General features: G+C 32.6%; 105 protein-coding genes (1 of these 105 only partly in view). 46 read left to right on the forward strand and 59 right to left on the reverse strand.

What is annotated here, in order from left to right; genetic code table 11:
* Positions 1 to 348 precede the first annotated feature (348 nt).
* The 3 genes from IMCC3317_RS07270 (at position 349) to IMCC3317_RS07280 (ending at position 3,102) form a co-directional block, all read left to right on the forward strand.
* Positions 349 to 1,662 (forward strand): tyrosine-type recombinase/integrase, encoded by a 1,314-nt coding sequence (locus IMCC3317_RS07270; RefSeq protein WP_160128865.1) that lies wholly within the window; start codon positions 349 to 351, stop codon positions 1,660 to 1,662.
* A 353-nt stretch (positions 1,663 to 2,015) separates the two neighbouring features.
* Positions 2,016 to 2,315 (forward strand): hypothetical protein, encoded by a 300-nt coding sequence (locus IMCC3317_RS07275; RefSeq protein WP_160128866.1) that lies wholly within the window; start codon positions 2,016 to 2,018, stop codon positions 2,313 to 2,315.
* A 4-nt stretch (positions 2,316 to 2,319) separates the two neighbouring features.
* The gene (locus IMCC3317_RS07280) at positions 2,320 to 3,102 is read left to right on the forward strand and encodes an ATP-binding cassette domain-containing protein (RefSeq protein ID WP_160128867.1); all 783 of its coding nucleotides are present in this window, start codon (positions 2,320 to 2,322) and stop codon (positions 3,100 to 3,102) included.
* Positions 3,103 to 3,860: 758 nt separating this feature from the next.
* On the opposite strand, the gene IMCC3317_RS07285 is transcribed toward IMCC3317_RS07280, so the two are convergent.
* From IMCC3317_RS07285 to IMCC3317_RS07300, 4 genes are all read right to left on the reverse strand, one after another.
* Positions 3,861 to 6,680, reverse strand: a complete 2,820-nt coding sequence (locus IMCC3317_RS07285) for a metalloprotease (protein ID WP_160128868.1) — start codon at positions 6,678 to 6,680, stop codon at positions 3,861 to 3,863.
* Between the two features lie 36 nt (positions 6,681 to 6,716).
* On the reverse strand, positions 6,717 to 7,319 hold the full coding sequence (locus IMCC3317_RS07290) for an HD domain-containing protein (protein ID WP_160128869.1): 603 nt from the start codon (positions 7,317 to 7,319) through the stop codon (positions 6,717 to 6,719).
* Between the two features lie 27 nt (positions 7,320 to 7,346).
* Positions 7,347 to 7,916 (reverse strand): phosphatase PAP2 family protein, encoded by a 570-nt coding sequence (locus tag IMCC3317_RS07295; RefSeq protein WP_160128870.1) that lies wholly within the window; start codon positions 7,914 to 7,916, stop codon positions 7,347 to 7,349.
* 135 nt (positions 7,917 to 8,051) lie between these two features.
* Positions 8,052 to 8,936, reverse strand: a complete 885-nt coding sequence (locus IMCC3317_RS07300; protein WP_160128871.1) for a diacylglycerol/lipid kinase family protein — start codon at positions 8,934 to 8,936, stop codon at positions 8,052 to 8,054.
* Positions 8,937 to 9,627: 691 nt separating this feature from the next.
* On the opposite strand from IMCC3317_RS07300, the gene IMCC3317_RS07305 reads away from it, so the two are divergent.
* From IMCC3317_RS07305 to IMCC3317_RS07325, 5 genes are all read left to right on the forward strand, one after another.
* Positions 9,628 to 10,473 carry a phosphatase PAP2 family protein gene (locus tag IMCC3317_RS07305; RefSeq protein WP_160128872.1) on the forward strand — a complete coding sequence of 282 codons (846 nt, stop codon included), beginning with the start codon at positions 9,628 to 9,630 and terminating at the stop codon, positions 10,471 to 10,473.
* Positions 10,457 to 11,974 (forward strand): phosphoethanolamine--lipid A transferase EptA, encoded by a 1,518-nt coding sequence (gene eptA / locus IMCC3317_RS07310; protein WP_160128873.1) that lies wholly within the window; start codon positions 10,457 to 10,459, stop codon positions 11,972 to 11,974. Before IMCC3317_RS07305 ends, eptA begins: the two co-directional genes overlap by 17 nt.
* Complete coding sequence (locus tag IMCC3317_RS07315; RefSeq protein ID WP_160128874.1) at positions 11,974 to 12,138, forward strand: hypothetical protein; 165 nt, start codon at positions 11,974 to 11,976, stop codon at positions 12,136 to 12,138. The genes eptA and IMCC3317_RS07315 overlap by 1 nt, the downstream gene beginning before the upstream one ends.
* Before the next feature lie 162 nt (positions 12,139 to 12,300).
* Positions 12,301 to 13,068 carry a PepSY-like domain-containing protein gene (locus IMCC3317_RS07320; protein ID WP_160128875.1) on the forward strand — a complete coding sequence of 256 codons (768 nt, stop codon included), beginning with the start codon at positions 12,301 to 12,303 and terminating at the stop codon, positions 13,066 to 13,068.
* 83 nt (positions 13,069 to 13,151) lie between these two features.
* Complete coding sequence (locus IMCC3317_RS07325) at positions 13,152 to 13,745, forward strand: DUF6134 family protein (protein WP_160128876.1); 594 nt, start codon at positions 13,152 to 13,154, stop codon at positions 13,743 to 13,745.
* 9 nt (positions 13,746 to 13,754) lie between these two features.
* Here the strand turns inward: IMCC3317_RS07325 and IMCC3317_RS07330 are convergent, their stop codons facing one another.
* From IMCC3317_RS07330 to IMCC3317_RS07370, 9 genes are all read right to left on the reverse strand, one after another.
* Positions 13,755 to 16,265: a DUF5686 family protein gene (locus tag IMCC3317_RS07330; RefSeq protein WP_160128877.1), complete on the reverse strand. Its 2,511-nt coding sequence runs from the start codon at positions 16,263 to 16,265 to the stop codon at positions 13,755 to 13,757.
* The gene (locus IMCC3317_RS07335) at positions 16,265 to 17,104 is read right to left on the reverse strand and encodes a sterol desaturase family protein (RefSeq protein WP_160128878.1); all 840 of its coding nucleotides are present in this window, start codon (positions 17,102 to 17,104) and stop codon (positions 16,265 to 16,267) included. Before IMCC3317_RS07335 ends, IMCC3317_RS07330 begins: the two co-directional genes overlap by 1 nt.
* Positions 17,105 to 17,121: 17 nt before the next feature.
* Positions 17,122 to 17,592 carry a hypothetical protein gene (locus IMCC3317_RS07340; RefSeq protein WP_160128879.1) on the reverse strand — a complete coding sequence of 157 codons (471 nt, stop codon included), beginning with the start codon at positions 17,590 to 17,592 and terminating at the stop codon, positions 17,122 to 17,124.
* Between the two features lie 176 nt (positions 17,593 to 17,768).
* On the reverse strand, positions 17,769 to 18,221 hold the full coding sequence (locus tag IMCC3317_RS07345) for a PepSY-like domain-containing protein (protein WP_160128880.1): 453 nt from the start codon (positions 18,219 to 18,221) through the stop codon (positions 17,769 to 17,771).
* A gap of 167 nt (positions 18,222 to 18,388) precedes the next feature.
* Positions 18,389 to 18,853, reverse strand: a complete 465-nt coding sequence (locus tag IMCC3317_RS07350; protein ID WP_160128881.1) for a PepSY-like domain-containing protein — start codon at positions 18,851 to 18,853, stop codon at positions 18,389 to 18,391.
* Between the two features lie 79 nt (positions 18,854 to 18,932).
* Positions 18,933 to 21,350, reverse strand: coding sequence for a TonB-dependent receptor domain-containing protein (locus IMCC3317_RS07355; protein ID WP_160128882.1), 2,418 nt, complete (start codon positions 21,348 to 21,350; stop codon positions 18,933 to 18,935).
* A 90-nt stretch (positions 21,351 to 21,440) separates the two neighbouring features.
* The gene (locus tag IMCC3317_RS07360) at positions 21,441 to 22,691 is read right to left on the reverse strand and encodes a sensor histidine kinase (protein ID WP_160128883.1); all 1,251 of its coding nucleotides are present in this window, start codon (positions 22,689 to 22,691) and stop codon (positions 21,441 to 21,443) included.
* Between the two features lie 3 nt (positions 22,692 to 22,694).
* Positions 22,695 to 23,369 carry a response regulator transcription factor gene (locus IMCC3317_RS07365; protein WP_160128884.1) on the reverse strand — a complete coding sequence of 225 codons (675 nt, stop codon included), beginning with the start codon at positions 23,367 to 23,369 and terminating at the stop codon, positions 22,695 to 22,697.
* Between the two features lie 67 nt (positions 23,370 to 23,436).
* On the reverse strand, positions 23,437 to 23,793 hold the full coding sequence (locus IMCC3317_RS07370; RefSeq protein WP_160128885.1) for a hypothetical protein: 357 nt from the start codon (positions 23,791 to 23,793) through the stop codon (positions 23,437 to 23,439).
* Positions 23,794 to 24,030: 237 nt separating this feature from the next.
* Here IMCC3317_RS07370 and IMCC3317_RS07375 point away from each other — a divergent pair, with 237 nt between their 5' ends.
* The 4 genes from IMCC3317_RS07375 to IMCC3317_RS07390 all read left to right on the forward strand — a co-directional run bounded on the left by IMCC3317_RS07375 (position 24,031) and on the right by IMCC3317_RS07390 (position 27,343).
* Entirely contained in the window at positions 24,031 to 24,405 is a 375-nt protein-coding gene (locus IMCC3317_RS07375) for a hypothetical protein (RefSeq protein WP_160128886.1), read from the forward strand.
* 93 nt (positions 24,406 to 24,498) lie between these two features.
* A complete protein-coding gene (locus IMCC3317_RS07380; RefSeq protein WP_160128887.1) occupies positions 24,499 to 25,035 on the forward strand; it encodes a hypothetical protein in 537 nt (178 codons plus the stop codon).
* A 170-nt stretch (positions 25,036 to 25,205) separates the two neighbouring features.
* Positions 25,206 to 26,936 (forward strand): APC family permease, encoded by a 1,731-nt coding sequence (locus IMCC3317_RS07385; RefSeq protein ID WP_160128888.1) that lies wholly within the window; start codon positions 25,206 to 25,208, stop codon positions 26,934 to 26,936.
* A gap of 14 nt (positions 26,937 to 26,950) precedes the next feature.
* Entirely contained in the window at positions 26,951 to 27,343 is a 393-nt protein-coding gene (locus tag IMCC3317_RS07390; protein WP_160128889.1) for a DUF1003 domain-containing protein, read from the forward strand.
* 6 nt (positions 27,344 to 27,349) lie between these two features.
* Here IMCC3317_RS07390 and IMCC3317_RS07395 read toward each other — a convergent pair whose 3' ends face one another.
* The 10 genes from IMCC3317_RS07395 to IMCC3317_RS07440 all read right to left on the reverse strand — a co-directional run bounded on the left by IMCC3317_RS07395 (position 27,350) and on the right by IMCC3317_RS07440 (position 39,730).
* Positions 27,350 to 27,937 carry a DUF6134 family protein gene (locus tag IMCC3317_RS07395; RefSeq protein WP_160128890.1) on the reverse strand — a complete coding sequence of 196 codons (588 nt, stop codon included), beginning with the start codon at positions 27,935 to 27,937 and terminating at the stop codon, positions 27,350 to 27,352.
* Between the two features lie 11 nt (positions 27,938 to 27,948).
* Positions 27,949 to 28,713 (reverse strand): patatin-like phospholipase family protein, encoded by a 765-nt coding sequence (locus IMCC3317_RS07400; RefSeq protein ID WP_160128891.1) that lies wholly within the window; start codon positions 28,711 to 28,713, stop codon positions 27,949 to 27,951.
* Positions 28,714 to 28,779: 66 nt separating this feature from the next.
* Complete coding sequence (locus IMCC3317_RS07405; RefSeq protein WP_228054982.1) at positions 28,780 to 29,097, reverse strand: phosphoribosylpyrophosphate synthetase; 318 nt, start codon at positions 29,095 to 29,097, stop codon at positions 28,780 to 28,782.
* Between the two features lie 82 nt (positions 29,098 to 29,179).
* Positions 29,180 to 30,037 carry a mechanosensitive ion channel family protein gene (locus IMCC3317_RS07410; protein ID WP_160128893.1) on the reverse strand — a complete coding sequence of 286 codons (858 nt, stop codon included), beginning with the start codon at positions 30,035 to 30,037 and terminating at the stop codon, positions 29,180 to 29,182.
* Positions 30,030 to 31,310: an NAD(P)/FAD-dependent oxidoreductase gene (locus IMCC3317_RS07415; RefSeq protein WP_160128894.1), complete on the reverse strand. Its 1,281-nt coding sequence runs from the start codon at positions 31,308 to 31,310 to the stop codon at positions 30,030 to 30,032. Before IMCC3317_RS07415 ends, IMCC3317_RS07410 begins: the two co-directional genes overlap by 8 nt.
* A 7-nt stretch (positions 31,311 to 31,317) precedes the next feature.
* Complete coding sequence (locus IMCC3317_RS07420) at positions 31,318 to 34,317, reverse strand: efflux RND transporter permease subunit (protein WP_160128895.1); 3,000 nt, start codon at positions 34,315 to 34,317, stop codon at positions 31,318 to 31,320.
* Between the two features lie 58 nt (positions 34,318 to 34,375).
* Positions 34,376 to 36,613: a multicopper oxidase family protein gene (locus IMCC3317_RS07425; RefSeq protein ID WP_160128896.1), complete on the reverse strand. Its 2,238-nt coding sequence runs from the start codon at positions 36,611 to 36,613 to the stop codon at positions 34,376 to 34,378.
* Positions 36,614 to 36,618: 5 nt separating this feature from the next.
* Positions 36,619 to 37,467, reverse strand: coding sequence for a DUF3347 domain-containing protein (locus tag IMCC3317_RS07430; RefSeq protein ID WP_160128897.1), 849 nt, complete (start codon positions 37,465 to 37,467; stop codon positions 36,619 to 36,621).
* 9 nt (positions 37,468 to 37,476) lie between these two features.
* Positions 37,477 to 38,391, reverse strand: coding sequence for an efflux RND transporter periplasmic adaptor subunit (locus tag IMCC3317_RS07435; protein WP_160128898.1), 915 nt, complete (start codon positions 38,389 to 38,391; stop codon positions 37,477 to 37,479).
* 94 nt (positions 38,392 to 38,485) lie between these two features.
* Positions 38,486 to 39,730, reverse strand: coding sequence for a TolC family protein (locus IMCC3317_RS07440; RefSeq protein ID WP_160128899.1), 1,245 nt, complete (start codon positions 39,728 to 39,730; stop codon positions 38,486 to 38,488).
* Between the two features lie 341 nt (positions 39,731 to 40,071).
* Here IMCC3317_RS07440 and IMCC3317_RS07445 point away from each other — a divergent pair, with 341 nt between their 5' ends.
* Complete coding sequence (locus IMCC3317_RS07445; protein WP_228054984.1) at positions 40,072 to 40,656, forward strand: phosphatase PAP2 family protein; 585 nt, start codon at positions 40,072 to 40,074, stop codon at positions 40,654 to 40,656.
* Positions 40,657 to 41,300: 644 nt separating this feature from the next.
* Here the strand turns inward: IMCC3317_RS07445 and IMCC3317_RS07450 are convergent.
* On the reverse strand, positions 41,301 to 41,978 hold the full coding sequence (locus IMCC3317_RS07450; protein ID WP_160128901.1) for a DUF4294 domain-containing protein: 678 nt from the start codon (positions 41,976 to 41,978) through the stop codon (positions 41,301 to 41,303).
* A 110-nt stretch (positions 41,979 to 42,088) separates the two neighbouring features.
* On the opposite strand from IMCC3317_RS07450, the gene IMCC3317_RS07455 reads away from it, so the two are divergent.
* The gene (locus IMCC3317_RS07455; RefSeq protein ID WP_160128902.1) at positions 42,089 to 43,177 is read left to right on the forward strand and encodes a M42 family metallopeptidase; all 1,089 of its coding nucleotides are present in this window, start codon (positions 42,089 to 42,091) and stop codon (positions 43,175 to 43,177) included.
* Between the two features lie 129 nt (positions 43,178 to 43,306).
* Here IMCC3317_RS07455 and IMCC3317_RS07460 read toward each other — a convergent pair whose 3' ends face one another.
* Together IMCC3317_RS07460 and IMCC3317_RS07465 are read right to left on the reverse strand one after the other, a co-directional pair.
* A complete protein-coding gene (locus IMCC3317_RS07460) occupies positions 43,307 to 44,698 on the reverse strand; it encodes a M20/M25/M40 family metallo-hydrolase (RefSeq protein ID WP_160128903.1) in 1,392 nt (463 codons plus the stop codon).
* An 18-nt stretch (positions 44,699 to 44,716) separates the two neighbouring features.
* Positions 44,717 to 45,595: a PPK2 family polyphosphate kinase gene (locus IMCC3317_RS07465; RefSeq protein ID WP_160128904.1), complete on the reverse strand. Its 879-nt coding sequence runs from the start codon at positions 45,593 to 45,595 to the stop codon at positions 44,717 to 44,719.
* Positions 45,596 to 45,707: 112 nt separating this feature from the next.
* Here IMCC3317_RS07465 and IMCC3317_RS07470 point away from each other — a divergent pair, with 112 nt between their 5' ends.
* Positions 45,708 to 46,919: a hypothetical protein gene (locus IMCC3317_RS07470; RefSeq protein WP_160128905.1), complete on the forward strand. Its 1,212-nt coding sequence runs from the start codon at positions 45,708 to 45,710 to the stop codon at positions 46,917 to 46,919.
* A gap of 554 nt (positions 46,920 to 47,473) precedes the next feature.
* Here the strand turns inward: IMCC3317_RS07470 and IMCC3317_RS07475 are convergent.
* The 6 genes from IMCC3317_RS07475 to IMCC3317_RS07500 all read right to left on the reverse strand — a co-directional run bounded on the left by IMCC3317_RS07475 (position 47,474) and on the right by IMCC3317_RS07500 (position 53,662).
* Positions 47,474 to 48,637 (reverse strand): sigma-54-dependent transcriptional regulator, encoded by a 1,164-nt coding sequence (locus tag IMCC3317_RS07475; RefSeq protein WP_160128906.1) that lies wholly within the window; start codon positions 48,635 to 48,637, stop codon positions 47,474 to 47,476.
* 2 nt (positions 48,638 to 48,639) lie between these two features.
* A complete protein-coding gene (locus IMCC3317_RS07480; RefSeq protein ID WP_160128907.1) occupies positions 48,640 to 49,470 on the reverse strand; it encodes a mechanosensitive ion channel family protein in 831 nt (276 codons plus the stop codon).
* Positions 49,471 to 50,787, reverse strand: a complete 1,317-nt coding sequence (locus tag IMCC3317_RS07485; protein ID WP_160128908.1) for an ABC transporter permease — start codon at positions 50,785 to 50,787, stop codon at positions 49,471 to 49,473.
* Between the two features lie 3 nt (positions 50,788 to 50,790).
* Positions 50,791 to 51,720: an ABC transporter ATP-binding protein gene (locus tag IMCC3317_RS07490; protein WP_160128909.1), complete on the reverse strand. Its 930-nt coding sequence runs from the start codon at positions 51,718 to 51,720 to the stop codon at positions 50,791 to 50,793.
* 183 nt (positions 51,721 to 51,903) lie between these two features.
* Positions 51,904 to 53,046: a molecular chaperone DnaJ gene (dnaJ, locus tag IMCC3317_RS07495; RefSeq protein ID WP_160128910.1), complete on the reverse strand. Its 1,143-nt coding sequence runs from the start codon at positions 53,044 to 53,046 to the stop codon at positions 51,904 to 51,906.
* A 64-nt stretch (positions 53,047 to 53,110) separates the two neighbouring features.
* Positions 53,111 to 53,662: a nucleotide exchange factor GrpE gene (locus IMCC3317_RS07500; RefSeq protein WP_160128911.1), complete on the reverse strand. Its 552-nt coding sequence runs from the start codon at positions 53,660 to 53,662 to the stop codon at positions 53,111 to 53,113.
* Positions 53,663 to 53,833: 171 nt separating this feature from the next.
* Between IMCC3317_RS07500 and IMCC3317_RS07505 the strand changes: the two genes are divergently transcribed.
* Positions 53,834 to 54,496: a YceI family protein gene (locus tag IMCC3317_RS07505; protein WP_160128912.1), complete on the forward strand. Its 663-nt coding sequence runs from the start codon at positions 53,834 to 53,836 to the stop codon at positions 54,494 to 54,496.
* A gap of 204 nt (positions 54,497 to 54,700) precedes the next feature.
* On the opposite strand, the gene IMCC3317_RS07510 is transcribed toward IMCC3317_RS07505, so the two are convergent.
* From IMCC3317_RS07510 to IMCC3317_RS07520, 3 genes are all read right to left on the reverse strand, one after another.
* Entirely contained in the window at positions 54,701 to 55,612 is a 912-nt protein-coding gene (locus IMCC3317_RS07510; RefSeq protein WP_160128913.1) for a TIGR01777 family oxidoreductase, read from the reverse strand.
* A gap of 84 nt (positions 55,613 to 55,696) precedes the next feature.
* Positions 55,697 to 56,371: a tRNA (5-methylaminomethyl-2-thiouridine)(34)-methyltransferase MnmD gene (gene mnmD, locus IMCC3317_RS07515; RefSeq protein WP_160128914.1), complete on the reverse strand. Its 675-nt coding sequence runs from the start codon at positions 56,369 to 56,371 to the stop codon at positions 55,697 to 55,699.
* Between the two features lie 269 nt (positions 56,372 to 56,640).
* The gene (locus tag IMCC3317_RS07520) at positions 56,641 to 57,153 is read right to left on the reverse strand and encodes a DUF4920 domain-containing protein (protein ID WP_160128915.1); all 513 of its coding nucleotides are present in this window, start codon (positions 57,151 to 57,153) and stop codon (positions 56,641 to 56,643) included.
* Between the two features lie 135 nt (positions 57,154 to 57,288).
* Here IMCC3317_RS07520 and IMCC3317_RS07525 point away from each other — a divergent pair, with 135 nt between their 5' ends.
* Positions 57,289 to 58,353: a branched-chain amino acid aminotransferase gene (locus tag IMCC3317_RS07525; RefSeq protein ID WP_160128916.1), complete on the forward strand. Its 1,065-nt coding sequence runs from the start codon at positions 57,289 to 57,291 to the stop codon at positions 58,351 to 58,353.
* 461 nt (positions 58,354 to 58,814) lie between these two features.
* Here the strand turns inward: IMCC3317_RS07525 and IMCC3317_RS07530 are convergent, their stop codons facing one another.
* Positions 58,815 to 59,204 carry a pyrophosphohydrolase domain-containing protein gene (locus tag IMCC3317_RS07530; RefSeq protein WP_160128917.1) on the reverse strand — a complete coding sequence of 130 codons (390 nt, stop codon included), beginning with the start codon at positions 59,202 to 59,204 and terminating at the stop codon, positions 58,815 to 58,817.
* Positions 59,205 to 59,359: 155 nt separating this feature from the next.
* Between IMCC3317_RS07530 and IMCC3317_RS07535 the strand changes: the two genes are divergently transcribed.
* From IMCC3317_RS07535 to IMCC3317_RS07555, 5 genes are all read left to right on the forward strand, one after another.
* Positions 59,360 to 59,548: a hypothetical protein gene (locus IMCC3317_RS07535; RefSeq protein WP_160128918.1), complete on the forward strand. Its 189-nt coding sequence runs from the start codon at positions 59,360 to 59,362 to the stop codon at positions 59,546 to 59,548.
* A gap of 164 nt (positions 59,549 to 59,712) precedes the next feature.
* Positions 59,713 to 60,327 carry a response regulator gene (locus tag IMCC3317_RS07540; protein ID WP_160128919.1) on the forward strand — a complete coding sequence of 205 codons (615 nt, stop codon included), beginning with the start codon at positions 59,713 to 59,715 and terminating at the stop codon, positions 60,325 to 60,327.
* 102 nt (positions 60,328 to 60,429) lie between these two features.
* Positions 60,430 to 60,915, forward strand: coding sequence for a hypothetical protein (locus IMCC3317_RS07545; RefSeq protein WP_160128920.1), 486 nt, complete (start codon positions 60,430 to 60,432; stop codon positions 60,913 to 60,915).
* On the forward strand, positions 60,916 to 62,796 hold the full coding sequence (locus IMCC3317_RS07550; RefSeq protein WP_160128921.1) for a sensor histidine kinase: 1,881 nt from the start codon (positions 60,916 to 60,918) through the stop codon (positions 62,794 to 62,796).
* A 96-nt stretch (positions 62,797 to 62,892) separates the two neighbouring features.
* The gene (locus IMCC3317_RS07555) at positions 62,893 to 64,815 is read left to right on the forward strand and encodes a hypothetical protein (protein ID WP_160128922.1); all 1,923 of its coding nucleotides are present in this window, start codon (positions 62,893 to 62,895) and stop codon (positions 64,813 to 64,815) included.
* A 272-nt stretch (positions 64,816 to 65,087) separates the two neighbouring features.
* Here IMCC3317_RS07555 and ade read toward each other — a convergent pair whose 3' ends face one another.
* On the reverse strand, positions 65,088 to 66,707 hold the full coding sequence (gene ade, locus IMCC3317_RS07560) for an adenine deaminase (RefSeq protein ID WP_160128923.1): 1,620 nt from the start codon (positions 66,705 to 66,707) through the stop codon (positions 65,088 to 65,090).
* A 95-nt stretch (positions 66,708 to 66,802) separates the two neighbouring features.
* On the opposite strand from ade, the gene IMCC3317_RS07565 reads away from it, so the two are divergent.
* A complete protein-coding gene (locus IMCC3317_RS07565; protein WP_160128924.1) occupies positions 66,803 to 67,048 on the forward strand; it encodes a hypothetical protein in 246 nt (81 codons plus the stop codon).
* A 56-nt stretch (positions 67,049 to 67,104) separates the two neighbouring features.
* Here the strand turns inward: IMCC3317_RS07565 and IMCC3317_RS07570 are convergent, their stop codons facing one another.
* Positions 67,105 to 69,162, reverse strand: coding sequence for a dipeptidyl-peptidase 3 family protein (locus tag IMCC3317_RS07570; protein WP_160128925.1), 2,058 nt, complete (start codon positions 69,160 to 69,162; stop codon positions 67,105 to 67,107).
* 158 nt (positions 69,163 to 69,320) lie between these two features.
* Between IMCC3317_RS07570 and IMCC3317_RS07575 the strand changes: the two genes are divergently transcribed.
* Positions 69,321 to 70,358, forward strand: coding sequence for an SRPBCC family protein (locus tag IMCC3317_RS07575; protein WP_160128926.1), 1,038 nt, complete (start codon positions 69,321 to 69,323; stop codon positions 70,356 to 70,358).
* 157 nt (positions 70,359 to 70,515) lie between these two features.
* Positions 70,516 to 70,887: a fluoride efflux transporter CrcB gene (gene crcB, locus IMCC3317_RS07580; RefSeq protein WP_160128927.1), complete on the forward strand. Its 372-nt coding sequence runs from the start codon at positions 70,516 to 70,518 to the stop codon at positions 70,885 to 70,887.
* 216 nt (positions 70,888 to 71,103) lie between these two features.
* Here crcB and IMCC3317_RS07585 read toward each other — a convergent pair whose 3' ends face one another.
* Positions 71,104 to 71,709 carry a DUF1684 domain-containing protein gene (locus IMCC3317_RS07585; protein WP_160128928.1) on the reverse strand — a complete coding sequence of 202 codons (606 nt, stop codon included), beginning with the start codon at positions 71,707 to 71,709 and terminating at the stop codon, positions 71,104 to 71,106.
* Positions 71,710 to 72,163: 454 nt separating this feature from the next.
* On the opposite strand from IMCC3317_RS07585, the gene IMCC3317_RS07590 reads away from it, so the two are divergent.
* Both IMCC3317_RS07590 and IMCC3317_RS07595 read left to right on the forward strand, forming a co-directional pair.
* Entirely contained in the window at positions 72,164 to 73,375 is a 1,212-nt protein-coding gene (locus tag IMCC3317_RS07590; RefSeq protein WP_160128929.1) for an MDR family MFS transporter, read from the forward strand.
* 22 nt (positions 73,376 to 73,397) lie between these two features.
* Positions 73,398 to 73,775, forward strand: a complete 378-nt coding sequence (locus tag IMCC3317_RS07595; RefSeq protein WP_160128930.1) for a VOC family protein — start codon at positions 73,398 to 73,400, stop codon at positions 73,773 to 73,775.
* Positions 73,776 to 74,174: 399 nt separating this feature from the next.
* Here IMCC3317_RS07595 and IMCC3317_RS07600 read toward each other — a convergent pair whose 3' ends face one another.
* On the reverse strand, positions 74,175 to 76,106 hold the full coding sequence (locus IMCC3317_RS07600) for a CocE/NonD family hydrolase (protein ID WP_160128931.1): 1,932 nt from the start codon (positions 76,104 to 76,106) through the stop codon (positions 74,175 to 74,177).
* A 59-nt stretch (positions 76,107 to 76,165) separates the two neighbouring features.
* Here IMCC3317_RS07600 and IMCC3317_RS07605 point away from each other — a divergent pair, with 59 nt between their 5' ends.
* Both IMCC3317_RS07605 and IMCC3317_RS07610 read left to right on the forward strand, forming a co-directional pair.
* A complete protein-coding gene (locus IMCC3317_RS07605; RefSeq protein WP_160128932.1) occupies positions 76,166 to 76,912 on the forward strand; it encodes a DJ-1/PfpI family protein in 747 nt (248 codons plus the stop codon).
* Positions 76,913 to 76,962: 50 nt separating this feature from the next.
* Positions 76,963 to 77,610 (forward strand): DUF4328 domain-containing protein, encoded by a 648-nt coding sequence (locus IMCC3317_RS07610; protein WP_160128933.1) that lies wholly within the window; start codon positions 76,963 to 76,965, stop codon positions 77,608 to 77,610.
* Here the strand turns inward: IMCC3317_RS07610 and IMCC3317_RS07615 are convergent.
* Together IMCC3317_RS07615 and IMCC3317_RS07620 are read right to left on the reverse strand one after the other, a co-directional pair.
* Positions 77,576 to 78,193 carry a methyltransferase family protein gene (locus tag IMCC3317_RS07615; RefSeq protein ID WP_160128934.1) on the reverse strand — a complete coding sequence of 206 codons (618 nt, stop codon included), beginning with the start codon at positions 78,191 to 78,193 and terminating at the stop codon, positions 77,576 to 77,578. The genes IMCC3317_RS07610 and IMCC3317_RS07615 overlap by 35 nt on opposite strands.
* Before the next feature lie 69 nt (positions 78,194 to 78,262).
* Positions 78,263 to 78,802 carry a sigma-70 family RNA polymerase sigma factor gene (locus tag IMCC3317_RS07620; RefSeq protein ID WP_160128935.1) on the reverse strand — a complete coding sequence of 180 codons (540 nt, stop codon included), beginning with the start codon at positions 78,800 to 78,802 and terminating at the stop codon, positions 78,263 to 78,265.
* Between the two features lie 498 nt (positions 78,803 to 79,300).
* Between IMCC3317_RS07620 and IMCC3317_RS07625 the strand changes: the two genes are divergently transcribed.
* From IMCC3317_RS07625 to IMCC3317_RS07635, 3 genes are all read left to right on the forward strand, one after another.
* Positions 79,301 to 80,929: a vitamin K epoxide reductase family protein gene (locus IMCC3317_RS07625; RefSeq protein ID WP_160128936.1), complete on the forward strand. Its 1,629-nt coding sequence runs from the start codon at positions 79,301 to 79,303 to the stop codon at positions 80,927 to 80,929.
* A 10-nt stretch (positions 80,930 to 80,939) separates the two neighbouring features.
* A complete protein-coding gene (locus tag IMCC3317_RS07630) occupies positions 80,940 to 81,155 on the forward strand; it encodes a hypothetical protein (protein WP_160128937.1) in 216 nt (71 codons plus the stop codon).
* Positions 81,156 to 81,498: 343 nt separating this feature from the next.
* Positions 81,499 to 83,130, forward strand: coding sequence for a TlpA family protein disulfide reductase (locus IMCC3317_RS07635; protein ID WP_160128938.1), 1,632 nt, complete (start codon positions 81,499 to 81,501; stop codon positions 83,128 to 83,130).
* Here the strand turns inward: IMCC3317_RS07635 and IMCC3317_RS07640 are convergent.
* Entirely contained in the window at positions 83,120 to 84,724 is a 1,605-nt protein-coding gene (locus IMCC3317_RS07640; RefSeq protein ID WP_160128939.1) for an alanine/glycine:cation symporter family protein, read from the reverse strand. The two genes, IMCC3317_RS07635 and IMCC3317_RS07640, sit on opposite strands and share 11 nt — an antisense overlap.
* Positions 84,725 to 84,995: 271 nt before the next feature.
* Here IMCC3317_RS07640 and IMCC3317_RS07645 point away from each other — a divergent pair, with 271 nt between their 5' ends.
* Positions 84,996 to 85,220: a hypothetical protein gene (locus tag IMCC3317_RS07645; protein WP_160128940.1), complete on the forward strand. Its 225-nt coding sequence runs from the start codon at positions 84,996 to 84,998 to the stop codon at positions 85,218 to 85,220.
* A 46-nt stretch (positions 85,221 to 85,266) separates the two neighbouring features.
* Here the strand turns inward: IMCC3317_RS07645 and IMCC3317_RS07650 are convergent, their stop codons facing one another.
* Positions 85,267 to 86,400, reverse strand: coding sequence for a helix-turn-helix domain-containing protein (locus IMCC3317_RS07650; protein ID WP_160128941.1), 1,134 nt, complete (start codon positions 86,398 to 86,400; stop codon positions 85,267 to 85,269).
* Positions 86,401 to 86,506: 106 nt separating this feature from the next.
* On the opposite strand from IMCC3317_RS07650, the gene IMCC3317_RS07655 reads away from it, so the two are divergent.
* The 3 genes from IMCC3317_RS07655 (at position 86,507) to IMCC3317_RS07665 (ending at position 88,778) form a co-directional block, all read left to right on the forward strand.
* On the forward strand, positions 86,507 to 87,226 hold the full coding sequence (locus IMCC3317_RS07655; protein WP_160128942.1) for a hypothetical protein: 720 nt from the start codon (positions 86,507 to 86,509) through the stop codon (positions 87,224 to 87,226).
* Between the two features lie 103 nt (positions 87,227 to 87,329).
* Positions 87,330 to 87,521 (forward strand): hypothetical protein, encoded by a 192-nt coding sequence (locus IMCC3317_RS07660; protein ID WP_160128943.1) that lies wholly within the window; start codon positions 87,330 to 87,332, stop codon positions 87,519 to 87,521.
* A gap of 144 nt (positions 87,522 to 87,665) precedes the next feature.
* Positions 87,666 to 88,778, forward strand: coding sequence for an ISAs1 family transposase (locus IMCC3317_RS07665; RefSeq protein WP_160128944.1), 1,113 nt, complete (start codon positions 87,666 to 87,668; stop codon positions 88,776 to 88,778).
* A gap of 77 nt (positions 88,779 to 88,855) precedes the next feature.
* Here IMCC3317_RS07665 and IMCC3317_RS07670 read toward each other — a convergent pair whose 3' ends face one another.
* The 3 genes from IMCC3317_RS07670 to IMCC3317_RS07680 all read right to left on the reverse strand — a co-directional run bounded on the left by IMCC3317_RS07670 (position 88,856) and on the right by IMCC3317_RS07680 (position 90,909).
* Positions 88,856 to 89,008 (reverse strand): hypothetical protein, encoded by a 153-nt coding sequence (locus IMCC3317_RS07670; protein WP_160128945.1) that lies wholly within the window; start codon positions 89,006 to 89,008, stop codon positions 88,856 to 88,858.
* Positions 89,009 to 89,162: 154 nt separating this feature from the next.
* Positions 89,163 to 89,351, reverse strand: coding sequence for a hypothetical protein (locus IMCC3317_RS07675; RefSeq protein WP_160128946.1), 189 nt, complete (start codon positions 89,349 to 89,351; stop codon positions 89,163 to 89,165).
* A 118-nt stretch (positions 89,352 to 89,469) separates the two neighbouring features.
* On the reverse strand, positions 89,470 to 90,909 hold the full coding sequence (locus IMCC3317_RS07680) for an acetylxylan esterase (protein WP_160128947.1): 1,440 nt from the start codon (positions 90,907 to 90,909) through the stop codon (positions 89,470 to 89,472).
* A gap of 60 nt (positions 90,910 to 90,969) precedes the next feature.
* Here IMCC3317_RS07680 and IMCC3317_RS07685 point away from each other — a divergent pair, with 60 nt between their 5' ends.
* Positions 90,970 to 91,599: a chromophore lyase CpcT/CpeT gene (locus IMCC3317_RS07685; RefSeq protein ID WP_160128948.1), complete on the forward strand. Its 630-nt coding sequence runs from the start codon at positions 90,970 to 90,972 to the stop codon at positions 91,597 to 91,599.
* A gap of 65 nt (positions 91,600 to 91,664) precedes the next feature.
* Here IMCC3317_RS07685 and IMCC3317_RS07690 read toward each other — a convergent pair whose 3' ends face one another.
* The 3 genes from IMCC3317_RS07690 to IMCC3317_RS07700 form a co-directional block, all read right to left on the reverse strand.
* Positions 91,665 to 94,727: a T9SS type A sorting domain-containing protein gene (locus tag IMCC3317_RS07690; protein ID WP_160128949.1), complete on the reverse strand. Its 3,063-nt coding sequence runs from the start codon at positions 94,725 to 94,727 to the stop codon at positions 91,665 to 91,667.
* A gap of 333 nt (positions 94,728 to 95,060) precedes the next feature.
* Positions 95,061 to 95,579, reverse strand: a complete 519-nt coding sequence (locus IMCC3317_RS07695) for a hypothetical protein (protein WP_160128950.1) — start codon at positions 95,577 to 95,579, stop codon at positions 95,061 to 95,063.
* A 96-nt stretch (positions 95,580 to 95,675) separates the two neighbouring features.
* Positions 95,676 to 96,578 carry an IS1595 family transposase gene (locus IMCC3317_RS07700; protein ID WP_160128951.1) on the reverse strand — a complete coding sequence of 301 codons (903 nt, stop codon included), beginning with the start codon at positions 96,576 to 96,578 and terminating at the stop codon, positions 95,676 to 95,678.
* A gap of 356 nt (positions 96,579 to 96,934) precedes the next feature.
* Between IMCC3317_RS07700 and IMCC3317_RS07705 the strand changes: the two genes are divergently transcribed.
* Positions 96,935 to 98,497, forward strand: coding sequence for an IS1182 family transposase (locus IMCC3317_RS07705; RefSeq protein WP_160128952.1), 1,563 nt, complete (start codon positions 96,935 to 96,937; stop codon positions 98,495 to 98,497).
* 92 nt (positions 98,498 to 98,589) lie between these two features.
* Here the strand turns inward: IMCC3317_RS07705 and nfsB are convergent, their stop codons facing one another.
* The 5 genes from nfsB to IMCC3317_RS07730 all read right to left on the reverse strand — a co-directional run bounded on the left by nfsB (position 98,590) and on the right by IMCC3317_RS07730 (position 105,938).
* On the reverse strand, positions 98,590 to 99,249 hold the full coding sequence (gene nfsB / locus IMCC3317_RS07710) for an oxygen-insensitive NAD(P)H nitroreductase (protein ID WP_160128953.1): 660 nt from the start codon (positions 99,247 to 99,249) through the stop codon (positions 98,590 to 98,592).
* Positions 99,250 to 99,264: 15 nt separating this feature from the next.
* Positions 99,265 to 100,131 carry a nuclear transport factor 2 family protein gene (locus IMCC3317_RS07715; protein WP_160128954.1) on the reverse strand — a complete coding sequence of 289 codons (867 nt, stop codon included), beginning with the start codon at positions 100,129 to 100,131 and terminating at the stop codon, positions 99,265 to 99,267.
* An 84-nt stretch (positions 100,132 to 100,215) separates the two neighbouring features.
* Positions 100,216 to 101,088 (reverse strand): AraC family transcriptional regulator, encoded by an 873-nt coding sequence (locus tag IMCC3317_RS07720; protein ID WP_228054986.1) that lies wholly within the window; start codon positions 101,086 to 101,088, stop codon positions 100,216 to 100,218.
* A 159-nt stretch (positions 101,089 to 101,247) separates the two neighbouring features.
* Positions 101,248 to 102,279 (reverse strand): hypothetical protein, encoded by a 1,032-nt coding sequence (locus IMCC3317_RS07725; RefSeq protein ID WP_160128955.1) that lies wholly within the window; start codon positions 102,277 to 102,279, stop codon positions 101,248 to 101,250.
* A 209-nt stretch (positions 102,280 to 102,488) separates the two neighbouring features.
* Positions 102,489 to 105,938 carry a methylmalonyl-CoA mutase family protein gene (locus IMCC3317_RS07730; RefSeq protein WP_160128956.1) on the reverse strand — a complete coding sequence of 1,150 codons (3,450 nt, stop codon included), beginning with the start codon at positions 105,936 to 105,938 and terminating at the stop codon, positions 102,489 to 102,491.
* Between the two features lie 179 nt (positions 105,939 to 106,117).
* Between IMCC3317_RS07730 and IMCC3317_RS07735 the strand changes: the two genes are divergently transcribed.
* The 6 genes from IMCC3317_RS07735 to IMCC3317_RS07760 all read left to right on the forward strand — a co-directional run bounded on the left by IMCC3317_RS07735 (position 106,118) and on the right by IMCC3317_RS07760 (position 111,099).
* Complete coding sequence (locus tag IMCC3317_RS07735) at positions 106,118 to 106,819, forward strand: DUF4197 domain-containing protein (RefSeq protein ID WP_160128957.1); 702 nt, start codon at positions 106,118 to 106,120, stop codon at positions 106,817 to 106,819.
* A 174-nt stretch (positions 106,820 to 106,993) separates the two neighbouring features.
* On the forward strand, positions 106,994 to 107,485 hold the full coding sequence (locus IMCC3317_RS07740; RefSeq protein ID WP_160128958.1) for a DUF5763 domain-containing protein: 492 nt from the start codon (positions 106,994 to 106,996) through the stop codon (positions 107,483 to 107,485).
* 383 nt (positions 107,486 to 107,868) lie between these two features.
* Complete coding sequence (locus tag IMCC3317_RS07745; RefSeq protein WP_160128959.1) at positions 107,869 to 108,072, forward strand: putative signal transducing protein; 204 nt, start codon at positions 107,869 to 107,871, stop codon at positions 108,070 to 108,072.
* 8 nt (positions 108,073 to 108,080) lie between these two features.
* Complete coding sequence (locus IMCC3317_RS07750; RefSeq protein ID WP_160128960.1) at positions 108,081 to 108,500, forward strand: hypothetical protein; 420 nt, start codon at positions 108,081 to 108,083, stop codon at positions 108,498 to 108,500.
* 144 nt (positions 108,501 to 108,644) lie between these two features.
* Positions 108,645 to 109,853, forward strand: coding sequence for an eCIS core domain-containing protein (locus tag IMCC3317_RS07755; protein WP_160128961.1), 1,209 nt, complete (start codon positions 108,645 to 108,647; stop codon positions 109,851 to 109,853).
* Between the two features lie 163 nt (positions 109,854 to 110,016).
* On the forward strand, positions 110,017 to 111,099 hold the full coding sequence (locus IMCC3317_RS07760) for a peptidoglycan-binding protein (protein ID WP_160128962.1): 1,083 nt from the start codon (positions 110,017 to 110,019) through the stop codon (positions 111,097 to 111,099).
* A gap of 107 nt (positions 111,100 to 111,206) precedes the next feature.
* Here IMCC3317_RS07760 and IMCC3317_RS07765 read toward each other — a convergent pair whose 3' ends face one another.
* The 3 genes from IMCC3317_RS07765 to prfA form a co-directional block, all read right to left on the reverse strand.
* A complete protein-coding gene (locus IMCC3317_RS07765) occupies positions 111,207 to 111,998 on the reverse strand; it encodes an ABC transporter substrate-binding protein (protein ID WP_160128963.1) in 792 nt (263 codons plus the stop codon).
* A gap of 37 nt (positions 111,999 to 112,035) precedes the next feature.
* Complete coding sequence (gene pyrF / locus IMCC3317_RS07770; RefSeq protein WP_160128964.1) at positions 112,036 to 112,851, reverse strand: orotidine-5'-phosphate decarboxylase; 816 nt, start codon at positions 112,849 to 112,851, stop codon at positions 112,036 to 112,038.
* A gap of 155 nt (positions 112,852 to 113,006) precedes the next feature.
* On the reverse strand, positions 113,007 to 114,083 hold the full coding sequence (prfA, locus tag IMCC3317_RS07775) for a peptide chain release factor 1 (protein WP_160128965.1): 1,077 nt from the start codon (positions 114,081 to 114,083) through the stop codon (positions 113,007 to 113,009).
* Positions 114,084 to 114,263: 180 nt separating this feature from the next.
* On the opposite strand from prfA, the gene IMCC3317_RS07780 reads away from it, so the two are divergent.
* Positions 114,264 to 114,425 carry a hypothetical protein gene (locus IMCC3317_RS07780; RefSeq protein WP_160128966.1) on the forward strand — a complete coding sequence of 54 codons (162 nt, stop codon included), beginning with the start codon at positions 114,264 to 114,266 and terminating at the stop codon, positions 114,423 to 114,425.
* A gap of 160 nt (positions 114,426 to 114,585) precedes the next feature.
* Positions 114,586 to 114,855, forward strand: coding sequence for a hypothetical protein (locus tag IMCC3317_RS07785; protein ID WP_160128967.1), 270 nt, complete (start codon positions 114,586 to 114,588; stop codon positions 114,853 to 114,855).
* A 94-nt stretch (positions 114,856 to 114,949) separates the two neighbouring features.
* On the opposite strand, the gene IMCC3317_RS07790 is transcribed toward IMCC3317_RS07785, so the two are convergent.
* Positions 114,950 to 115,343 carry the 3' portion of a DUF5777 family beta-barrel protein gene (locus tag IMCC3317_RS07790; protein ID WP_160128968.1) on the reverse strand. It continues 458 nt past the right edge of the window, so 394 of the gene's 852 nt are visible here — the last part of the coding sequence; its start codon lies off the right edge, out of view — the gene reads right to left on this strand; its stop codon occupies positions 114,950 to 114,952.

Here is a 115,343-nt window from a genome sequence, read left to right on the forward strand (position 1 = left end):
TATTGTGTCGCACTTTACATCTGAAAAGTTTTTTGTTTTTTGTTGATTCGTTGTTTGTTGATTTGTTAATTTGGTTGTCTGTTGATTTGTTACTTCGCTGCTTGCCTGTTCTAAACTCGGGTTAACGATGGAGCCGTTGTTGGAACTCTTGGGAGATCGTTGCTTTTTCTAAAGGGTTTTGCATTCCTATATATATAGTGTTACCTTAATTTGGTTTTGAAACTCCAAACTTATCTCCCAAAGCGACTGGCGAGAGCTGTCCCCTTGTATGAAAAGTCAAAACGACTGATAAATGACATCAAAACCAGTATTCATGCGTGTTTTCTCTATTTTGAAAACCAATTTTTTATGTCTACATTTAATGAAATTTTACAAAACGAATACGTTATCGAATACAATTTGAAAGCAAAGAAAGATTATTCACAGCCAAAGGTTTATGATGCAAACGGCGATTTAAGCAAACGTTGGTACGTGTATTACTCCTACCGAGAGCCTAAAACTGATAAATTAAAAAGACAGCCACCTATATATAAAGGAGCAAATCGGTTTGATACAAAAGCAGAGCGCCTTGAAATTTTAATGGCATATAAACTTGCATTGAAGAAGCTGTTATCACAAGGATATAGTCCTTATGAGAATTATAAGGTCACTGAAGCTAAGATAGAAAAAATTGAAAAGGAAGCGATAAAAGACAAAAGTTTACTGCCAAAGACAAATGAATATAACGTTAGAGAAGCCTTGATTTTTGCCCTTGAACAGAAACTCCCCTATTTGTCAAGACGCGGTAAAATAAATATTAAAGGAAATTTAAAACGCTTTTTAACTTGGTTGAAAGATCAAAAATTAGATATCATTACTATAAAGGAACTAAAACGCCGAGAAGTTTCGATTTTTTTAAATACTATTAAGAAGTATGACAAGCATCGTAATTTAACCGATGAACCCGTGAATGCAAAAACACGTAATGGGTACAGAACTTCTCTGTCTTCACTTTTTAGTCAATTGGTAAGTGATGATATTGTAGCCTACAATATTATTACAGCTATTAAGAAGCTAAAAGAAAATCCTAAGAAACATAAATCATATACAGACTCGCAGATTAGAGTAATGCGTGAGTATATGGATGACAATGATCCATATCTTAGAAAGTTTACACAGTTTATTGCGTATGCATTTTTGAGAAATGTAGAAGTATGTCGACTTAAAGTTGGCGACATTGATTTAGAAAATAGAAGATTGTATGTTCAAACCAAAACCGAAGCACAGGAAGTCGTTCCTATTATTGAGAGTTTAGCAAAGGTAATTGAGCAAATGGAACTCCATAAATACAAATCAACTGATTTTATTTTTTCTGATAGCGAAACTTGTGGAGAGTGGAATGTTTCTGAAAAGACTAAAACCAATCATTTTTATGATCGTTTTGCAATAATGAAAAAGGAATTACAACTTGACACCGATCAAACTTTATATTCTTTTAAGCATACTGCCGCATCCAATTTGTATAATTCTTTAGCTTCTGAGGGAAAAGCAGATGAACAAGTACTTACTGAACTGATGAGTTTTACAAGACATAAGACTAAATCGCAACTTCGTAAGTATTTGAGAGGTATTGGCGCTTCACTAGCAAAAGATTATTCAAATAAATATACCATTGATTTTTAAATTCAAAAAAAGCACTCATCTCTAAGCAATAAGTTGTTCCAATATGAACTTATTGCTTAGCGATGCCTTTTTTTAGTGCATCAAACGTACTTTAAAAAAACGTTCAGTTTTACAACCTAATTTCCCAAAACTCGCATTTCGCTCTTTTCTTTTATCTTAATTTACGACCAAAAACATAAGAAAAGGATTTCTATTCACTCTATTTGACTTTATTTTTATCAAAAATTTCAAATAAAGAGAAAAATTTTTCAAAGATTCTCCTCTTTTTGAAGGCTACTATTTTATGAATCATCTTTCCCAAACTAAAAAAGTTCCTCCTGATTCTTGAATTTAACTTTTTTAATCATAAAAGCATGATTTTAAGACACTTATATATTTTAGAGAAATCGAATTTAAAAAAAGGTAAAAAGTACACCAAAAGTACCGAAAACTTTATCCCAACTATACGCATGGCTTTTTTTAACCTACAAAATACAATGGAAACAAAAAATCAAGAATTTAGTTTGAGCATGTTTGCAGTACAAACCATCTTAGTTGTAGTCAGTATACTAGTGGTTTTTATCATTGCAAAACTGTGCTATGACAAGTATAAAAATACACGATTTGATGAAGCTGATTCACAAACTAAACTCACATTAAAACATCAACAATAGCAGTATGCTACAATTTGAATCGCTACATATTGAAAATTTATCGATCCAATTAGTTGGACAGAAGCAATTGCTGAAAAGCATTAACATTCAGCTTATCAAAAATCAATGTAATGCTATTGTTTGTAAAAATGAAGTTGAACAAAATACATTTAGTCAAATTTTACAAAAAAAGGGTGCCTATGAAAACGGAACAGTAACCATTAATAATCATATTTCACTCAATGAAGTTAATATAAAAGATTGGCATCAAATGATTGGTGTAATTCAAGGAAGTGTTAAGATATTTCCAACATATGCACTTGAAAATATTGTAATGGAAGACTATACGCTTTCTAATAAAATACACCGCTTTGAAGATATTCACGAATTTATACAAGAATATGGTTTTGACGATTTTATACAAAGCTTGCCACAAGGATATGCAACTATATTGGGCGAAAGTGGCGTAAACTTATCGGGCGGACAAAAACAAATACTAGCACTGATTCGTGTATTATACAAAAAACCACAATTATTAATTCTGGACGAGTTTACTTCTGCAATGGATAGAAACACCGAACACTTTGTGTTGCAATTGTTAAAACGCTTAAAATATAAAATCAGCATCATATTTATATCACACCGACTGCATTCATTAAAACAAATAGCAGATCACATTTACGTGATTGAAAACGGAGAAACAATTGTAAATGGAAGCCACAAAGAACTGCTAAGAACCGCTAATTTTTATAGTGATTTTTGGACGGATATTTTAAATAAAAAAGAAGCCTTGAAGTTGATTTTATAAACAAATTTAAAAAACCCCATCAAAACTATTTAAGTGTTGTTAATAGCCATTAATATTCATAAAAATAGGTGTGGAAGATATACATGTAAATTTCCTTATTGTAGTACTTGTAATGGAGATTCTAATCATTGTCTTTATCGTTTTATACTATAAAGGAAAGCTAACATTTAAGAAGAAACTGAAAAAGAGAAATAACGTTGATGATGAAATTGAGAATGAATTGAAAAATAATAATTAGCATTTTAGAAAAATGTAGAAAAGTAACATACTGTACATTATTTTCTTTGAAAATTTTGGAGAAACAATACGTTTGTTTATTTGGTCAAAACGTGTTGTTAGGTGTGTTAAAGTGGGTCTTAGGGTTGACCTTGCAAAGCGATGGTTCGCTGTCGCTTTGCTTTTTAGATTCCGAATATTAATAGAAAATAAACATTTTCGTTTTCACGAGAACTAGATGTTATGATTGGGTTGGAGTAACAGATTCCCACTTTCGTGAGAATAAAATATCTAATTCTTTGTTATTTTTAGACAGGCAAAGCGGTACTAGGTTTGATCTTGGTTGGTTGTACCTAGTCGCTTTGTTATCATAAATAATGAGAAGTAAAAAGAGATTCCCGTTTTCACGGGAAATGAATATGAACGAAACAAGATTACAATTCTTAAAAGGTTTCATCACAGGTTTTTTGACTGCAATTGTATTTATAGTCCTTTTTGTAGCGGTAGCTTTATATGTGACGTACACCTAATTTATCATTTATTCAATACCATCGCCTAGTAAATAGTTTTATGAGTGTGGAAATACTTAATGTTACTCTAAATCTAATTTTTTCTCCGTATTCATCTTGCGCTAATTCAAATCCATTATTTGAAGCTACAGGAAAATATAATTCAAAATAATCTGCTACCAAGCTTAACTTTACTCCTGAATCGTAAGCAAAATTTGGACTTAATCCTCTATTTTTTAAGAGTCCGATGTCTCCATATGCATGAATCCAGTTCCAAATACTCACTTCTCCATTTAATGTTGTTATCCATTGGTTTGCAAATCTGGTGTCTAAAACTGACTTGAAGCCACCTTCGGCAGTTATAAATTCTTGTGATACCAAACCTTCATCTTCAGATCTTCCTAGATAGCCATAATCAAATAAATAATCTGATGGTCTGTCTAATGCAAAATCAAAATAACCATTATTTACTTGATTGTTATTATTTAAAAATGTTCCTGCAAATAATCTTAAACTAATTTGTCTGTTATTTAAAAATAATTTTCTATAAAATGCAGTTATATATAGTTTGCTGAAATTTTTTGACAATTCATAATCTCCTTTAAAATAAATGATGTCCGAAAAATTAGAGTTAGAATATAAATACCTAGCATTAAGCACACTATAATCTGGAGTTTCCAAAGGCACTTCTACATCAACGTCTCTTGAAATATTTACACTTCTCAATGTTATTCTTTGAAGCAAATTACTTCTTAAATCTTTACTCCTATAATTGAAATCAATATATGGTGTAAAACTATTGGCAAACAACTCTGGTGCATAACTGGTTCTATTAACTGAAATTCCTATTTTATATGAATACCAACCATACTCTTTAAATTGTTGATTTAGCTTAAACGAAGCCGATCCAATTAACGCATTGGACTTAAAACCGTAAGTTGGTATAATCTTGTAACTAAATGGCTTTGAAATTATGGTAGTGTTATAAATATTTCCTCCAAGCGTTAATCCATCATAGATGTTATCAAATTCTATGATTGGCATAAAAAAAGTTTGGTTTTTACTAGGGTCTTCGGAATCTAATAATAACCTTACTTGTAATGGTTTGTTTAAAAACCCTTTTAAGTTCTTATAATTGTTGGAACGCTTTACTTCTGGAATATTTTTATCATAATCAATAACCAATTTATCCGCATCGTCATTTTTTATAGTGACTTGCTTTTTGTCCAAAAAACCATCAACCCAAATTTTATGAATCACTTTATCATCTTTAATAGATGAAATGGAGACTGGCATAGTGTTTTGTCTTTTATTTTTTAAAGTGATAATTAGAGAATCGCCTTTTTTTTCCACATTTTTAAACTTGAAATCAAGCTTGGTATTTTCAGCAATGAATTCATAGAAGAACCAATTGGTGTTTTTCTTTGCTGAAGCTTCAATAATAGTCTGAAATTGTTGAGCAGAGGTTAGTTTTAGCTTATAATTTGAATAAAATTGTTTTATACTTTTACGAACTGTTCCATCTTCTAAATAATCTTCAAGATACTTTAATCCAAGTCCAGCTTTGTAAGTATTCGCTATATTATAATTGAATTTTAAAAGGGAATCACTTCGTGTTTCTAAAGATTGATCTATAAAGCGTCTTGCCATATTTTTATAGCCTAAATAATATTGGGCGTTAAATTTTAAATCTGCTGCGTGAAACCATCGCAAACCTATTACTTTAGAAAGTTTACCTCCTAACTTTTCTTCAGGATAATAGGTGTTAATATAATCCATCATTAAATACACTAAAATTCCATCTGTAACCCATTTTTCTTCTCTTGGATTAATGACTAAACTACTTTCTAAAACAGCATCAATCATACTTTTCAAAAGTTGCATTTCAAACTGAAACTCATTTGAAAAAGGGCTGAATTTTTCTGGAAACTGATTAAATCCATAAATGGGATTTTTTCGTTGATCGATATTTGAAATAATGAGTTTTTCTAAAGAATAAGCTCCTAAATTCTCTTTTAGATAAGCAACTATTTTATTAGCGGTTTCTAACTTTATTGAATCTTCAACTTTATATGCATTGATATTAGTGACCAATTCAAATTCTTCTGTTTTAAGGCTATAAAAGTTTGATGAATTCTGAATGTACACCTTGACTTCTCTTTGGTTTTTTCCAGAAAGGAAAATCAATTTTTCGCCATTAGTAGTCTGTTCTGATTGTTCGAGACCAGAAGTTAAAGTGTAGTTGTCTGGCATAGTGAATTCAATGTCATAAGAAGACAAGGGCGCATAAAAATCACTTAAATCCTTATTGCTGTATACTTCCCATTTTGTATCATAAACCGCAGGCACTATATACCAATATCTTAAATTATAATTCTTTCCCTTTGTATATCCGTTACCTGTGAACTTATCATCTGGAAGTTTAACATCATAGGAAAAACTGATGTGAGTACTTTCGTTTGGTGCAAGAGGTTCACTTAAATTGATTTCTAAAATATCTTGAACATTGTTGTAGCGTTTCCAAACCAAAGGTTGTTGTGATTTATTTTTAATAGTATGTATTTTAGTGAAACCACGCTCAAAATCGCTCGCAAAATGAAAATTTCGTTTGTAATCTTCTGCAAAGCGTTTTGCCAGCGGTGTTTCTTTATCGGAATAACTGTTTGCCCAATCGTGAAGTAAAATTTTGGTTAAGGTATCCTTTGAGGTATTAAAATAAACGATTTCTTGATCTATTTTAATGATATGATGAACCGTGTCGAGTTTTGCTTCAATTTTTATGTTATGTTGTGCAAAACCAATTATCGTGGTTAAAAAAAAGACAGTACTGGTTAAAAGTTTCGTTATTTTCATTAAAATGCTAGTCGTAAGCTTAATTTTTTTTTACTATTATTTATTCTTTTCTGAAATAGCTTTGTACTTAGCTTCTGCTTTCAGTTTTTCCATTAACTTAATGTTCTTTTCTTTTTTTTCTTCAAGAATGTTTTTACCATATTCTGTATGGTATTTGTGACCTGTTAAAAAATTAAGATTCAAATTAAGCCAATCTTCATCGGTAAAAATTAAATCCATATGGGTTTTCCATTCCATCCTTAACAATTCATTTTTTAGCATATAATTTTTGCTTGACAAATGTAACAAATCGGCATCACAAATTATACGTTCCAATTTGGTTATAGGTTGTTGTGGCATTTTAGTTGCGTTAATACAATTCATCACTTGAGCAATGTTTTTATCAGGATATTCTATATAGCTCAAAAATATTTGCGCATTTTTAGAACTAATAGCTTCGTGACCTTTATAAATTATTGAAATACCAGTATCGTGGAAGAGAGCTGCTATTTTTAAAATTTCTAATTCCTCGGTATTCAGATTTTCATTCTTTCCTATAGTCTGTACATTTTTATACACTTCTAAAGTATGTTGCATACTATGAAATGGCAACACTTTACATCTGCTATGTGTCAGCAGATCAAAGCAGTGTTTTTTCACTTTATGTATTATTTGGTACATCTATACTTAAAATTTGTATTTAAACCCAACTAAATAGTCTCCTTTTCCGCTATTAAACGTAAGTTCAAAATGTTCTTTTTCATAAGGTGTTGTAAACAAATATGTACTTCCAATACCTACTAATGCTCCTCCTAAAATGTCCCATCCATCATGTCTATCGTGTATGCCTTCAACTCTAGTATATGCTACATAAGTGGCTAGCAAATATGCTGGTACTCCAAATTTCCATCCATATCTTCTATGTAAAAAAGAAGCTCCGCTAAAAGCTACAGCAGTATGTCCTGACGGGAAAGCATGACCATCAGTTCTACCATCGGGTCTTGGTTTATTAATCGTAACTTTTAATACATAGGTTAAAGCTAAAGTAGTTCCGTACGATTTAGAGAATTGCCAAAATCCTTTTTTGTCTTTTTTTATAATAATCGTTACTAAAGAAGCCAACGCTGGAACATGCTGTGCATAATCTCCAAAATCCTGTATAAATTGTTCTCTACGAATTTCACTGGGAGAATCCATTTCTTGGGCATACATTAAAGATGTAAAGAAAATAGCAAGTACTAGAAAGCAATTTTTCATTTTTATTTAGGGGTTTTTAAAATTTAAACTAATATTTTATCTTTAGTAGAATTGAATGTCAATTCTAAATGTTCATTTTTGATATTCAGTAATGAATACAAGCATCAGCGAGTGCAAATAAGCCATTATGTTTTTTTAACTAATAACATGCAATGCTTTTTCTTTAATGGTTATAAAAATTGTTTTTTCTTCAATAATGTACGCTTCTCCATCAATTTGAAACTGAAATAAGTCTCCATTGTGTCTTGTTAACTTTATTAACTTTGTTTGGAAATGATTGGCTTCTTTTAGATACTGTTGTTTTTTAATAAGTATGAGGAAACCCAGCAGTAAAACTTTGAATTTTGATATTTTAGAAACAATAAGCATATCTAATAATCCATCATGAAGTGATGCTTTTGGTGTGAGACTAATATTGTAGCCCATTTCATTAGAATTGGACACAAAAATCATAAAAGGATTGGTTATAATTTTTGTGTTGTTTAGTTCTATTTCTATTTTTCGATCATAGCGCAGTTCTTTAAAAGATTTTAAAGCAGCTTTGATGTAACTTTTAAATTTTCTTCTTTTAGAAGACTCATAATTTTTAACCACACAGGCATCAAAACCTACTCCTGCATTGCTAAAAAAGTACTTGTCGTGAATAATTCCAACATCTATTTGTCTTACATTTTCATTTTTAATGATTTGAATTGCCTTTGAAATATGCTTTGAAATTTTCAAATTTGAGGCAAGTCCATTTCCTGATCCCGTAGGTATGATTCCAAGTTTAATGGTTGAACCCACTATGCACGAAGCCACTTCATTTATGGTTCCATCGCCACCACAAGCAACGATGATGTCTGCACTTTCTTCCATAGCCTTTTTAGCTAAAACGGCTGCATGTTTTTTATAGTTTGAGTATTCTATGTGAATTACATACTTCTCTTTCTCAAAAAAAGTAGCCAAGTAGTCCTTGCTCAACTTATGAGTCTTTCCTGAGCCTGCTATTGGATTTATGATGAAATGAATCTGTTTCAATTATTCTGTTACTTTAAGTCCTTCATTACGATATAAATAATCTGCCATTTGATAAAATGAAATTGTTTCATTTAGTAATTCTTTCTGTTATACAAGTAAAACAAAGAGCTTAAAGCCTCCTATTTTTTGGGTTGTACCTACTTAATACAATAATGCATGAAAGCTTTTAAATTATTGATTTTCATAAACTTGCACTTGTTGATTAAAGTAATCTTAATCTGTATACATTTTATTAAATGTAAAGTTACTTTAGAAACCTAAAGTAAATCTAAAGTCTATTTTTAGTAACATTTTAAGGATTTCTTATTTAATGAGATTGAAAGTATTCAGCATTAATTTTCCTTCAATTTTCGATTCAAAAAAAGCGTTTTGTTTTCGTGATAATTTCAATTTACTTGTTTGATGATACTCTTGATTTTTATAAATCAACAATCATAACATTAAATTCAGCATCAAATTTTCGCTTTGTCATAATTCAAGTATAAAAGTTATAGACTTATAAAATTCGTCCCACCAACGGTATACACTCCAAATTTTCATTTCTCAATAAATTATAAATCGCATATCGTTTAACATCTTCAGATTCTCTTAAGAATCGAGTTATAATTTTAAAAATTATTAAAAATCCCCAGCATACTTTAAACTCTCAATCTTGTAAGAAAGTTTAAAGTATTCAAATAAATAATTGCAGATGGCGAATATTTTTGAGTTAAACAATGTAGTAGTAAATAATTTTAAGAGTATAAGATTATGGTTCTTGATTCCCCCTTTTTTAGTGTTGATTTCATTCTGTTTGTATTTCACACTTTCTAAAGAGACTAATTTTGTAGATGAATATGTTGCTTGTCAAAAAGATGTGTTTTTCTTTCTCAATAATAAATTAGTCCAATTTCCAAATTTACAGTTTAACCTGACTCAATTAGGTGATGTAATCATAGGTTTTGCGCTGCTTACGGTCTTTCTTATTTATGCTCCTAAACTTTGGGAAGCGCTACTGCTATCAGCAATCATTTCATTGATAGTTTCGACTACATTGAAACAAATATTTGCTATTCCAAGACCTCCTAAAATGTACAATCATGATAGTTTTGTAATTATTGGGAGAGCTATTGCAGCACCAACGTCGTTACCTTCAGGGCATTCCATAACAACCTTTATTGTAATAACTATAGTGTTATTCGCTTTTATGCCGAAAAGAAATGTATATAAGATATTGTGGTATACTTTTATGTTTTTATTGGGCTTAATTATTGCTTTTTCAAGAGTTGGTGTAGGTGCACATTACCCGCTTGATGTCATAATTGGTGGTATTCTTGGTTTTATAGTTGCAATTATAGGTATAAAAATAAGTGAAAGATTAAATTTGTTCGGTTGGGTAAAAAATAAAAGACTTTGCCTTATTTTAGTTTTAACAATTTGGGGGATTTTTATTATTACAAAAATGATAAAAATAAATTTGCCAATATTTTATTTGTCATTGATGTCATTGGTCTTAACAGTATTCATAACTATAAAAACGTATGTCAAAAAAAATTAAATTAACTTATTTTGCGTTGCTATTTAGCTTTATAAATTTAGTTTTATATCACTACCCTTTCTATAAATTTGTGTTTAGTAATATAGATACAAAAAGTTTTAACGGCATTTTACTCCTGGTTAGTTTAACCATTGCAACAATACTAGCTAATGCAGTGTTTTTTTATATAGTATTATTTCTATTGCGATCTTTCGGAAAATGGCTATTGGCAGCGTTTTTCATTATCAATTCTATTGCTGTATATTTTATAAATACGTATGGTGTAATAATAGACGAAACTATGATTGGTAATATTCTTAACACCAATTATGAAGAATCTAGTAGTTTTTTGTCTTTTGGTTTATTTGCTTATATAGTTTTATTAGGTGTACTACCAAGTGTTTTACTTTTCAAAATTAAGTTCGTTCGCACAAAATTAAAAAGGTTTTTATTGCATGTTTTTTTAACACTAGTATTTCTGTTATCGCTCGCTTTTTTCAACTCATCAAATTGGTTGTGGGTTGATAAAAACTCCAAAACTTTAGGAGGCTTGGTAATGCCTTGGTCGTATACTGTTAATATCTCTTTGTTTTACAAACATAAGAATAAGCAAAAACCGATTTTATTGCCAAACGCTACAATAAACAATACTGAAAAATCTGTAGCTGTTCTTGTAATTGGAGAATCTGCCAGAAGTAACAATTTTTCTTTATACGGATATGAAAAAAACACAAATCCACTGCTTTCCAAGATAGATAACGTTTATCATTATGAAGCTGAATCCTGTGCGACATACACCACAGCAGGTCTTAAATGTATTTTAGAACATAAATATACTAATGATCTTTATGAAACTTTACCTAATTACCTGTATAGAAACGATGTCGAGGTTATTTGGCGAACTACAAACTGGGGAGAACCAACAGTAAACACCAAAAACTTTCAGAATAAGCAAGCCTTACAAGAACGATGCGCAGGAGAACAACGTTGTGGGTATGACGAAGTTTTACTCAACGGTTTAAGAGAACAGATATTGGCAAGTAACAAAAATAAAATATTGGTTGTTTTACATACAAATACTAGCCACGGACCAACGTATTATAAAAAATATCCTGAGCAATTTGAGAAGTTTAGTCCAGTTTGTAAAAGTGTTGAGTTGGCAAATTGTACTCAAGAAGAATTGATAAACGCATACGATAACACTATTGTTTACACAGATTATATACTAGCTACCTTAATTCAAGAATTAAAACAGTTAGATGAGTATAATTCCTCTATGATTTTTATTTCTGACCATGGAGAATCTTTAGGAGAAAAAAATCTATACATGCACGGTATACCTGCTAGTATAGCACCAAAAGAGCAGTTAGATATTCCATTTATTGTCTGGCTATCTGATGATTCAAAAAAGCTTAAGCAGAACCAACAACATTCGCAACACAATGTCTTTCATAGCGTCTTAGATTTTTTAAAAATAGAGAGTCCAATCTATGATCCTACGATGAGTATTTATGAAAACTAATGGTTAATTTGAAACCAAATGAATTAGAATATTTTAGTTACACTTTCTTAGCAATTGTGTTTTTAGTAGGTCTATACATTTCCTACACAAATGAGGTTTATTTTGATACTCGTTTTGCTGCGGAAGATGGTTTTATTGAATGGCTAACAACGTTGATGCTTTAGATTCGCTATAACTTTTCTTTAGAATTCATTACTACATTTGTAAAATAAACTTAAAATATATTTCTATTTATTGAACAACTCTACACTCTAATTTTAATTATCTATACATGAAGCAAAACTAAAGCTTGATTAAAAAATAAATGTTCAATAAAAACAAATAATATGAAAACAACAAAAACAGTATTACTTATATTAATTATTACTACAAGTATATTTTCCTGTAGCAAAGATAGTACGAATGTCATACCAAATGAACCAGCAAGCACAAACTTAGTAGCTGCAAAATCAGATAATTCCATTAACGTAGCAACACTTCCTCAAGTAGTTTTGGATTATATAGCAACAAATTATCCAAATGAGACAATAGCTACTTCAGAAATTGAAGATAATGGTAGTTTTGAAGTGGAATTAAGTAGTGGAATAGAGCTTATATTTAATAGTAGTGGAACTTTTATAGGTATAGACGACGATAGCGGTGACGATTACGGAGATACAGATATTAATCCGACAGACTTACCTCAAGTGATCTTAGATTATATCTTGGCAAATTACCCAAGTATTACAATTCATGAAGCTGAACTAGAAAATAACGGAAACTATGAAATCGAGTTAACTAATGATGTTGTATTGATCTTTGACGGTAGTGGAACATTTTTGGGAGTTGGAGTAGACCAAGATGATATGAATGATGATGGCGATGAAACCAATGACGATAATGACCAAGTAATAGATGCTGCAATGTTACCGCAAACAGTACTAGACTATGTGAGTACAAATTATCCAAACGACACTATTCTACAAGCACAAATTGAAAGTGATGGCAGTTACGAAGTAACTCTTAGCACTGGTATTGAGTTACATTTTGATGCTAATGGCGTTTTCCTAAATACAGGAAATGGTGACGATGATGGAGATGGAAATGGCGATTAATAATTAGCTTTAGATAATCTCCTAATATCAAATTAATCAAAAGGTCTTCTGTTTTAGAAGGCCTTTTTAATACATAAAAAACAATGAAAAGTTATATTTTTTTAATAGGCATTTACCTTTCAAGCTATTATATTACTAATGCACAAACAACAACCTTAATTTATGATTTAATAGTTTCTAACAAAACTATAGGTACTGTAAAAACCACTAAAACTTTAGAAGGTAATCAAACTACGTACACCTCTGATACTGATGCTACCATTAGTTTTATTATTAAAACCAAAATTACAACCAGAATGACTGTAGTTTACAAAAATGACAGTTTACTATCTAGTGATTACAAATTTTACAAGAATGATAATTTAAAAGAATATGCAACAGTAATAATTAAGGAGGGAAAATATATTTTAAATCACGATGGAAAAAAGACAGAATTTAAAGAAGGAATTAAATTAAGTACAATACTATTGCCTTTTGAAAAGCCAAAAAATAATGTTTCATATTTTGAAGAGGTAGAAGGTTGTTTCAAGGTCATTAAATATGAAAACGAAACATTATTCAAATTGATTAATCCAAAGAACAACCGAAATGATGATTATTCATACAAAGATGGTATTATGCAGAAATGTGTCATTAGAAATTCCATCGTTGATTTTACGATGGAATTAAAAAAATAGTGCTATCTGTTAAAATACTGTTTTTATACCTACCCGAATTCCAAATTTTGGGTTTACCGAACCATTAAAATTCTGAAAATCATTACGCCAAATAAAATCTACCCTGAATGGTCTTATATTACCAATACCAATATTTTCAAACCCGAAACCATATTCGTAATAAGGTTTTGCAGAAGGTGCAGTGTAGATTATTGATGATCTATTGATATCTTTACTTTGGTCAGAAATAGTACCATAAACACCTCTAAAAGTCAATAAACTACGTAATTTTAATTCTTTAAGCAGAGGTATTCTATTTAACAATAGTCCATTAAAATGGTGTTCAAAATGTCCTTCAAAATACGTGTCTGCTACAAAATCGTAATAATCTAATAATGCAAAGGTATTTGGTACTAAAAAATAGGTTTGATTAGAAGAAACCGCAGTCAAAAGAGAGAGTGGCACTGCCTCAAAAGTTTTTCCTGCACCTAGAGTAGCATCAAATATACCAAATTTACCTAAAGATATTGGATGGTTATATATTAGCTGAATTCGATTATAATTAAAATCGCCTCCTAGTAAATTTTTATAGCCCCGTCTGTAATTTAATAAAAGTGATGGATGCGATTTAATGCCTACTTTTTCATCAACACCATAACCAGAAACTTCCCTTCCTGGTGTAAAACTCAAATACAAATCGGTAGTGACATCTGTAGTTTTAGATTGTATGGTATTAGATATTTTGTCTAAATATTCTAAAGAGAATAGATCTGGTGCAGCAGATTCTATTTTATTGTGCGAAGTTGTTATTCCAAAGTGCAAATTTTTCTTCGCTTCCCAATCAAAACGAAGCATACTTTTTTGTATACGTGACAAAAAGAAATTACTACCTCTGCCAAACAGCGCTTTAGAACCCTTGTCTGCTTCTGGTATTAAGTGTGTACCATTAAAGGTTATTAATCCCATTTGCTCATTATCATTCAAATACGCTGCACTTAATGTTGTTCGTGGATTATTAGATAATAAATATCTTGCTTCTAAACCATACTTGAGTTTTTTATCGGTAAAGCCATATGCAAGAAAACCTTCTAACCTTAAACGATCATTATAAGTTTTGAAGGTTCTAAAACCCATTCTAGCTCTGTAGCCTTCAACATCGTTTCTAGCGGTTGTAGCCCAAATACTTCCTATTTGTAAACCATCTGTAATATTTATATAACCATCAGAAAGTATATAGATTTTATTAGTTACTCCATTGACTTTTTTACTGTCTTTAACTTTATCAACAACCGCATAGACTTCAGCAATATCTTCAGTTTGATTTTTTTTCCAATACCTATCATTTTTTTTAAATTGGTCAACCTTTGTTTGTTCAATTACTTCATCATAAAAAGAAGGTTCTTTAATAGTATCAAATTCATAATTGCTGAACGTTTCGTTTTTATTTACAAAAATTCCTTTTTCTTCTTCACCTTTAGTAAGTAATGTGAAGTCACCTTTATATTCATTTTTCTGCGGAATGTATATGCTATCATTTTTGATACTAAAAGTTTTTTTAAATTCAAAACTCCTAACAAAATTTAAGTTCATTTGTTTTAAAGTTTTCATCTCAATATCCACTATAGAAAAATTTTCATCAGCAATAGTCATACTGCCTTGAAATGCAAAATCACCGTCTTGTCTTGGAAAAAAATAGATGGTGTAATACTTCTTATTCTCTACGGTAGTGCTATCAGACAATACGTAATCGTATGTCCCAAATCCTTCAGTAGAAATAGGGCTTACAAAATTTTTATTCAAGATTGCTATATCATTTTCATAAATATTTATTTCCTTAAAAACACCAGCCACTCTTTCCAAGATTTTACCTTGTTGTTCAATACCAACTTTGCGTTGTCCCACAATATCTATCCGCTCTTTTTTTAATCTATTATCTCCATACACTTTTTCTGTAGTTTCCGTGAGTTGAATAGGTAAATAATAAGTGCCATTATCGGTGTTTATTTTCATTTTTGAAGCAATTGCATTATAATCTTCTTTGAGCGATTTTTTCACGAAAGTGCTATCCATATTATCAAAACCAAGTTCAACTGTTGTATATTTATCGTACTGATATGAGTTGGCTAACTTTACTCCATTTCTCTTTTTATTCTCCCATATTTTCTTCAATATTCGATAGGCAGGATTCTCTTTTTTAGAAAGTCTTTTCTTTGGCTTTCCAACAATATATACTTCATCTAAAGAAGTAGGTTCTTCTTTCAAAACTATTTGTATTCCCATAGTTTTTTTTTCTAAAAGTGAGATTACTCGACTTTCATATCCAATAAAACTTATGGTAAGTTCAGGATAATCATTTTCTGATTCCAACGTAAAATTACCATCCATATCTGATGTTGTTCCTACAGATGAATTCGTAAAGTATACATCTGCAAAAGGAATAGGCTGATTGTTTTCATCTTTTAAAGCACCTTGAACTTTTGTTTGAGCAAAAGTATATGTAGTACTTATTAGCAGACTTATAAATAGAATGTACGTTTTCATTAATCTTTAGTTGGGTTTAATTGAATGACTTTGGTATCTTTAATAGTAGTTGTATCAAAAGGGCGTGTGATCAAATTTTTGAAATCTTTATTTTGTAATTCGTCCATATGTGTATCTACACCATACACAATTTCCGTCTGTTTCATTTTTGAAAAGGTTGAAAACAAACGATCCCAAATAGTGAGTACGTCCCCATAATTACTATCGGTATACGGAAGTTGATAATGATGATGAATATGGTGTGTGTTTGGAGTTACAAGTAACAATGAGACAATATTGTTCAGTTTTTCTGGAAGTTTTAAATTGGTATGAGAAGCTAGATTTGAAACGCTTTGGATAAACTGTTTGACAATTAGTACCCAAGGTGACGCACCTACAATTGCAATTACTATAATGGAATAACTTACTCTTATAAACGTTTCTCCAGGATGTTCTCTAATTGTAGTTGTAATATCTACCTCCATATCACTATGATGTACTTGATGAAACTTCCAAAACAATGGTGTTTTATGCATCATAAAATGATAACCGTAGTCGAAGAAGTCTAAGATTAGAAAAGCCACAACAAAAAATAGAATAGAGTTTGCTTCAATAGGAAATAAATACATTAATCCCCAATTTGAGGTTTCCGTCCAGCTTGCTACAAAGAATACTACGAGCGATAAGATTATTTGAACTGGAAGAACAAAAACTAAAAACTTGGCATTTAAAGCAGTATGCAGCGCTTTCAAATTCCATTTTTGAGTCGAGATAAAAAGTTCAATAATCCAAAATAAAAGTAATGTACCTCCATAAAAAGAGAGTTGCCATAATGCATCATTGTTTGATAAAAAATCCATATTGTTTAGTTAGTTTATTAATCGTTTTCAATTATAAATTCGTTTCTTAATTTGTAGGTTTCATTTTCTAAAACCAGTAACTTATTTTTCACATCAAAACCTAAGACATATAAAATTCCATCGTCTTCAATTTCAAATTGATATTCATTTTCTGTGTTTGTGTGTTTCTTGAAAATTTTAATAAGGAATGAGTCAGGGAATTGTTTTTTAAGTGTTACTAAAAACTCATTTGGAACATCGTCTTTAGTGACTTCAACACTTATAAATAACCATTTTCCCTGCGCATTGTAGGCAGCCGTTTTGTAATAAAACTTCTCTTGATAAAAAGAAACTTCCCAAAGGTTGTCGTTGTCTTTAAACCAACAAATATCTTGTGCGTTTTCAAATTGTTTAGTGAATGATTCTTGCACAACTGAAGGTGCTTCTGGCGTACAAGAAATGACTACTAAAGAAAATAGGACAATCGTGAAAATTGGCTTGAGATGCATAATTCTGAACTCATTTTTTGATTATATAAATAAATTTAATACTGAATTCTTATGTTAAATTGAAGACATTCTAAAGCAAATCTTAAATACATAGTAACCAAAAATAAAATGCCCAAATCTGGAACAGATTTGGGCATTTCCCAACTTAAAACTAACCAATCAAATATGAAAACTAATTAATCATTATCTTCTTTTTTCACTTCCTGTTTTACAACTTTACCACTTGAATTTATGGCTACTTCCATTTCAATTTCTCCTTTTTCAATTTCAAACTCATAAACCATTCCATCTTTGGTTTCAGAGATTTCGGCTTCTTCAATTTCGTACCCAGGAAAAACAGTCATTAAAGCAGCTTTTACATTTTTAGGAATTGCTTTTTCTTCAATTTCGTGTTCCGTTTCTTTCCAAGTACCATTTTCAAGAAAGTTGGCTGAATATTCTACTTTATTCATTTTAAATTCTGCTTCCCATTCAGAATCGTTTTCTTTTTCCCATTTTACCTTTTTAGCAGTTGGAAATTTCTTTGCAAAAGCTTGTTTTACTTTTTGTGGCGCTTTATCTCCTCCTGAAGTAAAAGCAACTAGTGTACAAATTAAAAAAGCAGCTAAAATTATTTTTAATGATTTCATTTTTTATCGTTTTTTAAATTAATAATAGTATAAATGTAGTGCTCAATTCTAAAGTTGATTTCAAGGAAATCTAAAGCAAACTTCAATTAACATTATTTTAATAAAAAAAGCGTATCGTTTAAGAGATACGCCATAATTGGAGGGACATTAGGGGAAACTATATCCTATTAATCGTCGTCGTTATCATCGTCATCCTCTTTCTTTTGTTCTTTTTTTGTAATATTTCCTTCCATATCTATAACAACTTCCATTTCACTTTCTCCTTTTTCGATAGAAAACTCATAGACTTTACCTTTTATAGTTTCAGATAACTCTATTTCTTCAATGTCATAGCCTTCAAAATTGGTATTAAAAGCATCCATGACTACGACTGGAATTTCTGATTTCGTCATTTCAAATTCTGTTTCTACCCATGTTCCGTCTTGATTAAAATTAGAAGAGTATTCTTTTCCGTTAAACTTAAATTCTGCTTCCCATTCGGTATCCGATTCTTTTTCCCATTCAATATCTGATGCAGATGGAAATTTCTTGGCAAAGGTATCTTTTACGTTTTGTGGTGCAGTAGCATCTTTATCGCAAGAAACAATGCTTGTTATGAGTGCTAGTAGCGCAATAATGGTAATTTTTTTCATTTTTAGATTTTTGTTTAATGATTATGAAATTTAAAGATATTATTGAAATCTAAAGATTTGTTTAAGAGAATCTTAAGTTTTAGAATTTATATTTCATTCCCAATCGTACAATTTGTGTTTCATAATAGTTTTCATATACTGCTGCAAAACCTTCTCCAGAAACTCGTTGTCGTAAACCAAAATTATTAAATAAGTCGCTTGCAGAAAGTGTAATTTCTCCAGCTTTGTTCAAAATGCTCTTTTTCAATCCAAAATCAATAGACGAACGTGCCAGTTCTTCTCCTTGTGGAATATTACGTTTGGAATAATACAAACCAGTTACTTGCGCTTCAACATTCCAAGGAAGCGTAAACGTGTTTGATAGTTTAAAATCGCCTGCAATATCTGATGATTTTTCAATGTTAAATGTTCTTACAAATGGAAATTGCAATGTACCTTCATACGCATTAATGCTATTTCTATAAATGTTGGTACTTGCGGTTAGTTTCCATTTTTCTGTTAAATCTTGACTAAATAGTAATTCTATTCCTGTATTGGTGCTTTCTCCTGTATTTTGGTAAATTCGGTTCATAATGTCATATTCAGGGTTGCTATTATCTACACTAAAAATACGTTGATATGCACCTTTTATTTGCCTGTGATACACGGCGGAAAATAGTGAGCCTGAACTCCAATTGTAACGATGCGCAATTTCAACACTATTGGTAAATTGTGGGCGCAGATATGGATTCCCAACTTTTAATAATTCAGGATCATCGTACTTTGGAAATATACGCAATTCGGGTTCGCCTGGTCTGTCTACACGGCGATTGTAAAATATTGATAATTTATTTTTGTCGTTTAATTTATAGGTAAATCGTACACTTGGAAACAATTCAAAATAATCATACGCATCATTAGTTTCATAGTAGGTATTTTGAGGATCGAGTTTATAGGACACATCTGTTTGTTCTGCTCGCAAACCAGCTTCCACATCAAAACGTTCCTTTTCCAATAGATAGTTTCCGTAGAACGCATATAGATTTTCTGTCCATTTTGAAAAATCTCCCAAATTTGGATAGATGATAGATTGATTCCCTCGATTAATTGTATAATCTACGGGCAAATTTCTAAATCTCATTTTTGCACCAACCTCAATTTTACCACTACGTAATGCACGTGCATAATCGGTTGATAGACTTGTGGTGTGTTCAATGGCTCTAATGTTGGTCATATCTCTACCAATACGAACCGCAGAACTGTCATTTAAAAAGTAGCTTTCGTCTTCCAAACCTCTAGTATATTGTGCGTTTGCAGCTAACGAATGTCCTGCTTGCGCAAAAGTATGCTTGTAATTTGCTGCAACGTTTATAAAGCTGGTAATTTCTTCTTCTTTCCATGTATATAACCGATTGCGAGTGTTCGTATTGAGATCGATAAATGCTACTTGCGAGCTGTCAATATGTTTTTCTCTGTCAAACATTCCAGAAAATGTAATAGCGTCATTTTCGCTTAATTCCCAATCTATTCCGCCAGTGATAATAGAACGAAATTGTCTACGATTTTCAGGAACTTGCGAACTAATGTTTCGTCCATCATCATAATTTCTTGTTGTAAATTCATTGTTTGGTAACGCTTCTTGAATGATGAATTCTGATTGTAGAAAATAATTTATTTTTTTAGTTCGATAATTAAGATTAAAGCTTGGAATTAGTTTTGGATTTACTGAAAAACTTCCATAATTAGTTGGTGTATCTTCTTTTCTTTTGGATAATGCACCTAATCCGAATGACAATCCTACATCGCCATTAAATCCTGTTTTCTTTTCTTTTTTGTAAATAATATTGACAATACCAGCAAAACCATTCGCATCATATTTCGCAGATGGATTGTTGATGATTTCAATACGTTCAATATTGGATGCAGGAATGTTATTCAATCCTTTTTGATTCCCAAAACCTGTAAGACTAGATTGTTTGCCGTCAATTAAAACTACAACTTTATCACTACCACGTAATATTACTTTGCCATCTTGGTCAAAAGCAACTCCAGGCATTGTTTTCATTGCATCGACTACAGAACCTCCAGATTGTGCTACATTATCTTCCAAACTAAAAGATTTTTTATCAAGTGCCGAATTTACCGTTGCTCGTTTTCCTTTAATAGTTACTGCTTCCAAAGCTTCCGCAGATGGTTTGAGTTCTATTTTTCCTAAATCGAAAATTGGATTTAATCCGCTAGATACTATTTTTTTTTGTACGGCTTCAAAGCCTAAATAAGTAATATTTACAATGTATTTTCCTGTTTTTAGATTTTTAATTTCAAAACGTCCGTTATCATCGGTTATCGTTCCTGTTACAATTGTATTTGTTGCTTCGTCATTAATAGCAATGGTAACAAAAGGTAAGGCTTCTTTAGTATCTTGATCTATAATTTGCCCTGTAATTGTTATAGTTTCCTGAGCATTTGCAAGGAATGAAAATATTAGTAGGATTATTGCAAGCGTATGTTTTATCATTAGATTTTCAATTTTTATAGCACAAAAGTAGCGTTGAAATCTAAAGGGAAATTAAAGAAACGATCTTATAAATGTTAAAACTAAAAAGTATTATTTTGAAAAATCTATGGAAAAGATGTGATGTGTTTCTTCAAATTTATAGGAAATTTTAAAATCATATACGTCACAGATTTTTTTAACAATGGCTAACCCTAAACCTGTAGATTGATTCGTGTCGGACTCTCTGTAAAAACGTAAAAATAAATTTTCAGGATGCGCTAAAGCTTTTTCTCCAAAATTTGAAATAACAAGTAGATTGTCTTTTGTGATAATTGTAATTTCTTCATTCTGTTTGGTATGCTTAATGGCATTTGAAATCAGATTATTAATTAAAATATCTGCAAGAAAAACATCCATTGAAACTGATAGTTCATTTTTTGATGTATACACAAGATTTGCAAATTGAAGCTCTTTAAAGTCTTCAATCTTTTCGCTTACTAAATCTGTTAGGCTAACGTTTTCAATATTAATAAATTGGTTATTGTCTATTTTTGTTAACGTGGTAATGCGCTTATTGAGTTGTTTAAGGCGTTGAATGTCTTTTTGAATAGAACTTACCTGTTCAAACTGCTTGTCATTTATTTCTTGTTCATTGATAAGGTTATCAATTTTAGCTTGAATAATTGCTAATGGTGTTTGCATTTCATGAGAAACATTTTCGGTAAATTGCTTTAAATTCTCATAATCAGTCCGCACTTTATTTGTGAGCAAAGAAATTTCATTTTTTAATTCTGAAAACTCTAATACATCACTATCTACAAGCTCTAACGGTTCTTTTGTTGTTAACGAAAATCGTTTCATCTGCTCTAAATTCTTAAAGAACGGACTCCATAATTGCAGGTTTCTTGTGGTATTAAAGTAAAACAGAAATATAAATGCTAGAATAAATATGATACTGTTGGAAACAACTATGGCAATTAAAAAATCTTCAGACTCAACGATCATGTTTCTTACCGTTATTTGATAGTTTTTACCATTGATGGTTTTGTAGGTAGAAAGTTCTCGAAACAATTCCATTTCATCTTCTGAAGGATCGTAGATTATGGTGTCTTTCAATACATCTCTGCCTAAAACCGCTACCTCATTGACCACAATAACTGGTGGTAAATCATAGTGTGTTGCACCGTTTTTTATGATACTCTCTACTCGTAACTCTGTTGAATATAAAGCTTCTTTTACTTCATCTTCTAAAAGATATTTAGTGTAAAAGTATAAAGCAACCGAACTCAAAAATGCTAAGACTAATCCTGTTAAGAGAAAAGTTTTAGATGTTTTCTTTAGGAGTGTTGCTTTTTTTTCCATGTATTAATCTTCTATAAATTTATAACCACTTCCGTAGGCAGTTTTAATGTATTTTGCACTTTGAGGAGTTAACTTTTTCCGCAAGTTATTAATGTGTACATAAATAAAATCAAAATTATCGAGTAAATCACTATTATCTCCCCAAAGATGTTCCGCAATAATTTCTTTGGAAAGCACTCGACCTTTATTCGAAATAAAAAACACTAACAAATCGTACTCTTTTCTAGTAAGCGCAATCACTATTCCATCAACATAGGCAGTTCTGGATTTGGTGTCAATTCGTATTTCATTAAACTCCATAATCTCATCGCCACCATATTTACCGCGTCTAAGTACAGCATTAATGCGAGAATTGAGTTCAGCTAAGTGGAATGGTTTTGTAATATAATCATCTGCTCCTAAATCTAGACCTTCTAATTTGTCAGTCAACGAATTATTTGCTGAAATGATAATAACACCTGCTTTTTTCTTCTCTTTTTTTAATGTTTTAAGAACATCTAAGCCACTTCCTGTAACCAAATTGATATCCAAAATTATCACATCATAGTCATAAATGGCTGCCTTTTCTGAGGCTTCTCCAAAATCTGAAGCGACTTCACAGATATTTCCATCACGTTGTAAATACGTGACGATTGATTGTTGCAAATCGAGTTCATCTTCAGCTATTAGATATTTCATTTCTATAAATTTAAGACAATAAAATTAGTATATGATTCTAAATTAAATCTAAAGATGAAATAAATTATCATTCCGTATTGTCTGAGTTTATAATATGTAGAAATCGATGTACAATAGGTGCCATTACCACGGCAATAACACTAAAGAAAGCAGTCCCACTGAAAAGTGCATAAAATGACGCGAAAATTTTTGCTGTGTCAGTAGGCATTGGCGCAATTGGACCAACACCAGCAAGAATCATACAAGCATTATAAAAAGCATCTATCCAAGATAAAGACCCAAAATAATGATAGCCCAAAGTACCAATTGAAACTGATATTGCCACCATAATTATTGCATACAGTATGTAACGTAATGCTCTAATTATAAAACGCTTTCTCTGAATAACAGAGCTTTTTTTAGATTCAAATCTTAAAAACGACATGTGTTATTAGTATTTATAGAATTCAAATTTACTTAAGATTTCTTTAGTAAATTTACACTATGCAAAAAAAATGCAATCAACTCAAAGCTACCAACATTTGAGATACTAATATTAATTCCTTTTGTAGAAATTTAACATAATAATATATAAAATTTAGATTTATAGCTCTTACTTTGTGATACAAATGAAGTAATTATACTTTCATGATTGTGAACTTAAAATCGAATCTTTTTTAACATGAAACTGTTTAAACATATCATAGTTTTCTTTGTTTTTTCTGTACTGTTCAATGTAACAGCTAGTGCGGAAACTTTGTCATTGACAGGAATTTCTATTGATAATTCGGTTGAAAAAGAGCATTCAACACAGTCCTTTTCTAGTTTAGGAATAAACTTTTATATGGATGCTGAAGTTGAGCCTTTAATTAGCATATCACAACCTGACAATCTACCTTCATCATTAGATGATGAGATATCGAAAAAAGACGGACTTCTCAACAGAAGTCTTAAGTTATCACTAGCTTTTGGTAGCTCGTTTCAAAATTTTGACCGAAATTTTTTCAATATATCTTTCAAGAAAGAAATCCTCTTTCCCTTCCATTCTTTTTGGTAATTCATAGTGTTTCATCTTACGATTAAAAAAGTGCATTGTTTCGAACGAGACTATGCAAATTCACTATAAAATTATATCAAAAAAATAAACATCATGGAAACAGGAATAGTTGTTATTGTAACAATCTTAATAGTAATATGTACATTACCATTTATACTAATTAGTGGCAGTACTAAAAAGAGAGAAAAAGAGCTTAAAAAAGGGTTAGAAACTAGCATTTCAGACAACAATGGAACGCTGACAGAGTATGTAATTAACAATAATTTTGCTCTGGGATTAGATAGTAATGCACAACAAATTTACTATTATAAAAAAACTCCAAAAGCTGAATATATTCAAATAGTAAATCTTACTTATATAAGCGCTTGCGAAGTAAAAAAAGTTGCCAAACGCATAGGAAAAGTAAAATCAAAATATGAACTCATACAAAGTATAGCACTAGAGTTCACTTTTACAAAAAACAACGCAATTGAAGAGTTTGAATTTTACGACTACAATGATACTACACAACTTAATGGCGAGTTGGCGCTGGCTGATACTTGGAAGAAAAAAGTGATTGATTTGTTAACTAAAGATGCTATAAGTTTAGAAGATTCTAAAACTCAAAAAACAGCTCTCAAATTTGCTTAGATAGCTATACGATTGTAGCCTAATTTTTTAGTAGTATTCTGTTGGAAAAGGTTGAATCACATCAACCTTTTCTTTTTTAAATATGCTGCTTATTTAATTCATTCTTAATTGAATACAATATGTAAGTACTTATATTATTAGATTATATTTGAATTCAATTATTCGTATGTATGCCAAAAAAGCTCAACCAACTCGAAGCTACTGCCATTTGCGGTAATGATATTAGTTCATCTTGTCTGTACGTATCAGCATTAGCTATTGTTTATGCAGGACAATATGCGTGGATTTCTTTATTAGTTGTCGCATTGGTATTATTTTTCTTTAGAAGAATTTATGGCGAAGTAGTTGGTGCTTTACCACTTAATGGTGGTGCTTACAACGCATTATTGAACACAACTAAAAAGTCAACAGCGTCTCTTGCTGCATCTTTAACAGTCTTGTCATATATGGCAACTGCGGTAATTTCGGCGAGTGAAGCTGTAAAATATGCGCATAGTATTTGGACTTTTATTCCTGTAATTCCCGTAACTATTGGTTTATTGTTGCTATTTATGGGATTGGTTATTTTAGGTATTGGCGAATCTTCTAAAGTTGCGATAGCCATTTTTCTATTCCATTTAGTCTCGCTCACAATCCTTTGTGGATTCTGTTTCGTTTTCTTGATTGAAAATGGAACTGAAATATTAATGTCAAATTTTAGCACACCCGTAAAAGGTGGAATTATAACCGCTTTATTCTTAGGGTTTTCGGCGGCAATGCTTGGCATTAGTGGTTTTGAAAGTTCGGCTAATTATGTTGAAGAACAAGAAAAAGGCGTGTTTCCAAAAACTTTACGAAATATGTGGATTGTGGTTACGGTTTTTAATCCGCTAATTGCATTTTTAGCGTTGTGTATCATTCCAATTTCTACTGTGGTGGAAAATCAAGATGCTTTACTATCGGTTATGGGAAAAACTGCTAGTGGAAACTGGTTGTCATTATTGATAGGAATTGACGCTGCATTGGTTTTAAGTGGTGCGGTATTAACTTCTTTCGTTGGTGTTGGCGGATTAATGAAACGTATGGCTTTGGATAGAATTCTACCTAATATTTTACTAAAAAAGACAAAAAAAGGAAGCAATTATTTAATCTACCTGTTATTTTTTGTGCTTTGTGTTTCCGTTTTATTGATTACCAAAGGTGATTTGGCAAAATTAGCTGGCGTGTATACCATTGCTTTTTTATCGGTTATGATTTTATTTGGTTTAGGAAATCTACTTTTGAAAGTAAATCGTTCTCGATTGCCAAGACCTGAAAAATCTAGCTGGTTGGGATTGTTTATAGGTGTTTTTGCTGTTGCAGCTGCTATTGTGGGCAACGTAATTTTAAATCCTCAATATTTAGTCATTTTCATGGAATACCTAATTCCGACACTTGCTGTGGTGTTTTTTATGTTATATCGGACTTTCATTTTTAGAATCTTTTTGAAAATTTTAGATTACACTTTTCCTGATAAGAATACACTTTTTATAAGACTGAATAGGAATATTAAAAGAGCACTTACTACTATAAATAAGCAACAATTCGTGTATTTTACCAATCATGATGATGTTGCTACTTTAAACAAGGTTTTGCTGTACATTTCTAATAATGAATCTACAAAAAAAGTAAAGATAGTTTCAATCATAAATGAAAATGAACCTTTAGCGGTAAATTTGAGGAAAGATATTGAAACATTAGATAGAGCATATCCTTTAATAAATGTTGAGTTTATTGAAGAACTCGGTATTTTTGGACCAGAAAAAATACAGGAATTATCCAAGCGTTGGCATATTCCGAGTAACTTTATGTTTATTGCTTCCCCTGGACATAAGTTTCCGTATAAAATTCAAGAATTGGGCGAAGTTCGATTGATCATTTAATAAAAATAAAACTCATGAGTATTAAAAACACAAATCATATTTATAATAATGAATTGAAACCAACAGAAAGATTTGCTATTTGGATTACTACGAAAATAGGTACTATAGGTTTTTTTCTAATTATATTTATGTGGACACTACTTTGGTTAAGTTGGAATATGTTTGCGTCAATTCATTTGCGTTTTGATCCGTATCCAGCTTTTGTACTCTGGCTCTTTATTTCAAATATGATACAAATATTTTTAATGCCATTATTAATGGTTGGTCAAAATTTACAGGCGAAACGTGCGGAAATACGTGCCGAAAATGATTTCAATGTTAATATTAAAGCTGAAAAAGAAATAATAACTCTCTTAAAGGAAGTCAAAGAATTAAAAGATATGGTAACGAAACTTGCGCTTAAATAATAAAAACTACTCGTTAAGTGTTAGCTTAAAATTGAATAATGTGTGTGATATGACAGCTTCTTTTAGTATTCCATTGGTATATGTGTAATTATTGGTGTGATGATTACCAGGGTCGGATAATACATACATTGACAATCCCGCTTTACTTATAGTCTTAGTTATTCCTTCTAGTTCTGCAAACACAGTCTCTATGCCTTTTGGTTCATCAAAATACAGCATTGTTGTAGCGTACGTTATAGGTGAAGTAATTTGTGATGTTTTGCCATTATGATTTATGTAATAAACACCATTTTTAAGAATTGTATTCGATTCATCATTAAGCGTTCCATTTTTTTCAATCTTATAATGGCTTGACTGTAATATACCATTCAAAAATTCTACCGTTAAAGAAGTTGATATTTGTGTTTCTCCAAAGATGTGAACAGTTGCTAAACTGTTTGTAGTGTAGATTGTAGAATTTCCTTCTACTTTTTTTACGGCTGTTAATGTGCCTATAGAATTTCCTGCAACGCTTAAATCATAATTAAGTGTTTTGTCTTGTGCTTTTACTAAGAAGTTATTTATAATTAAAAGCAGTATCAATAATTGTTTCATATGTATCTATTTTAGCCCTTAAGTTTAAGTTTAATTTCTTCTATTTTCTGCATCGTTGCTTCATATCCTATATCAAAAAGTTGATCTGATTTTTTAACATCGAACAATCCATATCGAAAAGATTTTTCAATTTCGAGCGCAACATTACATTGATTAAAACGATGTTGCATAGTTCCCCAAATAGCAAGTTGAAGACATCTTTCTGCAACATTTCTAAGTCCTTTTACCTCATCTCTTGTCTCGTGAGGACAAACACTTATTCCAATTACTTTTTCGCAATGTGTTAATAGCGGTTCAACGGGAAGATTATTGAGCAATCCTCCATCAACATACGTATTTCCATTAATTTGAACCGACTTAAATAAAAGTGGCAATGCACAGGAAGCCGCTAAGACTTCAATTAATTTTCCTTCTGAAATGATTTCAAATTCTCCTGAGTTGATATTAGAAATACAAACGTGTAATGGTAATTCTAAGCTTTCAAAATTATCTTTCTTTAAATGATTTCTTAAAAAATCCTTTAAATATGTAAGTTCTGTCAATCTTTTAGTTAGAAAACCTAGTTTAAAAATTTTCAAGAATGCTTTATCATGAGCTAATTTTAAAATTTCTTTAGGTGAATAGCCTTGACAATAAAGAGCTCCTATAATACTTCCTGCGCTCGTTCCTGACACTCTATTTGGAAAGATGTCATTTTCATTTAAAGCCTGTAAAACACCAATGTGTGCCACTGCTCTTGCGCCTCCACCAGAAAGTGCTATTCCAATTTTTTCCAATTTTTCATTATTTAGAATTTAATTTTTTCCATTTTCTCAACTTGAACAACTTGAATATTCAATAATTCATTGTTTTCGGTGCATATTTAATTTTTTTACAATTGCGGAAGATGCGTTATCTGCATAAACTCCATATGCGTTTACGACAATTCCTTTCAAATTATTTTTATTCGAGGAAATGGCATAAACAATCATTTCATCTCCTGGGTCGCTATCTCCCTCGAATCTGTAAAAATGGTCAATTTCAAAATCATCTGGTGATAATTCAGTTGCTGTTAGATGACAAACAAGACATTCCTTGTCAGTCAATATTGAAAAATCAATAGTATAACCAAGTTTGTTAAGGTCAGTCATAGCTTCGGTAACTGTATCGTAACTTTTCATTTTCATAAGTATGTTTATTAAATTACCTCTAATCTCAATATTAACTAACCAGATACATTAAGTAATATTTTTTCTTTTTAAATTATTCTCTATTATTTTTCCAAACCACATTACTATACGGATATGGGATTTCTATTCCTTCTTTATCAAATTGCTCTTTGATACTCTCCAATAAATCACAACCCATTAAAAAGGCATCTCCAGGATTTGCAGCCCAAGTCCAAGCTCTGAGTGTTATGGCAAATTCGCCAACCGAAATTACTCGAATTGGAGCAATATCATCTGTGTTTTTTTTATTTAACGATATTCTGTGGTCAATAAACAAAGGATGTTTTATAATTTCATCTTTCATGATGGCTTTTGCTTTCTTTATATCAGCAGTATAGGACACATTCATTTCTACCCATTCGCAACAAATATCCTCAGCAAAATTTGCGTTAACTATAACCTCACTACTCATTACAGAATTGGGTATAATAATACGCTTGTTCTCGTAATTTTTAATCACTGTATGCCGCAACGTAATATCTTCCACAACACCTTCAATTGCTCTTACAGATATTCTGTCTTTAAGACGATACGGCTTTGTAATCACAATCATAATTCCGCTAATAATGTTAGATAATACCTGTTGTGATGCAAAACCAATAACTGCCACAATAACACCTGCACCTGCAAGAATTGTGGTAGCAATATGCTTTAGGTTTGGAATCATAAATATAATGAAACTCAATCCGATCAATAGTATTAAAACACTTACCATTTGTTGCAGAAATCTTGAATTTGTTGCATCAAAATCCTCGCTTATCATATGTTTTTTAATTCCTTTGCTTACCAATTTATTGAAAACTACATAGACCAATAGTGTAATTACAAGTATGACAATTACATGTGCTAACAACGACGTATCTTTTTTTAATATGTCTATAAAATTATCCATCCGTATTGTTTTTATCTAACCGCTTATAAGGTCTTATAATTAATCCTAAAGGTCTGTCATAACTGATATAATTTGAAAACCAATCAAGAAAAGCGACAAATTTATTTCTAAAACCAATCAAAGAAAAGATGTGAATAAACATCCACACCAACCAAGCAAATGTGCCTTGAAACTTCCATTTTGGTAAATCGACTACTGCTTTTTTTCTACCTACGGTTGCCATAGTTCCTTTGTCTTTATATTTGAACACTTCTAAAGGTTTACTAGCAATTTGTCTTAAAATATTTTTAGAAAGTAGTTTACCTTGTTGTTGTGCAACAGGTGCTAACATTGGTAATCCTTTTGGATTTAACAACGAAAGATGTGCCGCTACATCACCAATAGCAAATACATTTTTAAATCCTATTACTTGATTGTATTCATTAACCGAAATACGATTGCCACCAACAATTACCTCTTTAGGTAATCCGTTTATTGGCGCACCTTTTACACCTGCTGTCCAAATTACGGTGTCCGTTTGAAAGGTTGTTTGATCTGCCAAGGTGATTTTAACACCATCATAGTCACTTACTTTGGCATTTAAGAATACATTAATGCCTAATTGCTTTAAGTATAGTTCGCTTTTCGCGGAAGCATTCTCTGACATAACTGCTAACAATTTTGGTGCAGCTTCGTATAGATTGATATTCATTTTTGAAATATCTAATCCAGGGAAATCTTTTGGAATCACAAAACGTTTCATTTCAGCCAAAGCGCCTGCCAATTCAATTCCTGCTGGTCCACCACCAACAATGGCGATATTTAAAATCTCATCTAACGGTTGATTGTTAGTATCTTCCATTGCTTTTTCTAAATTCTGAAAAATAAAACTTCTCAGATTTAATGCATCTGGAATAGATTTTAGTGTGAGCAATTTATCCTTTACAGGTTCAAAATTGAAAAAATTATTTTGGCTTCCTGTTGCTATTATCAAATAATCATAAGATATAATTCCAGCAGTTGTAGAAAGCGTTTGTTCTTGTGAAGACACAGAAAACACTTCAGCCATCCTAAAATTGACATTTTTATATTTTCTGAAAATTCTACGTACAGGATAAGCAATGCTGCCAGGTTCTAGCCCACCAGTCGCTACTTGATACATTAGAGGTTGAAAATTGTGATAATTGTGTTGGTCAATTAGCAACACATCTACATTTTTATTTTTAAATGATTTTGCCATAGCAATACCACCAAAACCTGCACCTATAATTACTATTTTTGGTTTGTTGTCCATACAATTCCTATTCTTTTATAATTTTCAAAATAGTAGGTAATACCACTAATAAAAGCGGCAACGCAAATACCAATCCGCCAATAACAGCAATTGCTAAAGGTTGATGTAATTGTGCTCCAGCGCCAATACCCAATGCTAACGGTGCAAGTGCCATAATCGCAGCAAAAGCAGTCATTAATTTAGGACGTAATCGTGCTGCAATAGCATATTCTATTTTTTCTACATGCGATAAAGATGCATCACTTTCTTGATATTGTCTATACGTAAATATAGAGTTTTCGCCAATAATACCTACAATCATAATAATACCTGTGTAGCTTCCGACATTTAAAGGTGTTCCCGTTAAATACAAACTCAATAAAGAACCAGCAACTCCTAAAACTGCAATTACTATAATAGCCAATGCAATTTTAATCTTTCTAAAGAGAAATAAAATCACAATAAAAACAAGTAATATGGCAGAAACTAGAATCATCATTAATTCTTTAAATGCGTTTTGCTGTTCTTTATAAGCGCCTCCATATTCAATAGAATATCCTGTTGGCAAAGAAATATTTTTAGTTAAATGACTTTGAATATCTTTAAGTGTTGAACCTAAATCTCGGTTGTTTAATCGTGCGGTAATTACGCCCATCGATTTTTGATTTTCTCGATTAATTTCAGCGACACCTTTGCCCATTTCGATAGTTGCCACTTGATTAATTGGTACGCTTGAACCGTTAGGTAGTAAAATGGCAGTATTATTTATATCAGACACTGAAGTTTTATGCGCATCAGGATAAATAAGTCGTATGTCTACCATTTGCTCTTTATCAATCATTGAACTTACCACAGTTCCTTCTATTTGTGTTTGTAATTGTAGCTGAAAATCGGCAACAGTCATTCCTAGTTGTGCTAATACGGGAACATTCGGAATTATAGATAAACTTGGACCTGCAACGATAATTCCGTTGTTTACATCGGCTGTACCTGGAACAGTTTCAATTGCTGTTGCAATTTCTTGCGATAAACTTTCTAAGGTGTTCACATTAGTTCCGAATACTTTTATTTCGATTGGCTGTACAGAACTCATTAGATCGCCCAACATATCACCAATAACTTGCCCAAAATCAATAGTTAATTGTGGCACTTTTTCTTCAATTCGTTTTCGTATTTCATCTGAAACTTCTGTTGTAGTTGCGGTACGTTTCTCTTTTAGTTTGATTAAATAATCGCCACGATTGGGTTCGGTAATAAAGAATCCCATTTGTGTTCCTAATCTTGCAGAATACGCTTCTACTTCGGGTTGCGTATCCAATACTTCATTAACTATTTGAAGCATTCTATCGGTTTCTTCCAACGTTGTTCCAGCAGGGCTATTATAATCTAACACAATGCTTCCTTCGTCCATTTCTGGTAAAAATCCAGAAGGTAATTTTGAAGGAATTACGATCAGTATCGCTACACAAATTAGTAAAAAGAATATTCCGATAATTGGTTTACCTAATACGCTATGAATCCATTTTGTTTTTGGTTCGTGCTTGCGCTCAATAGGCTTATTTCGAGTAAATAAAATTGACAATACAGGAACAACCAACCAAGTTACCAAAAATGAAGCTGACAAAGCGATAATCATACTAAATGCCATTACCTGAAAGTAAGCTCCAGCAACACCTGTCATTAAAACAAATGGAATAAAAATTACTAAGGTACTTAATGAAGATCCTATCATTGCAGGAAGCAAATGTGTGATAGCTTCGTGAGCTACCCAATCCATTTTTTCTTTTGGATGCTCTTCTCTAATTTTATGAATTTGCTCTATGATAATAACTACATCATCTATCATTAAGCCAATTGCTGCTGCAACTGCGCCCAACGTCATAATATTAAACGTGTAACCAATAGCATCGAGAATGATAAGTGTTAATGACAACGACACTGGAATGGTAAATAAAACCACCATACTTGCCGAGAATGAACGTAAAAAAAGAATTACTACCAATAATGCCAAAACAAGTCCAATCCACAGTACGTCTTTGATACTTGCAATACTGGTATTTACAAAATCTGCTTGTTTGTAATACGGTTTAAGTACTACGCCTTTAGGTAATATCTTGCTTAATTCTGCTACTTTTTGTTCGATGGTTGAATTGACATCAATCAAATTTGCATTGGGTTGTTTTACAATTGCAATAATGGGAACATTTTTTCCGTTAGCGAGAATTTTCACGTATTCTTTTACTTCGGAAACTTTAATGTTTGCCACATCTTTTAATCGAATTAAACGATTCGGGCTATTGACAATGACTAAATCCTGAAGATCGTTAATATCATCTATCGCATTGTCAGTAAGAGTGAGATACATTCGATTATAATCTGTAATGTATCCGTTGGATTGTAATAAATTGGCATTGACAATAGCACTTCGAATTGTAGAAATAGATATTCCTAATGATTTGATAACTTCAGGCTTTAGAATCACTTGAAATTCTTTATCCTTTCCGCCTATGATTGCAATATCTGAAACGCCTGGTGTAGCTGCCAAAAATGGTTTGATTTGATAGGTTGCAATTTTCTTTAAATCTACTTGCGACAATCCATCTCCTTCTAAAGAATAACCCATTACAGGCAAAATAGAAGGGTTCATTTTTTCTACTGAAAAAACAGTGCTTGGCAAAATACTACCTTGCGATTGATTGATGAAAGACTCAATTTGCGATTTTGCAGTATTGATATCTGTGCTCCAATCTAAATACACCGAAATTTCACAACTCCCACGAGACGTTGTACTCCGAATATATTGCAAACCTTCCGTACGTCGAATGATGTTTTCTAACGGAATTGTTACCGTTGTCATCATTTTATCGACGGGTTGCTGTCCAGCATCTGCAATGACTTTTATCTTCGGAAATGTAATATCTGGAAATAGACCAGTTTTTAAATTCTGATACGTAAAAATACCACCTATAAGTATCAAAATACCAATGGCAAGAAGTGGAAACTTGTAGTTAGAATGCAGTTTTTTCAAATTTATTCTGAGTTTATTTAGTTCTAAAATGATATTTTTTTACCAAAACATATGTACTTTAATAGTTCAAACTTGCACCAAATCCAATTCCCATATCGCTGTCGTAATGCGTTGTAATTCCAATATTTCGAGTAACGATATACTTAAATCCTGTCATATATTCCTTGTCAGTATTTACCATAAATGCCCATCTTAATCGTGATGAAATTGGAATATCTTCTCGCATAAGCTGAAAACGCACATTTCCATCTGTAAATACTTCTCCTTGCAATTTCACTAGCATTGGCAACGTGTATTCCGCTCCTAAACTCAAAACTGCTCTTTGATCTTTCGTGTTCGTTTGTCCGAAAAGGTTTTTTTCTACTTCACCATTTTGTTTTCTGTACCGCCAATCAAAACCAATAAAAGGCATAAACCATTGGTTTTTTCCAATATACCGACCAACGTGTGTTTCTGTTTCATAACCGTGTCCATCGTGATACCCTAAACGCCATTCTGTTCCAAAACTCCAACGTGTATTTTGCAACATTACCATTCCGTCGTTTCCGTTGGTAGCAAAGTCATTTTCTGCCATAAAATGCAGTTTGTTGCTTTCCGCTTGTAGTTTTTTGTATGCCCATTTTTTATTTGGTAAATATGGATTTTCAGCTTGATTTTCATATGAAAAAACTCTGTTCATTCCTGCCATCATATGATACAAAATATGGCAATGAAAAAACCAATCGCCTTCTGCATTTGCCAAAAATTCTATGGTATCGGTTTCCATTGGCATTATGTCCAACACATTTTTAAGTGGTGCAAATTCTCCTTGACCATTTAATACTCTAAAATCGTGTCCGTGAAGATGCATTGGATGTCGCATCATCGAGCCATTGTAAAGCGTAATTCTCACATTTTCGCCTTTTTTGATTAGGATTTTATCAGTCTCTGAAAGCACTTTATTGTCCATACTCCAAACGTAGCGATTCATATTTCCTGTCAATTCAAAACGTAATTCTCTTACTGGTGCATTTTTTGGTAATGTTGTTGGATGCGGTGCTTTTAGCATTCCATAGTTTAAAGTAATGATGTCTTGGTTTGCATTCATTGAATGATTGGAATTATCCATTTTGTCGTCCATCTTCATGTTGTCCATTTTCATTTCAGGCATTCCAGAAATTTCTGGATACATTACAGTATTCATATCCATTTGCTGTAAGGACATATCCATTCCCATATCTTTCATACTTCCGTCCATATTCATCATATCGTTCATCATTTTCATTCCTTCAAAATATTTCAGTTTGGGCATTCTGCTTTTTAGCTGAATTTTACCACTTCCTAAATAGATGGAAGCGGATTTTGTTCGGTCTTCTGGTGTTACTAAAAATTCGTAAGCCGTATTTTCGTTGGGAATTGTAACTACAACATCATAAGTTTCGGAAACTCCAATGATTAATCTATCGACTTCTACAGGTACAACATCATTTCCATCATTGGCAACAACGGTCATTTTTCCACCTGCATAATTCAACCAAAAATAAGAGGAAGCTCCACCATTTGAAATACGCAAACGCACTTTATCTCCACCTTTAAATTGAGACAATTGGCTTTCGTTTTTTCCGTTGATTAAAAACTTGTCATAATATACATCGCTCACGTCCATTGCCAACATGCGTTTCCATTCGTTGCCCAATTTGGTTTTAAAATGTCCTGTTTTTATAGCTTCGGAATAACTTTGAGTAGTCCCTTTTTTAATAGCAGCCCAATCATTTGCATTGTGCAACATTCTATGGACATTTTCGGGTTTAATATCTGTCCATTCGCTTAAAATTATTGGAACTTGTGGTAAATCGTCAATTCCCTTTCTAAAAGTAGGGTCATCTTTTCTCTTCAATAAAACCAAAGAGCCATACATTCCAATTTGCTCTTGTAAACCACTATGACTGTGATACCAATGTGTTCCACTTTGAATGATTGGAAAACGGTAGGTAAATGTTTCGCCAGGTTCTATAGGCATTTGTGTTAAATAAGGAACGCCATCATATTTGTTTGGCAGAAAAAGTCCGTGCCAATGCAAAGACGTACTTTCTTTCAACTTATTATGAACCACAATTTCTGCAATATCGCCTTCCGTAAAAGTTAAGGTTGGCATTGGAATTTGTCCGTTTACCGCAATCGCTCTTTTTTCTTTACCAGAAAAATTTACGATTGTATCTGTGATTGTTAAATTGTAACGCACTACATTTTGCGAAAAAATGGTAGTTGTTGACAGTATTCCTATGAATACTACCAACCAATTTATGTATTTATACATTTGATTTATTCCTTTATAGTTTCAACCGTTTTGCCACAACTCAACATCTGCGAACCATAATAAGGATTTTTAATTGCACTTTCTTTACTTAACCAATTAGAATCCTTCATTGGGCAATACTGAAAATAAACAGGTTCTTCATATTTGGAAACTTTTAATATTTCGTAGATGTCTTTTGAAAGCCTATCAAGATGACCTCTTTGTTTTTCAACATCATTGGTTTCTGAAATAGCTTGAGTTTCTTTTTTTAATGGTTCCACAATCTTCATCCAAACCATTTGCACGTCCATTGAAAGCTTATCCATTTTCATATCATTTAGTGCAGTTAAAAGGGTTTTTGCATTTACTGAAGCTGTTGCTCCGTCAGTTTTAATTAATGCATTTTTAACTGCAAAATAGCTCTCGTAAACTGCTGAAAGCGGATTTACATCTTGCATTTCATCCATTTTGTTTGAATGCATTGTATGGTCATTTTTTGTCATTTCCATTTTTGGCTCTTCCGTTTTCGCAATTACTTGTTTTGCCCTTTCATATTGACAACAACTTGGTAAATTTGAATATGTATCATTAGGTGCTAAAAAAGTATCGTTGTCGTAACCTGCCAAAGCAATTCTTTTTAAAATATCTTCTTTAGAAGTTTTTAAACCGTCGTATGAAATGGTAGCCATTTTGGTTTCCTTATCCCAATCTACATTAGATTGGTTTTTCATATTTCCAGCTTTTTCGATTGTGCTTTCGCACATTCCACAGTTTCCGTAGATTTTTACGCTTTCGTTTTTTTGATTTTTTATTTGAGCGATACAGTAGTTAAAACCAAATAAGAGACAAAGCAATGGTGTGATGAAATTTTTCATATTTATTATTTATTTAATTTTAACAATTGTTGAATCCTGCATTTGATAACCACCTTCAGTAATGACCAAATCATGTACGTTAAGGCTTTCAGATTTTACTTGAACAAGAGAATCGTTTTTAAGTAAAGGTAGCACCTTTTGCTTTAATGCAAGCGAATCATTTACTACTTTCATTACCCAAAATTCAGTCAATAATTCATTGGTTTGTAATGCTGTTTTCGGAATGGTTATCGCAGTTGTATCTTCTTTATAAATAGTTTTGACTTGTACATTTAGATTTTCTGGAAGATTGGCATCTGGCAACGCGATTAGAAATATTTGAGATTGCGCCACAGGATCTATTGTTGGCAATGTGCCTGTTACTTTTGCATGAAGCGATTTTCCATTTTGAAGTACAATCTCGCAAGAAGAACCTATTTGTATCGCATCTTCATACTCATAAGGCACATTTACTTGAACCACAAGTGATTTAGGCTGCACTACAGTTGCTAACACATCACCTTCAGCAACATAATCATTTCGGGTAACATTCAGTACTGTAAAAATACCTGTTGCATTGCTCTTAATAGTTATAGGGTTTACAAACTTTGCCAACGAACTATCAATTTTTACTGCTTCTTTTAGTGCATCTTGTTCTTTGGTTCTTACCGATGCAAAAGTTTGTCCGCTACGAATATTATCACCTATTTTATACTTCATCCAAGAGATGTAGCCTGTAACATTAGACCGAATATTTTCTTTTTTTTGATACTGCGTTACACCATTAAACGTAAGGTATTCTTTAATATCATTTTCAGTGACACTTACTACGGAAACGCTAATAGGTGCTTTTTTTTCTGAAACTACTTTAACCTTTTTTTTACAAGCTAAAAAACTTATAATTAGAAGCAAAACCAGTATGTATTTTGAGTACTTTTTTTTCATTTGTTTAAATGTATTGTTTTTTATGGTCACATGCTGTTCGCTATTAATCATTCCGTTGGGTAATAAAATTTTGAACAAGCTCGTTTCATAATTACTACCAGTTTATATAATTATATTGGCTTTTTAATAACCAGTGATTCGTTTGCATTTGTAATTTGGTATAGGAGTTTATTTTATAATTCTGAATGACATTGAGATAATCTACAATGGATATTTGACCTTGAACCAACTTTCCTTTATAGATTTCAAGTATATTTATCTGCTTTTCTAGTTGTTTGTCAAGTAGCAACATAGTATCATCTAAAGCCAGTATTTGCTTTTCAATAGTTTGAAGATTATTATCTAACTGAACTCTTGCATTGTCTTTATAGAATTCTAAACTTTCTTCCTTTAAAGCACTTTGTTGCGCATTGTACTTTCGTTGTTTTCCGTCATAAATTGGAATTGTTAAACGCAGTCCAGCACTTGCACCAAATCTCCGATAGATACTAGGAATTTCAACTGCATTTAAACCTGTGTTTGCATACGCAGTTATTTGTGGCTTGTATTGATTTTCAAAAACTCGTTGATTCGCAACAATTTGTAAGCTATCATTTTTTAACTTTTTTTGATAAAAGAATTGTGAAGGTTTAGATGCACTGCTAAAACTTGGTGCTTCTAGCTGTTCAACAGTACCAATAGCCATTCCGCTTAAACTATAAAGTTGACTAATTGCAATTTTAAGATTGTTTTGGATTTGTTGAAGCTCCAACTTCTTGCCTTCAATATCTAATTGTAATAGCAAATAATCGCTTTCCATTAAAATAGCTCTTTTCACTAACAACTCAACCACTTGCAATCGTTTTTCAAGGTCTTTCAAAATTTCTTTTGTAAATTCTTCTTGCAATTGCAATTGATAGGCAATTATGTAAACATCTGTTATATTCTTGATAATAGTATGAGTGATTTCTTCAGAAGAGAACTTAATAGTATTGTTTTGGATTTTATTCTGAAATAACAAATTATCTGTCGCTGCTTTATTGAATAAATTTTTAGTCACATTGACTTGTGCAGAGTACAAACCACCATTTGTAATTCCAACATCATAACCGTATGCATTGGCAGATGGTGTTGTTGTGATATCTATGATTTTTCCGTTGTTATTGAAATAAGGAGCGACTAACACTTCGGAAGTTGCGTTTATTTGAAATGCTTTATTTTGAGCAATAATGATACTGTTTTGAATTTCTCCAATCTTTAAAAGATTTTTATTTTCGTTTAAAGTAGGTGCATTTTCTTTTGCTCGTTCAACAAAAAAGTCAAGATTTGTCTGATGTTGAGCAAATGTAAAAAAGCTCACAAAACAAGTAATTAGTAAAAATAGTATAGTTTTCAATAACAATGAATTAGAATTAAAAAAATAAAGGTACTTATAAATTCTAAAGAATATCTAAAGGGGAAGATAAGATGATAAACATTAAAAAGTTGTTGCTTAGTCTCTACACATATCACATAACCTTAGTTTTTTGCATGTCAAAATAGTATTTGTATAAAATACTTATCAAATCATTTCTTCATATTTCTAATCAATACAAAACAGTAAACTTTAGATTCTCTTTAGATTCATGTGTCACTTTTACATAAATGCTAATAAAAGAAAAGCTTATAACTGACAGCTACTTAACTATTAAATTTTACAAAGTGATTATATTTTCTATTTTCAAAGAAAATCTCAAAGTATTCTCTATTTTGATTTTCTTCATTTTTTCTTTAAACACATATGCGCAAGACACATCAGAAACAAAACCAAAGGTTGGCACAACCCAAAAAATAGGCGATATTATTGTCTTTGCATTACCATTGGGAACACTAGCTACAAGTTTTATTATTGATGATAAAAAGGGCGCATGGCAATTTACCAAAGGTTTAGTAGTAACAGAAGCCGTAACTTTTGGATTGAAGTATAGTATAAATAAGCAACGTCCCGATATGAGTAATGACAACTCATTTCCTTCAGGACATACATCTACTACCTTTCATAGTGCAGGTTTTATTCATAGACGTTACGGTTTTAAATACAGCATCCCCGCTTATTTATTAGCAGGTTTTACTGCGGCAAGTAGAATTGATTCAAATAAGCATGACATTCTGGATGTACTAGCAGGAGCAGCCATAGGTTTAGGCAGCAATCTATTATTTACTACGGAGTACCAACAAGAACACATGTCATTGAATTTTAATAGTAATCAAGGAAATTACCTTCTTGGTTTTACATACAAATTTTAAGCTACTCAGGACATGTTTCCGAAAGATAACTCCAGAAATGTATTGCCTTTTTGGAATGTCTATTTAAAAATTGAAGTCCAAAAACAAGTGAGATTATATAAATCAAAAAAAATCTGATATTCAAATTTAGTTTTCAAAAAAAGCGAAGAATTATCAAATACCCTAAAAAGAACGATAGTGTTGTAATTTGGACAAACAATAATTATAAACTAAACACTAATAATTTTTAATTAATAGTTAATAACATTTGATGTAGGTTAAAAAATCAAATGTCTATATTGAAGTTAATAAGGTGATTTTATTTATATTTGATGAGTATTAATTTTTAATAAAGAATACACAAACGAATACGAATAGGTCATTTTCAAATTACAAAACAAAATTAAGAAAATGATTTTCAGCCACTTATGTTATTTCAATTTTTAGAGTCACTGACGAGAGCGTGACCGCTTTTTTGTGGGAACCCACACTCCGACGAGCTCAGTGACCCGGCTTTCGTACTATTGTTGAACCTTTGTAGGTCTTTGCCTCGCTAGCTCGGTTTTGTGGATGCGTTTGTTTGGCAGTTTGTGGATTTGGCTATCTGTGGATTTGTGGATTCGCGAAAAAGGGAAATGAAAGCTATGATTTTATTTTACTCGCAACTATTTCTTTTCCTGATCTTTAGATGACCATTTGTCCGTTAGTTCAAGGTACGAGAACGGTAATACAGATGGTTGCTTTTTTAGTTGATTATGGTAAAATGCGCGTTGAAGTATATCTTCTATTAGGTAGTCTTCGTGATTTGACTCTGGTTCAAACTCCCTTTTGAGAGAGATATCGAATAAGTTTGCAGTTGTATTGTACCAAAATGCTTTCCAACCACTTCGCAAACGCTTTATTAGATCGAATGCTGTATCACCGGTTTGCCTATGAATTAGCTTTATGAGTATTTGTCCTTCCGTTTTGGTTAGCTTTTTTAGTTTCGCAGATAGTTCTTCTTCAATGAATTTCTGAACTCTTTTTGTATATCTTCTGCGTTTTGATTTGGAATCTATTTTGTCAAGTCTTTCATTTAATTTTATTAAACGATCAGCCGCCATCATAGCGTACGGATATACTTTTAAGGTTTTTCTTCTTAGTATTAGGTATCGAATGCGCTCTTCTTTCGAAGAAAATTTTAATTTATTGAATAGGATTACTTCTTCAAGTTCGATGGAGGAACGCGGAATGGAATCACCTTCAATGAGAAACTGCTTCACTTTTATAGTGTCTTGCGTCATAATTTGCGCTTGACCTATATATGTTATCAGTATTAGTAGTATGAGACTTATTCTTTTCATGCTTGACTTGTAATTCTTTCAATTTTTATACCAAATGTAATAATTCATTCTATTATATCTATAATTTCTGTTTTAATATTATTATTTTCGTCTGAATTAAATTAAATTTTATGGCAAAGAAGAAAGTTATCAATAAAAAGTCAATGGCTTTTTTGGAAAAATATTTGAATAATGCTGCTCCAACTGGTTATGAATGGGATGGACAAAAGATTTGGATGGATTATTTGAAACCTTATGTTGACGAATTTTTCACAGATTCTTATGGAACCGCCGTTGGTGTAATTAATCCGAAAGCAAAGTTTAAAGTTGTTATTGAAGGACATGCCGATGAGATTTCATGGTACGTTAATTATATTACTGATGAAGGTTTGCTGTATGTGATTCGAAATGGCGGAAGCGATCATCAGATTGCACCTTCAAAATGGGTAAATATTCATACGAAGAAAGGTATTGTGAAAGGTATTTTTGGTTGGCCAGCAATTCATACTAGAAATAAAAGCAAGGAAGAACCGCCAAAATTAGATAATATTTTTATCGATGTCGGTTGTACTACGAAGAAAGAAGTTGAAGAACTTGGCGTACATGTTGGTTGCGTGATTACGTATCCAGACACGTTTCATGTGTTGAATAAAGATAAATTTGTTTGTAGAGCTATTGATAATAGAGCTGGTGGATTTATGATTGCAGAAGTTGCACGTTTGCTACACGAGAATAAAGTGAAACTTCCTTTTGGATTGTACATTACGAATTCTGTCCAAGAAGAAATTGGTTTACGCGGTGCACAAATGATTACGGAAACCATTAAACCTAATGTTGCCATTGTAACTGATGTTTGTCACGATACGACAACTCCTATGATAAATATGAAGACGCAAGGAGAAACTAAAATGGGTGCTGGACCTGTAATTTCATACGCGCCAGCTGTTCAGAATAAGTTACGCGAACGTATTATTGAAACCGCTGAAGCAAACAAAATTCCTTTTCAACGTATGGCTTCTAGCCGTTCTACGGGAACTGACACTGATGCTTTTGCCTATAGTAATGGCGGAGTTCCTTCTGCATTAATATCACTTCCATTGCGTTATATGCATACAACTGTAGAAACTGTACATAAAGATGATGTGGAGAATGTGATTCGTTTGATTTACGAAACATTGTTAACGATTAAAGACGGAGAAACGTTTAGTTATTTTGATTAAATAGATTCTTTTAGATATTGAAAAAGCGACACTATATATAATGGTGTCGCTTTTTTATTGTTTGAATTTTCTTTTATTGATTGCATCTCGACTGCGCTCGATGTGACATAGGAATATTTTTAAAATAGCTTACCCTTTTATCTTCTTAGGCGTTACAGTTCCATATTTATCAAATAAATATACTAAAGATGTCATAGTTGCCGCGCCAAGTTCTAATTCGCGTTTATTAACAGCATCAAAAGTATCGTTTGCAGCATGATGATGATCAAAATACCGTTGCGAATCTGGACGTAAACCAGCCAATACAATCTGATCGTCTTTTAAAGGTCCAATATCTGCGCCGCTTCCTCCTTTTTCAAAATAATGTATTAAATAAGGTTTAAATAATGCTTTCCAACTTTCCACTTGCGCAAAATTTTCATCCGAACAATCAAACGAGAAACCTCTTGGCGTGAATCCGCCTGCATCACTTTCTAACGCAAATACATGTTTTTCGCCTTTTTCTTTGGCGATTTCTGCATATTTTTTTCCGCCACGCAATCCGTTTTCTTCATTCATAAATAATACAACTCTAATCGTACGTTTTGGTTTATATCCAGTTTCTTTCATCAAACGTAATACTTCCATACTTTGTACAACTCCTGCTCCATCATCGTGAGAACCATCGCCTAAATCCCAAGAATCTAAATGTCCACCAACAATAATTATTTCATTTGGAAATTCGCTTCCCGTGATTTCCCCAATAACATTGTGTGATTTTACATCTTTAAACTGTTTGCAATACATGGTAAATCCAAATTTAGTCTTCGGATCTTTTTGCAATTGTTTGCTCAATAATTCTGCACCATTCGTACTAATTGCGGCCGCAGGAATGCGATCTTCCACAGCAACATCTTCATATCCCATACTTCCTGTGTGCGGATAATCGTCCATTCTCAAGTTCATTGAACGAACAACAACACCAACTGCTCCATATTTTAAAGCTTCTTTTGCGCCAGCATATCGCTGATCTACACAACCGCCGTACGCTTCAAACGTACTGATTAAGTCCGCTTGCATTGGACGATTGTAGAATACTATTTTTCCTTGAATTTTGTCTTTTCCTAATAATTTTAAGTCGTCTATTCCTTTAACTTCGATCACTTCTGCTTCAATTCCGCCATCTTTTGTAGCAACTGAACCGCCTAAAGCACAAATTTGCATGTCTATTTTCCCAGAATTTGTTTGCATATAAGCAACTTCTGCTCCGCCACGTTCCCACTTTGGCACTAGTACTTCTTGCAACCAAACGTTGTCTAAGCCTAATTTTTCAAGTTCGGCTTTCGTATACTGAACTGCTTTTGCGGCATTTGCCGATCCTGAAAGGCGTCCGCCAATTTCGTTGGACAAATGATCTAGCCAAGCATAACTTTGCCCGTTGATTAATGATGTTGAATAGACACTTTTTAGTTGTTTTTCGTCTGCGTTTTGCGCAAAACCGATGGCAACTGAAAGAAATAATAATATGCTAAGTTTTTTCATGTATTTACTTTTAGGTAATTATTCTGATGCTAATTGTTGTTTATATAATTCAATATTCGCTTTAATATCTTCGTCCAATTCAGGTTCTTCAATATCTGTATATTCTTTTAAAGTATCATACATTGTTTTTGCTACAATATATCGTGCGGTAGATTTGTCATCTGCAGGAATTGTAAACCAAGGCGCATGCGATTTACTTGTTCTGTTTAATGCATCTTGGTAACAATCTTGATAGTTGTCCCAAAGTTTACGTTCTTTTAAATCACCAGGTGAGAATTTCCAGTTTTTTTCTTTTAAATCTAATCGACGAAGCAATCTGTTTTTTTGTTCTTCTTTGGAAATATTCAGGAAAAACTTGAAGATTATCGTTCCGTTTTCAGAAATGTGCTTTTCAAAATTATTGATTTGCTCAAAACGTTTCGCCCAAAATTCATCATTAATATCATCAATACTATTCACTGAAGGAATATTTTCGCCCATAATATATTCTGGATGAACGCGTGTCACTAATACATTTTCGTAATGTGTTCTGTTGAAGATGGAAAACTTTCCTCGTGCTGGCAATGCAATATAATGTCTCCACAAATAATCGTGCTTCAATTCCAGTTCGGTTGGCACTTTAAAACTGTGTACTACGATTCCGCGTGTATTAAAATCTTTAAAAACTTCACGAATCAAGCTGTCTTTTCCTGCTGTATCCATTCCTTGCAAACAGACTAAAACACCATATTTTCCGTGCGCATACATCGTATCTTGAAGTTTTCCTAAATTTTCTCGGACTTCTTCTAGTTCTTTTTTGATGTCTTTTTTAGATGCACCAAGATCAAATTTGGTGCTTATTTCACTTAGTTTTATCGGTTTAGTTACTCTAAAAGTGTCTTTATCGAAATGATTCATGCGTGCCTATTTTTCTTTGAGTGCTAAATATACGGATTGTCCATCACTTTTTTTGTAGTTTAGTCGCTTCAAATTGAACTCGTTTAAACGAATTAATTATCTGTATTGCATTATGAAGTATCAAAAATTAGTTTTCATTTTATTTTTGTGTTTAAGCACGTTTACATTCGCGCAAAGCGATCAAGATTCTATTCCAACATTTACTAAAAACGGAATTTCTAAACCGAGTATTTTATCGACAAATCCGTTCGGAATTTTTATTTCACGCTTAAATCATAATTTTAAGCGGAAAGCTTCGCAACGAAAAGAATTGAATATTAGCTTAGAAAGCGGAAATGTTTGGGGACCAAATGTGAAAACGTATATTCCAAATGATCCAGAACTCCGACGCGAAATGAGTAATATTGCTTGGTTTAGTAGACAATATCTTGTGGAAGAAGAACAGATTGACGCTGAATATTTTGAGATTGAAACCGATGGAGTTATTAAAGGTTTGCGTGGCGATTTCACAATTCCGATTGCGAAAAATCAAGAATTAGTTGTTGGTTTTAGAGCTTTTATTTTAACGAATGGAAAGTTTCCGTTTTCAGCATTAACAACAGATAAGTTTATCGAGTTTTTTCATGATAATGTCGCTGGTGGCGATGATCCTTTTGATAGACGCGTTTTTGGATTGGATAAAGCAAAGTTTCTATATAAAGATAGAAATGGCAGAGAATTGAATCTTGGAAGTGGCGATTTTTTAACCGCAGGAATTGAAACACACTATTTCTATTACCCAACTTTTTTGAACGACAAGAAGATTTATTTCAATCTTGGCGCGCATGTAGGCACAAATCTTTCTGAATACAATATGTCTATGGATGTTGGAATTTCTGCCGCTGGAGTAAAACAGTTTGACCTCAACGATCGCCATTTTATATTATTTGGTTTGGGAACGAATATACTTCGAAAAAACGCCATCGATTTCCAAGACGATAATCTCGATTTTGGAACGAATGACTTTATCGGAAGCTTTGAAGCGAATGCTGAATATTCGTTTATTTCATCAGGAAAAACGTATCATTCTTTTGGTTTAAGCTATTACATGCAGACAAGTTTGCACAAAAAAGATGAGGATAATTACAATATTTATGTGCGCGATGATGATGCTTCTAAGTCTTGGGGACATGGAACGCGCCATTTGTATAAAAACACTAATTATTGGACGTTAGCATATACGTTTACACGAAAAATTTCAACTACGTTTTATATTCAACAAGATTTTACCGTGAATAATAATCCTGATTTACAGACTGGAGTTAGTGTGAAGTTTGGGTTGTAAATGAATTGAAAAATTAAAAGATTAAAGCATTAAAAAACTTCAACATTCAATATTCCTTGTTCGATATTTGATATTTTTTAATTTAACTTTCATAATTTCAAATTACTCCAAAACGTCAGTTCGAGTGATTTTTGATAGAAAATTGTATCGAGAACGGTTTGTAAATCAAAACACATCTCGATACAACAAATCATAGATTTGCCACTCGAAGTGACGTTTGAGAATTAAAATATTGAACAATTAAAAAACTTCAATATTCAATATTCCTTGTTCGATATTCGATATTCAATATTTTTTAATTTAAAATTTAAAACTACTCAAAACGTCAGATTAGAATTGAATGATTAAAATATTGAACAATTAAAAAACTTCAACATTCAATATTCCTTGTTCGATATTCGATATTCCAAATTACACAAAACATCAATTCGAGTGATTTTCGAAAGAAAATTGTATCGAGAACAAATCATTAAATCTTTCAATTTTTGAATCATTTAATTATTTCATCTTCCAATCAAAAAAAAAAATCAGCTCTAAAAGCTGATTTTTTTATCCTATTTCGAAGCAAATAATTTCACATCTTCTACGGTAACTTCTTGTCCGCCGAGAATGATGAGACGTTCAATGATATTTCTGAGTTCTCTAATATTTCCTGTCCAATCGTATTCTTGCAATAATTTGACAGCTTTGTCCGAGAATTTCTTTTCCGCAGTTCCTTGCGATTTAGAAATTTTCCCTGCAAAGTATTTTATTAATAAAGGAATGTCGTCTCTTCTATCGTTTAACGCAGGAACTTTGATTAAGATTACTGCCAATCGGTGGTATAAATCTTCTCTAAATCTTCCTTCTGCAATTTCTTTCTGCAAGTTTTTGTTTGTTGCTGCAACAACACGAACATTTACTTTTATATCTTTGTCACTTCCAACACGTTGCACTTTGCTTTCTTGCAACGCACGTAATACTTTAGCTTGCGCTGAAAGGCTCATGTCTCCAATTTCATCTAAGAAAATAGTTCCACCATTTGCTGCTTCAAATTTTCCGGCTCTGTCTTTGTTTGCACTTGTAAATGCACCTTTTACATGACCAAATAATTCGCTTTCAATCAATTCACTTGGAATCGCGGCACAATTTACTTCAATCATTGGACCTTTATGTCGATCACTTTTTTGGTGTAACCAATGCGAAACTAATTCTTTTCCTGTTCCGTTTGGTCCAGTAATTAAAACACGTGCATCTGTTGGCGCAACTTTTTCAATGATATCTTTAATTTGATGAATTGCATCAGAATCTCCAATCATTTCGTAATTCTTACTCACTTTCTTTTTGAGTCGCTTGTTTTCAACAACCAATTCTTTTTTGTCAAGTGCATTCCGAACCGTATTAAGCAATCTGTTTAAATCTGGTGGTTTTGAAATGTAATCAAACGCGCCTAAACGCATTGTATTTACGGCTGTATCTAAATCGCCGTGACCAGAAATCATGACAAAAGGAGTTTCAGGTTTTATCTTTTTAGAAGCTTCTAACACTTCAACGCCGTCCATTTTTGGCATTTTTATATCACATAATACCAAATCGTAATCTTCCTTCTTTACCATTTCCATTCCGACCAATCCATCTTCTGCTTCTGACACTTGATACGTGTCATTTTCTTCAGATAGAATTTTCACCAATACTCTACGGATGGCTGCTTCGTCTTCTATTACTAATATTTTAGGCATATCTATTTCTTGTTTTCTATAATATGAATATCTCTTTGTGGAAACGGAATAGTTACATTGTTTACCCTGAATAATCGGTCTATTTCAAAGCGCAAATCACTTTCCACTTGAAATGCTGTGAAACTATCACTTACCGTAAATACCAATTTAAAATCCAATGAACTATCTCCAAAGTTAGTAAAAAGCACATTAGGTGGCGGTTCGTTTATGATAGCTTTGTGATTTTTTGCAGCCTCGAGCAATACTTTTTTCACCAACGTTACATCACTTCCATACGCAACACCAACAGTAATTTTTTCGCGTGTGATGTTTCCATTTTGTGTCCAATTATACAAACTATTTGTCAAATATAAATGATTTGGAATGACCAATACCTTATTATCAATCGTTATAGCGCGCGTGGTTCGTAGTTTTATTTCTTCTACACGACCAACCTTTCCATCAATCTCTATAATATCTCCCGCATGTACGGATTGATCTATTAGAATAAAAATTCCAGAAATAATATCTTGAAATAAGGTTTGTAAAGCCAACCCAATTCCAATCAGTAATGCAGCAGAAGCGGCAAAAATTCCTGTAACATTTACACCAACAGCATTCAACGTTACCAATACTATAATTACGTATGAAAACCAAGTTGCATATGAAAATATAGATCGGAATTTTAGTTTTCCGTCATAAGGTAATTTTCGTGTAATTAAACGTCTGAATATTTTTAATATTACATTCGCCAATATTAGAATAGCAAACAGAATAAGTATATCATAAATACTTATTTCGATCCCTTTGGTGAGATGAAAAGATTCGTTGAGTATATTTTTTAATTCTTCCATTTAATACTTTAACCACTTAAAGATTTCCTTGTAGCTTGGTTTTTTTCCGTACATCAAAATACCAACTCGGTAAATTTTTGATGCAAACCAAACAGTTCCCGTGAATGAAATATACAAAATTACTAACGAAATGATTTGTTGCCATATTGGAACGCCAAAAGGAATTCGCATTAACATCACTACTGGCGATGTAAATGGAATGTATGAAAACACCGTTGCAACGGTTCCGTGCGGATCTTCTAAAACCGTAAATCCACCAACGTAAACCGCCAATATTAATGGCACCATAATTGGCATCATAAATTGTTGTGTGTCCGTTTCGTTGTCAACTGCTGCGCCAATTGCGGCGTATAATGAACTATATAATAAATATCCGCCAATAAAAAATACAAAAAATGCTACAATTAAGTTTGTTAACGGTAAGCTATTCAACACTTCCGAAATCATCATTTGCGCATCCATATCTCCGCCTTGCGCCAAAAATTCTTGTTGTTGCTCCGCTTGCATTCCAGCGAAATCGACACCAAATACGAGTGAGAAAACAATCATCATAATTCCGCCAAGTAGCAACCACATTACAAATTGTGTAATTCCTGCCAAAGAAGTTCCAATTATTTTCCCCATTAAGAGTTGAATCGGCTTGACCGAAGATATGATAACTTCAATAATTCTGTTTGTTTTTTCTTCAATCACGCTCCGCATAATCATATTTCCGTAGATAATGATAAACATGAAGAGTAAATATCCTGCCGCCAATCCGAAACCTAGTTTGGAATAGTTGACAAATTTTGAGGTACGTTCGCCTGTAAAACTTTCTTGCACAACACTTATGTTCATTTTAGAATTTTTTACCAATTCTATATCTACATCCGCTTCTATAAGTTGAACATCTGTGAATTTTTTACTGAGTTGTCGTTCCAATCCTGAGATAAATTTTTGAGAAGGCGAATCTTCTGAATAGAATTTTATATGTGTAGAAACTTCGTCAACAGACGCTAGTTTTTCAATATATAACAAACCGTATTCTTCAGTTTCTTGGATTTTCTTTTTTGCTTCTTCTAAAGAAATTTTGGGAAGAATTATATATTTTGTATTTGAATCTTCGTCTACGTCTTCTGTAAATATTCCAGATACATACCCAGTTTCATCTAAAATAGAAACCGTGCGTTCTTTGTTGTTGTTTATTTGTGTCAGATAAAAAATCAACATGAACAAGCCAATCATTATTAATGGACTTAAAAATGTCATGAGGATAAATGACTTGTTTCTAACTTTCGTTAGATATTCTCTTTTGATAATTAGTGGTAAGTGATTCATAGCCTAATTATTTTTTTCTACGGTTTGAATAAATATGTCGTTGACGCTCGGAATGACTTCTACAAAATGATTCACTTGCCCTTTTGATGTTAAATACGAAAGCAAATCGTTGGAAGTATCGCCGCTTTTTAGTTGAATGTTTACTTTTAAATCATCATCAATAGATTTAAAATTTGCGTCTGTCAATTCAAACTTCTCATTAAGCATGGTTCGCAATTGCGGATTGTTCGCGCCAGCAATTCCAACTTGATACGTATTGCTTTTGTATTGACGTTTTACATCGGTTAATTTTCCGTCTAATACTTTATTTGATTTGTGAATCAGCGCAATATGATCGCACATTTCTTCTACAGATTCCATTCGGTGTGTCGAAAAGATTACCGTTGCGCCTTCATCACGCAATTGTAAAATTTCGTCTTTAATTATATTTGCATTAATTGGATCGAATCCACTAAATGGTTCGTCAAAAATTAAGAGTTTCGGTTGATGCAATACCGTAACAACGAATTGTATTTTTTGCGCCATTCCTTTAGATAACTCTTGAATTTTCTTATTCCACCAATCCATGATTTCAAATTTCTCAAACCAATATTGCAAACGCTTTTTTGCTTCTGCTTTGCTCAATCCTTTCAATTGCGCCAAATACAATACTTGTTCGCCAACTTTCATCGATTTATACAAACCACGTTCTTCTGGCATATAGCCAATATCTTTTACGTGAAATTGTTGCAATGCCTGACCATCTAGCAAAACTTCGCCTGAATCTGGTGCTGTAATTTGGTTTATAATTCGGATTAATGATGTTTTTCCTGCTCCGTTTGGCCCTAGAAGTCCGAAGATACTTCCTTTAGGTACGTCAATGGAAACTTTATTTAATGCGGTATACTCACCATATTTTTTTACGACGTCTTTCGCCTGAAGAATTGAACTCATGAAAAGTTTTTTATATATGTAACCATATTAGATGGTTTGTTACAGTATGTATTTTACTATAAAACAAAACCCACCCTTAATATAATCAAGGATGGGAAAAAATTGCTATGAAAAAGAAAATTACCGATCTGTTACGATCAGTAACTTCTCAAAGATAGTTTTTTTTTCGTAATACCAAAAGAATTACGAAAACATGTCTTTGACTTTTTCAAAAAATGACTTATCGCTCTTTTCAGGATTTGGGATAAAATTCTCATCATCCGCCATCTTTTCAAAGAAGCTTTTTTGCTCACTTGTCAATGTTTTAGGCGTCCAAACGTTGATATGCACTAACAAATCTCCTTTTCCGTATCCGTTAATACTTGGAATTCCTTTTCCGCGTAAGCGTAATATTTTTCCAGATTGCACTCCCGATTCTACTTTGATTCTAACTTTTCCAGTTACAGTATCAATTTCTTTAGAGCTTCCTAAAGCTGCTTCAGAGAAACTAATGTATAAATCGTAATGAAGATTGTCACCTTCACGTTTTAAGAACTCATGGTCTTTTTCTTCAATAGCAACTAATAAATCTCCCGAAACTCCATGTTGTCCTGGTGCTTCGTTTCCTTTACCTGTCACTTTTAATTGCATGCCTTCTACAACACCTGGTGGAATTTTAATGAGTACTGTTTCTTCTGTAACTTTTAATCCTTGTCCATCTGCTCCAGCTGGTCTTTTATTGATGGTTTGTCCAGCGCCACCACATGAACTACATGTTGTAGACGTTTGCATTCTACCCAAAATTGTATTCGTAATTCTTGTCATCTGACCAGAACCTTGACACGTTTCGCAGGTTTTGTAGCTTACGCCTTCCGCTTGTACTTTTCTACGAACTTTTACTTTTTTCTCAACGCCATTTGCAATTTCTTCTAACGTAAGTTTTACACGAATTCTTAAATTGCTTCCTTTTACACGTCGTTGTCTTGAACCGCCGCTGCCGCCAAATCCACTGAATCCGCCACCGCCGCCGAAACCGCCGCCAAAAATATCACCAAACTGACTAAAGATATCGTCCATATTCATGCCGCCGCCAAATCCGCCGCCGCCACTAAAGCCGCCGCCGTTTTCAAAAGCTGCGTGACCATATTGATCGTAACGTGCTTTTTTGTTTTCGTCGCTCAACACTTCATACGCTTCTGCTGCTTTTTTAAACATTTCTTCCGCGCCTTTATCATCTGGATTTTTATCAGGATGATATTGAATTGCTTTTTTGCGGTATGCTTTTTTTATTTCTGCTGCCGAAGCACCTTTCGTAATACCTAATGTTTCGTAATAATCTTGTTTCATTTGTATGCTACTTATTTCAAAAAGATCGTATTGTTGTTTTGAACAACCGTGTACTGCTTTTTATTTATTGTCCAACAACTACTTTAGGGTATCGGATGATTTTATCTCCTAGCGTATATCCTTTTTCAAGTACATCAATAATTTTGCCTTTCATATCATCTGATAGCGCAGGAATTTGCGTTACCGCTTCGTGATCTTCTGCATCAAATGTATCGCCAGCTTTTACTTCAACTTCTCCTAAGCCTTTGCTTTTTAAAGTTTCTTTTAGCTTATTGCTAATCAGTAATACTCCTTTTTTGAGTTCTTCTTCATCTGTTTTAGAAATTTCTACCAAAGCTCTATCTAAATCATCTAAGACTGGCAACATGGCAACTAAAATGTCTTTCCCTGCTGTTCTAAATAACTCTATACGTTCTTTGCTTGTTCTCTTTTTATAGTTTTCAAACTCAGCAAATAGACGTAAAAATTTGTCTTTTTCTTTTGATAGTTCTTCTTGTAGTTTTGCTTCCGCAGAAACGACTTCTGCTGTATTTTCGCTTGTTTCAGCCGTAGCTGTTGCTTCATTTGCAACTTCTGGCTGTTCTTGTTCTACTTTAGTATCGTTTTTTTTGCTCATGATATATGTCCAAAAAATTTTTATTATTTTGTTTTTAGTTTGCAAAAGTACTGCCATTTATGGAAAAATGTCAAAATGTCATCAAAAATATTTTTTAACATTTCACAGCTAAAATTTCTTCACTTTCAGTAATTTTGTTATTCAATTTTTTTAAAATTAAAAACAATACCTATGAGAATAAAATTTTTAAGCATTTTTGCTTTAACTACACTGACACTATTTGCCGTTTCATGTAGCGGAGAAAAGAAAAACGAAACTGACGCTGAAACTGCAAAAACTGAGAAAACGATTAGCGAAGAAGCTGTAAAGTACAAAGTTGATACTGCGAATACGACAGTTACTTGGAAAGGTTCAAAAGCTATCGGCGGAAGCCATAACGGAACAATGAATGTTACTTCGGGAGCGTTTGCTGTAAAAGACGGAAAATTAGAAAGCGGAAACTTTATTATTGATGTTGCTTCTTTGAAAGTAGTAGATATTCCTGCGGAAGATGAAGGAAACGCTAAATTAAAAGGTCATTTATTAAGTAAAGACTTTTTTGATGCAGAAAAACATGGAAGTGCTGCTTTTTCTATTACAGCTGTAAAAGAAGAAAATGGAAAAACAATGATTGAAGGAAACTTAACATTGAAAGATGTGAAGAAAAATATTTCTTTTCCTGCAACAGTTACCGTAAATGGTAATAAAGCAATGATTGTAAGCGAAGTTTTTACAATTGACAGAACTGATTTTGGAATGCAATACGGTTCTTCATCACTTGCGGATACTATTAAAGATAAAGCAATTAGTGATGACGTTGAGTTATCTGTAAAACTTGTTGCTACAAAGCAGTAATTTTTATGAACATATAATGTTTGAGATAAACCGACTTCGTGTCGGTTTATTTTTTTTGTGAAGTTTTGGTAATTGTAAGTAGAATGGTTTTGATTCGATCAAGAATAATCAGCTCAAAGTATTTACATTCAGAGTATTATTTTCATGAATTATGTGAAGCTGAATCAAGTTCAGCTTGACGAAAGTTATAGCTTTCAGACAGTTTTACTTTTCAAATACATCTTCCAATGCTGGCGTTAATTCCTTGAATTTGAATTCGAAACCTGTTTTTTCTATTTTTTCTGAGCTTACTTTTTGACTTGAGAATAGCAATGTGCTCATTTCGCCCAAAATCAATTTCATCATAAATTTAGGAATGTTTGGCAAAAAGAATGGTTTTTTTAATACAGAAGCAATTTCTTTTGTCAGTAATTTATTTGTCGTCGGATTTGGTGCAACTCCATTATATGTTCCTATAATTTTGTTTGTAAGTGCGTGAAGATACATGCGCGCAATGTCATCAATATGAATCCACGATTGCCATTGTTTTCCAGAACCTATTGCCGCTCCAACTCCATATTTTACAGGTTTAGACATTTCTACTAATGCGCCGCCGTTTGCAGAAAATACCAATCCAGTTCTTAGAATGGTGACCGAAATTTCTAACGATTTGAATTGATTTGCGTGTAATTCCCATTGTTTTACGACAGTTCCTAAGAAGTCGGTTGCTTCTTTTTCAGTTTCTTCTGTATAATATTCAGTTAGTGAACTTGGATAAATTGCGATTCCAGAAGCAGAAATAAAGTGTTTTACTGTATGATTTTCCATGTTGCGAATCGCTTTGAATAATACGTTTGCCGTATCTATGCGACTGTTCATGATTTCTTCTTTGTATGCTTCTGTCCAAGATTTGGCAATGTTTGCACCAGAAAGGTTTATAATTGCTTCAACACCTTCAAAACATGCTGTGTCAATTTCGCCTTGAGCGGGATTCCAATAGAAACCCTTTTTATTTTCAGCGTGTTCTATTTTACTTTTACGCGTTGTCAGGTAATGAATTTGATGATTTTCCTGAATACATAATTTGGTTAAAGCAGAACCAATTAATCCAGTTGCGCCGCAGATAAGTATTTTCATGGGAGTTTTTTCTTTTTCAATGTAAAAATACGTTAAAAAGAATAAATTAGAAAAGTAATATTCCTTTACATCGTTTGGCAATAATTAATTTTTTGTAGCACGAAGCATTTCTCGTTTTCCTGGTGGGCCTGGCAATCGTTCTACTGCGAAACCAACTTCTTGCATAGCTCTTCGCACACTTCCTTTGGCTGCATACGTTACTAAAATACTTTTGTTTTGTAATGCATCATACATTTTTTGAAAGATGGAAACTGTCCATAATTCTGGTTGTACGCGCGCGCCAAATGCATCAAAATAGATGAGATTGAATTTCGCTTGATCTGTAATTTCATGAAAGAGTTGCTGGCGTTTGGTCAATTTGAAGTTTTCAGAAAGTATGATTTCTTGTTCCCAATCGCACACATGCATTTTATCAAAAATAACCACTTCATTTTCAGCTTTTAATTCACTGACATAGTTGAGTTGCGCAATTTCTTCTGACGAAATAGGATACGCCTCTACGCCATGATAGTTACAGTTGAAGTTGTGCTTTTTCGTTTCTAAATACGTCATAAAAGCATTCAATCCTGTACCAAATCCTATTTCGAGAATATGAATTTGGTCAGGATTGTATGTATTTTGCAAATGCTGTAAGCCCGTTTTTATGTAAACATGTGCAGCTTCTTGTATGGCACCATGTGTAGAATGGTAGTGTTCGTCCCATTCTTCCAGATGAATTGTGGTAGATCCATCTTCCGTGGTGATTATGTTTCGTTTCAACTGTATACTATTTCTACATTAAAATAACGCGAGTTCATCATAAGTCTACTCAAATAAAATTTTTAATACATTTTCAAAATAAGTGCTAAGCATCTAATTTTCATATTTTTATTTTCGTTTTCTTTGTTCGCACAAAGAATACTGAATCAAGTTCAGCACAGGCGTCAACAAAAGAAAGTGCGCTTTTCCAGAGGTATTTTTAGTTTTTCCTTCAGGGAAAAGACAAAACATACTCCTAACTTTTATATCGAACTGACGTTAAAATAGTATTATTTTTTCAGTAAAACACCATCCGCAATAAACGAAAGTGTCTTTTTCGATTCTGTTATTTTAGCAATTTCTTCTTCAGAATTTCCTGCATCTTCCGCGTAATGCTTCAATTCGTCCACAGATGTTTCTTGTACAAATGCTTTTCCATCAACAATAACTTCACCTGTCGCGTCAAGCGGCATAAAAAATCCGTAGTCTTTAAATTTTACCATAACTTCTTTTTCATCGCCTGCATCTAAACGCATCCAACATCCTTTGCTAGCACAAACAGAGTTAATGTTTGCCATAAATTTTACAGCTAGCGTATCTCCAACTTTTAGATTGTCATATTTTTTACTGATTTCTGCGATTGATAATGCTTTGTCAGCTTCAATTTTTTCTCCAAAAGATGCATATGCCATTTCAGTAGCGTTTACTTCTTTCGTTTCTTGCGCAGTTTTTTCGTTGTTTTTTGCGTCTTCACATCCTATAAATGCTATTAAGGCAACTCCTAAAATTAATATTTTCTTCATTTCTGTTTGATATTTCTTATGATTACGACTATTTTGTTACGAATACTTGGTTTTAAAAACCATAATTTGTTCAGAACTAAGATTTTTTTAAAGTTAATTATTACGTAACTTTGCACAAAATTAAGAATTTATATGATGAGTGACCATTCTATTGATATAAAAATTTCCAAAGCTTCGAAAAGCAAGATTGAAAGTGTAGATTTTAACAATTTAGATTTTGGGAAAGTTTTCACGGATCACATGTTTGTATGTGATTATAAAAATGGAGCTTGGCAGACGCCAGAAATTACGCCTTATCAGCCACTTACAATTGCACCTTCTGCACGTGTGTTTCATTATGGACAAGCTGTTTTTGAAGGAATGAAAGCTTTTAAGGATGAGCAAGATCAGATTTGGATGTTTCGTCCAGAAGATAATCATGATCGTATTAATAAGTCATCAGTTCGTATGGCGATTCCTGAGTTTCCAAAAGATGTTTTCTTTGAAGGATTGACACAGTTATTGCATTTGGAGAAAGATTGGATTCAAAAAGGAAAAGGAAATTCATTATATATTAGACCTTTTGTGATTGCAACAGAGGAAGCGATTTCTGCTTCTCCTGCAAACACCTATAAGTTTATGATTATTTGTTCGCCAGCGCAATCGTATTACGCAGGTGAAGTACGTGTATTGTTTGCAGAAGAATTTAGTAGAGCTGCCGATGGCGGTGTTGGTTTTGCAAAAGCTGCTGGAAATTATGGTGCACAATTTTACCCAACAAGTTTAGCGAACAAAAAAGGATATCAGCAGATTATTTGGACAGACGCAAGTACGCATGAGTATTTGGAAGAAGCTGGAACGATGAATATTTTCTTTAGAGTTGGCGATACACTTTTAACGACTCCTACAAGTGATCGAATTTTGGATGGAATTACGCGTAAGAGTTTGATTCAGTTGGCTGAAGACACTAATATTGATGTAGAAATTCGTCAAATATCTGTAGCTGAAATTAAAGAAGCGGCTCGAAAAGGTGAATTGAAAGAGATTTTTGGTGCAGGAACAGCGGCGGTTATTAATCCGATTTCTGGTTTTGAACATGCAGGAGAAAAATTTGAGTTGCCAAAACTTGACGATTCGTATGCGACTTTCTTTAAAGAGAAATTATTGAATATTCAATATAATATTTCTGAAGATCCACATGGTTGGAGATTTAGAGTTTAGTTGTTGATTATTAGTTGCTCGTTGTTAGCAATAATATATATTTAAAAAGTGACTCAATAAGAGTCACTTTTTTTTGCGTTATGCTGAATCGAATTCTGGGTTTATCGAAGTACAGCATCTCATTATCTACTTCCAAAGTAATTTCTCTAAAACTTCAAGCGCATTTTGAGTTAAAATCTACATTTTTTGTTTTTCATTTTCTTTCTCTTTGTTCGCACAAAGAAAAGAAACAAAAGAAAGTGCGTTTTTCCAGAGGTGTTTTTAGTTTTTTCTCTGAAAAACTAAAACCGCATTCATTTTTCTAAATTTTTTCCAAGGCTTCAAAAATTCTTAACGAAAAATGTCTGCTACACTGCGGAAAAAGAAAACGTCACGTATTATTCTTATTCCAATATCGACATCAGTTCACATTATTTAACCACAGTAAACTATTAAACTTATAAACGCATAAACTCAATATCCTATTTACCCGCTAAGATTGCGCCAATGTTTGGTTTGAAATAGCTTGGTCCTTTGAGGACTTTTCCATCTTCACGGTAGATTGGTTTTCCGTCTGCGCCGAGTTTGCTCATGTTGCTACGTTGAATTTCTTCGAAAACTTCTTCTATTTTTTCTTGCATTCCGTGTTCTATGATGGTTCCGCATAGAATGTATAGCATATCGCCTAAAGCGTCTGCAACTTCAATTAAGTCATTGTTTTGCGCGGCTTCTAGGTATTCTTCATTTTCTTCTTTCATTAAGTTAAAACGAAGCATATTTTTGGCTTCTCCTAAATTGGCAGTTGGTGTGTTTTTAATTCCTAAACCAAATGCTGAATGAAATTCTGTTACGGCTTCTATTCTTCTTTTCAAATCATATGTGTTTTAAATATTTTTATAATCAATTTTCAGAATTGAAATATACTTGAATATTCACACGATTTTTTACTACTAGTCATTTTATTTTGAAACTTTTATTAACAACGTTTGGGGTTTAATTCGTAATTTTGCTCAAAACACAACATACTATGTTTAGTACTGGACAATTGATTTTTGCAGCATTTTTTGTAATCGTTTTTACAGTGGTTATGATATACGCATACCGAAAAGATTTACAGTTACACAAACGCTATTACAAAGGAAGTTTGCGTGTTTTAGCTGTTTTTATACTCTTCATTATCACAATTGTAGTGATTAAGAAATTTATTGTTTCTTAATTTTTCTTCCTTTTCTATTTCATATTTTTTCGTACATTGTAGGAATAACTAACAAACCATTACCATAATATAGATACTTTTATTACGATTTTCACGTGATAGGATTCCCAAGTCGTTAAGATTTATAGTTTGGATAGCATATAGTTTGTTTGTAACCCTAACATATGATTACAGTCGCTATTGCAGAAGATCATCAAGCATTGATTGATGGTATTAAATCGTATTTGGAATACGAAGAAGATATTAGTATTATAGGACACGCTAATGACGGCGAAGGATTGCTTAAGATTGTCCGACTGAAACAACCAAAAGTCGTGGTTTGCGATATCCGAATGCCAAAAATGGACGGAATTGTCGCTACTACACATATCAAAAAAGAATTTCCACATATTAAAGTTTTAGCATTTACAATGTATGACCAAGCAGAAGCGATTCGGCAAATGTTGGACGCTGGCGCAACAGGTTATATTTTGAAGAATTCGCCTTTGAAAATCGTCTTGGAAGCCATTCGCGCATTGGCGGATAATAAAACGTATTATGATGCCAAGTTGAATATTGAGCAGGTTTCTAAGAATAGTTCCAAGTCTATTTTATCACGCCGTGAAAAAGAAATTCTGGCATTGATTGCCCAACGAAATACCTCTCAACAGATTGCAGATTTACTTTTTATTTCCAAATCTACTATTGATACACACCGTAAAAACATGATTCAAAAACTGAATTTAAAAGGCGCAAATGAGTTATTGGGCTATGCTATTGATCGGAAGTATGTTTTTTAGGGTTTGAATTGGAAATTTTAAAAACCCCTATTGTTGGGTATAAGTATATGCTAGCGGCATTAGTATTTTTGAAAATGCAATAACTAATTAAATTAATAAATTATGTATGAAAAACTCAGAGTTAAATTAGACCTTTTTGATAATCAAAATTATCAACTAATTCACAAGGAAACATTTATTGGCGAAAGCAATGGGGATAAAAGGATTGTAGATTTATCATTATGGATAAAAATAAGATACAATGTTAAGAAAGAAAAAATAAAAAGAGCTAAGTTTCTTGTTAGAAAAGATTTAGAACTTGACGAAACAATGTCTCAAACAAATATATTTGATTTGAATATAAAAGAAGTGAAGTACAATGAAGGTAGTTCAGATGATGATGACCATCAATTTATAACAGAAATAGTTATCAATGACCCGAATGGAAGCGAAACATGTAAGCTTCCAATTAGTGAAATAAGAAAGATGGATGATGTTTTTAGTTTAGACTTACTTGATAGTAAAATAGTTAACAATTCAAGTATTCGAACAGTAGAAAAACTAGTATCTGCCTATGGAAACCATGTATGTAAAGCCGTTGCAATATAAATGATTCTAAAAAAAAAGTTGTTTCTCATCGTCTTAATTTCAAGTAACATTTTTTGTTATTCGCAAAATAATGCTTTAGATAAAAACGTAGAGACTTATATTTTAAACATCAAAAATCATCATTTTTCTGAAGCAGAACTAAATTTAAAAAACTTCAATTCATCTAGTGTTACTAAAAAAGTATTGGAATGGCAGTATCAATTTATGAAGAATGGCATTACCAAGCCATTCTTCATAAAAGATACACTTAATTTAATTCCACAGGTAAAAGCGTATGCGTATATTAATAAAGCAGATTATTTATTAAATACTTCTAAAGACAATGATCAATTAGCATTTGAATTATATACTAAAAGCTTACTACTCTCTAAAAGTATCAATGACACTATTTTGATGTGTGAATCATTAAAAAAAATACTTTTTTATATCTATAAAAATAGAAAAGCAGAAAAGGCATTATACGAAGAATACCTTAAATATTATAAGGAAAATATTTATGATGTTACTGAACAAGTGTATTATAATTTTCATCAATATAATTATGAAGCCATTCATTCAAAAACAGATAGAGTTTATCAGCTAAAAAATACTCTTAAACAATCTACCAGTATTTCTGATCATTTTATTCAAGGGAAACTGAATCAACTTATAGGAATTCATTACAATTATTTTTTAGAAAACAAAGACAGTGCATTTTTATATTATATAAAGGCTGAAGATAAATTCAAAATGTCACGCTTTCAACATTACAAAAATGAAATACCTGGTATCTATACCAATATTGGACTTCTTAATCAAGATTTTGGTGATTATATCAAAGCCCTGTCATATTTTAAAAAGGCTGACACAATGAAAATCCCTACATATAGGTTGCTCGAAAAAGTAAAACTGAATGACTTGATTGCAGAGAATTTCGAAAGCCGAAAAATGCATGATAGTGCAAACTATTATTTAAAACGTAAAATAAAATATCTTGATAGTTTAAATGAATATGAAAAAGCAATTGCTATTTCTGAAATAAATGAAAAATATAAAAACGCAGAATTACGAGCTGAGAATATTGAACAAAAAGCTAGAAACATTAAAACTGAAGCAGAAAAAAAACAAAAAGACAGCCTCTTACTAATCTCCCTATCAATCCTAACTCTAGTAATCATCTCCGCATACCTCATCCAAAAAAATACACGAAAAAAACAATTGCTTGCTGAACAAGCAAAAGACTTAGAAGCGCAAAAAGTTGAGAATTTACTCCAAGAACAAGAACTCGCAAGTATTGACGCCATGATTGAAGGTCAAGAGAAAGAGCGCAAACGCATTGCAGAAGATTTACACGACGATCTTGGCGCATTGATGGCAACGGTAAAACTACACTTTGATAATATTGAAACCGCACAAAACGAAGACGCAGTGCAAAAAACAAGTTCATTGCTCGATGAAGCGTATGAAAAAATACGAACGCTAGCACACGCCAAAAATGCAGGCGTGATTGCGAATCAAGGATTGTTGGTTGCAGTGACAAATATGAGTTCAAAAATTACTGATTCTAATAGACTTGATATTGAAGTAATCGCGCACGGATTGGAAGATCGATTGGAGAATTCACTAGAGTTATCACTTTTTCGAATGATTCAAGAATTGATTGCGAATATCATCAAACATGCGGAAGCTACAAACGCTACGATTCAATTGACGCAACATGAAAAAAATCTAAATATCATCGTAGAAGACAACGGAAAAGGATTTGAACATTCTAAAATTAAAGAAGTTGGAATTGGCTTGGAAACCATCAAAAAACGCATCGCACATCTCAACGGAAAACTTTCCATTGATAGTACATTAGGAAAAGGAACAACGATTTTAGTTGATGTTCCGCTTACATAATCTTAGCAAAATTTTCAAAAATCCTTATACATAGGTATTGTTTATAGTACATAAAATAAACTACTTTTATATAAATTAATCAATAACCACCATATTATGAAATCATTGCTATTTTCTTTTTTCGGATTATTTTGTGTCGTTTTTATGTCTGCGCAAGAAGCTGAAAAAAATCCTTTTGAAGAGAAATTAAAAGAAAAACAAGAACTTGTCTATAACTTAATAGACGAAAAGGAAAAGTTTGATAGAGAAACTGCCATATTAAAAGCAGAATTAGAGAAACTAACTGATGAACAAGAAATAAAAAAAGCAACTACAGAGTTAGAAAGTCGTAAAAAAACAGCAAAGGAAAAGCAAGAAGAAATTGTTAATGTTTGTTCTGATTACACAAAATATCGTGGATATTTGGAAGAATACGAAAATATAACAGCAGAGGTTTTAACGAAATACAAAGCCCGAATTTGCGAAATATACAAAGAAGCAACTCCAGAAGTAGATCCAACAAAATTCATCATTATTGGAGAAAATGATCCTATAAAAGCCGAAGATTTATTAGACAATGAAAATACCAAAAAAGTACTAGCTGATGTTTTTAGCATTGACAGTAAAACGAATCTAGGAACGTTTGAAATTCCTGGAGAAAATTCATTTATAACTTTTTATAGTGAGAAAGTTAAAAGAGGAAAAAATAAGATAATTTTTCAAAAAGCTGTAAAAAACCCTACCGTTTATATAGATAACAATAGTTATGCACTACCAATTGAACAGTTAATAATTTATGAGAAAAATAGAGCAAACCAATCTGAAATTTCAAATAATAAAAAAGATTCTACCAAAGTTGCTCCCAACAATGAATCGAATACAAATAAAATATCAAAAACTGAACCTCCAGTAATGCAACCTTTCCCAAAAGGTGCTTTATTTAAATCAATACAAATAGAAATTCATGAAGGTGGAATTGTTGACACTCGTTTGATATTAGAATCAGTAGATCACAAAACGCATTTTTATTTTGAAGGAAGATCGCCTGTTAGTATTTTAAACTATACTAGAAGAGTTTCCCGTGGAAGTTTTTTAGAATATTCACACTATGTTAGTTTAGATGGAATTACCATATATAACGAAGAAATCCTTTCTCAATTATTAGTAAAATATACAGATGTATTGGATTATCATCCAAATGCTGGTAGTAATTATGTTCCTGATGACATATCATATAAGTTCCCAACTGATGAAACAAAAGAGGCTTCAGCTGAAAGACGAACTTATGAGGTAATTAACAATAATCACTTACAACATGTATTAGATTTACGAACGTACACAGACATGTTAGGATTATTTGGAGATGAAGCAAATGGATTATTCCAAATAGAAGGTAAAGCCGATTTTTTCATTATTCCGTTCAACATACAACGTTCTTCAATATATCTGTTAAAAAAAGTATCTCCATTTGTGCGTTATTCGAGATTTGATGATGATGAAGATTTTATTAATACAACGCTAAATACTGGAACAAGTACGTATGAATTTGACAATAAAAAATTAGGCTTACTTGAACGTTCTACTTTAGAAATGGGTATGGAAATTGATATCTTTAATTGCCGATTTGTGAAAGAATCACCTTTTTGGATTTCTTTATACACTCCACTCACATACAATGTAACACGAATTCAAGCAGACCCTACGAAAGAAAAAGTAAACTTCAAAACACTTGGGTACGGTTTAGGTGCAGAAATAGAATTAAAACGTTTCAATAATTTTGGGTTAACTTTAGGTTACGAACTCAAAGGTTATTCATTCCTTGGCGATTACTCAGAAGAAAAAATACGAGAACCTAGTTATTTAAAAACTCAAACTGTAAAAGCCGAAATATTCTACTTTCCAGGTTCAGACAGATCACAATCAATTTTCTTGCGTATGAAAAGTATCAGAGATGTCAGTTCTGGGAATGCAGATTCATTCTTCCAATTACAAATTGGTTATAGATTTACCATAGGAGTTGGCGCAGTAAAAGCGAAATAATACTGGTTATTGTTCAAATTTATTATAACAGAAGGTGATTGTTTTTTCTTCATAATTCGTTCTTTTTCCGCAGTGTAGCAAACATTTTTCGTTAAGAATTTTTGAAGCCTTGGAAAAAATTTAGAAAAATGATTGCGATTTTAGTTTTTCAGAGAAAAAACTAAAAACACCTCTGGAAAAACGCACTTTCTTTTGTTGAAGCCTGTGCTGAACTTGATTCAGTATTCTTTGTGCGAACAAAGAAAAAGAAAAGATGAAAATAAAGTTATTAGCTAAACTTCCAACGAAGTAAACTCAAAAGTAGTCCCGTTGAACAAGCCTTTATCACTCAGTTTTAACGACGGGATTACTAACAATGCCATAAACGAAAGTGTCATATATGGCGCACGTAATCTACTTCCCATTTGTTTTGATAACTTGTCCAACTTAGCATATTCCTCGCCTATTTCCCAACCTGTTTTATCGCTCATAATTCCTGCAACTGGTAATGAAACTACATGTTCAGAAGTATCTGAAACAGCACAAATTCCACCTTTGTTATCTATCAGTAAATTTACAGCCTTGCAAATGGCTTCGTCAGAAACACCAACGGCAATAATATTATGTGAATCGTGTCCAACGGAAGAAGCAATTGCGCCTTCTTTCAATCCAAAATTTTTGATAAATGCCATTGCTGGCGAATCGTCATTGTAGCGATTCACAACAGTCATTTTTAAAATATCTTCTTCTAGGTTTGAAACTAGGTTTCCATCTTCAATTAAGTTATCAAGAATCAACTCGTTTGTCACCAATTCGCCCTCTAAAGCTTCAATCACGCGGATTTGACTTTTCGTGGCTTCGACTTGAAAATCAAGTACATTTTTTTTAGAAGTATTAAAATTATTCAGAATTTCAAACGGCACACTTTCTATGTGTGAGTTTCCACCAGAAGCAACACAAATTCCATCAATATATGTTTCTAATACCTTGAAATTTTTCAAATCTTTAAGTACAACAAAATCTGCAAAATCATTAATTCGCAACTGTCCAACGTCCAAATTATAATGTTTCACCGGATTTATACAAGCCGTTTGTAACACTTTAAAAACGTCAACACCTTTTGCCACAGCTCGTGCGCACAAATCATTAATATGTCCAACTAACAAGTCATCAGGATGTTTATCGTCTGAACAAAACATCATGTTCTCAAAATGTTCATCTAATAACGGAATTAACGCTTCAAAGTTTTTTGCGGCACTTCCTTCACGAATAATGACTTTCATGCGTTTTTGTAACTTTTCTAAGGCTTCATCATACGTAAAACACTCATGATCGGTAGAAATTCCTGCGTTTATATATCTTGAAATATCTTCACCGCGTAATCCTGGCGCATGTCCGTCAATAGGTTTCTCGAAATATTTCGCCCAAGCAATTTTTTTCATGACTTCTTCATCTCTAAACAACACACCTGGATAATTCATCATTTCTGCCAAATACTTGATTTCTGGCATTTCCAATAATTCTTTAATATCATTCGAATCAAGAATTGCGCCTGCCGATTCAAAACTCGTTGCTGGCACACAAGATGGCGCGCCAAAGTTGAACTTAAAAGGTACTTTCTTTCCGTTTTCAATCATGAATTCAACACCAACTTTTCCCAAGACATTGGCAATTTCATGCGGATCAGAAACCGTTGCCACAGTTCCGTGCAACACCGCCAAACGTGCAAACTCTGAAGGAACTAACATCGAACTTTCAATATGAATATGTGCATCTACAAATCCAGGAATGATATAACTTTCCACACTGTGATTTTTTGCCACAATGCTTGTGATTTTCCCATCTAGAATATGAATTTCTCCTTTGTAGATTTTTTTATTGAAGATATCTACGATGTTCCCTTGTTTAATCATCTTATGTTAAATAAATGTAAAAACTTACAATAATAAGTTTTTACTTACGTTAAGTTAATTATATTAACGAATATAAAATTTTAAACTATTAAATTATGAAAAAAAAGAATTTAAGTAAGTTGAACTTAAAGAAAAGTATTGTTTCTGAATTGAATAATTCAAATAAAATTATTGGAGGGAAAGAGAAATCAATACATGAGACAAATTGTAATCTATGCCCACCTACTGATTCAGATGCATGTCCATCAGCTAATAATGATTGTACACCACCACCTCAACCCTCAGAAAAGATTACTTGTGGTATATTTTGCTCTTTAGCCGCTTGTTATTTAAACATATAAAGCAAAGAACCTTTCAGCAAAAAACTGAAAGGTTCTTATAAAAATACTTTTAAATTTTAGTTCTTATCACTCAAGAAACTATAATTCTTAGCATAGTACAACATTTGGTTGTCAAATGCCGCTGGTTGTTCAATTGTAATCGCTATAATTTCTCCTGCATCATTTGTTTCTGGAGTTAACACAGGATTTACAAATCCACCATTAGGATTTGCCTTAAATTGGTCATTACGCTTCAATACTTCCGTATGCATTTTCTGGTCTACTTTTACTCCGTAACCTTCTACTAAAGCTCTTGCAGCTTCAAAATCTCCTTCAGATTTGATTCGTTGTGTTTCACGTAATAACTGACCAAATAATTCACGTAATTTTACATAATCAGTAATGTTGTAATACGATTTTCCGTCACGTGTTACTTTTTCAATTACGTTATCTTTTTGTCCTTTTTCAAAAACCCACGCAGAAACCCATTGTCTGTTTACCATGTGATCTTCTTCTACATCATCACCAATTTTTAAACGAATTAATTGTGTCATCAAACCATTTCTGATATAGCCATCATACGCAGCTTTTCCAACACCTTCAGTATCTTCAACCAAGCCAAGTTCTTTTAGTTTTGGATCCATTAAATAGTATAATCCAACTAAATCAGCTCTTCCTTCTTCCATAGTAGAAGCATAGTTTTTCAAGGTTTCTTTTGGTTGCCCAATTCCAGGATTTATCTGTCCAGAAGCATGACCAATTACTTCATGTAAAGATGTATGTAATTTATCAGCAAGCTTTCCATACTTTTTTTCTAATTCATACTCTTCATCATCATGAACAAATTCTTTTAATCTTCCAGAACCTCCATTTTGTCCATACGCATTGATAATATTTGCCAAAGAAACTGATTTAGAACCATGTTCTTGACGAATCCAATTGTTATTTGGTAAGTTTACGCCTATTGGTGTTTTCGGTGAAGCATCTCCAGCTTCTCCTGCAACATTAATAGATTTATATGTTACACCAACAACATTTTTCTTTTTATGACTATCAATTAATGGAGAGTTATCTTCAAACCATTGTGCATTATCAGATAAGACTGCCATTTTCTTAGACATGTCAACATCTTCTATTTGTATAATACTCTCGTACGAACCTCTGTATCCTTTTGGATCATTATATACTTCAATAAATCCATTGATCCAATCAATGTTTCCTTCTGTTGAAGTTGCCCAAGAAATACAATATTGATCCCACGTATCTAAACTTCCAGTTTTGTAATATTCAATTAATAAACCTAATGTTTCCCCTTGTTTTTCATTTTCGGCAACACCTTTTGCTTTTTCTAACCAATAAATAATTTTATCAATTGCGTCTCCGTACATTCCGCCAGATTTCCATACTTTTTCAACAAGTTTTCCATCTTCACGAACTAGTTTAGAGTTCAATCCAGCTTCTACTGGTTGCCCTTCTGGACCTTTGTAAGCCGTTTTGTAAAATTCTTCTACATCAGCAGTTGTAATATCTGCTCCATAAAAGTTGACTGCTGACGCTAATACATTATCAACACCATCTTTTTTATTTACTTTTTTAGTGTCTTTATCATTGAAAATGACGTCTAAAGCTTCTCCTTTTAATTCTGTATTTGTGGATGCTAATAAACTATCTACAAGATACGATTTATCAAATTCAGGCTTTAACTTATCGTTTGAATTATGATGATGAATTCCGTTAGAAACCCAAACCATTTTCAAATATTCTTCAAAAGCTTTCCAATCATCCGATTCTTTATCGCCTTCATAATTTACATACACATTTTCAAGTGCTTCTCTAATCGCTAAATTATGTCGGTAATTTTGGTCCCACATAATATCTCTCCCTGAAAGTCCAGCTTGCGTTAGGTAATAGACTAACTTTTTTTCTTTCAATGTCAACGCATCAAATCCAGGTATTTCATATCGTAGAATATCTACATCACCAAATTCTTCTACTTTGAACTCCATTCTTCCATCTTCAGCTACTTCAATAAATTGAGCTTCATAAGGATCTGTTTTTACCTCTTCTTCTTTTTGTGCACAAGAAAATAGCATTCCTGCGACTAATGCTACTCCTACAATTGATTTTAATTTCATCTGTTAGTTATTATCTGTTTCTTATTTGGTTTTTGAAAATATGAAAAAGAAAGCGTCTATTTTGTATAAAATCGCTATTCTTTATGCTACAAATGTAATCAATTCAATAAAACATTAAAAATTTGTACATTAGCATTACTAACTAATATCCGAATAATATGAAAATTCTAAAGTATGTACTACTATTACTACTTGTACTTATTGTTGCTGGAGCTATTTTTATAGCAACAAGAGCAAATGATTATGATGTTGTAAGAAGTAAAGTGATTAAAGCTCCTATTACTACCGTTTTTAATAATATTAATGATTATAAAAATTGGGAAGCTTGGGGACCTTGGATGGAAGAAGATTCTACCATTGTAGTAACGTATAACGAACAAACATCTGGTGTTGGCGCTAATTATTCATGGACAAGTGATAATGGACCAGGAAAGATGAAAACGGTAAGTCTGACACAAAACAAATCTATTGAACAAGAAATGCAATTTGGTGATTATGAACCAACTGATGTCTATTGGACATTTGAAGAAGTTGAAGAAGGAACGAAAGTAAGTTGGGGAATGAAAAGTGATAAAACTGCTTTTGTTTTCAAAATGTTTGCTGTGATGGGCGGCGGAATGGACAAAATGTTGGGCGATATGGAAGAGAAAGGACTCAATAGTATTGAACGTGAAGTGCTAGCCGAACTTGAAAAAAATCCTCCAAAACAATTCCGATTAAGCGAAGTAACACAACAACAATTAACCGCGAAGAAATTTATTGGGTTTCATCAAAAAACGACTACGGATGCTGTCATGGAAGATATGTCGAAGTTGTTTATGGAATTTATGCCAAAAGCCGGAATGTACGCCGCTAAAAATAAACTAGAAAGCTATACACCTGGTTCTTTATTTATAAAATGGGATGAAGAAACTAAAGAAGCCGAATTCTACATTGGTCTTTTAGTTGATGCTGAAACTAAGCTTCCTAAAGAAAAAGGAATGATCGTAACTAAAATTCCTGCTGGAAATTCTGTGAAGATTTCAAAATATGGACCTTATGGAGTTGGAGACTATGAAGCACATACTATGATTGGAACATATATAGGAAAAAACAATCTGACACAAAATGGTCCAATTTGGGAACTATATGTAAATGATCCTATGAATGTAAAACCTGAAAATGTACAAACAGATATTTATTATCCTGTGAAATAAAATCATCTATAAATTTATACTTGAAGATTGTCTAAATTGTAAGCAATGACTACTTTTAGACAATCTTTTTTATTTGTGAAACTCAATTTTAGGAAGCTTTTCAAAGTGTATTCAAAATTGTACGTTGAACTAATTTCGATTGAATAAAAGTAACTACATGAAACAACTCTTATTAGTGTTCCTTGGCGGCGGATTTGGAAGTGCATTGCGCTTTCTATTGGGCAAATATCTTAACAATGCTGGAGCTGGAATTCCGTATGGAACATTTGCAGCTAATGTTTTAGGAAGTTTGTTAATTGGAATCATTTTAGGATTGGCTGCCAAAAACGAAGCTATTAGTGAACAACATACGTTATTACTTGCCACAGGATTTTGTGGTGGTTTTACAACATTCTCCACATTTGCCTACGAAAATCATGTCTTATTAAAATCAGGCGATTTCACAACTTTTTTCCTTTATACGATTGCTAGCTTTGTAATTGGTTTTGCAGCTGTATTTTTAGGGTTGTATGTGGTAAAGTATTTTTAATTAATCGCGTATCCGTAAAGTATACTAAAGCGCGTCAGTTTCAACTTTTTGTTGATTTGTTTTTTGTTAATTCGTTAATTCGTTAATTCGTTAATTCGAAAAAAACATTTTCACATTTAAAACTCAACATTTAGCATTTAAAATTCTTTTCACTTTTCATTTCGACTTCGCACAACGCAGCGCACTTTTAACTCTTCACTTTTAACTTTTAACTCTTTAGTGTTTCTCAAAAGCCTTCACACCTGCATTAATTTCCGTCTTTAAAAAGTTGACTCTTGGCGGAACAGGACACGAATATCGATCGCTGTACGCGCAATATGGATTGTATGCGTTGTTGAAATTAATTTCGATGGTATTTCCTGCCGGAATAGTTAAATCAATATAACGTCCGCCGCCGTAACTTGCAAATCCATTCGTTTCATCTGTAAATGGTAAAAACAAATCGTCTTTGTATTTTGGGTCTTGATTTGGGTCTTGATTTTTATAGATTTCTAATGAATATTCTTTTCCATTAAGTTTGAAAGTTGCAATTCCGTAACACTTATAAATTGGTGTTCGTGCAGTAGAAGTCTTCATTTTGAAAGGCTTTGAATCTGGTGTCAGCTTGAAACTTGCCGTTACTTTGAAAGTGTCGTTTACTGGGAAAAACGCTAATGCATTAAAGGTTTTCAAATCTTTTGGCTTCAAAGGTGATGTAGAAGCATCTTTATATTCCGCATTCAATTCTCGCTGAAATTCAGTTTCTCCTATAAGTGCTGTTTTTTCTTGTGAACAGCTCACATTCATTACTAAAACACAGAGTATCAGAAAGGTATTTTTCATCAGATATAATTCAATTTAATTAGACAATTTTCAAAATATAATAAATCCAAAAATACAATTTGTCATCAAATAATTGAAGGTTTTTATTTTTTGTGTACAATTTTTATGTAGTTTTGAATTCAAATACAACAAAAATGACAATTATCACAGTAAATAAGTATACACAAAGATCTTCTTGGGAAAGGAGTTCGGACACTTATATATTGTGTTGATATAACTATCACATATAACAATTTAAAAAGTCCGACTTCGCAGTCGGACTTTTTTATTTTAGTGAAACTCAATATTGGGAAGCCTGATAAGGCGCACTCAATATTGTTAGTTGAACTAACTCCGCTGAAGAGCGGAGTCTGTTTAAAAAGATTTAAAAAGTGTTATTCTGAATCAAGTTCAGTTTGACGAAAATTATCCTTTTCAGACAACATCATTAACTAACAACCAAAAAACACGAATCATGAAAAAAATGTATGCCAATTACATTGATTCATTCAGAGGATTATCAAAAGAAATATGGTTTCTAGCTTTAATTTCACTTGTAAATAGAGCAGGAACAATGGTCATTCCATTTTTATCATTGTATATAACCAAAGAATTGGAATTCAGCGAAAGCGATGCAGGATCTATTCTTGCCTTTTTTGGAATCGGATCGCTATTCGGATCATTTTTAGGTGGAAAATTAGTAGATAAGATTGGGTTTTATAAAATAATGATTATCAGTCTATTTATCACAGGATTTGCCTTTATAGGCTTACAATACGTAACTTCATTTTGGGGATTGTGCTTTGCAATCTTAGGACTTATGACAATTGCCGATATGTTTCGTCCTGCACTTTTTGTTTCGCTCAAAGCGTATAGCAAACCTGAAAATCAAACACGTTCATTGGCGTTGATTCGTTTGGCTATTAATTTAGGAATGGGAATTGGACCAACATTAGCAGGTTTAATTATTGTCTCAAAAGGATATAATATGTTGTTTTGGATAGATGGTATTACGTGTATTGTTGCAATTTTTATTTTTTACTTGTTAGTGAAAGAAAAGAAACGTCCGCCAATTGCTGAAAATGTTGCTGTAATTGCATTAGAAAAAAACGCAGTTTACAAAGATAAAAGTTACTGGGTTTTTATAGCAATTTGCTTTTTTATAGGAATGGCTTTTTTCCAATTGATTATCACAATGCCAATTTATCAAAATGTAGAGTTTAACTTGACAGAGTTTGATACAGGATTAATTATGTTCATCAATGTTGCGATTATTGTCGTGTTTGAAATGCCTTTTATTAATTATTTAGAACGATTAAAAGTCTCTAATACAAAGATGATTATATATGCTTCATTATTATTTGGATTGAGTTTTTATGTACTTGTATGTAATTTCTGGATAGGAATTTTAATCGTTAATATTGTCGTTATCACCTTGGCAGAAATGATCGGATTTCCGTATACAAATTCATATGCAATTAAAAGAGCAAAAGAAGGTTTGGAAGGAAGTTATATGGCGTTGTACGCGATGGCATTCTCGTTGGCACATATTTTTAGTTCAAAATCTGGATTAGAAATTGTGGCAAATTTTGGACATCAAGTCAATTGGTTTGTCACAGGAACATACGGAATTATCGCGATGGTATTATCAATGTGGTTACACAATCGAACTAAAAAAGGAATCTAATACTAATTAAAATAATAGTATAATGAATTTAAATCAAGTTACTATTTCGTCTACAAATGTTGCCAACGCAACTGAATTTTACAAAAAACTAGGATTGCGTCTTATTGTAGAAGCACTTCCTAGATATGTTCGGTTTGAATGTCCTGATGGAGAAGCCACATTTTCGATTCATCATGTAGAAAAAATGTCTGAAAGCAACAATATTACGCTTTATTTTGAAGATGAAAATTTAGACGCAACAGTCAAAGAATTACAAACAAAAGGAATTAAATTTACAAGTGAGCCTGAAGACAAATCGTGGAAATGGCGTGAAGCACATTTGAACGATTTAGATGAAAATAAATTGATTCTTTTTAAAGCTGGAGAAGACAGGAAGAATCCGCCGTGGCGAGTTTCTTAAGTTGTCAGTTTTCGGTTTTGGGTTTTGGGTTTTGGGTTTTCAGAAACGTCACTTCGAGTAATTTTCAAAGAAAACTGTATCGAAAAATGTTTAGAATTCGAAGTGTTTCTCGATGCACCAAATCACAGATTTGACACTCGAACTCAGTCTTTCTAACAACCTAACAAGTGCAATAATCCAAAAGTGAAGCAAGTCTAAAAACCTAATGATCTATTTTTGCCACAAATTCACGAATGCTTTTTAATTTCATTATCGGCAAAATTACAAATTTGCGCAAGCGTGTGGGAAGCTGAATCAAGTTCAACTTGACGGAAAATATTGAAAGTCTAACATTCTAAGAGCGAAGCAATACCAAAATACTAAAGGCAAAGCCGTTTCCAAAAGCGAAGCGAGTCTAAATTATTTCAACACCGAAAACTCAATCTTCGAATCATTAAATACTGTATGTGTTTGATTTTTGAAATCTTCTTCGGTTGCTTTGTAAATGTTTGGCACAAATGTTTGCGGATTCAAATCAATTAATGGAAACCACGTACTTTGCACTTGAATTTGCACTTTATGTCCTTTCTTAAACGTATGAAATACGTCTTGTAATTTAATATTCACAGCCGTTTTTTCGTTTGGCACAAATGGTTCTGGAATTTCAAAACTGTTACGAAAACGTCCGCGCATTACTTCACTTCTCACCATTAAATGATAATTGCTTAGTTTCAAATGATCTTGCATGCCTTCTTCTTGTTCTTCTGTATCATGCGGATGCACATCTACCACTTTTACAATCCAGTCGGCATCAGTTCCTGTAGTTGCGACTTTTAGTTTTGCTAAGATATCTCCCGCAAGGGTAAAATCTTCTGTTAAAACTTCTGTTTCAAAAATTAATACATCTGGACGACGCGCTGCAAAACGTTGATCGTCTGTCATATATTTTCTTGGTGTAAATACCGTTTTGATATCTTCCGAATACGGAACAGGACGTTTTAAATCACTAATAAATACTTCTTTTGAATCACCTTTTTTAGTTTTTGATAATTCTTGATTTGCATTTAAAAATAGGTCTTGCTTCACAATATTTTTTGGTGGCCAACTTTCAAAACTGCTCCACTCTTTCTTTCCTGAATCAAAAACATACGCTTCTGGCAAACCAGAATTTTTACTTCCATCACCTTTTAAGAAATGATTGAAGAATTTCGTTTCCACATCACGCTGAAAATTCAATGAAATAGAATCTCCAAAATAGTAGTTTCCAACATAGTTTTTCTCTTTACTACTTGCCCACTTTCCGTGATCCCAAGGTCCAAAAACTATAGTATTATAGCCATCAGGATTGTTTTTCTCAATCGCTTTATAAGTTTCCAAAGGTCCATATAAATCTTCTGCATCAAAAAAACCTCCAACAATCATAGTTGCTACCGATGATTTAGAATATTTTAAATTCTGAATCAAGCCTTTTGGTTTCCAAACACTATCATAGTTTGGATGATCGATAATTTCTTTCCAAAATACATCATCTATTTTATCAGATTTCGAAGTAATTACATTGTCCAATTTTTCATATTCAAAATAACTATTCAAATTGCTTAATGGACCAGCATCTAAAAAGAATTGATATTGATCTTCCGTTCCTAATTCTGGTAATTTGTACCAAGCAGAATCTTTTGGCACTTCTTTCATTGTTCCAAATAAAGAAATCGCTCTAAAGTAACTTAGTAAAAATGCACCATTGTGATGGAAATCATCAAAAAAGAAATCGCCAATACATGCTTGCGGAGAAGATGCTTTTAACGCTGGATGCGCATCAATTGTAGCATATGTTGCGTAAAAACCTGGATATGAAATTCCCCAAGTCCCAACATTTCCATTGTTATTTTCTACATTTTTCACCAACCAATCTATCGTATCATATGTATCTGAAGATTCATCAATTTGTGTGTTATCAGTTTTGTTTGGAATGTACGCGCGCATATTATCATATATACCTTCACTCATCCAACGACCACGAACATCTTGGTATACAACAATGTTTCCTTCTTTCATTAAATGCACATTCGGGCCAATTTTCTCTTTGTATTCATTCTCGCCGTAAGGCTTACAACTATAAGGCGTACGCATCATTAATATTGGATATTTTTGACTTGTATCTTTTGGAGAATAAATAGTTGTATGCAATTTGATTCCGTCACGCATTTCGATCGTAACTTCCTGTTTATCGTAGTTGTTTTTAACGTATGTTTTTTCAGCTTTGGCAGTTTCAGCCTTTACTGTTTCTTGGTCTTTACAAGCCGTTAGTAAGAGTACGAATACTAAAGTCAGTCTAAAAAAGGATTTTATCATGGGAGTTGATTAATTTTTAATGGCTAAATTTACAAAATTATAATCGCTATCAAATCGCAATGAGAAAAATACTAATACTTTTAACGTTTACATTATTCGCTTTCAGTTGTCAAAATAACACTTCGACTCCACTCAATGTACAAGTAGAAAATAACGAGAAACAATTTCCGAAGCTTGAACCGAATCGTTATAATGTTGGTTTTTTAATTATGGATGGCGTGTTTAACACAGAATTGACAGCGCCTTTTGATATTTTTCAGCATACTATTTTTCGTGAGAATATTAAAGCAATGAACGTTTTCACAGTCGCAAATACTGATGAAGCTGTAACTACGTTTGAAGGCATGCGAATTTTGCCCGATTATAATTATTTGAATGATAGTTTACCTAAGATTGATATTTTAGTGATTCCAAGTGCCGAACATCATTTAGACACCGATTTAGACGATAAAAAAATGATTGCGTTTGTACAGAAAGTTGCCAAAGATGCTGAATTTGTAACTTCGCATTGCGATGGCGCTTTTGTATTAGCCAAAGCTGGATTGCTTGATAATGTGGCTTCCACTACATTTCCGAGCGATATTAAAAAAATGCGCGAAATGTTTCCGAAATTAGATATTAGAGACAACACACTTTTTGTGCATGATGGAAAATACATTACATCAGCCGGCGGCGCAAAATCATTTGAAGCTGCACTATATTTGTGTGAATATTTATACGGGAAAGAAATTGCCAAAAGTCTCGCTGGTGGATTGGTGATTGATTGGACATTAGACGGTTATCCGCATACAATAATTAAAGAATAATATGGAAGAAGAAATTAAAGACAATTCACAACGTAGTTAAAGATATTACAATGATTTTTATTACGACAATATGTATAAATGTAATCTCAATTTTACTCTTGATTTATCAGAATCATGTGTTACAAAATTATGATAATACAGCCGCAGAATTGTCCAAAATTGAACTCTTAGATATAATTGTTCCTATTTCTGGTGTTTTTCAAGTGGTCATATTTATAGTTGCAATTATATTTTTTGTCCGTTGGTTTAAAAAGGCTTATGGAAATCTTATCCGAAGACATCAACCCATGGAATATAGCGAAAATGGTTCTGCATGGGGATTTTTTATTCCTATTATAAATTTATATCGCCCGATTACAACTGCGAAAGAAATCTATTTAAAAACACAACATGCGATTAAAGAATATAATTCTAATTTTAAAGTAGACACTGAAACTTCATTTATTGTAGTTTGGTGGATTCTTTATATAGTAAATAATTTTTTTGCGAATTATGCTTCAAAAAAAATAGATGCAGCTTATGATATTCCAACTTTTGTAGATGCCAACACATATTTGATTATTTCTGAAGTCATTTCTATTGTTGCGATTTTAGGAGTATTATATTTAATTCACAAGATTACAAAGGTGGAAACGCTGCTTAAAGAAACTAATGAATCTGTTTCTAGTATTGACGAAATCGGAACACCGATAGTGTAAAAAATCGTGCTACATTATTTTTATAAGTTTGATATTTTTGTTGATGGATCTTTTGTAAATATTCTTCCTCTAATCGTACTTGAATTTGAATTAAAATGTTTGTAATGATGAAGAAAAACAACGTTATATAATTCGGTTGCATTAAAAATAACCCAAGTAAACTCAACAACATTCCTAGAAATATTGGGTTTCGAGAGAATGCAAACATTCCCGAAGTAATTAAGTTTGTTTTTTCTGTTTGATCGATTCCAATTCGCCAAGAATCTTTCATTTGATATTGTGAAATTACGGTTATGATGAAAGAAATTAGACATGAAATAATTCCGAGACAATTCACGAAAGTGTATTCAAAAAAAGAATTAAACGCATCTTTTTGAAACATCATGAACAGTATATAAAAGAATATCGCCAGAATCGTAATTCCAAAATATTTTCCAATTAGCCCATACGCAGAATCATCTTTAGGTAATACTAATGCTGACTTTCCAATCTTTTTGGAAGTGACAATACTTTTTAGAATAAAGGCACTAAAAAAGTACCCGATAAAGAATATCGGAATGAAATAGTATAAAAATGTGTTCATTTTTTTTTGTTTAATTGTAGGGTTTTGAGTAAAAAATCTCAATACTCAATACTAAAATCTGAGAACTAATTAACCACAGACTTTACATTGTTTTTCATCTTTAACCTCGCCAATTAAAAATCCTTTGTCGTTGAGTTTATAATCGCAGCAATCCATATATCCTTGAACAATGAGTTTGCGTCCGCGTTGTATTTGCGATTTCACAGTTGCCAATGGCAAGTTTAATTGAGAAGCAATTTCGGCTTGTTTTATTCCTTTGATATCCGATAACAATAACGGATTTCTATATTTTTTCGGTAGATTTTTGATAATTCCTGGTAAGCAATCTTTTTCGGAATGTGTATAGGTTTCATCACTTGCAATTGTTTCTTCTTTTTCTAAAGGAATTTCTTTGTCAGATTTTCGAAAATAATCTAATACCGTATTTCTGCTCACGCTCAACAACCACGATTTCACTTTGCGTTCATCTTTAATTGTAGTGAGTTTTGTATGCACTTTGATGAATACTTCTTGTACCAAATCGTCTGTGATTTGAGTATCTTTTACCTTACTCATAATCAAGCGTTTTACATCTTCTGCATAGGTTTCCCAAACTTCCGTAGTTGTCATATTATTTTCTCTTTTGTTGAAAAAGCCCAAACAATTGCTCGTTCAGGCTATGAAATTATACTATTTGATTAACAATTACAGTTTGTACACGTACAATTTTCGCATGTACACTGATTGCATTCTCCGTTTTTACAGTTGGTACAATTGCATGTACAGTTTTTATGATTTTCCATCGTGTTTAATTTTTTAAAGTTCATATAGTAGACGAAAAATGATTGAAAAAGATGCATTCTTTATTAAAATTCATGTTTTTTTATTTTAATTTGATGTAGTTAGTTGTGATTTACATCAAAAAATCTCATTAAAAGTAACTATTGGACTCATCCTTAATTGTAAGTATTTTAGCTATGTATTGAATCGTCACAGACTCAACATAAAATACTTATATTCAATTAATTAAAATGTTTTCAAACTAATTAATTCTTCTCAATACGGAAACCCGTAAGGAAATGTAAAATATATTTTATATAATTGTCCTATCAAAAATATAGGAATTTAATGACAGTTATAGAGAAGCTCTTTTTGTATTTACGGAAGCAGCACATTTATATAGACAAGAAAGAGTTTACTTTTCAGTTTGAATCTCATCCTGAATATCCATCGCTCTTGGCTGTTAGTGATACATTAAATTTCTTTAATATATCAAATGGCGCATTGCACGTAGATGCTGTAGATTTTAAGCTGTTACCAAAAACATTTTTTACAAAATTACAAGAAACCAATACAGACACATTAACGCTTGTAGAAACCAAACAGTCTGATAATCAATATCGTATATATCAAGGTTCGAAAGTAAAAACCGTATCTAGAGATTCTCTTTTGCAAAAGTGGAAAGGTATTGTTTTTCTAATAGAAAATTCTGAGGAAACCCGTACACATTCAACCAAAATTAAAGAAAAGCATATTCTTCTTCTACTTTCATTGCTCTCCTTCACATTTTTACTTCAATATAGTTTCAAAAATTTTGCTCAGCTATCTTTTTTAATGTTTCCAATTTTAGGAATTTTACTTTCGTTAGCAGCTTCAAAAAAAGTATTCAATTTTAATAATTCATTCTTAAATCAGTTTTGCAATGGAAGTGAAACGCGTAGTTGTGACACTGTTCTTGATTCTTCTCAATGGAAGATTTTTCAAAAAATAAACCTCAGCGATCTTAGTATCGCATTTTTTATAGCTCAATTTTTCATGTTCTTTATTTCAGAAGCTACGCAGAGTTTGACGTATTATTTTGAGATCCAGAAAATAGTGCTTTTAACGACTTTTCCAATAGTATTTTTATCCGTTTATTATCAAAAATTTAGTATCAAAAAATGGTGTCCAATTTGTGTATCCATTGCTGGAATAATTATTATTGAAGCCTTGTTTGTCTACGTAAATTACGGAACTACTTTTTTACTTTTTGATTTTTATCAATTCAATCGATATGTATTTTTCTCGCTTCTTAGTTTACTTTCTTGGTATGTTGTTAAAGAACAATTTATAATAAGAAATCAATTAAAAAGTGAACTTATTCAAGTCAATAGATTTAAACGAGATTATACAATTTTCAAAACCGTTTTAACTTCTAAAAACGCGTATACAATTCCTAAAACTGCAATTAGTTTAGGAAATGCAAATGCCGAACTCAAACTCATCTTAATTACAAGTCCTTTTTGTGGTTATTGTGAAGAACCTTTTCGTATGCTTCTACGTTTACTTGAGCAATATAAAGATCGGTTATGTGTTGAACTTGTGTATAATATCAACTTAGAAAAAATAGATGTAGGTGCTAAATTAATGTTGCAAAATATGCTGTATATACAGCAAGAGTTTGGCAATCAAAAATATGTAGAAGCCTTAAATTATTGGTATGAAGTAAAAGATATTTCGCTATGGCTTAAAAAATATAAATTCAAATTTGACACAAAAACTATTGATAAAACATTACTAACTCAACGTTCATGGTGTGTTGCAAACAAGTTGACATTTACGCCATGTCTTTTCATCAACGAATTTCAATTCCCTAAACAATATTCCCTTAATGACCTTCCTTTCTTCATTGAAGATGCACTAGAAGATTTTGCTAATAACCCAGCGATAAGCCGAAAAGCTGTAAACAGAGTAGGCACTATAATCAACTCAATTTAATTATTATTTTATGAAAACAATTAATTTAAAAAACACGCAACAAATTAGCAGGAGTGAAATGAGAGAAATCATTGCTGGATTTGGAAATGCTCCTTCTCTGATGGACGAAACCGCTACTGTCACATGTAATGATAACACAGAACATACGATTTCGAGTTGTGATGAAATGGAGGTGAAATGTGCTACACGTGGAGGAGCAAAAATTTGTTCTGGTGGCGGAAATTGATGATAACTAACTATATTATCATCTTAACACTATTTTCATTTATTTTTTTGATGAAAATAGTGTATTCCTATCATTGCAGTATTTAACAAAAAAATATTTTTTTTATTAAAATTACATGTACTATTTTTATTTTATCTAATAGTACTTGTATACTGCAACTGTTTCAAAACCATATACAACAAGTATGATTATTATAAGTATCATAACTGAATTTATTTTATAATAATATTAGTTTTTCCGTTCTAAAAATAAGGTTTAACCTTTAGCTTATTACGTGATTGCACATTTTATTTTTATAAGATTTTAAGTAACTTATAAGCATAGTTCATTTAAACTTTTCAAAATGTCAAAAAAGCTCTTATCCATAGCTCCAATTGTTATCATTATTCCTATTATATGTATAACAATGTTTATTTTGAGTTCTTCAAAAAATCATGAAGAAAAAGATTCACAAATTATAATCGAAGAAAAAATATCTGACCCTGAATTAACTTTTGGTAAGCCTATAAAAACCAATAATATTGTAGTTATAGGTAAATCAGATGATCCAGGAGTTTTTAAACGTCCAAATTTTATAAACGACACGTATCTTTTCGGAAGACCACATAAAGATTTGGAAAAGAATATTCAAAACGATTCAATTACTTTTATCCTTAAAAAAATAGATAAACCGTTACTTATGGAATTTTCTCCTAGTGGCGATAAAAAATATTTCTCTACTATTATATATATTTCTCCTAATGATACAGTTCTATTTGAGGTTAAAAATAATAAGTTGATATTTACTGGAAAAAATGCTACACAAAATAATTTGTATACAAAATTGGAAGCAGAAACACTTGAATATGGCAAAACACCTTATGAAGACAACTTGCTTTCTTATAAAGAAAAGATAAAAGCTGTTTATGAAGATAAGAAACAATTTTTCAATAATTATATTTCTAAAAATAAAGTTTCTAAAGAGTTTATTTCCGCATTTGAGAAGCTTTTAAAATATGAATATTATGATAATTTGGCAAGCCCTAGAAATGTTATGGTAATTTCAAAAAATGGCGATTTTTATGTAAATGATTACAACGCATTACCTACTTTGATTGAAAAAGAATACCTAAACAGCGAAATTCCATTTGACAGTGATGCATATTTTGACGGTCTTTCTGTTAAAGATTTTCAAGACATCGAAGCAATGCGAAATACGCACTTTTTTAAAAATAGTATTAGTGTATTAGTTCAGCATCACTTTACAAAACATGATGCTCCTTATTATTCAGAAGAAAGATTTAAAGCTGAAATAGATTTTACAGAAAAAAATTTTAAAGGTAAAATTAGAGACTATATCATTGGAAGAATGATTTGGGATTACTATAATAAAGGCTTTGCTTTTGGTTCACAAAATATAAACTTTATGGTTAATGTAATAGATGAATATATGGCCTCAGTTGAAGGCAAAGAAACACACATTACTGCCATGCAAGAAATCAAAAACGACATTCTAACCTACGATTTTGAAATGTCTGAATCTGCTCTGAATTCAAAAATGATCAATCATGTTGGCGATACAATTACGTTGCGTGACATTTTTAATCGTTCCAAAAAACGTATCAAAGTAGTTGATTTTTGGGCAAGTTGGTGTCCGCCATGCATTAAACAAATTCAAGAAAGCAAACCTTTTAAAGATCGCCTTTCGGTAGAAAATAATGTAGAATGGATTTATCTTTCTATTGATACTGACCGTGAAAAATGGTTAGAAAAAGGAAAACAACTCGATAATTTTTTGAATTTTAGAAATTCATATGTACTCGTAAAAGGGAAAAAATCGTCATTAGCGAGAGCACTTCAAGTGCATCAAATTCCTAGATATGTAATCTTTGATAAAAATCATAAAGTGATTGTAAACAGCGCACCAAGTCCGTCCGATGAAGAAGTTTTTGAGCGAATTATTGATGATGCACAATCGCCAAAACCTATTCGGTAGAAGATTTATGATTTTTAATCGCTTTCTTATAACGCTTAAGTTCTTCTTTTACTTTTGGCGCTAATAAGTACAATCCGATCATATTTGGGACTAACATTGAAAACACCATTGCGTCTGCAAAATCAACAACAGCTTGCAAACTTGCTGCCGCACCAATAATTACAAAAATGCAAAAAATAGTTTTATACGTATATTCCGCTTTTTTACTTCGACCAAATAAATATGACCACGCTTGATGTCCGTAATACGACCACGAAATCATGGAAGAAAACGCAAATAATATGACGGCAACTGTTAACACATATGGAAACCAAGAAATTCCGCTTTCGAGCGCGTTAGAAGTCAAAATAGCACCTTGTTCATAGGAAACTTCGGTTCCAACACTAATCTGTCCTGTGATAATTAATACGAGTGCTGTCATGGTACAAACGACAACTGTGTCAATAAAAGGTTCTAATAAAGCTACCAAACCTTCACTAGCTGCGTAGTTGGTTTTTACAGCTGCATGCGCAATGGAAGACGAACCAATTCCTGCTTCGTTGGAAAATGCCGCACGTTTGAATCCTTGAATCAATACGCCAATAAATCCGCCTGCAACACCTTCATAACTAAATGCACCATTATAAATTTCGCCAAATGCCGCTGGAATACTTTGGTAATTGATTCCTAGAATAATTAAAATGGCAAGTACATAAATCGCAACCATTACAGGAACAACTTTATCCGTGACTTTTGCAATCTTTTTAATGCCGCCAATAATTACAATTCCAACAAAAATTGCCATAATAAGTCCGAATAACCAACCTTTTCCGTAAAACATACTTTCTTCGCCGCCAGTTACATACTGAAACAATTGAAACGCCTGATTTACCTGAAACATATTTCCGCCACCAAACGATCCGCCAATGCACATAACTGCGAATACAACTGCCAAAATTTTTCCCAAACGTTGCAAGCCTCTTTCTTTCAAGCCTTTACTTAAATAATACATTGGTCCGCCAAATACAATGCCGTTTTCGTCTACTTCTCGGTATTTCACGCCAAGTGTACATTCCACAAATTTGGATGCCATTCCTAAGAAACCGACGAGAATCATCCAAAATGTTGCGCCAGGTCCGCCAATAGATAATGCAATGGCAACGCCAGCAATATTTCCAAGTCCGACAGTTGCTGATAACGCGGCTGTTAAAGCTTGAAAATGTGAAACTTCGCCATCACTTCCTTCCACACGAATTGTGTCAGGATTATCGTTATTTTCGGTTGTAGAAACGGATTCAGAAACTTCTACTTTATGATCGCTTTCCAAATCGTCATAATCACCTTTGACAACCTTGATTGCCGTAAAGAATCCGCGAATGTTGATAAACTTAAAATAGCCAGTAAAATAGCTTGCACCAATAATCAGTACAATTAAAACCCACGGAATTCCGATTTCGCTCGTGATCGGAATTTCTGCAAAAATTGCATCGGTAAACCAACTTGTGGCATTTCTGAAATTTTCATTGATCCGTGTATCTAACGATTGTGATTCCTCTTGCGCATATGCTACAAAAGGTAGAAAAATACTAAGGAAAATTAATTGTACTGATTTCATCTGTTCACTTATTTGATTGTGCTACGAAGATGAAACCTAAAATGAGTTTAGAAAAGGTTACGCAGTGCTGTTTTTAATGTTTTCAATGATTAAGTATGTGATTAAGTAGTGTGATTTTAATAGCTAAATAATTTAATTTTTAGAGAAATTATACATCATTATAATACCTAATCGTAAAATTCTATACGAACAGATTTTGATATTCTTTATAGAACCTTTAAATTTAAGAATTAAGTATATTATTCATGAATCAGAATACAAAATTTTAAATATGGGGCAAAAAAAAATACCAATTACAGATGAAAGGACTCAATTCCTTGAAACTTATGGCGACTTAAAAGATGGCAAAATTCAAAGAGAGCTATTGTTCGTACAGACTTTGCAGTTAGATAAATTAGAAAAAATCCGTTCGAACACTTCAAAGCTCGTTTGGTGGCTTGTAGTGATTCCAACTCTTCTTTTTATTTTAGCAATTATATTTGGCGGGTTTAGATAGTTTTTCAACTTAAATAATATGGAGATTTCTATAGAAATTCTATTGACTAATCACACGAAATAGTAGCGAATTGTAGCAGTTTGTTTTCGATTGCGTACGCAATAAGTTGCTCTTTTCCTGCCGAGCCGCTAATGTTCAATATTTTTTTGATTTGATATACATGTGCCTGAAAACCATCAACGCTAATGTGCATGGCTTCGGCGATTTCGGTGTACGATTTTTTCGCACCACAAATACCTAAGTTTGCCAATACTTCTTTTTGTCTATCTGATAATTCAATTTTTGAAGCTTCCTTGAGTTTGGCAACTTTCTTTTTCTTTCGATCTAGTTTTTTGGTTAAGGATTGAATGGTATCAATGTGACTTTCATTCGCAATTTTCAACTTTTCGTTTTCTGAATGCAATGCAGTACGTTCAGTTTCAAGCAGTGCAAATTCAGATTGTTGTTGTTCTTTTTCCGATAGAAATTTCCAACTGTATAAAAGAATTGAAAAGAGAAGAATAAAGATAAATTTAAACGATAATGACGTAATAATTCCGATCAAACTCCAATTGGACAAACTTATAAATTCTTCCACCATTTCGTGCGGAATGATTCTGTGTGAAACCGCAATTACGATCAACACAAATAAAGAAAAACAGGGTAAATACATGAATTTCATCTTCCGATTGGTAAATGCTTTGTTCAATTCATATAGTAAAGCCAACGCGACAACTAGCGAAATCGGAATGTCAATCAGCCAAATAAAACTGTTACTAATTTCTTGATTATTGTACGAAGTTGCAATGAAAACAAACGCGATCATGAAAAATATTCCGCAGAATAACATCATAAATTCTTTTACAGAAAAACGTTCTACAATCCTGACAATCATGTTCCGTTCTTTTTGATGTTCAATAGATGGCAACGATAAAAGAATAAATAACGAATTGATTAACGAGATAAAAACACTCCAATATACCAACCATTTGGAAGTTGCAGAAAATGCAGCGTAATTGATTAAAATTAAGGTAACTAACGCGCCAATTCCCCAAGAAAAAATCGCCAATCCAAACCATTTAATACCACTAATTGTATTCAGGTTTTGCTGTTTTCGTTCTTTTTCGTAAATACGTTGAATGACGAATGCGGTGAGCAAACAAACAATTGCCGTTACCGTAGATTCTATGTGCGCGTACATGTTTTTGGTATTGATTGATGTTTTAAAGGTAACTAATTTCGAGTAATTTTTGACGGAAACATGACCTGTTAAACTCTTTTTAAATTTTGTATTGTATTTTTGTAAAATGTCTGAAGAGAATCTTCCAATATCAACAAATCTTGATACAACTGATTTGCAATTGCAATTAGAACAGTTGCAACGAGAATTTGACACGATTGAACAAAAAGTGCAAGAATTTAAAGCACTACTCTATTCACATTTGGCAGACGAAATTGTGGAAGTGCAAGAGTTGACAGTAATTTATAAGGAATTGAAACTTGCTAAAAAGCAAAAACGTGTGTTACAGAAACAACGCGGAAAAAAGTATATCGCTCCAAAAGGTTTAAAAGTAGTTTCCGCGTCAAGCGAAAAAACAATCAATACTGAAGATTTGCAAGAGAAAAAACGCTTGTACAAAGAAGCGATGTTTCATGTGCATCCAGATAAATTTTCTATGAAACCTGAACATACCGAATTGGCAACGGAAGTTACTACCAAGTTGATTCAGATCTATAAAGAAGATGATTTGGAAACGTTAAAAGCGTATCATGCGCATATTTTTAGCAATGTTTCTTTGACTGAACTTACAAAAACTGCAAACGTACAAATTCACGCAAGTGAAACTTCACATATAAAAATTGCGATTGAAACTCTCAAAGCAAAATTACACCAACTAAAAAATTCTTCATTGCATAAAATATTGACAGAATATGAGAATCCGTATGTTTTTATTGATGAATTGAAAGTGTATTATAAAGACAAACTTTCCAAGCTTCGGAAGCGAACTCGAAAGGCTTTTAAGTAATGTTAAAATTTAGACTTAAACAAATGTTAAATAAGGTTTTACCGTAATGAACTCGCTAATGTTTTGTTTAATTTAATGCTTATTAACCAAAAAAAAATATACTATGTTAAAGTCAATTTTAAATTTAGAAGGAGTCAAATCATTAAAAAAATCTGAGCAATCTTCAATTAAAGGAAGTAATGGAAGATGTAATGTTTTTCTGTGTACTCCCGAAAGTGAAGGATGCCCTTGTTATGACAATCCTAATTCTCCAGATGGTCGTGGTTGTTGTATGAATGGTGAATGTACAGACTAATAATTTAGCACTATTGCACACTCTTAGGATTGCCAGGGCAGAATCATACTTTTTAAGACAATATAATCATTTATTTGCCTGATTATTAATTGTTTAAGTCATCAATTATTCGTATATTATACTGATAATCAATTACTTAACTCAATGAAACCATCTGATAACTTAAAAGACATTTTTGGGCAAATACAAGACCACAGAAGCCATATAAACAAGCTTCATAATTTAGTAGATATCCTTCTTATTGGTATAATTGCAGTGATTTCTGGGGCAGAAACTTGGGAACAAATGGCTGGGTTTGCCAAATCAAAAGAACCTTTTTTAAAGAAATTCTTAGAATTACCTAACGGTATTCCTTCGAAAGTAACTATCAATAGAGTCTTTTCAGCTATTGATAGTGAACAATTTGAATCTTGTTTTATTGATTGGGTCAATTCAATTGCAAATTTAAGTAAAGGTCAAATAATTGCGATTGATGGTAAAACGATACGTGGCGCAAAGTCTCATGGTAAAAAATCGCCAATTCACATGGTTAGTGCTTGGGCTTGCGAAAACAATCTTGTTCTAGGTCAAGTTAAAACAGCTGAAAAGTCAAACGAAATTACTGCGATCCCAGAATTACTGAACATCCTTAGTATTGCAGGAAATACTATTACAATAGATGCTATGGGAACTCAAAAAGAAATTGCAAAAAAAATAATTGAACTAGATGCTGATTATATTTTAGCAGTTAAAGCAAATCAACCGCAGTTATTAGAACATATTGAAGATGAGTTTCGGTTTTCCAAACAACTAGAAACATACACTAAACATGATTTAGATCATGGGCGTATTGAAACTAGAACATGTAGCGTAATTACTGATTTTAAGTTTATTGAACAGGACAATCAATGGAAAAATTTACAAAGTATTATAAAAATAGATAGCATTCGTGAATTTAAAAATAGTGATAAAGCGACAGAAAAAGCGACACGATATTATATTTCAAGTTTACGAAATGATGCTAGTGAATTTCAATCTAAAATACGCTCGCATTGGGCGGTAGAAAATAAATTACATTGGACTTTAGATGTAGCTTTCTCTGAAGATGCTTCTAGAAAAAGAGCAGGAAATGCTGCTCAAAATTATTCTATTCTGCTTAAAATTGCTTTAAATCTATTGAAAAATGAAACCTCTAAAAAGCTATCTATGAAAAGCAAAAGACTTGAAGCTGGATGGAATGAAGACTATTTACTCAGAATATTAAATTTAAAAGTATGATTCTGCCCTGTTAGGATTGCGCAATAGTGCTATTTACATTTTAACTTGAGATACATTTTATCAAAAATTATTTAAGATCACATCGTATCTTCTGCGATACAATCACATTGTGAAGGTCCGCATAAACAACTTGTTTCTGAACGATTTCCACCTTTTATTTTTTCGACATGATCGAATTTAGAAATGATACTTTTTCTGAATGCTAAATTTTTAATTGCTCTTTTTTTCATGATTTTAAGTTTTGATTTGTAGACTTTTAAATGTACAAAATTTAAAAAAGAATGCCTTTCGACATTCCTTTTGCTTATCATTTTTAGTAAAGACTATATTAAAGTACAATTATTTCTTAAATTATTATTTACTAATATTTCTGATAATAATCAATTAACAGTAAGGATGCGTCACACAACCTTCTGTAAAATCTTCCATACAACGAATACAGAAACTAATTCCTGTCGGCTCCAAACATGTAGGATTATGTGTTGGTCCGCCACCTTTAATTGCGGGTAGATTTGTCAGTTTTGATACTGTTTTTTTGCTTAGTAATAAGCTTTTGATTTTTTGTTTTTTCATAATAGCGGTTTCTAAAATTAATGTTGAAACTAATATACAAAAAAACTCCTTTTTATATGACAAACAATTGCTTTTATACTTACTTTTTATGTAAGATTTATAAATCTTTCACTTTTTGTTACTTCGAATCTTCTTCAAAAAGCTTTTTAAATTTTTTCTTTTGCTTAAATTTTGCAAATAATGGAAGATTCTGAATCGCTTCAAAACGTTGCAATCCGAGTTCTTTTGCCTTTTTGAGATTTCTGATAGTTCGTGTAAAATTGTCATTTCTGGCATAACTTTGCGCCACACGATAATACCAATATGCCTGATCTGGATTAAAATACACCAACAATTGATCGCAATACAATGCATGTTTGTTTTTTTTTGCGCCAACATAACCCATAGAAGATTCGTACGCACCTGCAAAAATTGATTGCTTGAGTCGTTTCAACATTTTTGCCTTATTTTCGGTTTCCGCATTCGCGATGTTTGCATCTAATCGTTTTAATTCTCTGCGCCACCATTGAAAATTATCGTGTGAACTTGCTTTCAAAATGTCTTTTGAATACACTTCTGAAAACTTTACATACAGTTCGTTTTCTTCTTTGATATTGGTTTCTCTTGCAATAACTTCATTTTGATATTGTGGAGACACTTTTAAAGCATCAATTTTTCGCTGTGTTCCTGTGAGATCAAAATAAAGTGTGAAATTTTCGATAATACTTTCATATTCTAGTACAGATCTAAATTTATTGTGAATTACCAACGAGTCCGCAATCGTATATTGAGATTCAAAATACGATTGTACAAATTGTGAATTAATAGAGCGTATATTTTTTTTATACGCACGCAATTCTAACCAACTAAAAGCACGTTCTATTTGCTCGTTTGGCGGCCAATTATGTGTATCATTATAAACAAATAATTCATTTGGCACCTCAAATTTGTCAAGTAATTTTTTTGTGTTGAACATTTCTTGATAGTTCATATCTTCATCTCCAACCAAACCCACAAAAGAGAATATTTCCTTACTTGGCGTAAATGATTTGTTGGTTGCCAAACCAGCTCCGCAAGCAATCACACCTTGTATTTTCCCTGTCAATGCCGCAATTGCAGTTGCCAAACGCGAACCGCCTGAAAATCCTGCGGTATAAATTTGTTTTTCGTCAATTTTGAATATGGAAAAAACCGTTTCAAACAATCGGTTTACGGCTTCAAAATTAGTGCTATACGGAACGCCGTTTTTAGTTACGTTGGAAGCGATTAAGATATAATTGAACTTTTCGGCAGACGATATAAAAGATTGCATTCCTTGTTTGCCATTTCCCCTTGGATCAAATATAAAAACAACCGCAGAAAGTGTAGTTTTATCATATGATTCTGGAAGATACAACGCGTAGGTTTCTGTGCTGTTTGACACCGAAATCGAATCTAAGATTTTACCCTTTTCAAAATGATCGGCTTGCGCAAATCCGACAGAAATCCATAAACTTACTATGAGAAGAAATACAATACGCATGAATAATACTTTGTTTAAAGTTACAGAATTAATAGAAAACTTTCTGATTTTTAACATTTTGTGTGTTTTCAAACTATCTGTGACGTAAATTTGAAAAACTCTAAACCCAACCGACTGATGAAAAACACAATTCTATTTTCTACTATTGCACTATTTATATGTGCTTTTTCGAGTTGTACCAGTTCTAAATCTGCAACTCCACAAAATGAATTGAGCGCTTTACAAACTATAATGACAGGATCATTTGACAGTAGTAAACAAGCTGCAAAAGATTCCACTTATTATAATATTTCACTTCACATGTATCCTATTTGGAAATCCAAAGATGGGTATTGGTTGTATGTTGAGCAAGCGTTGAATAGTAATCAGTCAAAACCATATCGTCAACGCATATATCAATTAGAAAAACTAGAAAATGGTGATTTTTCAAGCAAAGTATTTACGTTAGAAAACCCAGAGGATTTTATTGGAAAATGGAAAAGTTTGGACTATTTCGATCAGTTTGATGCTTCACTTTTGAAAGAACGAGAAGGTTGTGCTGTATTTTTGAAAAAAGAAGGAAACAGTTATGTTGGAAGCACCAACGAAAAAAATTGTAAAAGTACGATGCGCGGCGCAAGTTATGCAACTTCAATCGTTTACATAAAACCCAATGTAATTGAAAGTTGGGATCGTGGTTTTGATGCCGAAAACAAACATGTTTGGGGCGCAGAAAAAGCAGGTTATATTTTTAAACGACTAAAATAACGAGTGCCACGCAAAGATGACCTATCTTCTTGTGACACTCTAGTTAGATAATATCAGATTACTAACTATTTTAATACGATTCGTTTAGTGAATTGTTTGTTATTGTGTGAAATTTTCATGAAATACATTCCTGCTTGATAACCGCTTAAATTGATGGTTTGATTGGTTTGATCAAGAGTATCAAAAGTTGTTTGATAGCTTTTTCTTCCTGTGATATCAAACACGTTTACAGTAACGTTTGTAAGTGTTGTTGATCCTTTTATATATACAATTCCGTCAGTTACTGTTGGCGCAATTGTAATTCCAAAATTATTTGTTTCTGTAGATGGAATACTTAACGTTCCATCCAAATTTGTAGATGTTGGATAGAAAACCGAGAACGAATTTGTATTGAACCGAAGATAATAATCATCTTGATAGGAAGTTACTCCTGCAGTTATAAAATCGCCTCCAGAAACATATCCTGAAGAACAGGTGTTTCCGTTTACTTTCATGACTTCTAACCCATTGACAGATGCTAAATTACTATCTGCAAGAATCAAATCATCAACCTCATCACCTAGTACGTATAGACGTACATTTACATTGCTTGAAGGTGCATTTTGAGAACTGATGGAGACTTCCCTCCGTAAATACGGTTGCCCTGAGAAGTCTCGAGTATCAGCAATGTCTATAAATAATGTTGTTGTGATAGTTCCTAAGTCGTTTCCGTTAGCGTTTAGTGCCGCTACTATATTGTTTGATGCATCTAAAATTGGAACCCATTCGTTTGTATTTCCTTCTGCAACCGAAATTTCTACTGTTGGCATGTTTTCACAAACACCTGCTGTTCCTGTGGCTACAACTGGCGCACCTTCTAAACAAAACGTAACAGTTGCAAGACTAGATTCTACTCTAGAAACTTGTATGTAATAAGTATTTCCGAATAGTACAGGAATTGAACCGTCGTCAGTAAAACAAGCAACTTCTGTTCCGCCACAAGCATCATATACTGCAAAGTTGTTAAAGAAAGAATTACTGTTGAGTGCTATATTTCCTGTCAATGTTGCTTCAAACGTATACCAAGTGTCCAACCAAGTTTGCGATCCATTCTGGCAACTTCCTACCGAAGAAGCAACGGTTGAACCGCGTAATTCCGACATGACAATTTGTGAGCCACAGTCGCCAATTGCCGCTACCTGAATCAATTCTGCGGAAGCGCAATCTACATTTGTAACCGCTTCATACGCCGTAATTACAAAACTATCTGCGCCAGCATAAATTTCATTACTTACAACACGTAAAGTATACGTTCCGGCAGTAATTCCGATCATTATTTTTTGGTTGTAGAAACAGTCAATTTCTGTCGGAACTGTTCCACAATTATCATATAATGTAAATCCATCGGCGAAATTCACGCCTGTTATTGTAATGTTTCCTGTAACTGGCATTGTAAATTCATACCACAAATCTAAATACGTTGCTCCGCTTGCTTCACAACTACTTTGTAAACTTTGTGTTGCGGTGGCATTGTTAAAGTTGATTGTAGTTGGTGTCGTGATATCTGCCGTAATAACTTCCGCAGTTGCGCATTCGTCATTGGCTGCCGTTTCAAACGCTTGTATTATAAAACTATCGTTTCCTGAATTTGCTGCTGAACTCACAACTCGTAATGTGTACGTTCCGGCAGCTAAATTGTAGACAAAATGATTGTTATAGAAACAGTCAATTTCCGTCGGAACACTTCCGCAGTTGCCATATAATGTAAAACCATCGGCAAAATTCACTCCTGAAAATTGTAGATTTCCTGTAACTGGCATCGTAAATTCGTACCATAAATCAAGATAATCTAACGAAGCATTGCTATCACAACTACTTTGCAAACTTTGTGTGGCGTTTGCATTGTTGAAGTTTATTGTTGTTGCTGAAGAAATATCTGCTGTAATAACTTCCGCATTGGCGCATTCGTCATTTGGTGCTGTTGCAAAAGCTTGCATCGTAAAATTATCAAATCCTGAATTACCTGAAGTACTTACCACACGTAATGTATACGTTCCTGCGGTTAATCCGTATGTAAAATTATCGTCATAAAAACAATCAACTTCCGTCGGAACCGTTCCGCAATTGTTATATAATGTAAATCCATCAGCGAAATTCACTCCTGAGATTCGTAAGTTTCCAGAAACTGGCATTGTAAATTCGTACCATAAATCGAGATATTCTAAAGCACTATTGCTATCGCAACTACTTTGTAAACTTTGTGTTGCTGCTGCATTATTGAATGAGATTAGTACAGGATTTGTGATATCATCCATAATTACTGTCGCAGTTGCACATTCGTCATTTGCAGCAGTTTCTAATGCTTGAATTACAAAACTGTCGCTTCCTGCGTTTCCATCTGTACTTACCACACGTAATGTATATGTTCCGCTTGGCAAATTGTACACAAAGTGATCGTCGTAAAAACAATCAACTTCCGTTGGAACAGTTCCGCAGTTGTTATATAATGTAAATCCATCCGCGAAATTCACTCCTGAGATTCGTAAGTTTCCTGTAACTGGCATTGTAAATTCATACCATAAATCAAGATAATTTAATGAACTGTTTGTATCGCAACTACTTTGTAGACTTTCTGTCGCACGTGCATTGTTAAAAATAATAGTGCGCGGTGTTGTGATATTATCAGTGATAACTTCGGCACTTGCGCATTCGTCATTGGTTGCGGTTTCAAAAGCTTGAATTGAAAAACTGTCCGATCCAGCTTGACTGGCAACACTAACAGCTCTTAATTTATAATCTCCCGCGGGAATATTGTAAAAGAATCCAGTACTGTAAAAACAGGCAATTTCTGCACTTCCACACGTATTATATAATGAAAAACCATCAGCAAAGTTGACGCCTGTAATTCGGATGTTTCCAGAAACTGGCATCGTAAATTGATACCAAACATCTGGATATGTTGTTGGGGAAGTGTCACAACTGCTCAGCAAACTTTGTGTTGCTGTTGCGTTGTTGAAACTTACTAACGTTGTTCCTGTGGTTGTTACCGAAATTGTTTCTGCGTCTGCACAATCGTTATTAGCTGGTTGCGCATACGTATTGTGAATAGCGAATAATAATATTGCTGAGAAAAGTAATTTTACTTTCATGTAGTTTGCCCTGATTTTAGTTTTACAAGGCTGAAAGTACTTCCTTTTAGATAATTACATAAAAAAAATGTATAAACCGACACGATTTATACATTTTTGGTATGATATACTTTCTGTTTAGATAAACTACGTGTTTCTCCGATTTGAGTTTTTTGTATAAAATATTTCATTGAAAATAGAAGCACATTTATTCGTTTTCTATTTTCTTTTACTTTGTTCGCCCAACATTGCGATAGCTTCGCTCGGTATCTTCAATCAAAATATATTTTAATTTCAATAATGCTCAGTGTGACAAGCAGATGCAAAAGAAAGAGTGCTTTTCTAGAGGTGTTTTTAGTTTTTTATTGGTTCAATCTGTTTGATTAATTTTTTTAAATCTTTATCTAGTTTTCTCTTTGTCCCATAAGTTGATACATACTGTATCAAATAGTGTTTATTCTGTAAATCAATCAAATTATATTGATATAAATATATATTTTCTCCTTGTACAACAAATTTGAATAACTGACCATAATCATCAGGACTCATCATTGATTGTAATATCTCAAACTTATTTTTCAAATAGTAAGAAAGTGAATCTGATATTTGTCGATAATTTAATGTGTCGGAAATCAAGTATTTATCATAAATTCTGAACTCTGGCTGGAAATCAATGTTTTCAACAGAGCAATGAATCTGTGGTAATTTAAATGTCGAAAAATTTGAATTCAATAAACTGTCATTATCTACTTTGTTCTCAAAAGTAAAATCTGTGCCTGATAAGTCTATTTGAATCATCCAATCTACATTTTTATATGTTTTATTGGAACAACTGAATAGTGTTAAGATCAACACTAATAAAAGTGGTTTCATTTTATCGGTCTTTTAAATTAAACACAACGTATGTATAACAGGAATTCCTTTTATTTCTATTATAACTAAATCTAATTTTCATATAAATTTATTGAGTTACACACTTAGTATCCGTTTAATGTTTTTATGATAAATAGGTTTTGCAATAACCATTCTTTCTATAGTTTTATGAAAAATAGTTTCTTTAAATTGAGAACGATTAATTCTAAAACAAAACTCATCAAAGTAAGCTTGGACATGCCATTTACTAACATGAGTTGGGATGGCTCTTAACCAAGATTTCAATTGCATGATTACAATATGCAATTCCTTAAAATTCTTACCATTGTTACTAAATTTTTGTTCAATTTTATAATCCTTTTTTAAAGGTGAATATCCTCTCCATTTATCGGTCACTATTTGTGCCGTTGTACTTATGTGTTCTTCAAATATTGGTGTTAAAGATTTGGCTGAGTAATCATCAATAGACCTTACATATACTCGCTTAATTTGATGTTTCTTGCTCAGTTCTACTGCTATTACTGCCTTTTTCTTTTTAGAATCATAGCTTCTACCTTGTTTACCTTCTTCTTTTCCACCTACCGTAAATTCATCTACATGAACTAATTCTGATAAAGGATATTGTTGGCTACTCTTCATTGTTTTTCTAACTTTTTGCATAAAAAACCAAGCGGTACCTTGTCGAATATTGAAGCGCTTACCCATCTGAATACTTGATACACTTTTACTACTTGTACTCATTTCAAATACTACACAAAATGCTTTTTGTAATCCAAACTTCACCTTATGAAATAACGTATTTGCTGTAGCACTTTCCACATGATTACAACTATAACAATGATACCTATATCCAGATTTTTCACAACCTTTTGTATGACCACATTTCATACATTTAAAACCATCTTGCCATTTTATTTTAGCCAAATAAGCCTTACAGGCTTCATCATCTGGCAATTCTTTTATAAAGCTCAGTATATTTTGTCCTTTAAATGCTTCCATAAACTCCGTTTTTATTGATAACAAGATACGGAAGTTAAATGACTAACTCAATAAATTTAGTTAAGAAAATAAAACTAAAAGAATTTAATGTGAAATCAAACGAAAAAGTAAGATTTTAACCAGTTTTTCATTTTGAATTCAAAAGAATAATGAAGCGTCAGTTCGAGTGATTTTGAGGCACGAAAAATCGTATCGAGAACCTGTTTAGTGTAAAAAATTCTATTCTCGATACAAATTTTACTCATTTTCAATCGTAAAATTCACTCGAATCGACGAATTTTATCAAAATGCACAACCGATATATATTGTGACTGTTGCACAAGTCTAAGATATTGATAAATTTCGTATCTTGATATATGCAAGGCAAAAAAATCTATCAAGAAAAACTATTCAACAATTTTCAACTAAGTGATCGAATTCCAAAAGAAAATTTTTATCGTCGTTTATCTTCTGAGTTAGATTTAGATTATTTGTATGAACTTACCAAAGTCTATTACGGAAGTAGCGGACAAAAAAGCATTGATCCTGTTGTGTTCTTTAAACTATGTTTGGTTGGTTATTTAGAAAATATTATTAGTGATCGTAAGTTGATTCAGCATTGTAGTCTACGCTTGGATATTTTGTATTTTCTGGGGTATGATATTGATGAAGAACTTCCATGGCATAGTACGATAAGTAGAACGCGACAGTTATTCCCTGAATCAATATTTGAAGAAGTTTTTACACGAGTTTTCATGCTTTGTGTAGACAAAGGAATGGTAAGCGGTCACACACAGGCAATCGATTCCGCACCAATAAAAGCGAATGCTTCGATGGATAGCTTGGAGTTAAAAGTTCCTGAAGAAGAATTGGACGCACATTTATCCAAAGTTCGGGTTCAGAGTTACCGAGATCGTCAAGTTCAAAACAAGGCAAGTAAAGAACAACAGGTTATTACTGCTAACGATCAGGAACTCAAAGCTATCACATCAAGGAACAAGAAATGGGCAAAGGATCAAGATCAACGAACAGGCGCAGGCAATAAAGGAAGTCGGTATACCAGTAACAAAACGCATTACAGTCCCACAGATCCTGATGCTCGCATTAGTGTAAAACCTGGCAAAGCAAGAAAGCTCAATTACATGAGTCAACTCAGTGTAGACACCGCACATCATGTGATTAGCGATATTAAGGCATATCATGCTGATAAGAGAGACAATCAGTATTTGCAAGATATAACTATTAGAACTCAAAGACGTTTGCGAAAAGGAGGATTATTATGGGAAAATCTAGTGGCAGATACTGGGTATAGTAGCGGCGAGAACTATGCCTTTTTAGAATCTCAAGGTTTAAAAAGTTACATTCCACCGCATGGTACTTACAAAGGTGGTCCAGATGATTTTATATATGACAAAGAATCGGATCATTATGTGTGTCCACAAGGAAAGATTATTCCTTTTAAAAAGGTATTTTATGAAGGAGTAAATAACAATAAAAAGAAAGAATATCGTGCCTCAAAAAAAGTATGCATCGGTTGTCCACTAAGAAGCACTTGTTTAAAGAAGAGTCAAGAAAAGCGTATTACGATAACCTATTATGTGGAAGAATATGAACGAAACATTGCTAGAGTCCATAGCAATCAAGGACGTTATATGAAGAGAAAACGTCAAAGCACAGTAGAACCAGTATTTGGTACGCTAAAGGAATATATGGGACTCAGAAAAGTTAATACTTTGGGAATAAAGCAAGCAAATAAAGTGATGCATATGTCAGCGATTGCTTATAATCTGAAGAAATACCTAAAGTTCGTTACAAAAATGGCAAAAAGTGCAGCCAAAATAGGCAATGCTATTTTTTCAGAACTAAAAGCAACTCAAAACTTCATAGCAACTATTTTAAGCCATGTAAATTATTCAAATGTATACTTACTAAAAACCTAAAAAAGCCCTTAAAAGGGCTTTTTTTATATTAATTTTGTTGTTTTTATAGACTTGTGCAACAGTCACCATTGTTAGGCACTGGACTTTTTCCGTTATAGAATTGTCATAGTTTCTTGTTCCGAAAGTCTTGATTTTGGCGTTTTATCTGTAGTATTGAAATCACTTTCAGTTCTATAGCCTATAGAAACTGCTGTTATTGCTGTAAATCCTTTTTCACGCAAACCAAATTCTTCATCAAGTGCTTTCATATCAAGTCCTTCCATTGGACACGCGTCAATCCCAAGAGTTGCAACACCTAATAAGAAGTTACCAATATTTAGATACACTTGTTTTTCCATCCAATGCTGTAAATCCTTTAAATCGTATTTATGAATATCGGCAAACATATTTCTGCCTCCGTGCATTCCGTTTTTTATTTCTTCATTAGGATATCTACCATCTTTGTCTTCAACATCTAATAGGTGTTGCATATACTCTTCATTTGCAGTTATTCTAGAACAAAATAAAACTACGTGTGAAGCATTTAAAACCTTTGGTGTATTGAAATGAAAAAATCCTTCAGTTCCTTTCGCCATTCTCTTTTTGCCTTCTTCTGAATTTGCAATAACAAAATGCCACGGTTGTAAATTTGTACTTGAAGGACTCATCCTTAAAATCTCTTTTACTTTTGCAAAATCTTGTTCAGATATTTTTTTATTTGGGTCAAAATCCTTTGTGGAATACCTCCAGTTTAATGCTTTAATTACATTCATATTGTTTTTATTTTATTAAAATTTTCCGTTATTATTTTTCCATTCTGCTTTTGGTGCAATAGTTTCTAAAACGTCCCAATGTTCAGCTATTTTTCCATTCTCAACTCTAAACAAGTCGTAAAACGAAGTTGCTGTATCAGCAAACGAACCTTCGCTAACTGTCAATACAAAATTACCTTCGCCCAAAACTTTATGCACTTTGTCGTACTTCATAGTAATTCCTTGCGAAGCCATATATTCCAATGCTTTTCCAAGTCCAGAAAGTCCATTCGCAATTTGTGGATTGTGCTGAATATAATTGTCTCCATCAAAATTTCCAACTAATTTATCCATTTCGCCATTAACTAAAATGTCATTGACAAAGTTTTTTACAATTGTTTTATTTTCTTCAGTTTTGTCAATGTCCTTTATTTCGGTTGTTCCATTAATCATTGTGTTACCACTCGGATTTGGATTTGCTGGTGTTTCTTGTAAATTGTCCCAATGCTCAACTATTTTTCCATTTTCAAATCTGAAAATATCGAAACCGATTTTTGGTCCGAAAAAGTTGTAATCAGTTTGAGTAAAAACAAAATCGCCATCTTCAAAAGCTCTAACTGTGTTTACTTTCGCAGAATTCGGTGGAAGTTGTTGCAATAATGCTCCAAATCCAGCAAGTCCGTCTTCAACTCCAAGATTATGTTGAATGTATTTTTCTGGGTTGATATAACCTACAGGTTCTTGAGCGCCAGTCTCTATGCTTTTTAAAAGTGCAATTACTTTTTCTTTATTTGAAATTTCCATTTTTTCTACTTTTTTGATATTTGAACTTGTTTTTTGACTATTGCAGGCTGTAAAACCAATTGCCAAAATTATCGTTGCACTTACTAGTATCTTTTTCATTATTGGTTGTTTTAAATTGATACTGTAAAGTTGCAATGAAGTAGAAGAAAAGAAACGATAAAAACAGTCCTTTAAGTGATACTTTTAAGCCGAAGTAAATGCTGTTCTAAATTCAACAGGTGTTTTATCTGTGTGTTTTTTGAAGTATTTGATAAAGTTGGTAGGTTCTTCAAAACCTAACGAAAAAGCAATTTCTTTGATGCTTTCATTTGTGTGTGCCAATATTCTTTTGGATTCAAGTAAGACTCTATCATCAATAATTTCTTTCGGTGTTTTTCCGAATATTTTTGTCGTGACTTGGTTCAACCTTTTAGATGTCAAATGCATTTTTTGAGAATAAAAACTAACTTTTTTATGGTTTATAAAATTTTTGTCCAAAAGGTCTTTTAAAATCAGAGCGTAATCAAAGTCTGCATCTTTTTTTAATTCTACAAAATTTTGATTTCTTCTTTCTCTTTCGGAATGCAACAAAAGGTTTCGTAAATCATTACGAAGTATGTCCGATTGATAATTGTCTTTAAAATGCTGCAATTCGGTTTCCAATTGCTGAAAAATAGTTGTAAAAGTTGAATTTATTTCTGAAACATTAATTTGAGTAACAGAAAGTAAATCATTGAACAAATTACTACTTCTCAAAAATGTAGTGTCCATTTTCGTTTTGCAGAAAAAACTGTCTGTAAATAAAATCATCTTTCCGCTGAAACTCGTTTCATTATCAAAAAGTTGAACGCTATTTTTATTTATAAAAAGTAATGAATTTGGTTTGATTTTTATTGGGTTAAAATCGACCAAATGTGTTGGTGAACCTTTTTGAAACCATAGAATTTGGTAAAATTCTGTTCTGTGTGGTTTTGTAACATCGTCTGGAAACTCATTAAAAAGAAAATCAAAACCAATGATTTCAAACTCCTGTGGAAGTCCTTCTTTGAAATCATATTTTTGAATTTTCTCCTTCACTTTGATGTTCGTTCTGTGGTTTTTTCCGCTTTGTGTTTAACGGTTTTGTGTATGTCTTGTTACTTGGTTTAACACGTAATTTAGCAAATAAAAACCGAATAGAAAATCCGCGAGGATTTTCGTAAGTAGGCTAGAACTAGCAATAAAATATATACGGTGTTAGATATAGTACTTTTCTATTTCGGATATTCTAATTACTGTTTGTTTAAATTCAGTATCCCAATCTCCGTGTTTTTCCGTTGTAATTTTTAATATTTCTTTTATTTCATCGAAATCGTTTTTCAAAAATTCAGTCAGAGGTTTTGAAACTACACTATAATTATCACTTGGGTTTTGTCTGCTAATTTCAAATATTGGGTCAATACATTTTTCGTGACCAATATGCAAATGTCTTGGATGTTCGTAATGGTCCATTTTTTTTGGGTTTAAATATCCAACTGTAGCTTGCGAAATTGGCACAGTTTTATAGCAAGTCTCACAGACAACTTCTTTTCGTTTATGGAATTTTCTTTCCAAACGAAACATTATTATTCCTCTGAAATTTTTAAACGTGGTTTTTAATTTTTCGAAAATATTTTCTTTTCCAATGTATTTAACTACAATATAACTAAATATAAAAATTCCTATAAGTATTGAGATTATACCTAATGAGTTAATTAATAAATCACTTGTAAGTACCAGTAAAGTTCCTATAAACTGAAAAGCAAAACCAAATACAAGAAATATTGTTCCAATTATTTGTAAAGTGATTATTTCCAATTCTAGAGTTCTGTTACCACCCGAATTTGAAATAGTATATTCAACTTTCACCGGTCGAATTTTTCTCGTTTTTTTTGACAAACTATCACTTGAAAGAAATATAACTCCTAATACTTCTAACAAAAGTCCAAAAAGTAGAATTAATGCTCCTATTTTGGTATTATTTTTATTCGTATTGTTTTGTTCTTCAATTGATGAGATTTCTGTTTCCAACTGAGTCAATTTTTCTGATATGTTTTTGTTATAACTATTCAGTTTTATAATTTCTAAATCCGTCTTTGATTGTTGATTTTGAAGTGAATCATTTTTTTTTGATAAAACAGAAATTTGTTCTAAAACTATTTTTTTATTTTGTTGAGAATATAACAATCCTGAAGAAAATATTAATATTAAGATTGCAATGTTCCTCATTTTTTTTTGTATTATAGCCAACGTATATATAACAGAAATCCCTATTATTTCTACTATAACTAAAACTAATTTTTATATAAACTTAGTTAAGAAAATAAAACTAAAAGAATTTAATGTAAAATCAAATAAAAAAGTAAGATTTTTAATGTATCAATAAAAAACTTCCTGTTAGTACTCCAAAAAAGCAGCATAACAGGAAGTTTTATTTAGTAAGCTACGTATTTTATAAACTACATATTTCTTCGATATTGTCCTCCAACTTCAAATAAAGATGCTGTAATTTGTCCTAATGAGCAGACTTTACAAACATCCATTAAAGCTTCAAATATGTTTTCATTATTGATTGCTTTTTTCTGTAATTCAAGTAATAATTCGTCTGTATCATGTGCTTTGTGAAGATTTTCTAGTATTTTAATTTGATATTGTTTTTCCTCTTCCGTTGCACGAATGACTTCTTTTGGTACAACCGTTGGCGAACCTTTACTACTTAAGAATGTATTTACGCCAATAATTGGAAATTGTCCGTTATGTTTTAAAGTCTCATAATACAAGCTTTCTTCCTGAATTTTAGAGCGTTGATACATCGTTTCCATTGCACCTAAAACGCCACCACGTTCTGTTATTCTGTCAAATTCTAGTAAAACTGCTTCTTCTACCAAGTCTGTTAATTCTTCAATGATAAACGAACCTTGAATTGGATTTTCATTCTTAGCCAATCCTAATTCTTTGTTGATAATCAACTGAATTGCCATTGCTCTACGAACCGATTCTTCCGTTGGCGTTGTAATTGCTTCATCGTATGCATTGGTATGCAACGAGTTACAATTATCGTAAATTGCGTATAATGCTTGCAACGTTGTACGAATGTCGTTAAAATCAATTTCTTGTGCGTGCAAACTACGTCCAGAAGTTTGAATGTGATATTTCAACATTTGCGCACGTGAATTTGCTCCGTATTTATGTTTTAAGGCTTTCGCCCAGATTTTCCTCGCAACACGTCCAATCACTGCATATTCAGGATCAATTCCGTTGGAGAAGAAAAATGATAAGTTTGGGCCAAATTTGTTGATGTCCATTCCACGACTTAAATAATACTCAACGTATGTGAAACCATTTGATAATGTCAATGCCAATTGCGTAATCGGATTTGCGCCAGCTTCCGCGATATGATATCCAGAAATGGAAACCGAATAGAAGTTACGCACATTATTTTCAATGAAATATTCTTGCACATCGCCCATTAATCGCAATGCAAATTCCGTAGAAAAGATACACGTATTTTGTGCCTGATCTTCTTTTAAAATATCCGCCTGAACCGTTCCACGAACTTGCGCAATGGTTTTGACTTTGATATCGTCATAAACCTCTTTTGGCAAAACTTGATCTCCTGTAACTCCGAGAAGCATCAAACCTAAACCGTTGTTACTTTCTGGCAATTCGCCATTATATTTTGGACGTTCTTTACCTTTATAAATTTCAGCAATTTTCGCTTCAATTTCTTTTTCAAGTTCGTTTTCCTTGATGTAAATTTCACATTGCTGATCGATTGCTGCATTCATGAAAAAACCTAGTAACATTGGCGCAGGGCCATTTATAGTCATACTTACCGAAGTCATTACATCTGCTAAGTTGAAACCAGAATAGAGTTTTTTTGCATCATCCAAACAACAAATAGAAACTCCTGCGTTTCCGATTTTACCATAAATATCTGGTCGTAAATCTGGATCGTTTCCATATAAAGTTACACTATCAAAAGCCGTTGACAAACGTTTTGCGGGCATTCCTGCACTTACGTAATGAAAACGTTTATTGGTACGTTCAGGTCCGCCTTCTCCAGCAAACATTCGCGCCGGATCTTCTCCTGTACGTTTGAAAGGATATAATCCTGATGTGTATGGAAATTCTCCTGGCACATTTTCTTGCAAGCACCATTTTAAAATATCGCCCCAAGCTTGATACTTTGGCAACGCTACTTTTGGAATTTGTACATGTGATAAAGATTCTGTGTGTGTTTCAATTTTTATTTCACGATCACGCACTTTAAAAGTGTAAATCGGGTTTTTGTATTTGTTTACTTTTTCGCTCCAACCATTTATGATTTCCCAGTTATAAGGATCTAAATTTAGCTTCACGCGATCAAACTCTTTGAGTAATAATTTTACCAAATCAATGTCTGCTTCTTTCTCAATTCGATCTAAAATAATAGTTTCATCCAACCCAATTTTAGACATAAACGACATCTCTACTTCGCTTGAAGTTACATTCGTTACCGAAGCTATTGTTTTATAGATTCCGAACAATCGTTGTGCAACTTCCACTTGCGTTTCTGCTGTTTTGTCGTATGCCCTATTGCTTTCTGCAATTTCAGATAGATAACGTGTTCTTGCTGGCGGAATGACGAAAATCTTCTCGCTCATTTCATCTGAAATTTCAAAAGTCGATTGTAAATCTGATTTTGTTTTTTCAACCAATTTATCCATTACAGCTTTGTACAACGTGTTCATTCCTGGATCGTTGAATTGTGAAGCAATGGTTCCGTAAACAGGCAAATCATCTTGATGAACGTCCCACAAATGATTGTTACGCATGTATTGTTTTTTTACATCACGCAAAGCGTCTAACGAGCCTCTTTTGTCAAATTTATTGATCGCAACTAAGTCAGCAAAATCGAGCATGTCAATTTTTTCCAATTGCGTTGCTGCGCCAAATTCTGGTGTCATTACGTATAAAGCCACATCGCTGTGTTCCATGATTTCCGTATCCGATTGTCCAATTCCCGACGTTTCCAAAACGATTAAATCATATTCCGCCGCTTTTAATACTTGTATTGCTTCGTTTACATATTTTGATAATGCCAAATTCGATTGTCGTGTTGCCAAACTACGCATGTACACTCTTGGTGAGTTGATGGCGTTCATACGAATCCGATCTCCCAATAATGCGCCACCAGTTTTTCGTTTTGAAGGATCAACTGAAATTAAACCAATTGTTTTTTCTGGAAAGTCAACTAAAAAACGACGTACTAATTCGTCCACCAAACTAGATTTTCCTGAGCCACCAGTTCCTGTAATTCCTAATACTGGTGTTGTTGCCCCTTTTGGTTTCCCCAAAGGAGAAAAAAGCCGTTCAAACTCTTCGTGCTTGTTCTCTGCAAACGATATTAATCGTGCAATTGTTTTAACTTCTTTTTCTTTGATACTTTCCGCAACCGTCTTCCCTTTGGGAAGAATTAAGGATGGGCTAGCAAAATCAGATTGTTGCACCAAATCGTTAATCATTCCTTGCAATCCCATAGCGCGTCCATCATCTGGTGAGTAGATTCGCGTGATTCCATAGTCCATTAAATCTTTGATTTCTTCTGGAAGAATTACGCCGCCGCCGCCGCCAAATATTTTGATATGTTCTGCGCCTTTTTCTTTTAACAAATCGTACATGTATTTAAAGTACTCATTGTGTCCACCTTGATATGAAGTCAATGCAATTGCATTTGCATCTTCTTGAATTGCTGTGTTTACTACTTCTTCCACGCTTCTGTCGTGTCCTAAATGAATTACCTCAACACCAGTTGACTGAATAATGCGTCGCATGATATTTATTGCGGCATCGTGTCCATCAAATAATGATGCTGCGGTAACGATTCGTACTTTATATTTGGGTTTGTAAGGTTGCGCTTGTTCCATCTGTAATGAAGTGTATATTTTAGGCTGGCAATTTACGGAATATTCAAAAAAGTATTGTGTTTATTATGAATTTTCTAACGCAAATAACTTTCAGCCAACTCATTTTTTTATCCTATTTTTGTAGTTCGAGGTTTTAAACCTTCCCAAATTACTTTTGTCTAAAAACAATATATATTATTATGAAAAAAATTATGATTGCTTTTGTCGGATTGTTGATGTTGAATTCTTGTGCAGAGTTACAACAAGTTGTGAATCAGTTGCCAAACGGCGGACTTGGAGATGCTGATATTGCAGCAGGATTGCGTCAAGCATTAGACTTCGGAATTGACAAACAAGTAAAAAAACTGACCTTGAAAGATGGTTTTTATGGAAATAGTTTGGTAAAGATTTTACTGCCAGAAGAGTTACAAAAAGTAGATAAAGCATTGCGCGATATTGGCTTGGGAAGTTTGGCAGATGACGGAATTAAGTTATTGAATAGAGCTGCAGAAGATGCTGTAAAGGAAGCAACTCCAATTTTCATAAATGCGGTAAAAGATATTACGTTCGCTGATGCAAAAAATATTTTGTTAGGAAGTAACAACGCCGCAACTAGCTATTTACAAGGAAAAACGAATACTGCGTTGTATGATAAGTTTCAACCTGTGATTCAAAATTCGTTTGCAAAAGTTGGCGCGGATAGAATTTGGACACAAATGATTGATAATTATAATAAGATTCCTTTTGTGAGTAAGGTAAATCCAAATTTAACAGATTACGTAACTACCGAAGCTTTGAAAGGCGTGTATACGATGATTTCTGTGGAAGAACAAAAGATTCGAACTAAAGTTGGCTCAAGAACTACGGACTTGTTGAAGAAAGTTTTTGCTTTGCAGGATTAGTTTTCGGTTATCGGTTGTCGGTTGTCGGTTGTCGGTTGTCGGTTAAAATATAAAACGCCATTGTGAGATTTTTGAATCTTGTGATGGCGTTTGTTTTTTTAGTCGATTGTTTTACGGTAAACCGTAGTTTTATATTGTTTCGTTTTGATAGATTTGATGATTATTCTAACTCACATGAAATACTTACTAATCATATTTCTATTTCTCGTTTGTCTAAAGATTCAAGCTCAAAGCGTCTACAAAACGCCTTCGGGGAAACGATATCATTTGAGTTCATGTAGAATGGTGGAAAATGTTTCTAGTAAGTTGGTCGGACTTGATACTATTAATTCTTGTAAATTAACGCCTTGTAAGATTTGTAAATCGCCACCAAAGAGTCAATTAGAAAAACGGTTTAATCCTGAAGATAAATCGGTTGGCACTTCCGTTTCTGTTCGCTGTAAAGGCAAGACAAAGAAAGGAACACGTTGCAAACACAAAACTAAACTCGCTAACGGATATTGTTATCAACATACCAAACAGAATAGTAATTCCGCTAGAAGTTCACAAAATGCTTCAAGCTCAAATAAAAATACTGCTGCTTCAAGATGTCTTGGTAAAACAAACGCTGGCAAACGCTGCAAACGAAAAGTAAAAGGCGGCGGTTATTGTTATCAGCATGATTGATGGATTTAAGTTTTAAGTTTTAAGTTTTAAGTTTTAAGAAAATAACTATTTAGACTTCAACATTCGGTATTTGTTGATTTGTTAGTTTGTTGATTTGTTGATTTGTTTAGGTCGCTTTCCGTTTAACTATTAACTCATCCCTTTTTCACTTTTAACTTTTAACTTTTAACTTATCACTTATCACTTATCTTAGCAAGTTGTTTGTTGTTCAATATATCAAGGTTGAAAAACTTCTACATTCAATATCCTGTATTTGATATTCGATATTTTTTAATTTACAATTCAACATTCATAATTTAAAATTTAAATCATTCAAATCATTCAAAAGTCTATTAAAATCCTTATCATTTTTGTATCTTTAGTAGCTAACAGACATAAAAATTATGAGCAGACAAAAAATATATTCAACAGATTCAAGAGTTCAAATTATGGACGCAAAACACATTTTAGATGAAGCTAGCGTTAACTATTTCGAAATCAACAAAATGGACACTTCGCACGCAGGTATTCTTGGCGGAAGCATAGAGTTACACGTGGAAGAAGCGGACGTGGAAAAAGCAGTAACGCTTCTGAAAAGTTTGAAATAAAACCATTTATGGAGTTAAAAATAAGTCGCTGGATTTTCTTTGGCGTCATTGTATCTTCATTTTTTGTACAGATTTTTGGTGTACATGTTGGCGGACCTTGGGTATTGTTTGAAATTTTTATGATCCTTGATTTACCAAACATTCTACAACGGAGCGATCTAAGTAGTTTTTTACCAATCCTATTTATTGTAATAGGACAAATACTATTTTTGTTAGGCTGGCGAACCGTAAAAGGTTATAAATTATGGTTGTTCATGCTGTCGCCTTTGTTTGTTTTAATTCCATTACTATTCATGTTATCAACTTTAGAAAGTTCTCAAAAAGAAACTACACTATCTGCAATTCCATTTTTTGTAATGATTGTGGTTTTTTATGTGGAATGTTTTTTTAAGTTGAAAAGAAATACCAATAATCATTTGAATCAATAGTAAGATTATACGAAACTAAACTTCAATTTACACACAACTACGACTTCGCATATACAAATCGTAGACAACACATACTATTTCTTAAATTACACTACTTATTTTGCTAACTTACAGGTATTGTTATAAATACAATTCCTTTAAAATATGCATATTAACGCTGAAAAGTCAAAAGAAAACAAAGCTATTCCGAGTCAAGTTGCACAACTAAAAACGACGAATGATGCTGTTTTTCATTTTGAAGATAATCGTCCGCAGGCAACTATTCAGCGAAAAATACAAAAAATAAGTGAAGCTTTTTCTGCGAAACATATACTTCCAATTCAGAGAAAAGCAACTAATACAGGCTTACCTGATACTCTTAAATCGGGAATAGAACAGCTTTCTGGCTACGCAATGGACGATGTTAAAGTCCATTATAATTCTGATAAACCCGCACAATTACAAGCACATGCTTTTGCACAAGGAACTAATATTCATGTAGCTTCTGGACAAGAGAAACATTTACCACACGAAGCTTGGCATGTAGTACAACAAAAACAAGGAAGAGTAAAACCTACTGTGCAGTTGAAAGGAAATGTAAATATTAATACAGATGTTAGTTTAGAAAAGGAAGCTGATATTATGGGTGCTAAAGCTGTAACGCAACGCATGCCTTTAAATCATTCAAATAAAGACATAACCAATAGTGCTTCTTTGATCTCAAACCACGATACTGTAGTTCAAGCTGTTTTAGATCCAACTGTTGCTACAGGAGACCAAGATTTTACTTTTGGTTTGTTACATGGAACTTATAGACCTGCTACAAATTTAGCAGATATGCATGTTAACGCAGCGACTTTGGCTAATCCACATTTAACAGCAGCGCATATGTTAGCAGCAATGAATGATGTACAACAAGCAATGATTGCAAATCATGGAGTTACAGGCAATGTAGGCACGTTAGATTGGCGACCAACTGGCGCAGCGGTTGTAAAATTAGTTATTGAATTATTAGGAGAAGCATTAGGAGGTTTTTGGAATAAACGCTTAGCTCGTCTCAAAAAATTTAAAAGAAAAAAATTAGAAACTCCACCAGTTGTCAGAAATGAAGATGCACTTTCTGCTGATGTATTATCTGAACATAAATCATCTTTAAAATCTCTGCAAGGTGAAAATAAGGTAAGTATTAAACCTATCATTGCTAGGTCAACACTAGCAGAGTTTAACCAAGACATGTTAGAAAATTCACCCGCAGGAAAAGCAAGGCTTACTGCTTATGAACAACTTATAGATGCTGGACTACCTACAAGTCTTAGAATAGAGATACATCATAATCAGATACCAGCTATTATTGGTGTCTTAAATTCCATGTAAATTATTGATTTATTATTTAAAAACGAATAGTACATCTTTCTGTAACTTAAGAGAAAATTAATTGGGGAAATTAAAAAATAGAATTAATTGAAAATCAAGTGTTTTTACCCTTTTACACTATTTGTATTTTTTCTAATTTGCTTAAAATAAAAAGTTTACACTCATGGAATGTTCAAATCTACTTGAATCAGCACTCAAAAAAGGAAATATTAGCGCATCTTTATTTAAAGGATCATCAGACAAGGAATTAGTCACCGATTTGCAACGAACTCTGTTTGAGTTGGGTTTTCGAAAGGAACTAAAATGGGACAATTACCAAGCCGATGGCGATTACGGAAAAGCTACAACAGCCGCCGTTGCCGCTTTTGCTAAGAAAAATAATAGTACTACTGATGGGAAATCTGTTTCAACTGCTTTGGCAAAATTGATTATTGAAAGACACGATTTGCTTCCTGAAATGTATGTTTTATGGAGAATTCATACTTCGGATCTACGAACAAAAAAATATATTTCTAAAGGAACACGCACAAGTATTTCTGCGATACAAGTGTTTTTAAATACGATTGGTTATGGCGAACAACTTAATTTTAAAAAGTTTGGCGCAGATGGTTTGTATGGAAATAGTACCAGAAATGCTGTAATTAAATATGCAAAAGACAATGCTATTGAGTGTGATGGCGATTTACTTTCACGCCCAGTTGTTGATCTTTTCTTAAGAGACATTAATCCATATTACGGAAATAAATGGAGTGACTTGGCGGCGCAAAATTTACCAAGTAAAAAATCGCCACTTGTATTGTTTGAAGGTTCTCGTTTTTCTGGAAAACCTTGTAGAGCTGATGTTGAATTTATACCTGCGCTCGAAAAAATAAATGCATATGCAAAACAAGCAGACGTTTTTATACACGTTACAAGTTCGTTTAGAACTACCACAAATGTTAGAGGTGCTATTGTAAAACCTGCAACGTTTTCTAATCATTTGGCTGGACACGGAATTGATATGAATTTGCGCTACGGAAACGGAAAATGGGCAAATTCTAAAGTAATGGCAAAATATCCTAATGTTCCTGAACCTGTAAAACAGTTTTTAAGTTCAATTATTAACGATCCAAAATTACGTTGGGGCGGAAAGTTTAACACCATAGATCCTGTGCATATTGACGATCATTTGAATAAAGATCGTACTATTTGGAAAAAAAGATATGAAGCTATGCAAAAAGCAGTGCAATTGGGGAAGTTTAATTGATTTTATTTCTCCTTCACGTTTTTTAATATATTTATAATAATCTATATCACAGCATTTTAGATTAGCTAATGAAATACAATCGGGTTTCATTGCCCGATTTTTCTTGTTTACAAACTTTTATGAAGTTGCTTGAAATAAGCAAACGCTTTGGAAAGTCGCGAGCCATACCAACTGAAATATTCTCCATCTACAAAAACAACTTTTGCATGATGTGTATGTCGTCCAATTTCAAATGCGTGTTTTTCTTTAAAAGGATATGGTTCTGATGACAATAATACAATAGCGGGATCGCCCTCTTTACGAATATTTTCAATCGTAATTTCTGGATATCTTCCGTGCGATTCGTAGATATTTTCAAATTTACACAACGTTAGTAAGTAATTGATAAATGTATCTTTTCCTGCTGCCATCCAAGGCTTTCGCCAGATAAAATACCCTACTTTTTGAACAGGAATGTCTTTGACAAATTCTTGAAAATATTTTAAATGAAACCGAATTTTATCATTGATTTTAGAAGCTTCTGTATTACACTTAAACATCATTCCGTATTGCGTGATCATTTCCAAGGATTCCTCTATATTTTTTACATCTGAAACGTGTACTGGAAATAATTTCTCTAATTCTTCTACAATTTCTTTTGTGTTTTCTTCTTTGTTACACAGAATAATATCTGGCTGTAAAGCCTTAATTTTATCAAGTTTGATGTTTTTTGTGCCGCCAACAATTGTTTTTGTACTTTTTAAATGATACGGATGTACACAGAATTTGGTGATTCCGACAATGCTATCTTCCAAACCTAAATCGTACAACAATTCCGTTTGCGATGGCACTAACGAAATGATTCGTTTTGGAGTCGTTTTAAAAATTAATTCTCGTTGTAATTGATCTTTTATATTCATATATGAGATTCTGAATCAAGTTCAGAATGACGAAAATTTATTTCGTCAAAATTTCTGCCATTTGTGTTTGTAATTCTGAGGCTTTTTCGGCTGCAGCCGAAGCAAAATTTTCATCATTTGAAGCATAAATAATTCCTCTTGAAGAATTAATTAAGAGTCCAACATTTTCCGTCATTCCGTAGTTGCAAACATCTTGCAAGTTTCCGCCTTGCGCGCCAACTCCTGGGACTAACAAGAAACTTTCTGGAACAATTTCACGAATTTCTCCTAAAAAAGAAGCTTTCGTTGCGCCAACTACATACATTAAGTTTTCACTGTTTTCCCAACTTTTCGAAGTTTCTAATACATGTTTGTATACTTCTTTATCATTAATAAGTTTCGTTTGAAAATCGAACGCGCCTTGATTTGAAGTTAAGGCTAATAAAATGGTATGTTTGCCTTTGAATGCTAAGAAAGGTTCCACAGAATCTTTTCCCATATATGGCGCAACAGTTACGGAATCGAACGCTAAATCTTCAAAGAATGCTTTCGCATACATACTTGATGTATTTCCGATATCGCCACGTTTTGCATCTGCAATGGTAAATATTTCCGGATGATTTGTATTTAGGTATTGAATTGTTTTTTCCAACGCTTGCCAACCTTTAATTCCGTAAGCTTCGTAAAAAGCCGTATTTGGTTTGTACGCAACTGCCAAGTGATGTGTCTCATCAATAATTGCCTTGTTAAACTCAAATATTGGATCGTCCGTTTCTAATAGATGTTTCGGGATTTTTTGTAAATCAACATCAAGTCCAATACAGAGAAAGGATTTTTTTTTATGAATTTCGGCTATCAGTTGTGTGGTTGTCATTGCTGTTACTCGTTGTTCTTTATTCGTTATTTGTTGTTTGTTTATTCGTTGATTTGTTGATCGTTAATTTGATTGAAAGTATCAAAAATAAAGGTCATATACTGAAAACCGACAACTGACAACTGACAACTGACAACTGACAACTGACAACAAATTTACATAATCTCACTAGCATCTTTCAGCTTTTCTGTATTTTCAACGAGCATTAATTCGTCCAATATTTTTTGAATGTCGCCATTCATTATATTTGATAAATCGTACAATGTTAATCCAATTCTGTGATCTGTAACACGTCCTTGCGGATAGTTATAGGTTCTAATTTTTGCACTTCTGTCTCCAGAAGAAACCATACTTTTACGACGAACAGAATCTGCAGCTAGCTTTTTCTCTAATTCCTTATCATACAATCGAGAACGCAATACTTTTAATGCTTTTTCTAAGTTTTTGTGTGATGATTTTTGATCTTGACAACTTACCACCAATCCAGATGGCGCGTGATGCAAACGAATTGCAGAATACGTTGTGTTTACCGATTGTCCTCCAGGTCCAGTAGAAGTTGTTCGCTCTATACGAACTTCTTTCATATCTAATTCTACATCAAATTCTTCTGCTTCTGGTAATACTATTACCGTTGCAGCACTTGTATGCACACGACCTTGCGTTTCTGTTTGTGGTACACGTTGTACACGATGCACGCCAGCTTCAAACTTCATGGTTCCGTATACATCTTCTCCTGAAACTTCAAGTATCATTTCTTTAAATCCGCCCGAAGTTCCTTCACTATAATCTACAATACTTACGTTCCAACCGCGACCTTCACAGTATTTGGTATACATACGATGCAAATCGCCTGCAAAAATACTTGCTTCATCTCCACCGGCTCCTGCACGGAGTTCCATTACGATATTTTTACTATCTTCAGGATCTTTTGGAATTAGTAAGAATTTAATTTCATCTTCTAATATTGGCAATGCTTCTTTGGCTTCGTCCAATTGCATTTTTGCCATTTCTGTCATTTCGGCATCACTACCATCTGAAATGATTTCTTCTGCTTCAGCAATATTGTCCAATATCTCTTTATATATCTCGCGTTTTTCTACGAGTGCTTTAAGATCTTTGTATTCTTTGCTGAGTTGTACGTATCTTTTTTGATCAGCAATAATGTCTGGCTGAATGATTAAATCATTTACCTCATCAAAACGCTGTTTTACTATTTGTAACTTATCTAACATGGAACTTTTTCTTTTCAGGTATGCAAATTTACAATTTTTATTGATTGTTTCAGATTTTCTGTTTTATATCTAAAATACTTTCTGTGAAAATAGTTTTTCTTTGACTTCTATTCAATGCATCTCGCATTTTAATTGTATTTTTAATACCAACTTAAATTAATTAACCATAAACTTATTCACATGAAAAAAAAAGGTATCAATTCGTTAAAGCTTAACAAAAGAAGTATTTCATCATTAAAAGAAATTGTAAAAGGAGGACTTCGTGCGCCACTTGAAAGCGATTGTTCTTCTTACGGAAACGGAGAATGCGATGAAACATATTGTAACTGTGAAACTAATTAATACTAGTTCACAATTCACATAAATTATTTTTACAACTGCATCATTTTCAACTGAAAAGATGCAGTTTTCTTTTTATACACATTACTTTTATTACGGGGAAGCCTTATTTTTTTTAGATGTGTTTTTACTATTTTTACTTTTTAACCAAAACTTATTTATCATGAAAAAAAAGAAAGTAACTCTAGGAAAATTAGGATTAAAAAAGTCAAAAGTAGCTACGTTTGAATCTGATAGCGTTACTGGTGGATATCAATCATGGACTGGAACTGCTGAACCATGCTTCTCAGAATACAATTGCGGAACTAATAACTGTGGAAGCAATAATTGCGGAACTAACAATTGTGGAACTAACAATTGCGGAACTAATAATTGTGGAACTAACAATTGTAATTCAGATTCAGTGTGTCCTCCAGGAGTTCACTGTTACTAAGAACAAATTTTTATATTTCACTAAAGAAAAAGGCTTTCAAATTCATGAAAGCCTTTTGTGTTTTTATATGTTTTATGTTTCTATGTTTCTATGTTTAGAATACACGTACAATATTGAATCCGAAAAATATATCTCCATCAGTCCAATTTCCTTCTGCATTGCTAATGAATCCAGGTTCGTTGGTCGATTGTGCGTTTGAAAATAACAACTGAAATACATGCCCGCCAGTTTCAATATCAACTCCAATAGTCAACGGATTTCTAAATGCAGTATTATCTGCTCGGCTAAAGTTGTACACATAATCCATATTGATAGACATACGTTTACTTATTTTTAAACGTCCGCCAGCGCCCATTGCAAATTGGTCGTGTTTTTGAGAAGCTTCTAATGTTAGATTTTGACGTACGTATGAAGGTGCCAATTCTAGCGAAAAGCGGTTACTAAATCTTCGTGAAATGAGTAATTGCGTTGTGTAGCTCAAACGATCT

Source organism: Kordia antarctica (assembly GCF_009901525.1).
Lineage (GTDB): Bacteria > Bacteroidota > Bacteroidia > Flavobacteriales > Flavobacteriaceae > Kordia > Kordia antarctica.

Coding starts and splice junctions, on each gene's coding strand:
- IMCC3317_RS07355 (WP_160128882.1), bottom strand. CDS start 21,350: ATGATAAAACATACGCTTGCAATAATCCTACTAATATTTTCATTCCTT.
- IMCC3317_RS07535 (WP_160128918.1), top strand. CDS start 59,360: ATGTTTAGTACTGGACAATTGATTTTTGCAGCATTTTTTGTAATCGTT.
- IMCC3317_RS07620 (WP_160128935.1), bottom strand. CDS start 78,802: ATGACAACTACGGAAGTTTGGGAAACCTATGCAGAAGATGTAAAACGC.
- IMCC3317_RS07600 (WP_160128931.1), bottom strand. CDS start 76,106: ATGATAAAATCCTTTTTTAGACTGACTTTAGTATTCGTACTCTTACTA.
- crcB (WP_160128927.1), top strand. CDS start 70,516: ATGAAACAACTCTTATTAGTGTTCCTTGGCGGCGGATTTGGAAGTGCA.
- IMCC3317_RS07280 (WP_160128867.1), top strand. CDS start 2,320: ATGCTACAATTTGAATCGCTACATATTGAAAATTTATCGATCCAATTA.
- IMCC3317_RS07680 (WP_160128947.1), bottom strand. CDS start 90,909: ATGTTAAAAATCAGAAAGTTTTCTATTAATTCTGTAACTTTAAACAAA.
- IMCC3317_RS07385 (WP_160128888.1), top strand. CDS start 25,206: ATGCCAAAAAAGCTCAACCAACTCGAAGCTACTGCCATTTGCGGTAAT.
- IMCC3317_RS07335 (WP_160128878.1), bottom strand. CDS start 17,104: ATGGATTTTTTATCAAACAATGATGCATTATGGCAACTCTCTTTTTAT.
- IMCC3317_RS07340 (WP_160128879.1), bottom strand. CDS start 17,592: ATGCATCTCAAGCCAATTTTCACGATTGTCCTATTTTCTTTAGTAGTC.
- IMCC3317_RS07780 (WP_160128966.1), top strand. CDS start 114,264: ATGAAAAAAAAAGGTATCAATTCGTTAAAGCTTAACAAAAGAAGTATT.
- IMCC3317_RS07525 (WP_160128916.1), top strand. CDS start 57,289: ATGAGTGACCATTCTATTGATATAAAAATTTCCAAAGCTTCGAAAAGC.
- IMCC3317_RS07365 (WP_160128884.1), bottom strand. CDS start 23,369: ATGAAATATCTAATAGCTGAAGATGAACTCGATTTGCAACAATCAATC.
- IMCC3317_RS07740 (WP_160128958.1), top strand. CDS start 106,994: ATGAAATACTTACTAATCATATTTCTATTTCTCGTTTGTCTAAAGATT.
- nfsB (WP_160128953.1), bottom strand. CDS start 99,249: ATGAATGTAATTAAAGCATTAAACTGGAGGTATTCCACAAAGGATTTT.
- IMCC3317_RS07785 (WP_160128967.1), top strand. CDS start 114,586: ATGAAAAAAAAGAAAGTAACTCTAGGAAAATTAGGATTAAAAAAGTCA.
- IMCC3317_RS07735 (WP_160128957.1), top strand. CDS start 106,118: ATGAAAAAAATTATGATTGCTTTTGTCGGATTGTTGATGTTGAATTCT.
- IMCC3317_RS07610 (WP_160128933.1), top strand. CDS start 76,963: ATGATTTTTATTACGACAATATGTATAAATGTAATCTCAATTTTACTC.
- IMCC3317_RS07595 (WP_160128930.1), top strand. CDS start 73,398: ATGAATTTAAATCAAGTTACTATTTCGTCTACAAATGTTGCCAACGCA.
- IMCC3317_RS07545 (WP_160128920.1), top strand. CDS start 60,430: ATGTATGAAAAACTCAGAGTTAAATTAGACCTTTTTGATAATCAAAAT.
- IMCC3317_RS07350 (WP_160128881.1), bottom strand. CDS start 18,853: ATGAAAAAAATTACCATTATTGCGCTACTAGCACTCATAACAAGCATT.
- IMCC3317_RS07685 (WP_160128948.1), top strand. CDS start 90,970: ATGAAAAACACAATTCTATTTTCTACTATTGCACTATTTATATGTGCT.
- IMCC3317_RS07585 (WP_160128928.1), bottom strand. CDS start 71,709: ATGAAAAATACCTTTCTGATACTCTGTGTTTTAGTAATGAATGTGAGC.
- IMCC3317_RS07675 (WP_160128946.1), bottom strand. CDS start 89,351: ATGAAAAAACAAAAAATCAAAAGCTTATTACTAAGCAAAAAAACAGTA.
- IMCC3317_RS07410 (WP_160128893.1), bottom strand. CDS start 30,037: ATGGATAATTTTATAGACATATTAAAAAAAGATACGTCGTTGTTAGCA.
- IMCC3317_RS07295 (WP_160128870.1), bottom strand. CDS start 7,916: ATGAAAAATTGCTTTCTAGTACTTGCTATTTTCTTTACATCTTTAATG.
- IMCC3317_RS07415 (WP_160128894.1), bottom strand. CDS start 31,310: ATGGACAACAAACCAAAAATAGTAATTATAGGTGCAGGTTTTGGTGGT.
- IMCC3317_RS07380 (WP_160128887.1), top strand. CDS start 24,499: ATGGAAACAGGAATAGTTGTTATTGTAACAATCTTAATAGTAATATGT.
- IMCC3317_RS07665 (WP_160128944.1), top strand. CDS start 87,666: ATGAAACCATCTGATAACTTAAAAGACATTTTTGGGCAAATACAAGAC.
- IMCC3317_RS07390 (WP_160128889.1), top strand. CDS start 26,951: ATGAGTATTAAAAACACAAATCATATTTATAATAATGAATTGAAACCA.
- IMCC3317_RS07670 (WP_160128945.1), bottom strand. CDS start 89,008: ATGAAAAAAAGAGCAATTAAAAATTTAGCATTCAGAAAAAGTATCATT.
- IMCC3317_RS07700 (WP_160128951.1), bottom strand. CDS start 96,578: ATGGAAGCATTTAAAGGACAAAATATACTGAGCTTTATAAAAGAATTG.
- IMCC3317_RS07605 (WP_160128932.1), top strand. CDS start 76,166: ATGAGAAAAATACTAATACTTTTAACGTTTACATTATTCGCTTTCAGT.
- IMCC3317_RS07315 (WP_160128874.1), top strand. CDS start 11,974: ATGGTTAATTTGAAACCAAATGAATTAGAATATTTTAGTTACACTTTC.
- IMCC3317_RS07715 (WP_160128954.1), bottom strand. CDS start 100,131: ATGAAAAAGATACTAGTAAGTGCAACGATAATTTTGGCAATTGGTTTT.
- IMCC3317_RS07730 (WP_160128956.1), bottom strand. CDS start 105,938: ATGGAACAAGCGCAACCTTACAAACCCAAATATAAAGTACGAATCGTT.
- IMCC3317_RS07430 (WP_160128897.1), bottom strand. CDS start 37,467: ATGAAAAATTTCATCACACCATTGCTTTGTCTCTTATTTGGTTTTAAC.
- IMCC3317_RS07630 (WP_160128937.1), top strand. CDS start 80,940: ATGAAAACAATTAATTTAAAAAACACGCAACAAATTAGCAGGAGTGAA.
- IMCC3317_RS07460 (WP_160128903.1), bottom strand. CDS start 44,698: ATGAAAAAACTTAGCATATTATTATTTCTTTCAGTTGCCATCGGTTTT.
- IMCC3317_RS07650 (WP_160128941.1), bottom strand. CDS start 86,400: ATGTACGCGCACATAGAATCTACGGTAACGGCAATTGTTTGTTTGCTC.
- IMCC3317_RS07285 (WP_160128868.1), bottom strand. CDS start 6,680: ATGAAAATAACGAAACTTTTAACCAGTACTGTCTTTTTTTTAACCACG.
- IMCC3317_RS07375 (WP_160128886.1), top strand. CDS start 24,031: ATGAAACTGTTTAAACATATCATAGTTTTCTTTGTTTTTTCTGTACTG.
- IMCC3317_RS07475 (WP_160128906.1), bottom strand. CDS start 48,637: ATGCCTAAAATATTAGTAATAGAAGACGAAGCAGCCATCCGTAGAGTA.
- IMCC3317_RS07540 (WP_160128919.1), top strand. CDS start 59,713: ATGATTACAGTCGCTATTGCAGAAGATCATCAAGCATTGATTGATGGT.
- IMCC3317_RS07590 (WP_160128929.1), top strand. CDS start 72,164: ATGAAAAAAATGTATGCCAATTACATTGATTCATTCAGAGGATTATCA.
- IMCC3317_RS07360 (WP_160128883.1), bottom strand. CDS start 22,691: ATGGAAAAAAAAGCAACACTCCTAAAGAAAACATCTAAAACTTTTCTC.
- IMCC3317_RS07550 (WP_160128921.1), top strand. CDS start 60,916: ATGATTCTAAAAAAAAAGTTGTTTCTCATCGTCTTAATTTCAAGTAAC.
- IMCC3317_RS07565 (WP_160128924.1), top strand. CDS start 66,803: ATGAAAAAAAAGAATTTAAGTAAGTTGAACTTAAAGAAAAGTATTGTT.
- pyrF (WP_160128964.1), bottom strand. CDS start 112,851: ATGACAACCACACAACTGATAGCCGAAATTCATAAAAAAAAATCCTTT.
- IMCC3317_RS07695 (WP_160128950.1), bottom strand. CDS start 95,579: ATGAAACCACTTTTATTAGTGTTGATCTTAACACTATTCAGTTGTTCC.
- IMCC3317_RS07510 (WP_160128913.1), bottom strand. CDS start 55,612: ATGAAAATACTTATCTGCGGCGCAACTGGATTAATTGGTTCTGCTTTA.
- IMCC3317_RS07690 (WP_160128949.1), bottom strand. CDS start 94,727: ATGAAAGTAAAATTACTTTTCTCAGCAATATTATTATTCGCTATTCAC.
- IMCC3317_RS07760 (WP_160128962.1), top strand. CDS start 110,017: ATGGAATGTTCAAATCTACTTGAATCAGCACTCAAAAAAGGAAATATT.
- IMCC3317_RS07275 (WP_160128866.1), top strand. CDS start 2,016: ATGATTTTAAGACACTTATATATTTTAGAGAAATCGAATTTAAAAAAA.
- IMCC3317_RS07465 (WP_160128904.1), bottom strand. CDS start 45,595: ATGAATCATTTCGATAAAGACACTTTTAGAGTAACTAAACCGATAAAA.
- IMCC3317_RS07435 (WP_160128898.1), bottom strand. CDS start 38,391: ATGAAAAAAAAGTACTCAAAATACATACTGGTTTTGCTTCTAATTATA.
- dnaJ (WP_160128910.1), bottom strand. CDS start 53,046: ATGAAACAAGATTATTACGAAACATTAGGTATTACGAAAGGTGCTTCG.
- IMCC3317_RS07345 (WP_160128880.1), bottom strand. CDS start 18,221: ATGAAATCATTAAAAATAATTTTAGCTGCTTTTTTAATTTGTACACTA.
- IMCC3317_RS07425 (WP_160128896.1), bottom strand. CDS start 36,613: ATGTATAAATACATAAATTGGTTGGTAGTATTCATAGGAATACTGTCA.
- IMCC3317_RS07575 (WP_160128926.1), top strand. CDS start 69,321: ATGAAAATTCTAAAGTATGTACTACTATTACTACTTGTACTTATTGTT.
- IMCC3317_RS07625 (WP_160128936.1), top strand. CDS start 79,301: ATGACAGTTATAGAGAAGCTCTTTTTGTATTTACGGAAGCAGCACATT.
- IMCC3317_RS07765 (WP_160128963.1), bottom strand. CDS start 111,998: ATGAATATAAAAGATCAATTACAACGAGAATTAATTTTTAAAACGACT.
- IMCC3317_RS07755 (WP_160128961.1), top strand. CDS start 108,645: ATGCATATTAACGCTGAAAAGTCAAAAGAAAACAAAGCTATTCCGAGT.
- IMCC3317_RS07745 (WP_160128959.1), top strand. CDS start 107,869: ATGAGCAGACAAAAAATATATTCAACAGATTCAAGAGTTCAAATTATG.
- IMCC3317_RS07370 (WP_160128885.1), bottom strand. CDS start 23,793: ATGTCGTTTTTAAGATTTGAATCTAAAAAAAGCTCTGTTATTCAGAGA.
- IMCC3317_RS07480 (WP_160128907.1), bottom strand. CDS start 49,470: ATGGAAGAATTAAAAAATATACTCAACGAATCTTTTCATCTCACCAAA.
- IMCC3317_RS07405 (WP_228054982.1), bottom strand. CDS start 29,097: ATGAAAAGTTACGATACAGTTACCGAAGCTATGACTGACCTTAACAAA.
- IMCC3317_RS07450 (WP_160128901.1), bottom strand. CDS start 41,978: ATGAAAAGAATAAGTCTCATACTACTAATACTGATAACATATATAGGT.
- IMCC3317_RS07655 (WP_160128942.1), top strand. CDS start 86,507: ATGTCTGAAGAGAATCTTCCAATATCAACAAATCTTGATACAACTGAT.
- IMCC3317_RS07500 (WP_160128911.1), bottom strand. CDS start 53,662: ATGAGCAAAAAAAACGATACTAAAGTAGAACAAGAACAGCCAGAAGTT.
- IMCC3317_RS07330 (WP_160128877.1), bottom strand. CDS start 16,265: ATGAAAACGTACATTCTATTTATAAGTCTGCTAATAAGTACTACATAT.
- IMCC3317_RS07490 (WP_160128909.1), bottom strand. CDS start 51,720: ATGAGTTCAATTCTTCAGGCGAAAGACGTCGTAAAAAAATATGGTGAG.
- IMCC3317_RS07555 (WP_160128922.1), top strand. CDS start 62,893: ATGAAATCATTGCTATTTTCTTTTTTCGGATTATTTTGTGTCGTTTTT.
- IMCC3317_RS07470 (WP_160128905.1), top strand. CDS start 45,708: ATGAAGTATCAAAAATTAGTTTTCATTTTATTTTTGTGTTTAAGCACG.
- IMCC3317_RS07750 (WP_160128960.1), top strand. CDS start 108,081: ATGGAGTTAAAAATAAGTCGCTGGATTTTCTTTGGCGTCATTGTATCT.
- IMCC3317_RS07455 (WP_160128902.1), top strand. CDS start 42,089: ATGGCAAAGAAGAAAGTTATCAATAAAAAGTCAATGGCTTTTTTGGAA.
- IMCC3317_RS07635 (WP_160128938.1), top strand. CDS start 81,499: ATGTCAAAAAAGCTCTTATCCATAGCTCCAATTGTTATCATTATTCCT.
- IMCC3317_RS07505 (WP_160128912.1), top strand. CDS start 53,834: ATGAGAATAAAATTTTTAAGCATTTTTGCTTTAACTACACTGACACTA.
- IMCC3317_RS07705 (WP_160128952.1), top strand. CDS start 96,935: ATGCAAGGCAAAAAAATCTATCAAGAAAAACTATTCAACAATTTTCAA.
- IMCC3317_RS07485 (WP_160128908.1), bottom strand. CDS start 50,787: ATGAATCACTTACCACTAATTATCAAAAGAGAATATCTAACGAAAGTT.
- ade (WP_160128923.1), bottom strand. CDS start 66,707: ATGATTAAACAAGGGAACATCGTAGATATCTTCAATAAAAAAATCTAC.
- prfA (WP_160128965.1), bottom strand. CDS start 114,083: ATGTTAGATAAGTTACAAATAGTAAAACAGCGTTTTGATGAGGTAAAT.
- IMCC3317_RS07305 (WP_160128872.1), top strand. CDS start 9,628: ATGGCGAATATTTTTGAGTTAAACAATGTAGTAGTAAATAATTTTAAG.
- IMCC3317_RS07615 (WP_160128934.1), bottom strand. CDS start 78,193: ATGAACACATTTTTATACTATTTCATTCCGATATTCTTTATCGGGTAC.
- IMCC3317_RS07325 (WP_160128876.1), top strand. CDS start 13,152: ATGAAAAGTTATATTTTTTTAATAGGCATTTACCTTTCAAGCTATTAT.
- IMCC3317_RS07270 (WP_160128865.1), top strand. CDS start 349: ATGTCTACATTTAATGAAATTTTACAAAACGAATACGTTATCGAATAC.
- IMCC3317_RS07570 (WP_160128925.1), bottom strand. CDS start 69,162: ATGAAATTAAAATCAATTGTAGGAGTAGCATTAGTCGCAGGAATGCTA.
- IMCC3317_RS07645 (WP_160128940.1), top strand. CDS start 84,996: ATGGGGCAAAAAAAAATACCAATTACAGATGAAAGGACTCAATTCCTT.
- IMCC3317_RS07320 (WP_160128875.1), top strand. CDS start 12,301: ATGAAAACAACAAAAACAGTATTACTTATATTAATTATTACTACAAGT.
- IMCC3317_RS07640 (WP_160128939.1), bottom strand. CDS start 84,724: ATGAAATCAGTACAATTAATTTTCCTTAGTATTTTTCTACCTTTTGTA.
- IMCC3317_RS07660 (WP_160128943.1), top strand. CDS start 87,330: ATGTTAAAGTCAATTTTAAATTTAGAAGGAGTCAAATCATTAAAAAAA.
- eptA (WP_160128873.1), top strand. CDS start 10,457: ATGTCAAAAAAAATTAAATTAACTTATTTTGCGTTGCTATTTAGCTTT.
- IMCC3317_RS07395 (WP_160128890.1), bottom strand. CDS start 27,937: ATGAAACAATTATTGATACTGCTTTTAATTATAAATAACTTCTTAGTA.
- IMCC3317_RS07520 (WP_160128915.1), bottom strand. CDS start 57,153: ATGAAGAAAATATTAATTTTAGGAGTTGCCTTAATAGCATTTATAGGA.